Genomic DNA, 115,343 nt, shown 5'->3' with positions numbered 1-115,343 from the left:
GGCTCGGACCTGCCCGTGAAGCAGCGCGTCGACCGTTTCCTGCCACCCTTCCGCGACGTGTGCCCGGTTGCCGCGCTCCTTCTCGAACTCGACGACGGCCCGGTCGACACGCTGTTGCAGTGTCGTGTCGACCGCCTCGGCGATCTCCTCTCGTAACGGTGCGTCGAGTGCCCCGCGCCGCCGGTGACCCGCTGCGGTCGCGATGACCAGCTCCCGCACGTGGGCCTCTAGCTGATCGCCGACGAGCTTGCGCTGCTCGACGTCGCCTGCGAGGACGACGACCTCCGCGCGGTACTCCCGCACGCGGCGCGTGATCTCGTCGGCGATCAGCTTGGCGTTCGCCTTCCACCGTTCCTCGACGCGCTGGTGGTGTCGCTTCTCGTCACCCTGCCCAGCAGCGTGACTCTTGTGGTGCGGATTGTCGTCACCGTCGACGGACGAGCGCATGACGTGCTGGTTCGCCTGCACGATCGTCAGGTCGGCACCGAGACGATCGACCACGGCCACCACATGGGGGATGCGAGCCTGGCGCATGGCGAGGTAGGGCAGCAGATGAGGGAGCCGGCCGAAGGACACTCCCGCATCGGAGGGGAAGTGCTCCGGCGGCTCCGGTAGCTCGTCGCTGAACACCACCGAGCCCTCGGCCGCGACGAGTACCTGGCCGCGTCTTCCGGTACGGGATTCGTGCGAGGCGACCGCGGACTCGAGGGCTCGCAGGTCCGCCTCGCCCGCTCCCCGCCTGCTCAGCGATTCGCGCGCCCCGCACCAGCGTAGTTCGAGGGCCTTGCCCGCGTCCTCGGACTCGGCCGAGGTGTCCAGGTACACGGTTGCGAACGGACCCTCGTAGTCGTAGATCTCCTGCAGGAACGCCAACTTCATGTGATCACCCTCCGCATCCGGGGGCCGTCGCGGTACGTCACTGCTCCGATCGGGTGGTCGATTCACAGGGTGCCGCCCCCTCGCGTACCCGAGCTGCGCCACGGGTAAACGAGCGGTAGTGATCGCGATAGAACCACCCCGGCTGGCACGTGGTTCGGCGACCGCACGCGGTTCGCCGTCGGCCCGCCACGGGCGCGAGGCCGCCGCCGAACGGGCGCGCGACCGGTGTCTAGTGGATCACATTCCCGGTGCGCCCCTGGTCGGAAGTGGGAAACTGCGCACGCCGGAGCGGTCGGGCGGGCTCGTGGTCCTTCTCACGCGGTAGGTTGACCACGACAGCGGACCGCGGCGCCGAGCGGAAGGAGTGGAGCGGCTCGTGACTGAGGTGCAGATCGGGATCGCGGCGGCGTTGGAGCAGTTCGGGCCGCGTGAGTCGGTGGAGCTGGCAGAGCTGGCGGAACGCCACGGGTTTCGCGGCCAGATGGCCGCCGATCACGTCCAGCCCTGGGTCCCCGCCCAGGGGGAGGCGTCGTTCGTCTGGAGCGTGCTTAGCGCGATCGGCGAGCGTACCGAAGGCGACTTCGGGCCGGGCGTGACGTGCCCGTCCTTCCGGTTCCACCCGGCGCTGGTCGCGCAGGCGGCGGCGACCATCGAAGCGATGTACCCGGGACGCAGCTGGCTCGGTATCGGTTCGGGAGAGGCGCTCAACGAGCACATGCTGGCTGGTTACTGGCCGGAGGCGCCGGAGCGGGTTCGCCGGATGTTCGAGGCTCTCCAGGTGATCAGGAAGCTGTTCACCGGAGGGGATGTCAAGCACGCAGGCGAGTTCTTCAAGCTGCATACCATGCGGTTGTGGACCATGCCCGACGCGCCGCCACCTGTGTACGTCGCCGCCGCTGGTCCGTACACCTCACGCAAGGCGGGTGAGCTGGCTGATGGGCTCATCACCCCGGGTGCTTCGCTGGACAAGCTGGCGGGGATTCTGGAGCGGTTCGGTCAGGGGGCACGCCAGGCGGGCAAGGACCCGGACGCGATGCCGAAACTGCTGCAGGTGCACCTGTCCTGGGCGGCGACCGACGAGCAGGCATGGGCGAACGCGATCGAGCAGTGGCCCAACGGTGGCATGAAGTTCCCCAAGGCCGACGTCCGCTCGCCGTTCGATTTCGAGCAGATGGCCAGGCTGGTACGGCGCGAGGACTTCGCGGGTCGCATGGTGGTCTCCGCCGACCCAGACGAGCACCGCGCCGCGCTGCAGTCGTTCATCGACGCCGGTTTCAACCGGATCTATCTGCACAACGTAGGGCGCAACCAGCAGGAGTGGCTGGAGGTGTTCGGACGCGAGGTGCTACCGAAGCTGACAGCGTGAACCACCGCGACCCCCTCGGTCGTGGCACGCTGGAACGGGGAGCGGGCAGTGCGTTCCCGCAGTGCGTTCCCGCGCGGTGCGCGCCGTGACGAGGTGGGCCGGTGAGCGACGAGTGCTGGTTGACGGTACCGGACGGTGCCGAGTTCGGTACGGATACGTTGCCGTACGGTGTGTTCTCTCAGCCGAAACGAGGGGAGGCGGGGGCGCGCCGTATCGGCGTCGCGGTCGCCGACCGCGTGCTCGACCTCGCGGGCGCGGCTGGCCGCCTTGGCGAGGAGTTCGCCGCGGTGGTCGACGCTCCGGTGCTCGATCCGCTGCTGGCGGCGGGCCCGCGGATGTGGCGCTCGGTACGGCGTCGGGTGATCGAGTGGCTCCACGATCCCGGCTACCGCCCGGTCGTGCTGGCCAACCTGATCTCGCGTGCGGATGTCGAACTGCACCGGCCGTTCACGGTGGCCGACTTCGTGGATTTCTACTCCAGCGAGCATCACGCGCGTAACGTGGGGCGGATGTTCCGGCCCGGTGTCGAGTCGCTGCCGCCGAACTGGAGACACGTTCCGCTGGCTTACCACGGCAGGGCAGGCACGATCGTCCCGTCGGGCACGCCGATCGAGCGGCCGCGCGGCCAGCGCGGTCAAGGTGAGGGAGGGTCCCCGTCGTTCGGCGCCACCCGCAAGATGGACTTCGAGGCGGAAGTGGGTTTCGTGGTCGGTGTGGGAAGCCAGCGGGAACGACCGGTACCGGTGGCCGATTTCGCCGAGCACGTCTTCGGCCTGTGCCTGGTCAACGACTGGTCGGCCCGTGATATCCAGGCGTGGGAGTACCGGCCGCTCGGCCCGTTCCTCGGCAAGTCATTCGCCACCTCGATCTCCCCGTGGGTCGTACCGCTCGATGCCCTCGACCATGCCTGGTTACCCGCGCCGGGTTCCGATGTCGAGCCGTTGCCGTACCTGCGTTCGGCACCGCGCTGGGGTCTCGACCTGGAGCTGACGGTACGCCTGAACGGGTACCCGATATCGCAGCCTGCCTACTCCACGATGTACTGGACGCCCGCCCAGCAGCTGGCTCACCTGACGATCAACGGCGCCGCGCTGCGCCGCGGCGACCTCATCGCCTCGGGTACCGTCAGCGGTGCGGAACCGAACCAGCGGGGTTGCATGCTCGAGCTGAGCTGGGACGGCAGCGACCTGGTGTTGCTGGGCGACGGTTCGCAGCGCGGCTACCTCAACGACGGAGACGAGGTGTCCATCTCCGCGACGGCCCCGGGGCCTGCGGGCAGGCGGATCGGTCTCGGCGCCGTGACCGGCCGGGTGTTGCCTGCGCGTGGATGAACCTGGCACCGAGCCAGGCACGGTCGGCGCGCAGCCTGCCGGTCAGGCGCCGCTGCCGGAGCGTTCCCGCAGGATCTCGCGTACCTCGGCGTCTTCGACCTGCCGGAAGTCGCGATACCACTGGCCGACGGCTTGGAACGATGCCGGTTCGTGTAGCGCGTAGGCGACGTCGGCCTCGCCCGCCACCCTGGAGCGTGCCGACGGTGAGGCCACAGGCACCGCCACGGTGACCGACAGCGGCTCGTATCGGCGCAGCGTCCGTACCGCCGCGATTGCGGTCAGGCCGGTCGCCAGCCCGTCGTCGACGAGGACCGTGTCACACCCGCCGATCGCAGGGGGCGCATCCTGGCGGTAGGCGGCTTGCCTGCGGCGTGCCTCCGCGGCCTCGGCGTCCTTGCGGTGCTCGAGCTGCTCGGGCCGCAGGCCGAACGCCGTGATCGACTCCGGGTCGTAGAGGTAGGCACCATCAGCGGTGACCGCGCCGATGGCCAGCTCCGGCTGTGTGGGGGCGCCGATCTTGCGGGCCACCATCACGTCGAGGGGTGCGCCGAGCGCGTCGGCTACTCCCGCTGCGACGGGTACGCCGCCGCGGGCCAGCCCCAGCACGACCGGGTCGTTCCAGTGCTGCCTGGCGAGCGCTGCCCCCAGCAGCCGACCCGCCTCCCCTCGGTCGGTGAATCGGTGACGTGTTCTCACACCTCCATGATGCGCCGTGCGGGCAAGAAACACTAGCTTTCTTACTCATAGTAAGTTACTGTGGGGCGGTCCGGTGACCAGGCGAGCGTGAGGAGCGTGGCAGCGAGGTGAAGGAATTCTCGACGAAGGTGGCCGTAGTCACCGGTGCGGGCTCGGGTATCGGCAGGGCATTGGCTGTGCGGCTGGCCACGCAGGGAGCACGTCTGGCGCTGTCGGACGTCAACGCTGTCGCTGTGGCTTCCACTGCCGCGTTGTGCGAGAAGGAAGGCGCCACGGTGCGTCACGACGTGCTCGATGTGGCCGACCGCGCGGCGATGAACGCCTACGCGGGCGAGGTCGCCGCGGAGTTCGGCACGGTCAATCTCGTGGTCAACAACGCGGGAGTGGCGTTGACGGCCAACGTGGCCGAGATGAGCTGGGATGATCTCGATTGGATCGTCGGCATCAACTTCTGGGGCGTGGTGCACGGCACGAAGGCCTTCCTGCCGCACCTCATCGCCTCCGGAGATGGTCACCTGGTCAACGTGTCCAGCGTGTTCGGGTTGATCGCGGTGCCGAGCCAGAGTGCTTACAACGCCACCAAGTTCGCGGTGCGGGGGTTCACCGAGGCGCTGCGTCAGGAGATGCGGCTCGACAAGCACCCGGTCGGAGTGAGCTGTGTGCACCCCGGAGGGATCAAGACCAATATCGCGCGCAACGCCCGCGCGGCTGACGGGCTGGACACTGACGAGCTCTCCGCGCTGTTCGACCGGATCGCCCGCACATCGCCGGAAGGTGCGGCCGACCGCATCCTGCGGGGCGTGCGGCGCAACCAGGCCAAGATCCTCGTCGGGCCGGACGCGTACGTGATCGATGTGATGGCGCGGGTGCTGGGCTCGGCGTACCAGCGGCTGGTCACGCTCGGCGCGCGGCTCGGCCCCCGGTAGCCCCGCGCAGTCGCGTATATCGCGTAGCCGCGTTGGCCGGGGCAGCCGGGGTGGGCCTGCTTACCAGGAGTGTGGTGTGCCGGGCGGGCCCGCGTCGGGTGGCGCCATCCCGGCAGCACGCGCCAGCTCGACGGCCAGGCCCTCGGTGCGGATCCGGCGATCGATGTAGATCAGCGCGTGCACGGTGGCGATGAACGGGTAGGCGATCGTGCCGGCCAGCACCGCGCCCAGTGTGGACATCACGGCCTGCTCACCGGCTGTGGTGCCTGCGTCGGCGCCGCCGCCGATGATCTCGAACGGCATGGAGACCACGACACTGATGCCGAAAGCGATGAGCCCGGCCAGAACCAGGATCCCGAAGATGCGCCACCACGAGTGCAGCACGAGGTCCCAGGAGCGGCGCATCGCCCGCACCACGGGGGCGCGCTCCAGCACCAGCGCTGGCGCGGCCAGCGCCAGCACGACGTAGGCCCAGATGCCGGGAATGAGCAGCAGCATCGCACCTGCGAAGACGAGCGCGCCGACCAGGATGGTCAGCCCGATCAGCGGCAGCAGCCGCGGTTTGAGCTCGATCCATGCCGTGGCGAGGGTCACCGGCTGGCCGAGCACCGCCTTGCTCGCGACGATCGTGGCGATACCGGTGACGAACAGCTGAGCCAGCATCGCCAGGCCGAGGGTGATCCCGATGACCGTCATCGCCTCGGCCAGCAGGGCCTGGGCCTGTTCCGGGCTGAGCTCGTCGGCGTTCGCCGTGATCGCTTCGGCATCCTGCACGCGCGACCAGGTGAGCGCGAGCGCGAGGAGCTGGCTGAGGCCGACCGCGAGAAACGAGACGCCGAACAGCACCAGCGGGTACGCGCGCAGCGTGCGCAGCGCTCCCCCGAAAATCTCGCCGAGCCGTAGCGGGCAGAGGGGGATCACACCCGGGCGGAAAGTACTCAGGTCGGGCCACTGGCTGCCGCCCCCCGCCCCGCGGTCCGGGGGCATCGGTGACATGCCGCCCTCACCGCGCTCGTGGTCGGGGCCGGGTCCGGGATGCGGTCGGTCGTTTCCGTCGGTCATCGCTCGCTACTCGTCGGTGGCCTGCTGTGGGTCGGTCTCCCTCTCAGCGTAGACGATCGGCTCCCGCCGCGACGTGCCACGGCACCCGTGTTCCGAGCCCAGCTGCCATCAAGTACGCTAATGAAAATCGTTTCCATTTAACTCGGTCGTGTGGCGGCGAGAGGGAAGGAGTTGAGGCGAAGTGACGGGGTCGAGCGCGCTGGCACATCGGGTGGGGGAGTTGCGAGCGCAGCTGGAATCGCTGGGCGACCTACGACCGTGTGACACTGTGGACGCGCTGTTCACCGAGCTCGTCGAGTTGTGCTGCGCTACCCCGCCGGTGGTGGCCGAAGCGGCCATGTCGGGGCTGGACGCTCACGCGCCCGCGTTGCAGGGCCTGTGCGCCTCAGGCGAGTCCGCTCTGGAAGCCCACTGGGCGCGCCGCATCGTCGAGTCCGATGATCCGCGCGCGGAGCTGGATCGGTTCCCGTACCTGGACAACTACCGCGATCTGGTGCGCATGGAGCTGGGGATGGTCACGGCGATGTCCCGGCCGTGGCCTGCGAGGGTGGCCGTGCTCGGTTCCGGGCCGCTGCCGCTTACCGGCCTGATTCTCGCCGAGGATTTCGGGGCCGAGGTGCTACACGTGGATCGCGACGTGGGCAGCCTCGGGCTGGGGGACGCGGTAGCCACCGCGCTCGGCGTGCCACGGGTCGCCGCAGGGGTGCGAGCCGACCTGGAACAACCATCCAGTGCGAGCATCCTGCTCGACGCCGGGCTGGGCCGCTGCGACGTCGTGGTACTCGCCGCGCTCGCCGGGCAGGACGCCACGGCCAAGCGAACCATCAGCGGACTGCTGGCCAGGCTGCTGCATGACGACGCGCTGGTGCTCGTGCGGTCGGCGGTGCGGATGCGCAGGCTGCTCTACCCGCAGGTACGGGCAGAGGACCTCACCGGGCTCCGGGTCGCCCTCGAGGTGCATCCCTACACCGACATCGTCAACTCGGTGCTGGTGGCACACCCTGGCCGTGAGGGGGATACGTGACCGGGACGGTACGGCGCGTCCGGTCGCGCTGGTCGCTGCTCGCCGAGATCGGCAGGCTGCCTGGCGTGATCCGGTTGTTGGTTCTCAGCCAGCTGGTGTTCAACATCGGCTTCTACCTCGTGGTGCCGTACCTGTTCGGCTACCTGGTCGGTGATCTCGCGTTGGCCGGCTGGCTGGTCGGGTTGGTGCTCGGATTGCGCACCTTCAGCCAGCAGGGGCTGTTCTTTCTCGGTGGCATGCTGGCCGACCGTTTCGGTGCCAAACCGGTCATTCTCGCGGGATGCGGTCTCCGGGTGCTCGGATTCCTGCTGCTCGGACAGGTGGAGTCGGTCCCGGGAATCGTGGCAGGGGCGTTGTTGACCGGATTCGCTGCGGCGCTGTTCTCCCCGGCGGTGGAGTCGCTGCTCGCGCACGAGGCGGGCAGTACCGACCGGGACGGTAGCGCGCACCGGTCCGACGTGTTCGCACTGTTCGCCGTGGCCAGCGAGGTCGGTGCTGTCGTCGGACCGGTGCTGGGAGCGGTGTTGCTGCTGGCGGATTTCCAGGTCGTATGCGTCGTCGCCGCCGCCGTCTTCGTTGCGGTCGGGCTGGTGCACCTGAAGTGGCTGCCCCACCACGGTGCGCCGCACGCCGCCGAACCCGTACTCGCAGGCTGGCGCGTGGTGCTCGGCAACCGCGCCTTCCTCGTCTTCGCGGCAGGTTATGCCGGTTACCTGGTCAGCTACAACCAGCTGTACCTGGCGCTGCCTGCTGAGCTGCACCGTGCCACGGGCAGCGAGGCGGCGCTCGGCTGGCTGTTCGCGCTGTCCTCGCTGATGGTCGTGCTCGGCCAGCTACCGACCACCGCGTGGGCACGGCGCGTGCTCGGTGCGAGCAGGGGCATTGTCGCGGGTTTCGTCTGCATGGCCGCGGCATTCGCCGTGGTGGCCGTGGCTGCCCTGTTCCCGCCTGCCGGCATCGGCGCGGTGGTACCCGCGATAGCGATGGTGGTGCTGCTGACTCTCGGCCAGATGCTCGCGGTTCCCCTGGCCAAGGACGCCGTGCCCCGGCTGGCCTCCGAACGGCGGCTCGGCGCCTACTTCGGCATCCTGCACTCGGTCGGCGGACTCGCCGTGCTCGGAGGCAGCACCACGACCGGCGCGCTGCTGGAGCTCGGGGACGGGTCCGGTGCCGTGGCGGTGACACCGTGGCTGGCGCTGACGGCTGTACCGGTGGCGAGCGCGGTCGTGATGGGCTGGGTGTCCCGGCGTCGATCGCTGGCAGCCGCCACGTCGTCGGGCGCCGGGTAGCCTGCAGTCGACCACGGAGGGCACGCCCTGATGACACGATCGCGATCCCGCTCGCGGACCAGCCCGCTGGCCGTGGCTGCGCTGCTCGTGACGCTCCAGGCCACCGCGTGTTTCGGCGCCCCATCAGGTGGGGACGGTATCGATGCCGGGGATGGCGGGCAGCTCAGCGTCGGGTTGGCGTTCCCGCCTGCGCAGGGACTGTCCCCGTACGGCGACGACGCGGTGTTGCTGTCCCGACTCGGGGTTGTCGAGCCCGTTGCGCACCTCGACGGCGCGGGTGAGCCGGTACCCGCGCTCGCAGAGGACTGGGAACGAGTCGCCGACCGTACCTGGCGGTTCACCCTTCGCGACGGTGTGACCTTTCACGACAGTACGCCGTTGACCGCGGAACACGCGGCGAACTCCCTGCTACGGGCGAGTGAGGCCAGCCCGATCCCCCGGGCATTGAAGGGAATCGAACTATCGGTATCCGTTGTGGACGATCTCATTCTAGAAGTGTCGACAGGGGAACCCGATCCGATCCTGCCACGGCGGCTGTCCTCGCCCAACCTGGCGATCCTGGCACCGTCGGCGTACCGTGGCGAGCGCGTCGATCCGGTCGGGGCCGGTACCGGCCCGTTCGTGATCGACGAGTTCGACGGCGTCGAACGCGCCACCCTCGTCGCGCACGAGGAGCACTGGCGCGGCCGCCCGGCACTCGACGGTATCGAGGCGCGGTTCGTTCCGGACGGCGCCACCCGCGCGGCCGGGGTACGCGCGGGCGAGCTGGATGTCGCCGACGCCTTGCCGGTGGCGCAGGCACAGGCGCTCGGTGAGGCCGAGCTCGTCGAGGTCCAGCTGCCCCGGGTGGTGTCGCTGTACCCGAACACCGCCGACGGGCCGATGGCCGATGCGGGCTTGCGAGCGGCCGTGCGGCAGGCGGTGGATGCCGAGGAGCTGACCTCGTCGATCTTCGAGGGCACTGCCGACCCCGCCGCAGGCCTGTTCGGTGACGCGAGTCCGTGGGCGGCGGACCGTGAGCTACCAGAGCGGACCCGGCCGGGATCGGCGGACGGCGAGGAGCTCACGCTGGCGACTTACAGCGATCGCGCCGAGCTACCCGAGCTGGCGACCGCGATCGGCGACCGGTTGCGGCGGGAAGGGTTCGAGGTGAGTCAGGTGGTGCGCGAGTACAGTGAGCTCGAAGTCGACCTGCTCGACGGCGCTTTCGACCTCGTCATCGGCTCCCGCTCGTACCTCCTGGACACCGGTGATCCGGTCAGTTATCTGGCCAGTGACTTCACCTGCGCCGGAAGCTACAACCTCTCGCGGGTGTGCGACTCCGATGTGGATGCCGAGGTCGCCGAGGCGGCCACACGGGAGGCCGTAGACGAGCGGCAGGACGCCGCGTTGCGGGTGGAGCGCGCGATCCTGGGCGATGACCTGATCGTCCCGATCGCGCACGAACGCGCGCGCATCGGCGTGGCAGACGGTGTCACCGGCATCGCCGAGGATCCACACGAGCGCCTCCTGGTGACGGGGGAGACCACACTCGAATGAGCTCGACCGTCGCCGCAGGGGGCCGGGCGGCCACCCGCGGGCTGCGGCTGATCGTCACGGTGCTCGCCGTCACCGTGGGAATCGGCTTGCTTCCACTGCTGGCGGGACGCGATCCGGCGCTGGCTGTGTTGCGGGCAAGGGCGGCCGAGCGAGAGCCCGATGACGCCGCGCTGGAGTCGGTGCGGTCGGAGCTCGGGCTCGACGACGGCCCCGTCCGGTTCCTGCTCGAGTGGCTGGCCGGGCTGGCGCGAGGCGATCCGGGCACCTCGTGGGTTTCGGGGCAACCCATCGCGCCGCAGCTGGTCGCCGCGCTGGGCGTGTCGCTCACACTGGCCGCGGCTGCGGTGGCGGTCGCGGCCATGCTCGCAGCGGCGTTCGCGACCCGGCCGTTGCTCAGGGGCGTCACCGGCGATCACGGTGCCGCGCGCTCCACGGTGCCAGCCGCGCTGGCAGCCGTTCCCGAGTTCCTGCTGGCTTCGATCCTGGTCGTGGCCGTCGCAGTGCCGCTGGCGGCGTTGCCGACTGCGGGCTGGGACGGGCCTGTCCACGCCGTGCTGCCCGCGATCGCGTTGGGGGTGCCCACCGGCGCGATCCTCGGCACGATCACCGTCGACTCGGTGCGCGCAGTGTTCGGCGAGCCCTGGGTACGGACGTGGCGAGCAGCGGGAATCACCCCGGCACGGCTCGCTCCGGCTGTACTGCGCCGCGCCCTCGCGGTGGTCTGTGGTCAGCTCGGGCTGATCTTCGCGGGCCTGCTCGGTGGTGCCGTCGCCGTTGAAGTCGTGTTCGCGGTGCCCGGGATCGGTCGCCTGGCCGCCGATGCCGCACTCGCCCAGGATCTGCCCGTGGTACAGGCCTGCCTGCTGGTGTTGCTGGCGATCGGGGTGATCACCGGGACGCTCGGTGAACGGGCACAGCGTGTCCTGCTCGGGCCTGCGCTGGACACGGCGGCGCTCACCGCGGCACAGCCCTTGCCTCGCGGGCGACTGCGCGGTGGCCTCGCCGCGTCCGGGCTGGTCGCGGCGCTCGGCGCGGCCGTCGTGATCGCCTTGACGACCGATCCCGACACGGTGAATCTGGCAGCCCGGCTCGAGCCGCCGTCGATGGCGCACCCGTTCGGTACCGACGCGCTCGGGCGTGATCTCCTCGCCAGGCTGGGACACGGTGCGCTGCATACCGTCGGGGTCGCGGTGGCGGTCACCGCGGCGACGCTGGCGATCGGCCTCGCGGTCGGGTTGCTCAACCCGCGCCGGGGCGGTGGTTTGGTCGATGTCGTCAACGCGGTGCCGCCGGTGATGGCCGGGCTGGTGGTCGCGGCGGTGGCCGGTCCTGGGACGTTCAGCGCGGCGCTGGCCGTCGGGTGCGTCGTGTGGGCACCGCTGGCCAGGCACGCGCAGCTGCTGGTGGCAGAACACCTGGCTGCGCCGCACCTGGACGGCGCGCGTGCCGTTGGGGCAGGGAAGACGTGGCTGCTGACCCGGCATGTGCTGCCAGCCGTGCTGCCGCCACTGCTGCGCCACTCGCTCGTGCGGTTGCCCGCGATCGCGTTGGCGTTGGCCTCGCTCGGCTTTCTCGGGCTCGGTGCACAGCCGCCTGCCCCGGAGTGGGGACGGTTGCTCGGCGAAGCCCTGCCGTATGCCGACCGTGCCCCGTGGGCGGTGGCGCTGCCGGTGCTCGCGCTGGCCGTGCTCGGCGCTGCGGCGCTCGCACTCGGCAACCGGCTGCGTTGACAGTGCCCGCGATAGCGGCGTGAGACCTGGGTCATAGCACCACCCGGGTAACCTGGCGACAAAGCGCTTGCTTAGCCGAGCGGCGCCGAACCAGCGCTCAGGGGAGGCAGGATGTCAGCACACTCGCCGCAGTGGTCCGAGCCGGGAACCTACGAGGTCGCTCCCGGCGTGTACCGGATCCCACTGCCGATGCCCAACGATGGGCTGCGGGCGGTGAACGTTTACGCGATCGAGGACGCCGACGGTGTGGTGCTGATCGATACCGGATGGAACGTCGCCGAGGCACGCGAGCAGCTCGCCAGCGGGCTGTCGGACATCGGGTACGAGCTCGCCGATGTGCGCCGGTTCCTCATCACGCACATCCATCACGATCACTACACACTGGGAGTGGCGTTGCGCGCCGAGTACGGCACGCCGATCGCGCTGGGACAGGGGGAGCGCCACTCGCTCGAACTGATGCTGCGGCACGAGTACGACGACCGGTTCGGCGAGCCGCTGCGCTGGGGCGTGGCCGAGTGGATGGAGCGGTTCGGCTCCGGCTACGATCCCGACGAGGTCCGGCAGGTTTACGACTGGCCGGATGAGTGGCTCAGCGGCACGACCGATATCGAGCTGAACAAGCGCGTGCTGCACGCCGTGCCAACCCCCGGCCACACCAGGGGGCACGTGGTGTATCGCGACCCCGAAGCCGGCTTGCTGTTCAGCGGCGATCACGTGCTTCCCCACATCACTCCCTCGATCGGCTTCGAGCGGGCCATGGCCCGCTCCCCACTCAGCGACTACCTGGACTCGCTTGCGTTGCTGCGTGACTACCCCGACATGCGGCTGCTTCCGGCACACGGTCCGGTCGGCGACAGCGTGCACCAGCGGGTGGGTGAGCTGCTGGAGCATCACGAGCGCAGGTTGGCCGCCACGGAGAATGCGGTCCGCGAGGGCGCGCGCACGGTGTACGAGTGCGCTGGCAGGCTCGGCTGGACGCGGCGGGAGCGCTCATTCGCCGAGCTCGGCGAGTTCAACCAGTTCCTGGCGGTGGTCGAGACGGCCGCGCACCTGACCGTCCTCGCCGACCGGCAGCGGGTGACGGTGACCGATGTGGCGGGGGTCGACCACTACGCGCCGCGGGGGTAGCCGCCGCCCGCGGCCACCGGCGCCAGCGCCAGTTCAGTGGCCAGCATGGCGGTGGTGTGGTGGCCGAGCCCGAGGTCCGCCGCAGCGTGCAGGTCGGAAAGGGTATCGACGTCGCGGCGCAGGCTCGGCCACGGTCCGTGCAGCAGGAATGCCCCGCTGAGCTGGTGTGCCCGCGCCGAGGACGGGCCGAACTGCGGGCGCAGCTGCCCACCTTCGGCGCCGAGGAGCAGCGTGGTGCCGGTTCCGTCCGCGTCGGGGCAGAAGGCTCTGCCGCCCCGCGCCGCCCGCACGGCGGCGGCGAGCTCCTTGGGACGTAGCGCGGGAAGGTCGGCCAGCAGCGCGCCGATCGCGACAACGGGGTCTTGCGCGCGAAGGTGACGTTCGCCGTGTTCGATGGCCGCGTTGAGGCCGCCGCTCGTCGTGTCGTCCAGCGGCTCGGCGCCTGCCGTTCGGGCGGCATCCGCGACGTGGTCATCGGGCGTGATCACGACCACCCGCCGTACCGGCTCGGCGGCGAGTGCCGCGGCCACGGTGTCGGTCAGTAGCGCGAGCACCGCGCGGCGATGCCGATCATGGTCGCGCAGTCCGCTCGTGGCGACCAGCCGGGTCTTGGCGTCGGGTAACGCCTTGACCGGGATCACGAGGTCCACAGTGCGCGTCACGGTGCGTGTCCAAGTCGGTCTGTCTGAATGCGGACGGTGAGGGCCGAGCGAGTGTGGCAGGCGTGAGTTCCGTTCCTCAGCGTACTGCCTGGCACCAGATATCGCGGGGGTCGGCGTAAGCTATCCCCCGTTAGGGGGTATGCGCCTGGTAGGCGCCATGTCTTGTCACTCGATGGCGTGATGCGGTAAGACATCGGGGACAGTCGCGTGGCGTCCACTGGCACCGCGTACGTGAACGGTTACGGAAGGAATGGCTCGCCGATGAAGCACTGGGTGTACCGCGCTGCGGCGATCGTGGCAGGCACGGCGCTCTCGACGATCGCTCTCACCCCGGCGCAGGCAGGCGCCCAGGACCAGGTGATCCAGCCAGGATCGTCGATCACGACGGGTAGCGGGTACTGCACGTTGAACTGGATCTACGACGGGACCGGCGCGCAGGCGGGCAACGTCTACGGTGGAACCGCCGCGCATTGCGTCGACGAGGTCGGGCAGCGGATCTCGCTTGCCACGTCCAGCCTCGGGGAGTCCGAGTTGGAGTTCGGCGAGGTGGCCTTTATGGCCGACGACCTGGACTACGCGTTCATCGAGATCGACGATGAGTACACCGGCATCGTCGACCCCGCGATGAAGGGACACCCGCAGATTCCCACGGGAGTGTCTACGACGGACTCCGCCCAGGTCGGTGACCTCATCCAGTTCTCAGGGCACGGTGTCGGCTTCCACCTGACGTCGCTCACCAGGGAGCAGCGTGTCGGCGTGCTCGGTTACAACGACGGCACGCAGCACTACGTCAACGGGCTCGTGACCCCGGGCGATTCCGGTGGCCCCGTCGCTAACCTGTCTGACGGTGGCACCGCACTCGGCCTGGTGAACACGCTGGGTGTCGGTGTCGCCGACCTGCCGTACGTCGGTGAGGGCGGGATCTCCCTTGAGGGGATGTTCGCCGACGCCGCCGACTCGGGGTTCACCGTCACGTTGCGCACCGTGGAGTAGGCGGCCAGCGACGGCACTCGACGTGACGTTCGTTCCGTAGACCGCGTCGGGCGTCACGTTCGGCCCCACGCCGCCGGTACCCAGCGGCCGCGGTGCATGACGGCCGCGATGTCCAGGGAGCTGTCGAGCACGAGCAGGTCGGCGAGACAGCCGGGAGCCAGCGTGCCGATGTCGGTACGGCCGAGCACGGCCGCGGGAGTGCGCGTGGCCGCGCTGGCGGTCTCCGCCAGTGGTGTGGCGGTCGCGCGGGTGACGCGGCGCAGCGCTTCGTGCAGCGTCACCGTGCTGCCTGCCAGCGAGCCGGTTCCCGGCACCCGTGCCTGCCCGTCGCGCACGATCACCTCGAGCCCGCCGACGCGGTAGCGACCGTCACCCGCCGCGGTCGCGGCGATCGCGTCGCTGATGAGCAGGTAGCGTTCCTGGCCAGCCAGCCGCATGGCCTGCCGCAGCATCGCGCCGTGTACGTGGTGCCCGTCGGCGATGAGCTCCACCCGGCAGCGCTCGTCCTCCAACAGCGCCGCCGCAGGCCCAGGCTCGCGGTGGTGCATGCCGGGCATACCGTTGAACAGGTGCGTGCCCACGGTCGCGCCCGCGTCGATCGCCGCGCGGGTGGTGTCGTAGTCCGCATCGGTGTGACCGACGGCTGCCACCGCACCGTGGCCGGTCACGCGACGGATGGCGTCGAGCCCGCCCGCCAGCTCGGGGGCGAGGGTGACCATCGTGATCGTTCCCCTGCCCGCCGCGAGTAGCCGCTCGACCTCGTCGGCACGTGGCGGGCGCAGCAACGCGGGATCGTGGGCGCCGCAGTGGCTGGCGCTCAGCCAGGGCCCTTCCAGGTGGATCCCGGCGAGCAACCCGTCGTCGACGAGCTCGGCCAGCGCCCGTACGGCGCGTTCCAGCTCGTCGAGCGGTGCGGTCACCAGGCTGGCCACGGTGCTGGTCGTGCCGTGGGCGCGGTGCACACCGGCTGCGGCGGCAGCACCGTCCGAATCGCCGTCGGTGTAGCTGGAACCGCCGCCACCGTGGCAGTGCACATCGACGAGTCCCGGCAGGATGGTATGCCCGGTCAGCGTCCGTCGCGGCAGGTGAGATGCGGGAGTCCCGGTGCCGGTCGCCCGCACCCGGTCGCCGGCGACATGCACCCAGCCCGGCGCGAGCACCGTATCCGGAGTCAGCACGGTGTCGGCCACCAGCACGATCTCCGTGCGTTCGACGCCTTCCGTGCTCTCTCTGCCCTCCGGGAGTGTCGGACCGCCTGCCACGGTGCCGGGCGCCTCACCAGGTGAGCCGGTCGCGTCGCCGGTCATGCCGGTCACCATGTCGACGTCACCTTGTGCAGGCCGCGCGGTGCGTCGGGGTCGTAGCCACGGGCCACGGCCATGGTGTGTGCCAGCCGCTGCAGCGGGATGATCTGCAGGATCGGGGCGAGCTGTTCGATCACCCCGCGGTCGGTGCCTGTGGGCAGTCCGATCGTGCAGTCGCTACCCGCCACCACCGAGGTGTCCCCCACGACGCAGAGGTCGGCACCGCGCTGGTGCAGCTGATCCACCACTGGCCGCATCGCCGCGCCGCCGACCCCCTCGGGAATGATCGCGATCACCGGTCGGTCCTGATCGATCATCGCCAGCGGGCCGTGGAGCAGATCCGCGCCGGAGAACGCGTGCGCCGATAGGTAGGACGTCTCCATCAGCTTCAGCGCCGCTTCCCGCGCCGTGGGATAGGCGTAGCCGCGCGCCGTGGTGACCAGCTTATCCACGAACCGGTAACGGTCGGCGATCGGTCGTACCTCGGCGTGCTCGGCCACCTGGGCGGCCAGCTCGGGCAGGGCGCGTGCCGCTCCGGTGCCTTCCCCCCGCCAGCCGGTCACGAACTGCCAGAGCGTGAGCAGGCTCGCCGTGTAGGTCTTGGTCGCCGCGACCGCACGCTCCTGCCCGGCCCGGATATCCAGGTGTAGCCGGGCCGACTCGGCGAGAGGGGAGTTCGGCCGGTTGGTCACCGCGAGTGTGACCGCGCCTGCCCGTCGAGCGGCCACTGTGGATTCGATGAGATCGGTCGAGCCGCCCGACTGGCTGACCGCGATCCACAGCACGCCGGACATCTGCGGATTGGCGGCGTAGGCGGTGAGAGTGGACGGTGAGGCCATGCCGCACGGCAGGCCGAGTGTGATCTCGATGAGGTACTTCGCGTACAGCGCCGCGTGGTCGCTGGTTCCCCTGGCCGCCAGTAGGACGAACCGCGGGCCGAGTTCCCGTACCGTCTCGGCGACGGCCTGCGCCTCGCTCACGCCCTCGCGGAGCACCCGTTCGAGTACAGCGGGCTGCTCGCGGATCTCGTCCAGCATGCGCCTGCCGGGCGGCCCGGTTTCCTGCGAATCTGTCGTCATGGGCGCCCTTCCCGCTCGCGGTCGTCCGGTGGATGCCGCCTCGCCGTACACGGACCACGCGTACTATACCATTGGTCTAAACTTGTGGACCGCAGGTCCTGCAACCCGGGGAGGATGCGGTGCGAGCGACGCAGGTGCGCGAGGTACTGCTCGACCTCGTCGACGGCATGCGGGCGGGCGACCCGCTGCCTGCTGAGCGGGAGCTCGCGAGCAGGCTGGGGGTTTCGCGTATGACCCTGCGTAAGGCGGTGGACCAGCTGGTCACGACGGGGCGGGTGGTGCGGCGGCACGGAGCGGGCACGTTCGTCGCCGCGCCGAAGGTCGCGCAGCCGCTGACTGTCGCGTCGTTTACCGAGGACATGCGCGCTCGGGGGCACGTGCCGGGCGCGCGCACGGTGGCGGAGTCGATCCGCCCGGCTGGCGCGGTGATCGGCAGGCGGTTGGAGATCTCGCCCGGTGTGGAGGTGCTGCGCGTGCACCGGTTGCGGTTGGCCGACGGGTGGCCCATGGCCATCGAGGAGCTGCACGTGCCCGCCGCGCTCGTCCCCGGGTTGACCGGAGCCGAGCTGGTCGACCGCTCCTTCTACGAGCTCGCCGAGCAGCGTTTCGGATTGCGGGTGGCCACCTCGCTGCAGGAGCTGGAGCCCACCGTGACCGCCCCGGAGGAGTCGGAGCTGCTCGGAGTACCGGTGCATTCGCCTGCGTTCCTGTTCGAGCGCACCAGCAGGAGCGGGGACGGCACCGTCGTCGAGTTCGTGCGCTCGATCTTCCGCGGGGACCGGTACCGCATCGTGACCGAGGTGCGGACGGACGGTGCCCCGGGGTCCAAGCCCTGAGGGCGATGGCCGGAACCCGCGCCGCCTGCGGGTGCGGTGTATCACTCTGGCACACTGAGCGGCGATGACGCGTGGGGTGAGGATCCGGGGACGACTGACCACCAATCCCGTTGTATTCGGGGTGTCGGTCGTGGTCATCCTGACGTTCCTGATCGTGGGGATCACCGCGACGGGTGTGATGCAGCGGGTGTTCACCAGCCTGCAAGCGGGCATCGCTTCGTGGTTCGGCTGGTACTACGTGCTCGCCGTCGGCGGCTTCCTCGTGTTCGTGATCTGGCTCGGCGCCAGCCGGTTCGGGCGTATCCGCCTCGGAGAACAGGACAGCGAACCCGAGTACCGCTATCTGACGTGGTTCGCGATGCTGTTCACCGCGGGCATGGGTATCGGTCTGGTGTTCTGGGCGGTGGCCGAGCCGCTCTCGCACCTCGCAGAGCCACCGATGACCGAACCGGGCACGCCGCAGGCCGAGACCGAGTCGATGCGGTTCACCTTCTTCCACTGGGGCCTGCACGCCTGGGCGGTCTACATCGTGGTCGGCGTCTGCCTTGCGTACTTCTCGTACCGTCACAAGCTGCCGCTTGCCATCCGGAGCGCGCTGTACCCGATCCTGGGCAGGCGCATCCACGGCAGGTGGGGTGACGCCGTCGACACCTTCGCGGTCTTCGGCACCATGTTCGGCGTCGCGACCTCGCTCGGTTTCGGCATCCTGCAGGTGAACGCTGGACTGGCCAGTCTCGACCTGCTCCCGCAATCGACCGGGGTGCAGCTGGTGCTGATCGCCGCGATCACCTTCGCGGCGGTGTGCTCGCTGGTGGCCGGCCTCGACAAGGGCATCCTGCGGCTGTCGGTGACCAACCTGTGCATCGGGCTCGCGCTGATGCTGTTCGTGCTGTTGGCGGGGCCCACGAGGGATGTGCTCGCCAGTTTTGTCCAGCAGCTCGGTCACTACGCGCAGACGCTGCCCGAGACCACACTGTGGACCGATGCCCAGGCACAGACCGGGTGGCAGGCTGGCTGGACGATCTTCTATTGGGGCTGGTGGATCAGCTGGTCGCCGTTCGTCGGTATGTTCATCGCCAGGGTCTCGCGCGGGCGCACGATTCGCGAGTTCGTGTTCGGGGTGCTGCTGATCCCGACGCTGTTCACGTTCTTGTGGCTGGCGGTGTTCGGCAACACGGCGTTCTCGGTGGACTCCGCGACCGGCGGCGCGATCTCTGCGCAGGTGGCCGACGATCCGGCTGTGGCGCTGTTCGGGCTGCTCGACGAGCTGCCGCTGACGGCGATCATGTCGGTGCTGGCCATCCTGCTCGTCGCTGCCTACTTCGTGACCTCCTCCGACTCGGCGTCGCTGGTCATCGACATGCTTACCTCGGGAGGCGATGAGAACGCGCCGGTGGTGCAGCGAGTGTTCTGGGCACTGCTACAGGGCGGCGTGGCCGCGGTACTGCTGCTGGCCGGGTCGAGCGGGCTCGAAGCGTTACAGACCGCCGCGATCACCACCGCGCTGCCGTTCAGCGTGATCATGCTGCTGATGTGCTTCGGCCTGGTCCGCGCGCTGTACGCCGACAGCCGGGTGGTGGCGCTGGATCGGATCTCGCTGACGGATCCGGCGCACTGCCGGATACCGCTGCGCGCGCGGCCCGCCCGCAGCCCGTTCAAGGACGGAGTGCGGGGCTCGCCGTGATGCCGGTCGTTCGGCCGCCCGCGCGGGTACGCCGGACGAACAGTGCGACGGCGAGCAGCGTGCAGAGCACCGTCAGGGCGCCGCCTGCCAGCAGTGACCACCGAGCGCCGAACGCGTCGGCGAGCCACCCGATGACGGGCGCTCCCGCCGGTGTGCCGCCCATCAGGATGGTGATGTACAGCGACAGCACCCTGCCCCGGATGTGCCCGTCGACGGTGGTCTGGATGTAGCCGTTGGCCGCGGTGAGCACGGTCATCACCAGCACGCCGATCGGTGCCAGCGCGAGCGCGAACGTGCCGTAGGTGGGCATCAGCCCGGCTGCCACCGCGAACACGCCGAAGATCACCGTGCCGACGACGATCAGGCGCAGCCGGGGGAACGCGCGTCGCGCGGCCACGAGAGCACCGGTCAGGGTACCGACGGCCAAGACGGACCCGAGCAGCCCGTACTCCGTGGGCCCCCTGTGGTAGACCTCGGTAGCCATCAGCGCCATCGTCATCTGGAAGTTCATGCCGAACGTGCCGAGACCGAAGACGACCGTCAGCACCATGACCAGGTCGGGCCGGGAGCGCACGTAGCCGATGCCCTCGCGGAGGCGGGCGAGCGGCCCGGCGCCGTCCGCACCGGCCCGCGAGGCCGCGCTCCGCAGTAGCAGGAGCATCACGATCGGGGCGGCGAACGACAGGCCGTTGAGCACGAACAGCCAACCGGTGCCGAACAGCGCGATGAGCCCGCCCGCGGCGGCGGGGCCGATCAGCCGTGCCGCGTTGAAGGAGGCACTGTTCAGTGCCACCGCGTTGCTGACGTCGTGCTGGCCGACCAGCTCGGAGACGAAGGCCTGCCGTGCCGGGTTGTCCAGCGCATTGCCGACGCCGAGCAGGAACGCCAGCACGTAGACGTGCCAGATCTCGGCGGCCCCGGTGAGCACCAGGGCGCCAAGGACCAGCGCCAGCAGGCCGAGGAAGCCGTTGGTGGACAGCAGCAGGGTGCGCTTGGGCAGCCGGTCGGCCAGCAGTCCGCCGAACGGCGCCACCAGCAGGAAGGGAAGGAACTGCAGGCCGGTGGCGATCCCCACCGCCTGGGCGCCACCGCCGAGCACCACGAGCACCAGCCAGTCCTGGGCGACCCGCTGCATCCAGGTGCCGACGTTGGACACCAGCATGCCCGACCAGTACAGGCGATAGTCGCGATGCCTCAGTGAACGGAAGGTGCGGCTCACGTCGCGCCGTTCCCGGAACGGCTCCCTTGGCGATAGCGGATACGGCGACGGGCCGCGCCGGGACCCCCGTGCGCGGCTACGGATGCGAAGGTGGCCGCAAGCACTACCGTTAGCTTAGCTCACGATCCGTGCGCGGGCTCCGGTGGGGTTGCCGAGCCGGGGCGGCGTGGGTGAGGCGGATCACGCGTCCGCGAGCCGCTCAGGCGACGGGATCGCCGGGCTCGGCCCCGTCGTCGGGGCGCAGCAGCCGGACGTGCTTGTCGGCTCCGACCGCGCCGAGCAACAGGAACTCGCTGGTGAACCCTGCGATACGCTTGCGCCCGAGGTTGACCGCGCCGACCACGAGCCGCCCGGTCAGTTCCTCGGCGCGGTAGCGGGTGACCTGTGCGCTGGTCCACCGCTGGCCGAGGTCACCGAAATCGACACGGATCCGCCACGCGGGCTTGGCGGCTTGCGGGAAGGGCAGCACCTCGGTGACACGTCCCACCCGCAGGTCGGCGGCAGCGAACGCGTCGGGAGCCTCCGGTTTCGGCGCGCGATCCATGAGGCGGATTCTAGGTGCTTCGAGCCCTGCCTGCCGGGCCGATCGGCCAGGCAGGCAGGCCGTCGGGTCCGGTGTCATCGGCGGTGGTGGCCCCGGCGGCTGTCGCCGAGTAGCTCGCCGGGCTCGAACCGGCCGGCGATCACCGATTCCGCCAAGTCACCGATCTTGCGGTTGTGTTGCCGGGCGTAACGGCGCAGCGCGTCGAACGCGGTGGTCACGTCGATCCCCGCCCGTTCTGCGATCAGCCCTTTGGCCTGCTCGATGACGACTCTGCTGTGCAGTGCCGCTTGCAGCTGCTCGGTGAGTACGTGCTGGCTGTGGATCGACCGGTGCTGGAGGATGCCGATGGTGGCTACGTCGAGCAGCGCTGCGGCGGTACGCACCATCGCCGGGTCCCAGTCGCCCGGATGGTGCCGGAACAGGTTGAGTGCCCCGATCACGCGGGCGCGTAGCCGCATGGGCAGGGCCTGTACGGCAACGAAGCCCGCGTCGACGGCGGCGGCGGAGAACCGGGGCCATCGCTCGCCCGCGATGGCGAGGTCGGCGTGTTCTACCGGACGCGCCAGGTCGAAGGCTTCCAGGCACGGCCCTTCCTCGTTCTGGAGCTGGAACAGTTCCAGGAAGGGCCCGTGCTCGCTCGAACTGGCCACCAATCGCAACTCGCCTCCGGCATCGGTCAGCAGCAGGCCAGCAGCGTCCACATCGAACAGCTCGACGCAGCGGTCGACGAGCAACTGTAGGAACTCGATGACATCGAAGTCATCGGTGAGTGTGTCGGCCAGCTCGACGAAGGTATCGAGGAGGCGCTGGTGCCCGGTGGTCGCCACATCCTCACCGTGCCACATCATCCGGCGGCGGGTCGGGGGGTATGCCGGTCAGGGTGAAGCTGCTCGGTGATCGAACCGTACGCGGTGGGCGACCACGTCGCCTGCCAACCCGGCAAGGCGACGATGATCGGTGAACGCCCTGGAGCGCAACCTGAGGAACGCCTCGTCCATCCGGACATCGAGCTGCGCGGCGATGATCCCGGTCGCCTGGTGGATCTCCGGGTTGGCGAGCCGGAAGCCGGGTTTGGTGGTGCCCTGGTCCTCGGTAAGGTACGGCCGCTGTTCGGCCAGCAGCAGACGCGATGCCGAGCTTGCGAAACGCCGCGCGGTGGCGAACGTGCCTGCCACCATCGGGCCGGGAACGGTGCGGTGGAGGGCGAGTACCCCGATGCGGCTGGTTCCGGCTGGCAGGACCAGCGTGAACAGCGCGCTGGCCACGGTCTCCGCGGCCAGCGGCAGAAAGAGCGGCCAACGGGACTGGAGGCTGAGGTCGTCGAGCTCGGCGAGTAACACGGCGCACCCGCTGCGCATGGTATCGGCAACGGGACCTTCGCCCACGATGACCTGGAGTTGGGCGAGGTGCGCCCCGACCGGGTCCGTGGCATACCGCACCTCGGCCGTGTTACCGCCTACCACCACGATCGTGGCTCCCGACATGCCGAGCTCGCTGCACGCACTGCGGCACAGCTGTCGCAGCGAGCCCGCCGGATCGCCGGGCCCTGCGACAGCGTGCCTGCTCATCGAGTTCCGGCGCGCAGCGGTGCGCCGACGGCGTGGAGGTGCTGCAGCACGTAGCCGTAGGATCGCCACAGGCCGCATTGCACGTAGTCGATGCCCCGACGCGTGCAGAACTCTTCTACGATCGCCTGCGCGTGGCGTAGGTTCGGCCGCGGCATGGTGGGGAACAGGTGGTGTTCGATCTGGTAGTTCAGCCCGCCGAGCGTGAAATCGACCAACCAACCGCCGCGCACGTTGCGGGCGGTCAGCACCTGCCTGCGGACGAAATCCATGGTGTTGCCCGCCGCGGCAACCGGCATGCCCTTGTGGTTGGGCGCGAAGGAGCATCCCATGTAGACGCCCCACAGCCCTTGATGAGCCGCGATGAAGGCCAGTGCGGTGACCGGGGAGAGCACTACAAAGACGGCGGCGAGGTAGGCGGCGAGGTGGCCGATCAACAACGCCTTCTCCAAGGTACGCAGTGAAGCCTGCTGTCGCCACACGGACTGGATGCTGGACACGCGCAGGCTCAATCCTTCGAGGAGTAGCAGAGGAAAGAAGAAGAACGCCTGGTACTTGGCGATCCAGCGAAGCATTCCCCGCTTGGCGCGGCCCTGCCCCTCGGTGAAGGCGAGCGCGGGAATGTCGAAGTCGGGGTCGTGGTCCTCGTGATTCGGGTTGGCGTGGTGCCGGTTGTGCTTGCCGAACCACCAGCCGTAGCTGATACCGATCAAGCCGCCGTGGACGAGGCCGGTCGCGTCGTTCGCGCGCCTGCTGCGGAAGATCTGCCGGTGACCCGCGTCGTGGCCGATGAAGGCCAGCTGCGTGTACATCACGGCGAAGAACCCCGCGAGGGCGAGCTGCCACCAGGAGTCGCCGAGGGTGACGAAAACCGCCCAACCCGCGGCGAACAGCAGCAGGTTGATCGCGATCTTCACCGCGTAGTAGGCACGCCGCCGCCGTAGCAGACCGGCCTGCCGCACTTCGCGGGACAGTTGGGCAAAGTCCGTCGAAGCGGACGTAGGGGTAGGCGCCGACACCGGGACCTCCAGGGCAATAGGCAGGGTTGCGCCGGGGTCCCGGGCGCGTGGGCGTCACGGATGTGTCACGCCCTTGTATCAAGCATCCCATGGCTCGCCGGAACCATCAACCAGCCCCCGGGCCTGCCAGTCCCGGGCGCGGGGACCCGTACCACAGGTCCCCGCGCGACCGTCACTCCTCCGTCTCGGGCTGCGGTTGGGGCTGCGGTTGGGGCTGCGGTGCCTGCTCGCCGTCCGGCTGCGGCTGGGGTTGCTGCTCCGGCATGTCGGGTTCGGCGATCTCATCTTCCGGGGGAGCCGTGATGTCCACCGACTCGCCCCAGTCGGCGAAGGTCACCGTCAGCGACGAGGCGCTCTCCGGGGCAGGTTGATCGCCCAGCTCGGACATGGCCGCGTACAGCTCGGTCAGATCCATCTCCACCTGTGCCGGGAGGTTGTCCTCGGTGATCGCGAGCTCGGTGGTGTACGACTCCACTCCCGCTTCCTGCAAGGGTTGTAGCGCTTCCTGGGTCAGCCCCGCTGGCAGGTTGTCGGTGAGGCCGGCGAGCTCGACCTCGATGGCGTACCGGGTGACGGCCTCGCCGTTCACCTCGGTCTCCTCGCTGCCGGTCACCGTGCCCGCCTGCTCCAGCTGCGATAGGGACTGTGCCGGATCGCCCTGCCTGGCCATGTCGTCGATACCGGTCATCATCTGAGCCAGCTGGGGGTTCTCGGCCAGGTTGATCCACGGGGCATCCACGCCCATCATGCCCTGGACTTCCTCGGGAAGCTTGAGGTACAGGGCTTCCTCCAGCAGGCGAACCTCCGCGTGATCCTCACCGGCATCGATGCTGACGTCGAGCGCTGTTCCCTCGTCGGTGTAGCTGCCGTGGCCCTGCCCGGTGACGCCTTCTCCCGCGACGTCCAGGGCGAACTCGAACGCAGCGCTCTCCTCCTCGATCGCCCGCTCCATGGCTGCTTGGGCGATCCCGGCAGCGCTGTCCGGGTCCTCGATGTCCTCCCCGTCGTCGCCGTTGCCGCACGCGCTCAGCGCCAGGGCGAGCGCGAGTGCGCCTGCGGTGAGTTGTGAGGTCCGCATGAAATTCTCCTGACCGGTTGCGAGAATGCCGTCCGCGGTAATGCGTCATCCGCGATGATGCCAGGGTTCCATAGGGGCAAGCGAGGCCGCCGACCGGGGGCAACGGGCGGCCTTTCTGTCATTCATCCAGGTGAGGCGCGGATCGGTGGAATTGCGGCACCGATTCTCGTGGAGATGACCGTCCGAATTTGACGACGATTTTATGAGTCGCGGCCGCGAATCGTGTGCTTTGCACTTTTTGCGATGCCGCGTCGGCCGTTACGATCATCTGGGGCTGGTTGGGTACCTGGCGTACAGGTGGTCGCTGCCACCGGCGCGCCGGGTGGGACCGTCACCACCGTGCCGCCCATGCCGAGCGAAGCGAGGACCGATGGCCGAAACGCCCGCGGACGCAGGGCCGCTCGCCGGGACGGGACCAGTGGCCCGGCGGGTGCGCGCCGTGGATCCCGTACCGATTGAGGCACGGAGCATGCCCGTCAGCCCGGTGTCAGTCGAGCACGTCCGGGCCGCGGGCTGGCGGTGGGAGGACCTCTGGCTTCCCGTCGTGGTGCTCCACGACAGCGCACTGCGGTACAACCTGGCGCGGTTCGCCCGCTGGTGCGATGAGCGTGGCATGGAACTGGCGCCACACGGCAAGACCACCATGTCACCGCATCTGTGGTCGGCCCAACTCGACCACGGTGCCTGGGGGCTCACTGCGGCCACCGTCGCGCAGGCGAGGGTGATGCGCAGGTTCGGAGTGCGCCGGATCCTGATCGCCAACGAGGTACTCGATCCGGCTCAGCTCGCCTGGCTGGCCACGGTGCTGGACGAGGGAGATGTCGAACCGATCTGCCTGGTGGACTCGCTCGAGGGTATCGCCGCGGCCGAGCACGAGCTGGCTGGCGTGGCGAGCTCGCTGCCGGTGCTGGTCGAGCTGGGTGTCAGCGGCAGGCGCACCGGCGCGCGTTCGGCAGGCGAGGCGCTCGAACTCGCCGAGCGGGTGGCAGGCAGCGAGACGTTGCGCCTGGCCGGATTCGAGGGTTACGAGGGGGTGCTTCCGCAGCGCAGGGACGTCGATGCGGAATCGGCGGCACGCGGTTGGCTGGACACCCTGACCGAGGCGGCCCGGCGGGCAGACCGGTTGGGGCTGTTCGCGGGGACCGGCGAGATCGTGGTGACCGCGGGCGGCAGCGGATTCGCCGACCTGGCCGCCGAGGCGCTGGCCAACCTGGGCGAGCTGTCCCGCCCGGTGACCCCGGTGCTGCGGTCGGGCTGTTACCTCACCCACGACGATGCCGCATACGAGCGCTCCTCGCCGCTGCGCACCGGAGCGGATCCACAACCGCTGCGGCAGGCGCTGACCTGCCTGGCGCGCGTGCTTTCGGTCCCGGAACCCGGCCGTGCGCTGCTGGGCTGCGGTAAGCGCGACATCGCGTTCGATATGGACCTGCCGGTGGTGCGGGCCGTCCGGCGGGAGACCGGGCGGGTACCGGTGGCTGACCGGGCGCGCGTCGTCGAGCTCAACGACCATCATGCGTACTGCGACGTCGAACCGGGACTACTGACCCCGGGGGACGTGGTCGAACTCGGCCCGTCCCACCCCTGCACGGTCTTCGACAAGTGGTCGCTGATCCCGGTGGTCGACGACACTGGTGCGGTGGTCGACGCGGTGCGTACCTGCTTCTGAACTCGTAAACCGAGCGGTGAGGCCGCGTCGGAGCGATGCGGTGGCGATCGAGTTCGTGGACCGAGCTCCACCGCCGGGGCGTGACACGGTCAGGCTTGTGATGCGCATTCCGCGAGCGTCGGCGGTTCGGCTCCCTGTCGCATGCAGGTGAGCGCCGCGACTCGCGATGCGAACTCCAGGAGCGCCCCGAGCCCGTCGGAGTCCAAAGCTGAGAGCTCATCCGATCCCGTGCCGATCGGTAACTCGGGACGGTGCAGGGCGGCGAGTATGCCCGAGGTGAAGGCGTCGCCTGCACCGACGGTGTCCACGACGGCGACACCAGGGGCCGGGCGCTCCGATGCGGCCGAGTGGCTGGCCGCCCATGCACCAGCCGGGCCCATGGTCACCACCACCAGGGACGGGCCGTGATCCAACCAGCCGCGTGCCACCTCGCGCGGATCCCGGTTGGGGTGGATCCAGGCAATGTCCTCGGCGCTGGCCTTGACGATGTCGCAGTACTGCACCTGCCGGTCGACCCTGTCTCGTTCCCGTGTCCGGTCGCCGCAGATGGCAGGCCGCAAGTTCGGGTCGAAGGACACCGCCGCTCGTCCGGACCGCCGAGTGCTCGCCAGGAGATGCTCGACGACCTCGGCGCCGGGAGTCAGCGATGCGGCGAGCGAGCCGGTGTGCAGGTAGCGACAGTCGTCCGGAAGGTACGGCGATGCGGTGATGTCCCAGTCCAGCCGGAAGTCGTACTGGGCGACGCCGTCGCTGTCCACAGCGGCCAGTGCGAGGTTGGTCGCCGAGCTGTGACCGGGCAGCTGCCGAAGCGTCACGCCGCACGAGTTCAGGTGCTCGCGGACCATCATGCCGGGCAGGTCGTCGCCGATCCGGGTGGCCAAGGTGGTGGGAACGTCGAGGCGGGCGAGCCCAGCGGCGACGTTGGCCGGGCTGCCTCCCGGATGCGCGGTGAAGGTGCGGCCGTCCCCTGCGGCGAGCAGATCCAGCAGCGCTTCGCCAACGACCGTGATCACACCGCACGCACCCCGCTCACGGCAGCAGCGTCGCCCAATAGTCCCCGAAGGCGTGCAGCACCAGGGCTGCCACCGCAAGATACCAGGCAGCCAGTACCGTGAGGTGGCGGCGGAGCACGCCGAAGACTAGGCCGTGCGCCAGGTGTCCCCTCGGGCGCAGCAGCGGCAGGTTGTGCAGCGTGGTGTACCAGAAGATCGGGATGGTTACCGCCCAGACCACCATGCAGTACGGGCACAGCGCCTGGATGGTGTACAGGCTCTGATAGATCAGCCAGTGTACGAACAGCACGCCGAACGTGCTGCCCAGCTGCAGGCCCGTCCAGAACCAGCGTGGCGCCGCGAAGCCCGAGTGGAGCACCACACCGGCGGTGAGCACCACGGAGAATGCCGTGACGCCGATGAGGGTGTTGGGTATGCCGAACGCGGCGGCCTGGGAGCTCTCCATGACGGAGTTGCAGGAGAGCACCTGGTCGAAGGTGCAGGCCGCGATGTAGTCGGGCTCAGCGAGCAGGGCGAACTGTTCGAGCAGCAACGCTGCGGAGGCGGCCAGACCGACAGCGCCACCGAGCAGGTAGATCCAGGTCAACAGCCGGTCGGTGGGCATGCGCTGCTCGCTGCCACGTGGCGCGATCTCAGTGGTTGTCATCAGACGTTGTGCTGTTCGGCATTTTCTCGTGTCGGTTACCGGTCATGCGGGGTCCGGGCATGCGCGTCACGCCCCCGCGCCCGCGCCGGAGCGGGCAGCTGGATAGTACCGGTCGCGCCGCGTCGGCCACGCGGTGGAGGGTGTCCGTGGTCTCACTCGCCGAGTAGCCCGCGTAGCGGGGTGTCGGGGTCCAGCTCGATACCGACCGCACGCGCGTTTCCGCTGAGCATCGAGCACAGTGAGGTGGTTAGGAATCCGGTCAGCGTGGTAGAGGTCAATGCCTCGGTTTCGCCGGAATGCCAGCCGTTGACGACGGCGTCCACCAGGCCGAGCATGCCGAAGGCCGTCGGCCTGGCGAGGTCGGCGTCCAGGCCGTGGGCGTCGAGCCCCGCGGCGACGAGCCGTTCGATCCGCGCCGCGACCGTGGTCCGCGCCCCGGTGACCGCCCGCGAGGTCACCGCCTGCCGATCCCGCGAACCGGTGATCAGGAAGTGGTGGAGCCGCGGATGCCGATCGATCCACGCCAGGTACGTGCCGACCGCGTGCCGGATGGCGTCGCGCAGCGTGCCGTCCGGGACCAGGGTGGGGGTGAGCTCGGCGAGCAGCATCTCGACGATGCGTCGCCGTACCTGCTCGTCCAGGTCCTCGCGGCCGTCGAAGTGCCGGTACACCACGGGGCGCGGCAGATTGAGCCGCTGGGCGATGCGCCGCACGCTGACGTCGATGCCCTCGTCCTCGATCGCATTCACCGCGGCTTCGACGACCTCCGCGCGCCGCTGCTGGTTGTGCTCCTTCCAGCGCGCGGCGCGGCCGTCCGCGGGGGAGTCCGATGCTTTCAGCACGTGCCCGAGTCTAACCCGCCACGAGCATTGACTGTGACACTATGTCTCACTAATCTAGGTGTGACGATCGGTAACAGGAGCTTCCTGCTTGGCGAGCAAAGGAGCCGCGCTATGGCGGATGGCATTACCACATCCGACCGGGAGACGGTCGCCGCACGACTGCTCGGCGGCTCGGTCAAGCGGTCCTACGAGCCTGTGGTGGACATCGACTGGGATGCGCCACTCGATCCGGCCAAGCTGTTCCTGCCGGAGAAGGTGATCTCGCTGTACGGCACGGAACTGTGGCGACGCATGCCGCACGAGCAGCGCAGGGAGCTGTCCCGGCAGGAGCTGGCGAACGTACTCAGTGCCGGGATCTGGTTCGAGAACCTGCTCAACCGAATGCTGCTGCGCGACCTGCTCGGTGAGGACCCCACGGCCAGGCACAGCCACTACGCGCTCACCGAGATGGGCGACGAGTGCCGGCACATGGTCATGTTCGGCAGGCTCATCGACCGGATCGGCGCGCGGCCGTACTGGCCCCGCGGCCTCGGCAGGCTCGCTGTCCTCGGCTTACCGCTGTTCATCCACCGTTCCTTCGTCTGGGTGGCGGCGCTGATCGGCGAGGAGATCTTCGACGCGTTGCAGCGCAGGATCATGGACGCCGACGAGCTCGAACCCGTGGTGTCCCGCATGATGCGCATCCACGTCACCGAGGAGGCTCGGCATATCCGGTTTGCGCGGGAGGAACTCGCCCGCACCGCCGACGAGTTGCACTGGCTGGAACGGCAGTACACCGGCAACCTGATGGGCATCGGCGCGCCGCTGTTCACCGGGCTGTTCACCAACCGGCGTATGTACGAGCGAGCGGGCCTCGACGGTAAGGAAGCCAAACGGCAGGCCAGGAACAACCCGCACTTCCTCGAAGCGACCCGGTACGGGTTCGCCAGCCTCGGCCGTTTCCTGGACGAGGTCGGCATGATGCAACCCGTTTCCCGCGCGATGTGGCGGCACTGGGGTTTCCTGCCGTGACGGGGCAGGAAATGGCGGGCGCGGTGGATGTGCTGATCATCGGTGCCGGTCCTACCGGGATCCGCATGGCGCGCGCCCTCGACAGGGCCGGTATCGCGAAGTTCCGGGTACTGGAACGCGATGGCGCCCTCGGACGGGCCCCCTCCCGTGGCACGCTGCCCTCGCGGATCCACCGGGGGCGGGAGGTCACCGCGTGCGAGTTCGACGAGCACACCGACCGGTGGCGGGTGACCACCGCAGGCGGCGAGGTTCACCACGCCAGGGTCGTGATCCGCGCGCACGACCTCGGCCGGGACCTGATCGCCGGGCAACGGATCGCCGGGAGAGAGGAACGGACCCTTCACCAGAGGTGGTCCGGCGGGGTGGAGGCCTTCAACGCGGTCGCGGTACACGGATTCCCCAACCTCTTCCTGATGCCTGCCCCTGTCCCGGACGGTGGCACCCTGTCACGCAGGCGTACCGGTGCCGTGCAGGCCCGATACATCCTGCGGTGCCTCGAGCTGATGCGACGCCACGGCGCGAGCCGGATCGAGGTGCGCGCGGCGGTGCAGCGGGAGTTCAACCGGTGGCTGCGGCAGGAACGGACGGGTACTGCGGTAAGGTCCGACGAGCGTGCCGGAGGGAGGCTCGCCGGTCCGGCTGCGGGTGGAGCGCCCGGGGTCTTCTGGGTGGGGTCCCCTCGCTCGTACCGGCGCAGGTTGCGGCGCCTCAACCCGGCTCATTTCGACTGCACCACCTGGCACGATCGCGAACCCGAGCATGCCTACCACGGACCAGCCACGCTGTCCGCGGGCGAACGGCAGCTGCCGGTGACCGTCACGCTTTCCGGGCACGTCGAGCCGATCGACGGCAAGTACCACTGGTACGGGCGGGTGCACGCCCAGGAGGAGGTCGCCGCGCTGCAACGGGCCAACCGGTCGGGAGTGTCGTTGAGCCTGCCGGGCAGGCAGGCCGTGCCCGGGCGCCTTGTCGAGCGTGATCCGTGGGGGCACGTCCGGGTAGCGGGAACCGGTACACCTCCGTACCCGGTCGAGACGTTGTCGGAGATCGAGGCCGAGGCGGCTGGCGCGGGGTAGCGGCTCGGTGGGTGAGCGGTCAGCCCGGGCTCCGTCCGGCCGGCTATGAGGACCGGTGATCATTCTCGCCCGGACGAACCCTTACGGGGAACGTGCCCGCGCTGCTAGCGTCACTGTGCATCCCACCGTTGACCGTGCACGACGGGAGAGTCCGCGTATGAGCACCTCCGGCGAGCAGGCCGTGAAGTTGACCTCGCTCTCGCAAGGGGCAGGCTGCGCCTGCAAGCTGCCGCTGGCCAAGCTGGAGAACATGTTCTCCTCGCTCGGGGCGAACCTGGAAGGGGCATCCGGGGAGATGCTGATCGGTGCGTCAGAGGGCGACGACGCCGCGGTCTACCGGCTGGACGCCGAGCGCGCGCTGATCCTCACGACCGATTTCTTCACCCCCATCGTCGACGACGCCTACGACTGGGGGCGGATCGCCGCGACGAATGCGCTCTCCGATGTGTACGCCATGGGTGGCACCCCCATCATCGCGGTGAACCTCACCGCCTGGCCCGCCAACGACGTGCCGATGGAGCAGCTGTCCGATGTGCTGCGCGGCGGAGCGGACATCGCCCGGGAGGCAAGCTGCTTCGTCGGTGGTGGACACACCATCGATGATCCGATCCCCAAATACGGTATGGCGGTCGTGGGCATGGCCCATCCGGACCGGTTATTCCAGATCGACCGGCTCACCGCGGGCGAGGACCTGGTGCTGACGAAGGCGGTGGGCACGGGTGTGATCGCCACGGCGATCAAGAACGGCGGCGCTCGCCAGGAGTGGATCGACGCCGCAGTGGGTTCGATGACCACGCTCAATGCCGACGCCTGCGCGATAGCCGGAGGCGCGGGGGTGCGTGCCGCCACCGACGTCACGGGCTTCGGGTTGCTCGGCCACTTGCACCGGATGGTGCGGGCCAGCGGCCTGTCGGCAACCATCGACGCCGCAGCCGTGCCCACGCTGCCCGGTGCGCTCGAAGCCGTCGACCGGGGCTACGTTCCAGGTGGCACCAAGGCCAACACCGATCACCTCAGCGATGTCGTCGGCGTCGCCGATGGGGTTCCCTCGGCTGTCGCCGTGCTGCTGCACGACGCGCAGACCTCGGGCGGGGTGCTGATGGCGGTGCCGAAGGAGGCCGACACCGACGCCGTGGTGGCCCAGCTGCGCGCCAAGGATCTCCCGGCCGCGGTGATCGGTCGGGTGACCGAGGGGACCGCCGGTCACGTCACGGTGACTCCGTAACGCGGCGGGGCAGGGTTCGAGTCAACGCACCGTGCGCCGGACGGCGGCGCTGGTGAAATCCACGGCCAAGGTGAGCAGGATCAACACGAGTAAGGTGGTCAGCGCGCCCGCGTAGTCGAAGCCGTTGAGCTGTTGCGCGAGCGCGTAGCCGAGTCCACCCGCGCCGACGACGCCGACCACCACGGTTTCCCGGATGGTGACCTCCCAGCGGTACAGGCCGTAGGCGATGAATCGCGGTGTGGCCGACGGGACGACGCCGTAGCAGAACACCAGTGGCGCCGGAGCGCCCTGCGCCCGCAACGCGTGCAGCGGTCGCTCGTCGAGGTTCTCCGCGACCTCGGCCATCAACCTGCCGAGGACACCGGCGGTGTACACGCCGAGCGCCAGCGCACCCGGCAGGATGCCGGGATAGAGCACGAACAGGAACAAGAGCGCCCACACCGGCGGCGGGATCGCGCGCAACACCACCAGCAGCAGCCTGCTGGCTGCGAATATCAGCAGTCGCCCCGCACGGGCGGCTGCGCCGCCCGCGGTGTAGCCGCCACGGGGAAGGTGAGCGGCGGGGAAGGCGAGCGCGGCGCCACCCCAGAAACCGATCACCATGGCCAGGATCGACATCGCCAGGGTGACCATGCTCAGCTCGAGCAGTCCACCGGCTCCCGCTTCGCCGAGTGCGGGCGGCCAGGCGCCGGTGGCCAGCTGCCGCAGGTAGTCCCAGGTTTCGCCGCTGAACAACACCGCAAGATCCAGCCCGATCCACCACACCGACAGGGCGATCAGCACCAGCCCGAACAGGCAGGAACCCACCAGGAACGGGTCGTGCCGGTAACGGCCACCGGTGCGCGCGCCGCCCACCCGCTGTGTCCGCCTCGCGCGCACGCGGGAACTCCAGAAGTCCGCTGCTACGCACAGCACGATCAGCGCGTACAGCAACGTCCAGATCTCCTCGTAGCGGAGGCTCTGGAAGCTCAGGGACAGCTGGAAACCCAGGCCGCCTGCACCGACGAGACCGAGCACGGCCGCGCTGCGGATGGCGCACTCGAAGCGGTAGAAGGCGTAGGACAGCAGGTCGGACATCGCTGGTGGCAGTAGGCCGTACAGGATCGCCGCGCTCCGGCCCGCACCCGCCGCCAGCAGCGCCGAGTAGGGCTGGCGCGCGGTCTCGTCGAGCAGCTCGGAGAACACCTTCGCGGTGACCGCGCCGAAAGGGATCCCGATGGCCAGCACTGCCACCATCGGATCCAGCCCGAACACGATCAGGAAAATCAGACCCCACACGACCTCGTGGATCCCCCGAGGAACCACCATCACCGCCCTGGCCAGTGCCCAGTAGACGGTGCCTCGCTTGCCGTGCGAGCGGGGGCCGAGCGACCACCAGGTCTGCGAGGTCAGCACCCCACCGACGACGCCGATCACCAGGCTCAGCGCGGTGCCGAGCACCGCGTAAGCCAGCGTGGTCAGTGCCGCGGTGGCAGTCAGCGTGAGGAACTCGGCGTCGGCGCGCGGAGCCAGCGCCGCCGCGAAGAACTCCCCGAACGCGGGAAGGCCCTCAGCTCGCACCACGGCCCGGTCGCCGACCCCGGCCACGGCGAGCGAGCCGATCGTGGCGGCCACCACCACGAGTATCCAGAGACGGCGCTGCCGGGAACGGCGGGCGCCGCCGCTGCGTTCCGGTCGCCCGCCGAACCGCCGACGCGCGTCACCGTCCACGCTCTCGACGCCGTCCAGCGCGCGCAACGACACCGTCATGCCGGGCCCTCAATCCTCTGCGGCGGAAGGTTCGTCGGTGCGCTCGATGGTGTACAGCGTGCGAACCTCGTCGTCGGCGAGCTCCTCGCGGCGCTTGTCGAAGGCGATCGCGCCGGACCGCAGCCCGATGACCCGTTCGAACTTGTCGAGGGCCATGTCCACGTCGTGCAGGCTCGCCAGTAGCGTCGTCCCGGCTCCGGCACTGATGTCCAGCAGCAACTCCATGATCTCCAGGCCACGGGTCGGATCGAGGCTGGCCACCGGCTCGTCGGCCAGGATCGCGTCCGGTCGCTGCACGAGCACCCTGGCGATCGCGACACGTTGCTGCTCCCCGCCGGAGAGGTCACCGGTTCGCTCGTGCAGCTTGTCGGCGATACCGACCTGTTCGAGCGCTTCGCGGGCACCGTGGACCTCTCTGGGCAGCACCAGTGACAGCACCGCCTTCCAGAACGGCCACACCCCCAACCTGCCCGCGTTGACATTGTGGACGGTCCGGAGCTGGGCGACCACGTCGAACCGCTGATGAATCGTGCCGATGCGCCGCTGGGTCGCACGGATCCGCCGCGCCGAGGCGTGACGGTAGCTGCAACCGAGCGCGCGAACCTCCCCGCTCGTGGCCAGCGCCGTGCCGTTGAGCAGACCGATCAGGGTGGTCTTGCCCGCACCGCTCGGTCCGATGATCGCCACGCGCTCGCCGGGCCGCACCGTCAGGCTGACCCTGTCCAGTGCCAGCGTCGCACCACGCCGCACGCTGACCTCGCGCAGCTCGAAAGTGGTCGCCCCGGTGTCGCCCCCGTCCGCTTCCGGAACTCGCGTCATGGCGATCACAGCACCCCGGCGTCCCTGGCGACGTCCCGCAAGTCGTCGTAGTTGGCCGCTTCCGTCTCGACGAAACTACCTGCCTGGAACAGATCGAGGATCTCCCGATGCTCCGGGTTCTCACCGTCCAGGGCCAGCAGCGCGTCGGTCAACCGCTCGGTGAACCCGTCACCGAACTCCTCGTCGAGGTCGGGCCGGGCCAGCCAGTGGTAGTTGTGGTAGGTCGGGGTGCGGAAGACCTCGTGGATCCGATCGGTATCGATCTCGCCCGCCTCGACCCGGTCGTCCCACAACGCCGCGGACAGCGCCCCGACCTGGTAGCTGCCCTCCTCGACCAGCTTCGCCGTTGCGTCGTGCGACCCGGAGAATCCGACCTCGCCGGTGAAGTCGTCGAGCGCCACGCCTGCCTCGGTGAGGAAGTGTTGCGGCATCAGCCTGCCCGATGTGGAGGATTCGCTGCCGAAGGTGAAGGAATGTCCGGACAGCGCGGTCAGCTCGTCGAGATCGTCGAGTGGTTCGACGCCGGTACCGGTGTTGGCGACGAACACGCTCTCGAACTCCCTGTCGATGTCCCGCTGGATCAACGGCTCGGCACCGTCGACCCGTTCGGCGGCCTGCACCCCGCTTACCCCTCCGAAGAACACGAACTGCAGGTCCCCACGCTCGAACGAAGTGATCGAGGCGGTGTAGTCGGTGACCGGTACGTACTCGACCGCCACGTCGAGCCGCTCGCCGAGGTAGTCCGCCAGGGTGCCGTAGGTACGCTGCAACTCCTCGGGGTCCTGATCGGGGATGGCGCCGATGCTCAGTACCTCGTCGCGGTCACCACCCGCCGGGTCACCCGGTGCGTCGCCGCAGCCGGCCAGCAACAGTGACGCGGCACCGACCGCCAGTATGCTGCGGAACGTGTGGGCCATGGCACTTCCTTTCACGCTGGGACGGTCAGGGACAGCTCGGCCAGGAGCTCGGCCCAGGATGCTTCCTCACGCCGCGGGTCGACCACCGGACGCAGCTCGGCGACCCGCCTGGTGAGCCGCGTGTAGTAGCCGTCGCGGTCGATCTCGGCGGCGTGCAGGCACGTGGCCAGCGCCGCGGTGTCTCCCGGTGGGAAGTAGCCGGGGTAGTCTCGGCCGAGCAGTCCCGTCGAGCCCGGGATCTCGGAGGCGAGTACGGGAACTCCCGCCGCGAGCGCCTCGGAGATCACGTTGGCACCACCCTCGTGCCGGGACGTGAGCAGCAATAGCCTGCTGCGAGCCAGCACCGCCAACGCCTCGTCCCTCGGTAGCTCTCCGAGCCAGGTGTATCGCGGCTCCTCCTCGGCGGCGCGGCGCGCCCGGTCAGCCAGATCCGCGTCGAGCCCGGTCCCCACGTGCGTGATCGTCACGCGGGAGGACTCGGGCAGGAGTCGAGCAGCCTCCGCCGCGCGGAGCGGGTCCTTGACCTCGCGCAGGTGTGCGAGCACGGCGACTTCGAATGCGTCCTCCTTCGGCGGGAGGGGGGTGATCGGTGGCACGGATTGCACGATCACCCGGCAGCGCTCACGCAGCGGTGGGTCGAGCTGGTCCGTACCGCTGGGCTGGAGCACGACGATCCTGTCCGCTGTCTGAAGCACCGCAGGATCGACACCGGTGCTGCGTAGGTCGGGGTAGAGATCGGTGCCGGTCAACGCGAGCACGATGGGCGCGTCGGGATGGTCCGCGCGGAAGGCTGTGATCGAGTCACCGCTCTTGCGCGCGTGCAGCGCGACGAGGGCCGTGTAGCGACCGCCCCGGTACCGCTGGGCCACCTCGACCCGGTGACCCAGGTTCCGGAGGACGTCTGCCCAGCGCTGCACCGTGACCCCGTTACCGAACACGGTGGTCGGCGGGGCGGGGCTGATGAGCAGGATCATGGCGTGGTGACCGGGCACGTCCGGAACCCCGCGAGGACGTCCCTGCGGTCCGGGGTGAAGTAGTTGCGCAGCGTGGCGCGGATGTAGCGGCCGCGGGTGGGCCACCCTCCGCCTCTGAGGACCTTGCGGTGCCCGAAGAACTGCTCGGAGTTGTCACCGTAGGCGTCGCGCTCGAAATTGGGGTAGCCGGAGAAGTCGCTGGCGGTCCATTCCCAGACGTTCCCGATCAGCTGCCTGCAACCGTCCGGGGAGTCCCCTGCGGCGCAGGCCGTGACCGGCACCGGCCCGAGGGAACGCCAGTCGGTGGCCGCGTGCTCCGGCTCCGGAAGCCGGCTGCCCCACGGGTAGGTGGGCTTGTCACGCCTGCCCGCGGTAGCGGCGAACTCCCATTCCGCCTCCGTCGGCAACCGCCTACCCGCCCATCGGCAGTAGGCGTCGGCTTCCCACCAGCTGATGTGGCTGACAGGCAGGTCCGGTTCCAGCGCCACCCAGGTGTCGAAGTGTCTGCGCTGCCACCCGCCGTCCGGTCCCCGGCGCCAGTACACCGGGTGCCGCGCGCCGGTCGCCGCCAGCCAGGCGCCGCCGTCCGACCACAGGTGGAGGGTGGTGTAGCCACCGTCGTCGACGAACTCGGCGAACTCGCCCTGGGTCACCGGGGTCGAGGCCATCGCGAACGGTCCGACGTCGACGGGGTGGGCCCACTTCTCGTTGTCGTAGACGAACGGATCGGCCCGGTAGGCCCCTAGCGGGAACCGGCCGCCCTCGAACGACACGTCCTTGCCCTCCGGTGTGCCGTCCGAGCCGAACGTGGCACCGGAATCGGTCAACCCCGGCAGGGCGGGGGCGGGTAGCCCGAGAGTCTGCCTGGTGTAGGTGAACGCCTCGGTGTGGGTGTCGTGGTGGTGCACCGTGTAGCGGGCGAAGTGGCGCACCACGTCGTTCGCCGTGCCCGCGGTGACCTCGTGGGCGACCCGCTCGGCGACGGTACGCATGTAGGAGACGGTGTCCTCGCGGGGCGGCAGCGCCAGGTACCAGCGCGTGTCGTGGGGGATCGCACCGGAGTCGTAGATCGCGTCGGTGTGGGGCAGGATCGGCTCGTACCCGCATGCGCGGCGCAGCACGAAGAGTTCTTGGAACCAGGCGATGTGCCCGATCTCCCAGATGAGGGGATTCACCTCGGGCAGCAGTGGCCCGACGAGTTGCTCGTCGGTGAGGTCGTTGACCAGCTGCTGCGCCCGTTCCGCGGCATCCACCACCCAGCTTGCCAGCTCGTCAGCCGCGACCGCTCGATGTTCCACAACGCCCTCCTTCGCGCCACCGAGGCTGTCGGGACGTGTCGAAACCTTACGGCCCCTCCCCGACAGCGAGCACCGACAGCGATGAAAACACAGCAGAAGACGCCTGTCAGCGTCCGTTCGCGTTGATCTTTGTCATCCTGGTGACACGCCCGGAGCGGCCGTCGGCGGTCAACCGGCGGCGCGCGCCAGGCTCACCGCGAACCGCGCCTCGTCGTCAGTCCACCAGCTGTGCAGCGAAAACCCCGCGGCGGTGAGTTCGGCGGCGACCCGGTTCCTGCGAAACTTCGCCGATACCTCGGTACGCAGCTCCTCGCCCTCGGCGAAGTCGACAACGAGGTTAAGCGCTGGCAGCGTCACCCGCATGGCGCGCGTGGCGCGCAGCCGCATCTCGATCCACTCTTCCTGCTCGTTCCACTCCGCGCGGTGGTCGAATGCCGCAGGGTCGAAATCGGCTCCGAGCTCGACGTTGAGCACGTTCAGCACGTTGCGGTTGAACTCGGCGGTGACGCCCCTGTCGTCGTCGTAGGCGCGCACCAGCGTGTCCCGATCCTTGACCAAGTCGCTGCCCAGCAGTAGCCATTCCCCGGTGTCGAGGGTGTTGCGGACGGACTCGAGGAACTTCGCGCGCTCGTCGGGAAGCAGGTTGCCGATGGTCCCACCGAGGAAGGCCACCAGTCGCGGCCTGTGTCCGTCGGGGACCGTCAGCGCGCTGGTGAAGTCGGCGACCAATCCGTGCACCCGCAGCCAGGGGTAGGCCGCCGCGATGTCGTGCGCGGTCTCGCGCAGCGCGTGCTCGGAGACGTCCAGCGGGTAGTACTCGCGCAGCGGGCCCGCCCCGGTGAGCGCCCGCAGTAGCAGGTGAGCCTTATCCGGTGCCCCCGAACCGAGCTCCACAAGGGCCGTTGCCTCCGTGATGGCCGCCAGCTCGTCCGCCTTCGCGGCGAGGATCTCGCGTTCGGCGGCGCTCGGGTAGTACTCGGGCAGCCGGGTGATCTCCTCGAACAGCTCGCTGCCTCGGTCGTCGTAGAACCACTTCGGCGGCAACCACTTCGGCGTCGCGGTCAGCCCTGCGATCACGTCGGCACGCAGCGCCTGCGCCGCCTGCTCGGACGTGTGGTGGACTTCGACGGTCGCCGGGGGCATGGTCACCTCGCTGGGTCGCTGGTGCGGTCGGTACGCACGGTCAGCACAACGGTACCGGCCACGCGCGGCACGGTGTCGGCCGCCGAGGTCGGGGCGTTCAGCGGACAGCGGTGCGCTCGGTGGGCACAAAACGTGGCGGGGGATCCGTTCGTCAGGGGAGATGTCGGGTCAGGTCTGGCCGAGTGAGAACGCGGATTCTGTTTCCGCTCGGGAATACGAGCGGAACGCGATGTGTGTGTCGGTGGCGACTACGCCGGGAACCTTGCTGATCCGCTGCGGGATCACCGCCGCCAGATCCTCGTGATCGGGTACCCGCACGAGAGCGACGATGTCGATGTCACCCGCGCAGGAGTAGACCTCCGACACCCCGTCGATGTCGGCGATCGCCTGCGCCGTCTCGGGGATGCTCTCCGGTGTGGCGTGCACCAGCACGATCGCGGTGATCACAGTTGCCCTCCTCGCGTGCTGCGCGACAGGAAGCGGTCCGGTTTCCACCGTGATCGTAGCCGCAGCCGTCCGCGAGCGCCGGTCACCAGGCCGGATGATGTCCAGCCTGCGCGGCCGATGAGTTCCGTGAGCGCGTGGAGTCTACCTGGGTGAGGCACACGCTTTCTACCGCTGACAAGGAGCACAAGGAGCACAAGATGTCGAGGAAGATGTTCGTCAACCTGCCTGTCGCCGACCTGACCAAGTCGGTGGAATTCTTCACCGCGCTCGGTTTCACCTTCGATCCGAACTTCACCGACGAGAACGCCACCTGCATGATCGTCGGCCAGGACGCCTTCGTCATGCTGCTGGTCCGGGACTTCTTCGACGGTTTCACCAAGAAGTCGATCTGCGACACCACCTCCCACACCGAGGCGATCATCGCGCTGTCGGCCGAGCACAGGGAGCAGGTCGACACCCTGGTCGACACGGCGCTGGCCAGCGGGGGAGCGCCGTCCAACGAGCCGATGGAGATGCCGGGCATGTACGGCAGGAGCTTCGCCGATCTCGATGGCCACCTCTGGGAGGTCATGTACATGGATCCGGCCGCGATGGGGCAGTGACGCCGGAGACGGTACGCGACCGACGGGCGGCGCCGCACGCCTCAGCGATCGCGTGCGCTCTCACGGAGCCGTCCCGAGGCAACAGTCTCGGCGCGGTCGCCCCCGGGCTGGGCCTCCCCCTCGCAGCAGGATTCCTTCCACTTGCACATCGGGCACAGCCACCTGGTGCGGGTGGGTTCGAACACCGTGGCGCAGCGCGAGCACTCGATCATCCATGTCCCTCCCGGTTCGTGGTTCACGGGATCGCGGGACCATGGTGCCCCAACCGCCTCGCGCGGTCAGGCGCCGCCCGACACGGGCACCTCGTTAGCTGACGAAGTCGACGACCTGCCCCGCTACGACTTCGTCACGGGGTAGTTCGTTGTGGCCGATGCACTCGGTCTTGGTGTTCTTCGCGCCGTCCAGCAGCACGCTGTCGGTGGGATCGATGATCCCGTCGCAGGGTGACCACCAGGTGCCGTAGTCGACGGGGCCGGGCGTCTCGTCTCCCTCATTGAGGGTGGTGAGGAAGTTCGATCCGGGACGCATCTCGAAACAGGCGGTGTAGAAGCAGCCGTAAGCCCAGTTGGTGCCGTGATTCGGCCCGCCGAGGGAGACCCACGAGCTGACGTTGTCGGTCCCGCCGAGGAACTTCAGGTACCAGCGCGTGTTGAGGCCACCCATGGAGTGGGTGACGACCCCGACCCGCTCGGCGCCGGTCTCGGACTTCACGTAATCGACGGCCTCGGAGAACTCCTCGGCGATGGTCCGGTTCGACTTCGTCGAGCTGTAGGTGAACTCCCACAGCGAGGTGTAACCGTTGTCGCGGAACTCCTCGGCCATCACGCTCCAGTCGGTCTTGGTGCTGCCCTTGAAGCCGTGCACGAAGATCACGGGCTTGGCCTCGGCGGAGACGGCCGATGCTTGGGGAACGGCCGTGGCGGTGGCCGCCGCCACGGCGGTAGCCACCACCGCTACCGCGGCGCGCAGGAAGTAGCCGCGCGGACGGCGGGGACGTAACCGGTCAGATGCGGTCATGGGATCAGCTCCTCACATCGTGATGACGTAAGCATGGATCGGCCTGCGGCTGGATGTCTGTGCGTCAGCGGACCAACGTTCGCCGGTCCAGGGTTGTGCACCGGCACAGGTCATCGGACGGTGGTTGTGATCTCGCGTGGATCGGGTACCGTGCGATGCCACCCGCGCGTGCCGTCGAGGGATCCGGAGCGTGTGATGGACAAGTCGCACCACGCCCAGCTGGTCGACCGTGTCCGGGTCGAGCTGCCGGAGCTGAGCGCCCGAGTGGTCGAGGAGATCGTCGAGTCACTGCCGTCGTTTCGTGCGCTGCCGCGCGATGTGGTGGCCACCGAGGTCGGCGACGCGGTCCACGAAACGCTAGCGCTGGTGCTCGACGCGTTGCAGGGCGACCAGCTGCGCACTGAGCAGCTGGCGGGGCCGCTACGCCGGGTGATGGCGCGGGTGGACGAGCGCCCCGCACCCGCCGAGGTGTTCAGCGCGTACTTCATCGGTGCGCGTGTGGCCTGGGAACGCATCCGTGACCGCGCGGATGCGCCGGAGCTGCCCCAGCTGCTGCGCCTTGTCGAGCCGATGACGCGGCAGTTGCAGTACGCGGTGGCCGCGGCCACGGATACGTATCTCGACGAGGATCGGCACCTGCAGGGTGAGGTGGGGGAGGCGCGGCGGGAGCTGGTGGCCGCCCTGCTTGCCGGGGAGCCCACCGACGCGCTGGCCGCGCGTGCGGGCGTCGGTGTGACCGGCAGCTACGTTGTTGTCGGGTGGTGCGTCGCTCCCCCGTCGGTACCGCTGACCGGAAGGTCGATACTGGTGTGGCGGAGGCGGATCCGCGCGGCGTTCGACGAGGCGTTCGGCTCGACCGTGTTGAGCGAGCTCGGCAAGCGGGGCGGTACGGCACTGGTGCCGTGCTCACCAAGCGACCCGCGGGTAACGGTGACGGAGCTGCGAGGGTTCGTCGACGATCTGGGGCGGATCGTCGGCGCGCCGGTGACGGCGGCGGCCTCGGTGGCCGGTACAGCCGAAGCCGTCCCGCGTGCGGCGGAGGAGGTGCGAGATGTGTTGCAGGTGGCCTCCCGCCTCGGTCGACCGCCAGGCCTGTACGAGCTGGACGATCTGCTGCTCGAAGTGCAGCTCGCACGCCCCGGCACTGCCAGCGATCGCCTTGTCGGGTTGCTGTCCGCACTGGAGTCACATCCCGACCTGGTGCGGACACTACGGGTGGCGCTGGAGACCAACGGCAATCGTCGCAGGGCGGCCGCGGCGCTGCACGTGCACCCCAATACGCTCGTTTACCGGCTCCGCCGCATCGCCAAGCTCACGGGTCAGGATCCGACCAGGCCGGACGGGATGCGGGTGCTGTTCGCGGCGTTGACCGCACACGATATACGCGAGTCCGACCCCGACGGGCGAGCGGAGCGCCACGAGCTCACATGAGCACAATGGATGCACTAGCGCCGGATCCCGCGCACCGTAAGCTGGTTCCTGCGGCGACGTTAGGCCGTCGAGCGGCTGACCGAGCGGCGCACCGCGGTGGCTCGCGTGGTGGCGCGGTTGGCAGGATCGGCGCCTCCCCCTTCCGGATGTCGACACACCGCGGTGGGAGGAGGAAACTGGGGGTCCACTCCACGGGAGGTAGCCATGGAGGCTTTCATTTTCGACGTGCCCAACCGGCCCGGTGAGCTCGCCCGGGTGAGCGCGATACTGGGCAAGCACGGTGTCAACATCGACACGGTGGCCGGTTTCGGCGCGGGGGAGCAGGGTGCGTTCGGCCTGATCACCAGCGACGAGGATACGGCTCGCGCGGCTCTCGACGAGGCGGGCATCAGCTACCGTAGCTGCCCGTGCATCACGGTGGGCGCGGCCAACCAGCCCGGCGAGCTGGACAGGCTCACCAGGCGGCTCGCGGACGTGGACATCAACCTGGAGTTCATCGCACCGGTCGAGCTGGGGCACTCGGCCACGCTGGCGCTCGGCGTCGCCGACCCGGCGGCGGCGCGCGCGGCGCTGGGGATGAACTGACGCCGTACCCCCTCGGTGGCGCGTGCCGGAGGTGTCCCGGATGATCGGCCGGGCAGGCATACGGGCCCGTCCCGGCACGCACCACGATGCGAGGAGGTTCGGCGATGAGCAGGACGGCGCTGGTCACCGGGGGCACCGGTGGGCTGGGCACCGCGGTGACACGGACCATGCTCGACCAGGGATGGCGGGTCGTCGTGCCGTGGATCAGTGAGGAACACCGTGCCCGGCTCGACGATCACCCCCGGCTGGAGTTCGTCGAGGCCGATCTGTTCGAGGAGTCGCAGGCGGCGGTGGCAGCGGAGCGCGCGGCATCGCAGGCGGCTGCCCCGCTGCGGGCGGTGGTCAATCTCGTGGGTGGGTTCGCCATGGGAGGCACCCTGCACGAGACCCCGATCACCGAGTTCGACCAGCAGATGCGGCTGAACGTCCGGCCGACGTACCTGGTCTCGCAGGCGGCGCTGCCGCACCTGCTGGACGCGGGAGGGGGCGCGATCGTGTGCGTATCCAGCAAGGCCGCGCTCAAGCCGTTCCGCGGTGGCGCAGGCTACGTCACCTCCAAAGCGGCGGTGCTTGCGCTGGTCGACACGCTCGCCGTCGAGTACGGCAAGCGGGGTGTCAGGGCCAACGCCGTGTTGCCCGGCATGATCGACACGCCAGGCAACCGTGCCGCGCAACCGGACGCCGACCGGAGTGGCTGGACGCCGCCTGAGGAGATCGCCAGGGTGATCTCGTTCCTGTGCGAGGAGAGCTCGGGCGCGGTGAACGGGGCCCGGATACCAGTATAGGTCTGATCCCGACTCCCGTCGCGCTGTGGCACGGGCGAGCGCGCCGGACCCGGTGCGTCATGGGCAACGGTTGCGCATGTATCGCGATTTCTTATCGCGCAACGCGTTCCGTAATGTGTTTTTCGCGGTGAGAACTGTCACGGGTGTCCGGAGAATTCGTTCCGAATTCGTCCGTACCGCGGGTCGGGTGACGAGTGTCACCGCACGATTCTTCACGGTGCGTCATCGCTGGTTAAGGCGGTCGCTCGAGCAGAGGGGTCGCGCGTCGTTCGAGGTCATCGGCTAGGTCCGCGGATGGCTCCTCGCGCAAGAGGCATGCCGGAGAATCCGCCGTTCAGCGTAGTTCCGGGAACCGGTGCGCGTTACGATTTCTGCGCAGTGGTTCCCGCCCGCTCTTCGCCGACAGCGTTGTCGCCGCCTGATCTTGCGATAGGCTTCCTGCAGCGTTTGGTGAACTCTGCCGTGATCGACGTCGACAGAACGAGCATTGTCGACAGGAGGGAAACCTGAGTACGACATGAACACCATCGCACTCGAGCTCGTGCCGCCGGACCTCGACGGGGGCGTGGATGCCGCCGTCGCCGAAGGCCGGAAAGTGGCCGAGAACGCCCGCGCGACCGGGATGACCGAGCGCATCAAGCATCTCATGATCCCCGGGATCATCCCCGAGGACGACGACCGGCCGGTCGAGATCAAGCAGAAGATGGACACCCTCGACTTCTGGAACACCGTCCGGCCCGAGATCGGGGACGTGCGCGGTCTCTGCACGCAGGTCACAGCCTTCCACGAGAAGCAGCAGCTGACCGAGCGCCTCCAGAACCTGGTCGATGCAGGCATGGATGGCGTCACGTTCGTCGGGGTGCCGCGCACCATGGTCGACGGTGAAGGCCCCGGGGTAGCGCCCACGGACGCGCTGAGCCAGTTCCAGGACGTCGTGGACAACCGCGGCGTGATCCTGATCCCGACTCGGGAGGGCGAGCAGGGCCGGTTCAACTTCAAGTGCGAGCGTGGCGCGACCTACGCTATGACGCAGCTGCTGTACTCCGAGGCCATAGTCGATTTCCTGACCGATTTCGCCAAGCAGACGCCCCACCGCCCGGAGATCCTGCTGTCCTTCGGCTTCGTCCCGTCGGTGGAGAGCCGGGCGAAGCTGATCGACTGGCTCATCCAGGATCCCGGCAACGACGCGGTCGCCCGTGAGCAGGAGTTCGTGGCCGATCTCGCGCAGCGTTCCTTCGCCGAGCGTAAGCGGGCACTCGTCGACCTCTACAAGCGCGTGATCGACGGGGTGCACGACCTCGGCTTCCCTCTGAGTATCCACCTGGAAGCTCCCTACGGATACTCCAAGCCCGCCTTCGAGACCTTCGCGGAGATGCTCGACCACTGGGAGCCGTGACCACCCCGAGCGCGATCCCGCTCGCTACACGGCGGGATCGCGCTCATGGGAGTGCTGCGGGGCCGCCGGGCAAGGACTAGGCTCCACCAGAGTCACCGGGGGGTTCGCGGGAACCGTCGGAGCTGTTATCGCTCGCGTCCTGCTGGGCGTCCGCGTTGCCGGGCTCGGCGCCCTCCTGGCCGTCCTGGTCATCCTCTTCTTCCTGTTGATCGGTATCGCGGGTGCCGCTGGCGTCCTCGCCCGTGGTTCCCGTGGGGGTTGGCTCGCCATCGTCATCGGCTGACCGGTACTCGCCGAGGTAGAGCGTGACGGGGTCGTCGGCGTCGATGTCGCGTCCCGCACGTGGCAGCGTGGCGGTGACCCTGCCGTGCTCCTCGCGGTCGGTGACGGTCCGCCGCCGTATCGATACATCACCGGTATGCGCGGTCCCGTCGAGGGCGGAGCGTGCCTCGCTCTCGGTCATGCCGACCACGTCCGGCATCGTGAACGCCTCCTCGTCCGGGCCGGTGGAGACCCGGAGCGTCACCTCCGAACCCCGTACCGCCTCGCCGCTTCGTGGCGACTGGCCGACCACGGCGTTCTCGGGTTCGTCCGACTCGACGTCGGTGCGGAGGACCTCGAACCCGGCCGCCTCCAGGCCGGTACGGGCGAGCGCGTAGGTGTGGCCGACGTAATCGGGGACCTCGATCATTTCGGGCTCGCCGTAAACCTGGAGCGTGACCACCGCGCCCTGCTCGGTGTTCGTGCGGGGGTCCGGGGTATGGCCTGCGACCTGGCCGGCGCGCTCGGGGTCGTTGTTGTCGACCTCGTCTGTGGCCGGCTCCAGCAGCAGGTCGTGCTCGTCGATGATCTCCTCGGCCTCGTCGACGCTCATGCCGGTCAGATCGGGCATAGCCAGTGTCTGGGGCGGCCGCCCGACCTCGAGGTGAATCGGGGTGCTGACCGGGTGGCTGCTGCCCTGCTCTGGCTGGATGTCCACCACGGTGCCCGCGTCGTCGGGCGAGCACGGGGGAGCCTCCCCGTAGGCCTGCGCCCAACACGGCACGGAGCCGCGCTGGAAGTCGTGGAAGCCGGCGTCGCGCAAGCTGCGCTCTGCCGAGTGATACTCCTGCCCGACCACGGGGGGGACCGTGGCGACGCGCACGCCCCGGTCGAAGAACCCGCCCAACCAGAGGGCGAACGCGCCCGCCGCGACGGCTACCGCGGCGAGGACCAGGAGCATGCGGTTACGCCGCCTGCCCCGTTCGCGCCACTCCTCGTCGGTAGCGTCGGAGGCGTCCGCGGTACCGGTGGCCTCGGTGGTACCGGTGTCGGCCATCGCGGCGGGCGCGGTGAGCGCCGCTGGCGGCCTGCCCGCCAGCACCCGCAGCACATCGGCCCGTACGGCGAGCGCCGATGCGTAGCCGCTGTCCGGGTGGATGTCCAGTGCGGTGAGGGTCACCGCATCGAGCTCGTGGGGCAGGGCCGGGTTCCACGCCGAGGGCGGTGCCGGTGTTCGGCGGCCCGCGAGATGCGGGTGGGTGCTGTGCGTCCCGTGCGGCGGGTGGCCGGTGAGGAGCTCGTAGAGCAACATGCCGATGCCTCGGACATCGGCATGCGTGCCGCCCGGTTCGTCTCCCGCGGCGTTGCGGTGCGCCACCTTGCCGTGACCGATATCGGTCACCTTGACCGCGCCCGCGGTCGTGAGCATGACGTTGCCCGGCGTGAGGCGTCCGTGGGTCATGTCCGTGCGGTGGGCGACGTCCAGCGCGACGCACACATCGGCGATGATTTTCAGTGCCTGTTGTGGCTGGAGCGGGCCACCCTCGGCCAGGCGTGCCCGCAGCGTCACGCCCTCGACATACTCGGTCACCACGTACGGCACGGTGCCGCCCCCGGTCTCGGCCGTCCCGGAGTCGTACACGGCCACGACAGCGGGGTGGTTCAGCGCCGCGGCGTGCAGTACCTCGCGGCGGAACAGTTCGCACGCTGCCGCATCCGCGGCGAGCTCGTGCCGAAGGAACTTGATCGCCACCGGGCGATCGAGCCGCGTATCGCGCCCGCGAAAGACCTCGGTGACGGCTCCCGCGCCGAGAACCTCACCCACGTCGTAGCGTTCCGCCAGCTGCCTCACGGCGTCCATGTCGAGTGAGCGGATCAGTGCCCGACCCGCGTACCTGCTTGTCGACCCACCGGCTGTACCTCCCGTTACCGAAGCCGCTGTCCAGTAAACGAGCAACCCCCATCTTCCATCACGCGGCATCGCCGCGACGCCGCGCCACATCACTCGATCGATACGGGGAGTTACCGAACGCGCGAGGCGCGTACGCCGCTCGGGACGGTGTCGTGACGCGGTCGCCGGAGCGGTCGTTGAGCAGGCAGAGGGGCGATGGATCCGGGAGGTTCGTGGTGGCGGTATCGACCGGTGCCTGTACGGTTCCCGCACACCGTCGCGGCAGGTCCCGGGTGGTGGTACGGCTCGCCACGGCGGCGGTGCTGTTGCTGCTGGGGCTCGCCGTCCCACAGCCTGGCGGTGCCGCCACGGGGGACCAGCCGCGTACCTGGAACTTCGAGCAGGCCGCGGTTCCCGGGGCGCAGCAGCCGGGCAGGCACGGCGAAGGCGTCACGGTCGCCGTGGTCGACACCTGGATCGACACCGAGCACCCGGACCTGCGTGGCCGGGTGGCGGGGCAGGCGAGATGCGTGGGCGAGGGCGGCCGGTGCCGCGAGGCTGAGCAGCGGCGGGACCGGTGCACCCACGGCACACACGTGGCTGGCACGATCGCGTCGCGCGGTTACGGAGTGGCCCCGCAGTCCGAGCTGCTGGCGATCCAGGCGCTTTCGCACGACCGGCACGCAGGCTGCGCAGGTGACGCGCGGGACGTTGCTGCCGGTATCCGCCACGCCACACGGCATGGTGCGGATGTGATCAACCTATCGGTGGCGAACCTGGTGCCCGGGGTGTTCGACAGCCCCGCGATCTCCGACGCGGTGCGGCACGCGGCCCGCGCCGGGGTCGTGGTGGTCTTCGCCGCGGGAAACACCGGGCTGCCCGCGGCGCCCGACTACGCCGACGTCGCCATCGTGGTCGCCGCGACCGGTCCGGACGGCGAGCTCGCGCCGTACTCCGCGCGAGGTAGCACGGTGGACCTGGCCGCGCCCGGTGGCTACTCGGGCGCCGGTGGTGCCGCGACCTGCCGGGAGGCCAGCTGCGTGCTCTCGACCGTTCCCGGGCAGGAGTACGAGCTCAGGCAGGGCACGTCGATGGCCGCGCCGCACGTCGCTGGCACCGCTGCGTTGCTGGCGGCGCGGGTACCCGATGCCGGGCGCACGTCGATCCTGCGGAGCATGCGGGAGTCAGGGCGGACGTTGAGCGGCACCCGCCATGGCAGGCTGGATGCCACGGCCGCTACACGTCACGCCGAGGCGTTGGTGCGGCAGTGGCGGCAGCACGACACCGGCGGGGCGACCGGCGAGACGGGCTCCGGAAGGGAGGAACCCGCGGACACCGGCACACCAGAGCGCGCACCGGAAACCCGGGGGGACATGCCTGCCACCGGCACAACCGCCCCGGAGGAGGGCATCACGGACGATCAGGAGGCGTCGCCTCCCCCGGAACCAGAGGCCGGCCAGCGGCCCGGCCCGCACGATCGGGAATACCCCCTTGGATCTCCCTACGCCGTACCGGCACTGGTGGCGCTGGGCAGCGGGTTGGCACTGATGGTGCTGCTCGGCGCGCTGCGGTCTATCCCGCGGCGATGACAGGACTGCCGGGAGCGGGCCGGCGTCTGATGGGATGGCGTGATGGCTGCACTGTCGGATGTCGTTGTCGCGGATTTCTCCAGGGTGCTCGCGGCCCCGTACGCCACCATGCTGTTGGCCGACATGGGCGCCGATGTGATCAAGGTCGAACACCCCGAACGGGGAGACGAGACACGAAGCTGGGGGCCGCCGTTCGCCGATGGCGAGGCGACCTACTTCCTGTCGGTCAACCGCAACAAGCGCTCGCTCGCGCTTGACCTGCAGGACCCCGACGGGAGGCGGCGGGCCGCCGAGCTGGCGCGGCGGGCGGACGTCGTGGTGGAGAACTTCCGGCCGGGCACGATGGCGAAGTACGGCCTGTCCTACGAGGAGGTGCGGGCACGCAACCCCGCGGCGGTGTACTGCTCGATCACCGGATTCGGGTCCGGTGAGGGTGCCTCGCTACCCGGCTACGACCTGCTGGTGCAGGCGGTGGGCGGACTGATGAGCGTGACGGGCCAGGAACCCGGGCAGCCGGTCAAGACCGGGGTGGCCGTGGTGGACGTGCTCACCGGCCTCCACGCGGTGACCGGGATATTCGCCGCGCTGCGCCAACGGGACGTCACGGGCGAGGGTCAGCTCGTCGAGGTGAACCTGCTGACCTCGCTGCTGTCGAGCATGGTCAATCAAAGTGGCGGTTACACGCTCGCCGGTGCGGTTCCCGGTATCCTGGGCAACCGACACCCCTCTATCGCCCCCTACGAGGTGCTGCCCACGGCGGATACACCGATGGTGGTAGCGGTCGGCAACGACCGGCAGTTCGCGGCGCTGTGCGAGGCGCTGGGCAGGCCGGAGCTCGCCGGGGACCGCAGGTTCGCCACCAACCGCGACCGTGTCGGCCACGTCGAGGAGCTCAGCGAGTTGCTTTCCGGCGAGTTGCGGCGGCGCACTGCCAGGGAGTGGTTCGACGTGCTGACTCCGGCCTGCGTGCCGTGTGGCCCGGTGAACGACATGGCCGGGGCGTTCGCGCTCGCGGAGGAGCTCGGCCTCGCGCCACGCGTCCGGATCGGCGACGGGGAGGGGGATGACGAGTTCGTAGCGAACCCGATCGGCCTGGCGAGCACCCCGCCGGAGTACCGTACGCGGCCGCCGCGGTTGGGTGAGCACACCGAGGAGATCACCGCCTGGCTCGATGGCAACAGCACGGCAGGATGAGCACCGCTGTCCACTCAGAAGGGTGGGATGTCGTCGTCGGGTGGGCCGCTGGAGGGACGGTCGGGTGTGGATGACCCGTCGGGTGGCTTCTCCGGTCTCCGTCGGGTTTCGGTGTAGGTGCGTCCGGTCGGGGTGGTGATGGCGGTGGTGCCTGCGGCGGGGTCGGTGTGAATGCTCCAGCCGGGTACGCCTTTCAGCGTGTGGTGGTGTTGGCATTTGGCGCCGCCGTTGGCGGTGCTGGTTTCCCCGTGGTGTTGCCATTCGGTGAGGTGGTCGAAGTCGCAGCTGTGGGCGGGGCGGTGGCAGCCGGGGGCGGTGCATTCGGCGTCGCGGACGGCCACGAGGTCGCGGATGGTGGTCGCGCGGGCGGCACATGATCGGCAGGCAGGAACAGCATCCCGGCTGGATGAGCAGCTTCCACGAACTGTGTCACAAAGCACAGTATAACGAATATGCGTTCGATACACAATCGTTACCAGAGAGTGGTGTTGATTAGGTGGTGCTCGCTCGTCCAGGCGCGCGACGGGAACGGCTCAGCGCTGGGCGGCGCAGAACGCATGCCAGGCGAGGGTCGGAACGACCAGCACAGCATGTGGTTCCGCAGCCACCCCGTTCGGTCACTCCTGCCCACCATGCCGTCGCTCCTGGCAGAGTGAACGCATGATCGTAGCGTTCAGCATTAGCCCGGGTGTGGCCGACGAGGACGGCGGCGTCGGCGAGGCGGTGGCCGAGGCGGTCCGCGTGGTGCGGGAGTCGGGGTTGCCGTACGAGACCAACGCGATGTTCACCAACGTCGAAGGTGAGTGGGACGATGTGATGGCCGTGATCAAAAGCGCTGTCGACGTGGTGTGCGAGCGCTCACCACGGGTGGGGCTGGTTCTCAAGGCCGACATCCGGCCCGGCTACGAGGGGCAGCTCGAGGCGAAGGTGCGCCGGATCGACCGGCACCTGGAAACGTAACCGTTCCGCACGGGCTGACCCGCACAGCAGTACGGCCCGGGATCGAATCATCCCGGGCCGTACTGCTGTGCGGCGTCTCAGCCCTGGGGGACCTTGCCCCCCTTGATGCAGGAGGTGCACGCGTTGATGCGCTTCTTGTTGAAGCGGTCGGACTTCACGTGCACGGTTTGGATGTTCGGGTTCCACCGGCGGTTGGTACGCCGGTGCGAGTGTGAGACCTGCTTGCCGAAGCCCGGCCCCTTACCACAGACGTCGCACACGGCAGCCACGTCGAACACTCCTTCAAAAGGTCACGGAAATGAACAGGCCTGAACGCGCCAGGCAGCGTGCCCAGCGTAGCCGGTGCCGATGGAGCCGCCACAACCGGGTCGATAAGGTCAGTACCGGTCTGGGTGTTCGCGGGGCGCGACCCGGGTGCGGGGAACGCAGGCACGGTGAGCAACACGACGAGTCGAGGTAGGGATGCAGGCGTTGCGTGTCGCCGAGGTGTCCGCGTGGGCTGCGGCATGTGTGCGTAGCCTGGAGGGCCTGCGCGCTGAGATCGACAGCATCAACGTCTACCCGGTCGCTGACTCGGATACCGGGTCGAACCTGCTGCACACCGTCAACGGCGCGTACGACACGCTGACCCGGTCCCGGCCCGAGGCGGTGGGCCCGGCACTGGCAGCACTCGCCCGAGGGGCGATCGCCGCTGCGCGTGGTAACTCCGGGGTGATCCTGTCGCAGGCACTCCGAGGCCTGGCAGAGGCCTGCCACACCTGCGACGCCGTGGACGGTTCGTCGTTGACCAGCGGGCTGGTCGCGGCGGACCGGTTGGCCACGGAGGCGGTGGCACGGCCGGTCGACGGCACCATGTTGACCGTGTTGCGCGCCGCCCGGCGCGGTGCCGAGGACGAGGGCCGCCGGGCGGGCTCGCTCGAGCGGATCGTGCCCGCCGCGGTACGCGCCGCGGCCGATGCGCTGGAGCGCACGCCCCGCCAGCTCGCGATACTCGCCGAGGCAGGCGTCATCGATGCGGGTGGTCGGGGTGTGCTGGCGATCCTCGACGAGCTCGCCGCCGTGGTCACCGGTGAACCCGCCCACGGGCGCCCCGAGTTCGCCGTCGCCCCTGGCCGCAGCGCACCGCAGGCCGTCAGGACGAGCTCGCAGCCATGGGAGGTGATGTACCTCCTCGACGAGGTCGACGACAGCGCGCTGCACGTGCTCCGCGACGCGCTCAGCGCCATCGGTGACTGCGTGACGGTGGCCGGGGACGGTGCGGGTTGCCACGCCGTGCACGTCCACTGCCACGACATCGGTGCCGCGCTCGAGGCCGGGCTGGCAGCGGGACGACCACGGCAGGTGCGGGTGGAGTCGCTGGCCGCGCCCGCGCAACGCGTCGCGTCGCCTGCCGGGCAGCAGGCGCCCGCGCGCGAGCGCGCCGTACTGGCCGTCGTCGAGGGAGATGACCTGGCCAGGCTGTGTAGCCAGGTCGGTGCCCGGGTGCTCGCGGTACACGGGGGCGAGCTGCCGAGCACCGAGCGGATCCGGCAACTGGTGCACCGAATCGTCGCGTCCCACATCGCGGTGCTTCCCGCCGGAAGCGAGCTCACCGGGCTCGCCGAGCGGGCCGTCGAGGACCCGGACGGGGAACTGGACAAGGAAGTCGTTGTCGTGCCGTGTTCCTCGCCCGTTCAGGTGCTCTCCGCGCTGGCGGTGCACGACGGTACGCGCCGCGCGGGCGACGATGTGGTTGCGATGGCCGAGGCGGCTGCCGCCACCCATCGAGGCGAGCTGGCCATCGCCACGCAGGACGCGATCACCTGGGTCGGGCGCGTCAATGCCGGGGATGTCGTCGGCTTCGTCGATGATGAGGTCGTGCACATCCAACCCCCGGACGACGAGCTGTCGGTGCTGGCCGATGCGGCGATGGTGGTGCTGGAACGCATGCTCGGCGTCGGCGGCGAACTGGTCACGCTGCTGCTCGGCGCCCGCGCGCCGGAGGGCATCGACGCAGACATCACCGAGCGGCTGCGTACCGCGCACCCGGAGGTCGAGATCGTGGCTTATCGCGGGGGTCAGGTCGACAGCGTCCTCACGATTGGGGTGGAGTAGACGGTGAGTGGCTTGGGCGACGAGCTGACACCATTGATCGGGGCGAAATCGGCCGCGCCGCTGGCAGGCTCCCTCGGTATCGAGACCGTCGGGGATCTCCTGCGTCACTACCCCCGGCGCTACGCCGAGCGAGGCCAGCTGACCGACATCGCCGGGCTGGAGATCGGCGAGCACGTCACGGTGTTGGCCAGGATCGTCGACGCCACCAGACGGCAGATGCGCTCGCGCAAGGGCCATATCCTCGAGATCCGAATCACCGACGGGACCAGGGAGCTGACCTGCGCTTTCTTCAACAAGACTCGGTACCTCGCCACGCGGCTACGTCCCGGGGTGAGCGGTCTGTTCGCGGGTAAGGTCACCGCTTACCGCAACCGGCTGCAGCTCGCCCATCCCGAGTTCGAGCTGTTCGACAACGACGCCGCCGACGCCGGGAGCGCGGTCGACGAGTTCGTCGCCGAGATCATCCCGGTGTACCCGGCGGCCGAAGGGCTGCCCTCGTGGACGATCGACCGGTGCGTGCAACAGGTGCTGACCGGCGCCGATCTCGGCGAGGACCCGTTGCCCGCCAGAATCCGCGCGCGGCACGGGCTGGTAGAGCTGGCCACCGCGCTGCACGACATCCACCGTCCGCCGGACTGGGAGGCGCTGGACCGGGCGCGGCACCGGCTGAAATGGGACGAGGCGCTGGCCGTGCAGCTGGTCTTCGCCGAGCGGCGGGCATCCGCTGTGGCGCGCACCGGGCCGAGCTGCCCTCCGATGGCCGGTGGGCTGCTTGACTCCTTCGACGACCGGTTGCCGTTCACACTGACGGAGGGGCAGCGCTCCCTCGGCAAGGCCATCGCGGCGGACTTGGCGACCGAGCACCCCATGAACCGGCTCCTGCAGGGTGAGGTCGGCAGCGGGAAGACGGTGGTGGCGTTGCGGGCCATGCTCCAGGCGGTCGACGCCGGAAAGCAGGCAGCGATGCTGGCCCCGACCGAGGTGCTGGCCGCGCAGCATGCGCGCTCGCTCCGGGAACTGCTCGGCGATCTCGGCAATGCGGGTGAGCTGGGTGCGAGCGAGCAGGCTACGAAGGTCACGTTGGTGACCGGATCGCTGCCGGCCAAGCAGCGCAAGCAGGCACTGCTGGAGGCGGCCAGTGGCGAGGCCGGGATCGTGGTCGGCACGCACGCGCTCATCCAGGATCACGTGTCGTTCGCCGACCTCGGGCTGGTCGTCGTCGACGAGCAGCACCGTTTCGGCGTGGAGCAGCGTGACGCGCTACGCAACCGTGCCGCCGATCTCACGAGCCCGCACGTGCTGGTGATGACGGCGACGCCGATCCCCCGCACGGTCGCCATGACGGTCTACGGCGACCTGGAGGTCTCGGTGCTCGACGAGCTGCCTGCAGGCCGATCGCCGATCAGTACCGCGGTGGTGCCCGCCGCGGAGAAACCCGCCTGGCTGGAGCGGGCGTGGCAGCGAGTGCGAGAGGAGGTGGCGGCGGGCAACCAGGCCTACATCGTCTGCCCGCGCATCGGCGACGAACCGGCGGCCGACAGCGGGGGCAAACGCCCGCCGATCGCGGTGTTGGAGCTCGCCGAGCAACTGGCCGCCGATCAGCTGGCGGGCCTGCGGATCGGCACGCTGCACGGCAAGATGCCGCCGGAGGACAAGGACCACACGATGCGCCGCTTCGCGGCCGGTTCGCTGGACGTGCTGGTGGCGACCACCGTCGTCGAGGTCGGAGTGGACGTGCCGAGCGCCACCGTCATGCTGATCGCCGACGCCGACCGGTTCGGTGTCAGCCAGCTCCACCAGCTCCGTGGCCGCGTGGGTAGGGGCTCCGTCCCCGGGTTGTGCCTGCTGGTGACCGAGGCCGTTGAAGGAACCAAGGCGCGGCAGCGGCTGGATGCCGTCGCCTCGACCACCGACGGCTTCCGGCTCTCCCGTCTCGATCTGGAGCTGCGTAAGGAGGGGGACATCCTGGGAGCGGCGCAGTCCGGCAACCGCTCCGGGCTGAAGCTGCTCTCGTTGCTGCGGGACGAGGAGATCATCGCCGAGGCGCGGGAGCACGCGCAGGTGATCGTCGAGGCCGACCCGTCGCTTGGCGAGCACCTCGGTCTGGCCCGGCTGGTCACCGACCTGGTCGGTCCGGAGCGCGCCGAGTTCCTGGAAAAGACCTGAGCATGGCAGGCTGGCGATGCCCGGTGCCGACGTCCCGGGTGATGACGCCGGGCAACGCCGAGATGAACATGCTCACCGTTCCGCCACGATGGCGGAGCCGGTAGCGTGCAGAATCGACGCAGAACCGATTCAGATCAGGACGGCAGGAAGGATCGGGATGTTCCGTAAGGTGCTCGTCGCCAACCGCGGCGAGATCGCGATCCGCGCGTTCCGTGCGGGCTACGAACTGGGAGCGGGAACGGTCGCGGTGTTCCCGTACGAGGACAGGAACTCGCTGCACCGGCTCAAGGCCGACGAGTCACACCAGATCGGCGCGCCGGGGCACCCGGTACGGGCGTACCTGTCCGTCGACGAGATCGTCCGCGCCGCCCGCACCTCCGGTGCCGATGCGGTGTATCCGGGCTACGGTTTCCTGTCGGAGAACCCCGACCTCCCTCGAGCCTGCCAGCAGGCGGGTATCACCTTTGTTGGGCCGCCAGCCGAGATCCTGGAGATGGCTGGCAACAAGTCGCGTGCCGTGGCCGCCGCCCGCGAGGCCGGGATCCCCGTGCTGGAGTCCTCGCGGGCCACCGACGATATCGACGAGCTCGCCGCCGAGGCCGAGCGCATCGGGTTCCCGGTGTTCGTCAAGGCCGTCGCGGGTGGCGGCGGCCGCGGCATGCGTCGCGTGACCGAACGCGGGCACCTGCGTGAGGCGATCGAGGCGGCCTCCCGCGAGGCGGAGTCCGCCTTCGGCGACCCCGCCGTGTTCATCGAGCAGGCCGTGGTCAACCCCCGCCACATCGAGGTGCAGGTGCTGGCCGACGGCGAGGGTAATGTGGTGCACCTGTTCGAGCGGGACTGCTCGGTGCAGCGGCGGCATCAGAAAGTGATCGAGCTGGCCCCGGCGCCGAACCTGGACCCCGAGCTTCGGGAACGGATCTGCGGCGACGCGGTCCGCTTCGCCAGGCAGATCGGGTACCGCAACGCGGGGACTGTCGAGTTCCTCGTCGACGAGCACGGCAGGCACGTGTTCATCGAGATGAACCCCCGTATCCAGGTGGAGCACACGGTGACCGAGGAGGTCACCGACGTGGACCTGGTGGCCGCGCAGCTGCGGGTCGCCGCTGGGCAGACGCTGACCGACCTCGGATTGTCACAGGAGACGATCTACCTGCGTGGCGCGGCGTTGCAGTGCCGCATCACCACGGAGGATCCCGCCAACGAGTTCCGGCCGGACACCGGGATGATCAGCGCCTACCGATCGCCTGGCGGGTCCGGTATCCGGCTGGACGGCGGTACCGCCTTCTCCGGCACCGAGATCAGCGCGCACTTCGATTCCATGTTGGTCAAGCTCACCTGCCGCGGCCGCGACTTCGACACCGCGGTGGCCAGAGCCCGCCGCGCGGTCGCCGAGTTCCGGATTCGCGGTGTGGCGACCAACATTCCGTTCCTGCGCGCTGTGTTGGACGATCCCGACTTCCAGGCTGGCCGGGTGACCACCTCGTTCATCGAGGAACGGCCGTACCTGCTTACCGCGCGGCACTCGGCGGACAGGGGGACGAAGCTGCTGACCTACCTGGCGGACGTCACGGTCAATAAACCCAACGGGCAGCGCCCGAGGGTGCTTGACCCGGTGACCAAGCTGCCTGCCGTCCCCGATGGGGAGCCGCCGTCGGGATCCAAGCAGAAGCTGACCGAGCTGGGCCCGGAGGGTTTCGCGCAGTGGCTCCGGCAGTCGCCGCGGCTGGGACTGACCGACACCACGTTCCGTGACGCACATCAGTCGCTGTTGGCCACCCGCGTGCGTACCAAGGACCTGGTGCAGGTGGCACCGGTGGTGGCACACACCGCGCCGGAGCTGCTCTCGCTGGAGTGCTGGGGCGGCGCCACCTACGACGTCGCGTTGCGCTTTCTGGCCGAGGATCCGTGGGAACGGCTGGACGCGCTGCGCGAGGCGGTACCCAATATCTGCCTGCAGATGCTGCTGAGGGGCCGCAACACGGTCGGCTACACGCCGTACTCCACCGAGGTGACGTCAGCGTTCGTCGAGGAAGCCAGCGCAAGTGGGATCGATATCTTCCGCATCTTCGACGCCCTCAACGATGTGGAGCAGATGCGCCCGGCCATCGATGCCGTGCGCGAGACAGGCACCTCGATCGCCGAGGTGGCGCTGTGCTACACCTCGGATCTGTCCGAACCCAGTGAGCAGCTCTACACCCTCGACTACTACCTCAAGCTCGCTGAGCAGATCGTCGATGCGGGGGCGCACGTGCTGGCGATCAAGGATATGGCTGGCCTGCTCCGTGCCCCTGCCGCGGCGCGGCTCGTCTCTGCGCTGCGTGCCGAGTTCGATCTGCCGGTGCACATCCACACCCACGACACCGCGGGCGGCCAGCTGGCCACGTACCTGGCCGCGGTGCAGGCGGGCGCCGACGCCATCGATGGCGCCGTGGCCTCGATGGCGGGAACCACCTCGCAACCCTCGCTGTCGGCGATCGTCGCCGCCACCGATCACTCGGATCGACCGACCGGCGTCGATCTCCAGGCGGTGAGCGACCTCGAGCCGTACTGGGAGATGGTGCGCAAGGTCTACGGTCCGTTCGAGGCGGGACTGTCCTCGCCGACAGGGCGGGTGTACCACCACGAGATTCCCGGTGGGCAGCTGTCCAACCTGCGCACCCAGGCCACCGCACTCGGCCTTGGTGACCGATTCGAGGAGATCGAGGCGATGTACGCCGCTGCCGATCGCATGCTCGGGCGGCTGGTGAAGGTCACCCCTTCGTCGAAGGTGGTCGGCGACCTGGCGTTGCACCTGGTCGGAGCGGGGGTGCGCCCGGAAGCCTTCGAGGCCGAGCCGAACCGATACGACATCCCGGAATCGGTGATCGGCTTCCTGCGTGGCGAGCTGGGCGACCCGCCGGGTGGCTGGCCGGAACCGTTGCGCAGCAAGGCGTTGGAGGGCAGGCGCGCGGCGACCCCCGGCATCACCGAACTGTCCGATGAGGACAGGGAAGGGCTGACCGAACGGCGTCGCGACACCCTCAGCCGGCTGCTGTTCCCGGGGCCTGCGCGCGAGTATGCCGAGCACCGCAACGCTTACGGCGACACCAGCGTGCTGGCCAGCAAGGACTTCTTCTACGGCCTGCGTCCCGGCGAGGAGTACGCGGTGGATCTCGAGCCGGGCGTGCGGCTGCTCATCGAACTCGAGGCCATCGGCGAGGCCGACGAGCGCGGTATGCGTACCGTCATGGCCACGCTGAACGGTCAGTTGCGCCCGATCCAGGTGCGGGACCATTCCGTGACCTCCGAGCTACCCGCCGCGGAGAAGGCCGACAAGTCGAACCCCCGGCATGTGGCCGCTCCCTTTGCAGGGGTGGTCACGCTCTCGGTCGCCGAAGGTGACACGGTGGCCGAGGGTGGCACGGTCGCGACCATCGAGGCGATGAAGATGGAGGCGGCCATCACCGCGGCGACGGCTGGCAGGGTGAGCCGCGTGGCGATCAACCAGGTCCAGCAGGTCGAGGGCGGCGATCTGCTCGTCGTTGTCGAGTAGCCTGCCGGGAAGCTGGAGTCAGGAAACCGGACAAAGGGCTGACGTGCTGGGTTGGGTTACGCGAGACGACAGGGTGCTCAGGGAGCGCCCGCTCGGCTCGTGGTTGCTCGGCTCCGATATCGAGCACGGTCGCAGGCTGCGACTGCGTGTCCGGATCCTGCTCATCGGCTCGCTGCTGGCCGCCAACGCAGTCGGGGCCGCGGTGTCTATCGCCCTGGTCACCGTGGTGATCCCCGGCCCGAGTGTATTCGTCCGGGACCTGGTGCTCGTCAACTTCGTTGCGGTGCCCACCTATATCGCGGTCGCGTTGATCGGCGGCACCGCATGGGGCATCGCCAGGGGACTGCGGGTGGTGCGGTGGGCCACCGAGGGCTCGGAGCTCGACGAGTACCAGCGAAGGGCCACGTTGCGGCTGCCTGCTGAGCTGACGTTCATGCAGGCCGTGTTGTGGCTGGGTGGGTTCCTGCTGTTCACGGTGCTGTATGCCTTCGTGCAACCCGATGTGGTGCCGAAGGTGGCATTGAGCATCCTACTCAGCGGTACCGTCACCTGCGCCAACGCGTACTTGCTCAGCGAGTTCTCGCTGCGCCCGATCGCGGCACGCGCGCTGGCCGACGGCCCCCCGCCGCGCAGACTGGCCCTCGGGGTGACGATCCGGACGCTGGTGTTCTGGGCGGTCGGTTCGGCGGTGCCCATCCTCGTCCTGATGGTGGTCGCGCTGCTGACGCTGTTCCAGCCCGGTATCGATCAGCTGCAGCTCGTGGTGACCGTGCTCGCGCTCGGGTTGGTTTCGCTGGTGTCGGGATTCGTGCTCACCGTGCTCAACACCCGTGCCACCACCGCCCCGATCCGGACCGTGCGTGCCGCGCTGGCCAGGGTGGAGCAAGGTGACCTCGACACCGAGGTGGTGGTGTTCGACGGCACCGAGCTCGGCGAGCTACAGGCCAGCATGAACCGAATGGTCGCCGGGCTGCGGGAACGGGAACGGATCAGGGATCTGTTCGGCAAGCACGTCGGCGAGGAGGTCGCCAGGGCAGCGCTGTCCCGGCAGCTGCAGCTCGGCGGCGAGGTGCGCGACGTAGTGGTGCTGTTCGTCGATGTGGCAGGCTCGACCCAGATCGCGCAGACCCGGCCGCCCACCGAGGTGGTTGAGGTGCTCAACCGCTTCTTCACCGTGGTCGTCGACGAGGTGCACTCCCACGACGGGTTCGTGAACAAGTTCCAGGGCGACGCGGCACTCGCGATCTTCGGCGCGCCCTCGCCCGTGACGAACGCTTCCGGTAAGGCGCTGGCCGCGGCACGAGCGACCATGACCCGACTGGCCAGGGAGGTACCGGAGTTCTCCGTCGGGATCGGAGTGGCAGGGGGACAGGCCGTCGCGGGCAACGTCGGCGCGGAGAGCAGGTTGGAGTACACGGTCATCGGCGATCCCGTGAACATGGCGGCACGGCTCACCGAGCTCGCGAAGGGACTGCCCGGCCACGTCGCGGCCGCGATGTCGGTCGTGGAACGGGCAAGCGACGACGAGCGGGAACGTTGGCGGGAGTACGACGTGGTCGCCCTGCGTGGCCGCGCCACCCGCACCAGGGTGGCCGTTCCTGGCGAGTGAGCAGGCAGCTCAGGCCGGGCGCCAGCGATCCGGGTCGGAGGCCAGCACCGTGAGCCGGTGCGTCGCCCGCGACGTGGCGACGTACAGCATGCGCCTGCCCGCGGGCGACTCCGTCACGATCTCGCCCGGCTCGACCAGTACCACGGCGTCGTACTCCAGCCCTTTGCAGTCGACGCTGCCCGCGACCGTGAGGCGATCGCGGGGGACACCGTGCAGGAACTTGTCGAGCTCGGCCACCCGCGCGACGGCGCCGAGCACCGCGACGGTGCCATCGACGAGCTCGAGCATCTCCACCGCCGCCGCGCGGACGTCGCCCTCGAGCGAGGCCGGGTCGACGGCGGTGATCCGTGGCCGGATACCGGTTCGGCGCACCGCCTCCGGCAGGTCCGCGCCGTCCACGCCATCGGCGTGTCCGGTGACCACGGTCGCGGCCAGCGCGAAGATCTCGGCCGGGTTGCGGTAGTTGGTGCGGAGGGTGAAGTGCCTGCTCGCGGGTTGGCTGCCGAGCGCCTCCGCGCGCGCAGCCGCCACCTCGTCCGCCCCGCTCGACTTTCCGGTCGACACCCACGAGGACTGCGCCGGATCGCCCACGATCGTCCAGCTGGCTGACCGTCCCCGACGGCCGATCATGCGCCACTGCATCGGGGACAAATCCTGCGCCTCGTCGACGATCACGTGACTGTACTCGTCGTAGTGTTCCGGCAGCGCTCGGCGCTGCCGTCGCGGCTCGCCGTGATCCGCCGGGTACCGGTGCGCCTGCCTGTCGCGCCTCGGACGTCCAACCAGCGCGCGGATCTCGTCGAGCAGGGCGATGTCGGCAGGCGAGTAGCCCGTTTCGCCGCAGGCAAGCGAGGCGGCGAGCTCCGCGACCTCCTCGCGGTCCAACGTCCGTCCGGCCGCTCGCGCGAGCCGTCGCTCGTCACCGAGCCAGCGGAGCACCTCCGCCGGGCGCAGTACCGGCCACCAGGTGACCAGGAAGCGGTGGAACTCCAGCCGCTCGCCGAGCTCGGCGATCAGGCGCGTCCTTTCGATCGGTCTACCGTCGGCCGAATGGGACGGCGCCGCGGTGGCGAGTGCCTCGAGCAGGGCCTCGGCGGCGTGCACGCGGCACCGGTTGGGCTGCGCGCCTCTCGCGAGTACCCGGCCGCGCACCGCTTCGAGCTGCCCGGCATCCAGGGTGAGGACCTCCCCCTGGTACACGATGCGTAACTGATCGGGAACCCCGGGCGGGGTGTCGCGGACAGCGCGCCGCAGGACCGTGCGCATCCGCACCGATCCCTTGAGCGCGGCGAGCTGCGGCTGGTCGGCTCGACAGGCGGTGTACCCGTCGAGTACCTCACCGAGCGCGCGCAACTCGACGCTGGTCTCGCCCATCGCGGGCAGCACCCGCGAGATGTAACCGACGAACGCGGCCGATGGGCCGACCACCAGGACACCGCCGCCGCCGATCCGTTTGCGGTACCGGTACAGCAGGTAAGCCGCCCGGTGGAGTGCCACCGCTGTCTTCCCGGTTCCCGGCCCACCGGTGATCTCGGTGACGCCACGCCACGGCGCGCGGATGATCGCGTCCTGCTCGCGCTGGATGGTGCGGACGATGTCGCGCATGTGGTCGCCTCGGGCCTCGGCGAGCGCGGTCAGCAGCGCGCCTTCCCCGACGACGCGCAGGTCCTGCGGTACCGCGTGCGGCATGAGGACGTCGTCGTCGATACCGGTCACGGTGCGGCCGGTGCACTGGATGGCCCGGCGCCGGATCATGCCCATCGGCTCCTCGGCGCTGGCCTGGTAGAAGGGTGCCGCTGCGTCGGCACGCCAGTCGGTGACCAGGTTGTCGAAGTCGCCGTCGCGGATGCCCAGCCGTCCGACGTGGATCGTCTCGCCCGCGGAGGTGTCCAGCCTGCCGAAGACGAGCCCTTCGGACTCGGCGTCGAGCGTGTGCAGCGTGTGGTTCGCGTGCGAGACCATCACGTCGCGTTCGAACAGCATCGACGCCTGCTCGAACACCGCTTCGCGTTGCGCGCCGTGTCCCAGCTCATACCCGCGGTCGCGCATGTCCTCCGCCTGGCGGCGCAGCTCGTCGACCCGGGCATACACCCTGTCGACATGCGTTTGCTCGCTGGCGATCTCCGAGCGGACCACCCAGGATTCCGACACGCGCTTCTCCTTGCGAACTCGCTCGTAGCGCCCGAAGGAACCGAGAATACGCTGAAGGCTGCGCATCGCGGGAGCAGGCGGGGGTTGGCTGTTCCCCCGGGGCGTACCGCTGTGTGCAGGCGGGTACGGGCACGTACGGAGACGGGAGGGTATCGGCGTGGCCAGGATCGTGTCCGGAACGGCTCGGGGCCGCCGATTGCGGGTGCCGCAACGCGGGACGAGACCGACGACGGAACGCGTCAGGGAGTCGCTGTTCAACGCGCTGGAGGCGGCCGGGGAGGTGGTCGACGCCACGGTGCTCGACCTGTACGCGGGTTCGGGTGCGCTGGGCCTGGAGGCGCTGTCGCGCGGTGCAGCCGATGTCTACTTCGTGGAGGAGGATCGCAAGGCTGTGGCGATCCTCCGGCGCAATGTCGCCGAGGTCGGTCTCGGTGGCACGGTGCGGCACGCCACCGTCGCCAAGGCACTGGCCTGCCCCGCTGCGGTGCGCGCCGACCTGGTGCTGGTCGATCCCCCGTACGCGGTCACCGACGCGCAGCTGCGGTCGGAGATGGCGGCGCTGGCCGCGGGCGGTTGGGTCGGCGACGGTGGCCTGGTGATCATCGAGCGGTCGCCGCCCGACGGTGAGGACTGCTGGCCCCCTGGCTTCGACGTGATCCGGGTGCAGCGCTACCGGGACACCACCGTCTACTGGGCCGAGTATCGCCCGGGTGAGACCGGGTGAGACCGGGAAGGCGCGAGGAGCACGGGTGCCGCGGCGCACCTATGACGTTCTGGCCGGTCCGCAGGCTGCTACTGTCCGCGGCATGATCAGCGTGGTGTGTCCCGGCTCCTACGATCCGGCGACGAACGGGCATCTCGACATCATCGAACGGTGCTCGCGGTTGTTCGACGAGGTCGTCGTCGCCGTATTGATCAACAAGAGCAAGAAGGGCCTGTTCTCCATCGACGAGCGTATGGCGATGCTGCGCGAGGTGACCGCCGAGTACGGCAACGTGCGGGTGGACTCCTGGCACGGCTTGCTGGTGGACTACTGCCGGGACAACGGCATCCCCGCGATCGCCAAAGGCCTGCGCGCGGTCAGCGACTTCGACTACGAGCTCCAGATGTCGCAGATGAACCAGCGCCTGTCCGGCGTTGAGACGCTGTTCATCTCGACCAACCCCGAGTACAGCTTCCTGTCCAGCTCGCTCGTCAAGGAGATCGCCACCTACGGCGGCGACGTCTCTCACCTGGTTCCGGAGCTCATCCAGCAGCGGTTGCTGGACCGCGTCGCGGAGCTGGGGTAGCCGCAGCCTGCCGAAGGTACCCCAGGGACCTCAGGGGTGCCGGGACACGCCCGGTGAAGGGCTACCTGCACGGGGTGTCGGCTATGGTGAGGCAGACTTGCCCTACGTCGGGTGGTGCTCCGCCGGAGCAGTGGCGGTGTCCAGGCTGGCGGTAGGTGCTGTGAGTGCAGCTGAGCAAGGGAGAGTGGCCGTGTACCGGGTGTTCGAGGCTCTCGACGAACTCGTCACGATCGTGGAAGAAGCCCGTGGCGTGCCCATGACATCGAGCTGCGTGGTCCCGCGCGGGGACGTCCTCGAGCTGCTGGACGATGTGCGCGATGCGCTGCCCCGGGAGGTCGACGACGCGCAGGACGTGCTCGACAAGCGTGACGAGGTGCTGAACTCCGCGCGCAAGCAGGCGGACGAGACGATCGAGTCGGCTAACAACGAGGCCGCTTCCACCGTTTCCGAGGCCAGGTCCGAGGCGGAACGGTTGGTGAACGAGGCGAGGGAGCAGGCGGAGAAGATCGTGGCGGACGCGCGCGCAGAGGCCGACCGCACCATCGCCGACGGGCGCAACGAGTACGAGAACCTCACCGAGCGCGCCAGGGCGGAATCCGAGCGGATGGTGCAGGCGGGCAAGGAAGCCTACGATCGGTCCGTCCAGGAAGGGCTCACCGAGCAGCAGCGTCTGGTGTCGCAGACCGAGGTGGTGCAGGCTTCGCACAACGAGGCGGCACGTATCGTCGACGAGGCCAACGCCGAGGCCGACCGGCAGCGGGAGGACTGCGACGCGTACGTGGACGGCAAACTCGCCGAGTTCTCCGACCTGCTCTCCCAGACGCTGCGCACCGTCGATCAGGGTAGGAACCACCTACGTGCGTCCGGCATCGGCAACGGGCGGGGGGCCTACGAGCATCAGCGGCAGCATTACGGCGTGTAACAGCGTCGGAGTAGCGGTCCTCCTCGCCGGTGCACCGCCCTCGCCACGGCGCGCGTTATCATGGGAGGTCGGCCCGTTGCGCCCTTCCCCTGCCGGTGTAGACCACCCTGCCTGCGACTCTGCGAGCGATCCCATGACCGAGTATCACGACAGCCACTCCCAGCGGACCACCTCCGGTGGTCCGCCCGCGGTCCTGACCGGCGATGGCGCCTGGGTGATCGACACCAGGGAGTTCGGCAGGAGTCCCGGCGCGAGCAGGCCGGTGCGGATGCGCGTGGCCGCCGAGCACACCATCGGTATTCCCGAGGTCATCGAAGTACACCAAGGTGCCGTCTACCAGCTGGACTTGCTACTCGAGTCGGTGGTCGAAGGTGTGCTCGCCACCGGGGACATCAACGTGCGTGCCCAGGGGCAGTGCGCCCGCTGCCTCGAGCCATTGACGGAGAACATCGAGGTCACCATCACCGAGCTGTTCGCCTACCCGGACTCGACCACCGAGCGAACCACCGAGGAGGACGAGGTCAGCCACGTCGTCGACGACCGTGTCGACCTGCAGCCGGTGGTGCGGGACGCGGTCGTGCTCGCGTTGCCGCTGGTACCGTTGTGCGCGGAGGATTGCCAGGGTCTGTGTGCGGGTTGCGGTGTCAAGTGGGCCGAGCTCGAGGCCGGACACGAGCATGAGAGTATTGATCCTCGGTGGGCAGCCCTCGTCGAGCGGTTCGACGAGCTGACGCCTGGTGAGAATCCTCGCGAAGACGAGTGAGTCAAGCTGGTGAGCGGTGACGGCCGGGAACGGACCCGCGCCGCACCGATAATTGACGTTGAGGAGAGTGAGCTGTGGCCGTCCCGAAGCGGAAGAAGTCGCGGTCGAACACGCGGACCCGGCGCTCGCAGTGGAAGGCGAGCCCGGTGCAGCTGGTCCCGTGCGCCAACCGCGCGTGCCGGGAACCCAAGCCGCCGCAGGTGGCGTGCCCGAACTGTGGCCAGTACGCGGGTCGTCAGGTCGTTGAGCCCGCCTGAGTACGGGTGCGCTTATGGCAGCTCAGTCGGACATCGGTCCCGTGGCCGATCCCACGCCCCTGCTCGAGGCGCTCGGCGTTGAGCTCAAGCCGGAGCTGCTGACGTTGGCGTTGACCCACCGCTCGTATGCCTACGAGAACGGTGGGTTGATGCCGAATGAGCGTCTCGAGTTCCTCGGGGACGCGGTGCTCGGCCTGGTGATTACCGATCATCTTTACTCGGAGCATCCCGAGCTGCCGGAAGGGCAGCTCGCGAAGCTGCGCGCCAGCGTGGTCAACATGCAGGCGCTGGCGGGGGTGGCCCGTCGACTCGGCGAGGGTGGCCTCGGCGCGCACGTGTTGCTCGGTAAAGGCGAGGAGCTCACCGGCGGGCGCGACAAAGCGAGCATCCTGGCGGACACGCTGGAGGCGATGATCGGCGCGGTGTACCTCCAGCACGGCATCGAGGCCGCGCGCGGCCTGGTGCACCGGCTGTTCGCCGATCTGCTCGCCGAAGCACCGCTTCGGGGCGCGGGACTGGACTGGAAGACGAGCCTTCAAGAGCTGACCGCGGCCGCCGCCCTCGGGGTTCCCGAGTATCGCGTGGCCGACACCGGTCCCGACCATCAGAAGGTGTTCACCGCAACCGTGGTCGTCGCCGGGCGTGAGCTCGGCCACGGCGACGGGGGGACCAAGAAAGAGGCCGAGCAGAAGGCCGCCGAGACAGCGTGGCGCGTGCTATCGGCCGAACGCGCCGAGCAGGCCGGGCAGAGCGGCAGGTCCGGGGACAGTGCCGCAGGCGAGGGACACCGACCCGACGGCCGTGCCTGAGCTCCCCGAGGTCGAGGCCATCCGAGCGGGCTTGGCCGAGCATGTCGCCGGGGCGACGGTCACCGACGTCGAGATCCTGCACCCTAGAGCGATCCGTCGTCACGTTCCCGGTGCAGCAGATTTCCGCGCCAGAGTCGCCGGTCATCGCATCGATGCGGTGCGGCGCAGGGGGAAGTACTTGTGGTTCGAGCTGAGTTCCGGTGACGTGGTGCTCGGCCACCTGGGGATGAGCGGACAGCTGCTGGTGCAGCCTACGGCCGCGCCCGACGAGAGGCACCTCCGGGCTCGCATTCGCTTCGCCGACACGCACCGGGAGCTGCGTTTCGTGGATCAGCGAACGTTCGGCGGAATGCTGGTCACCGAGCTGTGTGAGGTGGCGGAGGAACGGCTGCCCGTCGAGATCGCCCACATCGCGCGGGATCCTGTGGATCCGACGTTTCGCGTCGACGAGGTCGTGCGCGGGCTGCGCGCCAAGCGTACGGAGTTGAAGCGCGGGTTACTGGACCAGTCGCTGGTGTCCGGGATCGGCAATATCTACGCCGACGAAGCACTGTGGCGTGCCCGGCTGCACGGCACGCGCAGCACGCGCGGGTTGACGCGGGAAGCGGGGCGGGCGCTGTTCGCGGCGGTGACCGAGGTGCTCGCCGAGGCGCTCGATGCGGGGGGAACGTCCTTCGACGCGCTGTACGTCAACGTCAACGGCGAGTCGGGGTACTTCTCCCGCTCGCTGGCGGTGTACGGCAAGGAAGGCGAACCGTGCCCGCGGTGTGGTGCCCCGATCCGCAGGGAGCCGTTCACCAACCGGTCTTCGTACTCCTGCCCGCGCTGCCAGCCGCGGCCACGGTACGGTCCCGCCAAGCCGTAGGCGGTACCGATCGGCGTCTCCCAGAGCAGGAGGTTCGCCGGTGGACGTTGCCGGGACTCGGCCTAGCCTGCCTCGGTCGTGGACTCACCCTGGCCGCTGGTTGTCGTCGTCGTGGTGGTGGAGCTGGTCGACGTGCTGTCCGGGTCCCCGTCACCGCCGTCCTCGTCGTCTTCGTCATCCTCGTCGTCTTCGTCGTCCTCGTTGTCGCCGTCGCCGCCGTCACCGTTGTCGCCGTCACCGCCGTCACCGTTGTCGCCGCCGCCGCCGTCACCGCCGTCCTCGTCGTCTTCGTCATCCTCGTCGTCTTCGTCGTCCTCGTTGTCGCCGTCGCCGCCGTCACCGTTGTCGCCGTCACCGCCGTCACCGTTGTCGCCGCCGCCGCCGTCACCGCCGTCACCGCCGTCACCGTTGTCGCCCCCCGGCGTGGTCTCGGTCGTGGTCTCGGGAGTGGTCGTCGGCGGGTTGTCGGACCGTGCGGGATCGGTGGTCGTGGCGCTCGTGGTGACTCCCGCGAACGGCGAGGTGGTGATCGTGGTGGTGGTGCCGTCGGGTCGGGTGATGCGCACCGAGCTGCTCGGCAGCCCACTTTCCGGGGTGAGCGTGTCGGTGGCGGCGGCATCACCGATCGATTCGTTGTTGCGCTCGGGTCTGGCCTCACCCTGCACCAATTCGCGATCCCGTTGCGACGGGTCGCGATCCCGCTCGTACTCGTAGATCGCGTCGGGCCCGTCGGCGCGGTGACCGGGAGTCGTGGTGAGGTCGGCGATCCCGGCGAAGGCCGTCGCCGTGAGGAGGCCGCTGGCGGCGAGCGCGAGGTACCCGCGGCGGCGAGACGCGGTGGTGACGGTGTCGGCCGGGGAGACCGTGACACGCGACTCGTCGTGTGACCCTCCGCTGGGCGGCATGAGCTGCTCCTCGCGTTACGCGGACTGTTCTGCTCGAGTTCGGCCGGCCGGACGCGGGACGGGATCGACCGCCACAACATGGCCGGATGCCGGCGCACTCTATCACTCGTCAGGGGGCAGATGACGCGACCGGTACGTCGCCGGGTGCGGGTTTGTGCACGTTGTGTGGTGTTACAGAATTGGCGTCACACAATCCGGGGGGTTTTGCTGGTACGCGATGTGTCCGATGAGTGCTGATTGTGATGGGGCACGATGGGGACGTGAGTGCGAGCAACCGGACGGTCCGTTTGACCGCATGGGTACACGGCCGCGTGCAGGGCGTGGGTTTTCGCTGGTGGACGAGGAGTCGGGCGCTGGAGCTCGGCCTGGTCGGACACGCGAGCAACCTGGCGGACGGGCGCGTCGAGGTCGTCGCCGAGGGGCCCCGCGAGCACTGCGAGCAACTACTGGAGACGCTGCGTTCCGGAGGATCACCCGGTCGAGTGGAGATGGTCGTCGAGCGCTGGTCCGAAGCGCGGGGCGGTCTCAGCGGGTTCGTGGAGCGTTAGCACGGTAATCGGCCTGCCGTCGCAGGTATCGGACGTCACGCCGGTACGCTCGGTCGGTGGTGCGCACGCATCCGGGGTGCCCGATGGCTGCTGGATGCCGCCCGAGTCACCACGCGAATCACGCCAAGCCAGCCGATCAGTAGAGGGACGAAAGCTTCGTGCATCTGAAGAGCCTGACGTTGAAGGGGTTCAAGTCCTTCGCCTCGGCCACGACGTTGCGCTTCGAACCCGGTATCACGTGCGTCGTCGGTCCGAATGGCTCGGGCAAGTCCAACGTGCTGGACGCGCTGCGCTGGGTCATGGGAACGCAGGGTGCCAAGGATCTCCGTGGCGGCAAGATGGAGGATGTCATCTTCGCGGGCACCTCGGGACGCGCCCCCCTCGGCAGGGCCGAGGTCACGCTGACGATCGACAACTCAGACGGGGCGTTGCCGATCGAGTACACCGAAGTGTCGATCACGCGAAGGATGTTCCGCGACGGTGCCAGCGAGTACGAGATCAACGGCAGCACGTGCCGGTTGATGGACGTGCAGGAGCTGCTCTCGGATTCGGGTATCGGGCGCGAGATGCACGTGATCGTGGGCCAGGGGCAGCTCTCGGAGATCCTGCACGCCAAGCCGGAGGACCGCAGGGCGTTCATCGAGGAGGCCGCCGGTGTCCTGAAGCACCGCAAGCGCAAGGAGAAAGCGCAACGCAAGCTCAACGGGATGCAGGCCAACCTCGACCGGCTCAACGACCTCACCAGCGAGCTGCGTAAGCAGCTCAAACCGCTGGGCAAGCAGGCGGAGGCAGCCCGTAAGGCCCAGACGGTGCAGGCCGAGCTCCGCGATGCGCGGCTCCGGCTGCACGCCGACGACCTGGTGAGCCAGCGCGAGGCGCTTGCCAAGGAGGAAGCCGACGAGCAAGCGGCCAGGGCACGCAAGCGGGAAGTCGAGCAGGCGCTGGAGGCGGCGACCGCCGAGCAGACCGAACTAGAGGAGTCGCTGGCCGCGGACGCGCCGAAGCTCGCCGAAGCGCAGGACACCTGGTACAAGCTCTCGTCGCTGGCTGAGCGGTTGCGCGGCACGGTGCGCCTGGCGGTGGAGCGGCAGCGACACCTGTCCGCGGAGGTTCACGAACACGTCGGCGACCGCGACCCGGAGGAGCTGCTTGCCGAGGCCGAGGAAGCCGCGGCGCAGGAACAGGAGCTGACCGAAGCGGTCGAGCAGGCACGCCAGGTGCTGACCGACACCATCGAACGCCGGGAACAGACCGAGCGCCTGGCTCGCGAGGCCGAGGAGCGTCACATGGCCGCGGTGCGCGCCATCGCCGACCGGCGCGAGGGCGTGGCCAAGCTCCGCGGCGAGGTCGATGCGCTGCGCAGCAAGGACGCCGCGACCGAGGAGGAGCTCGAGCGGCTGACTAACGGGATCAACGAGGCGGCCGAGCGTGCCGAGCAGGCCGCGGAGGAATTGGAACAGGCAAGGACGGAAGGCGGCATCTCCGACGAGGGTGACGCGGACCTGGACAGCCGGTATGAGCAGGCGGTGCAGGCCCGCGACGTCGCGAGCGCGCGTGTGGCCGAGCTGGCCGACGCCGAGCGAGCCGCCGAGCGCGACATCGCCTCGGAGAGGGCGCGGGTGGATGCGCTGTCGATGGGGCAGGATCGCAAGGACGGTTCCGCCGCGTTGCTGCACGCGGGCGACGGTGAGGTTCCTGGCCTGCTCGGCGCGGTGGCCGAACAGCTGGAGGTGCGGCAGGGGTACGAGGTCGCGGTGGCCGCGGCCCTCGGCCCGATCGCCGAAGCGGTGGCGATGCGCGGCCCCGCGGAAGCCGTCGCAGCCATCGAGTACCTCAAGACCCACGAAACGGGTCGCGCCGCGATGCTGCTTGGTGGCACGGATGGCAGCGGCGCGGCCGGGGCAACCGCCCGGCCGCCGTTGCCGGAGAGCGGGCGCTGGGCGAGTGATCTCGTCACCCCGCCCGAGGCCGTGCGGGGAGCCGTCGAGCGGCTGCTCGACAGGGTCGTCGTGGTCGACGACCTGGCCGCTGCCCGGCGGTTGGTCGACGCCAGGCCCGAGCTACGCGCCGTCACCATGCAGGGCGACGTCCTCGGCACCGATTGCGCATTCGGCGGCGCCTCGGCCAGCGCGAGCGCCATCGAGGTGCAGGCGGCCGTCGAGGACGCGCAACAGCGGCTGGCAGAGGCCGAGCAGCGGCTGGGCGAGACACAGGCGCTGCTGGACGGCGCACGGGCCGAGCTGCGTGCACGTGAGGGCGACGTCACCGCGGCGAAGGAGGCGCAGTCGGAGTCCAAGGTGCGCAAGGCGCGGACCACGGAGCGCATCGAGCGGTTGGAGCAGGCGGCGCGCTCGGCGGAAGCTGATGTGGAGCGGCTGCGCAAGCAGCGCGCCCAGGTGTACGAGTCCCGCGAGCAGGCGCTGGCGAAGTTGGCGGAACTGGAGGAGCGGCTCGGGGCGATCTCTGACGAGCCCGTCGACGAGGACCCCGACACCTCCGAGCGGGACAACGCAGCGGCCTCGCTGTCCGAGATGCGCCAGGCTGAGGTCGACGCGCGCCTGACACTACGCACGGCCGAGGAACGGGTGGAGGGCGTCGCGGGGCGCGCCGAGTCACTGCGGCAGGCCGCGGAGGCCGAACGGCAAGCCCGCGAGCGCGCGGAGAAGGCACGTATCGAGCGGCAGCGAGCGGCCGGTGTGGCCGAGGCCGTCGTCAGTGGGGGCGAGGTCGCTCTCGAGCGCATCGAGGTGTCGTTGCGGCGTGCCGCCGAGGAACGGGATGCCGTCCAGCGCGCCAGGCAGCAGCGGGAGGATGCCCTCGCCCAGGTCCGTACCAGGGTGCGGCAGTTGACCGGGGAGCTGGAAAAGCTGACCGATGCCGTGCACCGGGACGAGCTGGTGCGTGCCGAGCAGCGCACCCGCCTCGAACAGCTGGAGAACAAGATCGTCGAGGAGTTTGGGATCGGGCTGGAGGAGCTGGTGGCCGAGTACGGTCCCGACCAGCCGGTTCCGGCCGGTGCCGAAGAGATGGCCGAGTACGAAGCGGCACGCGAGCGAGGCGAGGACGTCAGCGAGCCGCAGCCGATGCCCTATGACCGCGCCACCCAGGAGCGCAGGGCCAAGCGAGCGGAGAAGGATCTGGCCTCGCTGGGCAAGGTGAACCCGCTGGCGCTTGAGGAGTACGCGGCGCTGGAGGAACGGTACAAGTTCCTGTCCACCCAGCTGGAGGACCTACAGAACACGCGTAAGGATCTGCTGTCGGTGATCTCCGAGGTGGACGAGAAGATCCTGGAGTTGTTCAGTACCGCCTACCAGGATGTTGCCAGGGAGTTCGAGACCGTGTTCGCAGCGCTGTTCCCCGGCGGCGAGGGACGGCTGATCCTCACCGAGCCGGACGACCCACTGGCGACCGGTGTCGATGTGGAGGCAAGGCCACCTGGCAAGAAGGTCAAGCGGCTGTCGCTGCTCTCGGGGGGTGAGAAGTCGCTGGTGGCGGTGGCGATGCTCATCGCGATCTTCCGTGCGCGCCCTTCGCCGTTCTACGTGCTCGACGAGGTGGAGGCCGCGCTGGACGAGACCAACATGCGCCGCCTGCTGAACCTGCTCGAGCAGCTCAAGGAGAGCTCGCAGCTCATCGTGATCACGCATCAGAAGCCGACCATGGAGATCGCCGACGCGCTCTATGGGGTGAGCATGGCAGGCGACGGGATCACCCAGGTGATCTCACAGCGGCTGCGTGCGGGGGTACCGGAACCGATCTCGTCCTGACCGGCCTGCCCGTGGCATCGGGGCCGGCATAGGCAGCGACGGTTACGGACGGCACAACCGACCACCCGCCCCCGACGCTGAGCTGTCGCCGGGTGCGAGGATGGCACCGTGCCGAACAATCTCTGGTTCTGGATCATTGTTCTCAGCGTCGTCGTCCTGACGCTGGCGCTGGTTTCCGGGCTGGTGCTGGCCCGTCGGCGGAAGATCAGCCTGACGGAGCGGCAGCGGCTCGCCGGTGACGGCAAGGGCGGTACCACCGGCTCCTACCGGGCTGGGGGCGGCGTCGCGTTGGCGCGCGGTGGTGCGGGCACGGCCCCGAACGAGGCGGGCACGCCGACCGGCGGTGCGCCCGAGACCGCCGAGGCCGGACCGGACGCGGGCACCGATACCACCCCGCCGCCGCACCCGGTCGGCGAGCGCACCGAGGTGGACGGTGAGCCGGGAGTCGGGGACGATGCGTCGGTACCGCGGGACGCGCCGCGCAGGAGCATCGTTGATGTCACGTTGCCCGACGCCACTGCCGGTACCGCCGGTACCAACGAAGCACGTGAGGTTCCCCCCGTGCAGGCGGCGCCTGAGGCGGAGCCGGACCTCGAGGAGATCGCACCCACGGCGGGCCGGATCGAGCGGCTGCGAGGCAGGCTCGCACGGTCCCGCTCGGCGCTGGGTGAGGGCCTGCTCGGCCTGCTCGGTGCCGGCGACCTCGACGAGGACTCCTGGGAGGACGTCGAGGACACGTTGTTGATCGCCGATCTCGGCGCCGCGACCGCCACCGAGATCGTGGAGAGGTTGCGTGCCGAGCTGTCCGCACGCGGGGCGCGTACGGCCGAACAGGCCAGGGCGGTGCTTCGGGAGGTCCTTGTCGACGCCCTGCATCCGGAGCTGGATCGCTCGGTCCGCGCCCTGCCACATGAGGTGGACGGCGCCAAGCGGCCAGCCGTGGTGCTGGTGGCCGGTGTCAACGGCACCGGCAAGACCACGACAACGGGCAAGCTGGCACGCGTGCTGGTCGCCCAGGACCACCAGGTCCTGCTCGGTGCGGCGGATACCTTCCGCGCGGCCGCCGCCGACCAGTTGGAGACGTGGTCGCGCCGGGTGGGTGCGGAGGTCGTGCGGGGCGCGGAAGGCGCCGACCCGGCCTCGGTGGCCTACGAAGCCGTGCAACGTGGCAGTGGCAGCGGGGTCGATGCCGTGCTGGTGGACACCGCTGGCAGGCTGCACACCAAGACCGGCCTGATGGACGAGCTGGGCAAGGTCAAGCGGGTAGTGGAAAAGCAGGCCCAGGTCGACGAGGTACTGCTGGTGCTGGATGCCACCACCGGGCAGAATGGTCTAGCCCAGGCTCGGGTGTTCGCCGAGGTCGTGGACGTGACCGGCATCGTGCTGACCAAACTCGATGGCACCGCCAAGGGCGGCATCGTCTTCCAGGTGCAGCGCGAGCTGGGTGTGCCGGTCAAGCTGGTCGGTCTGGGGGAGGGGCCGGACGACCTCGCGCCGTTCGAGCCGGGGGCGTTCGTCGATGCGTTGCTCGAGTAGCGCAGTCCCGGCACGATCCCGGCGGTGCTACGGCGGGCGGTGCTACGGTGTGGGTCCGTCGCCGCGGCGGGCGGCTCAGCGTGGAGGGTCGCCGCCCCCCGAGGGATTCGTGGTACGGGCAACGCCCGGCGGTATGCCGACGACGCGTTTGAAGGCGCGGCTGAAGGCGGATTCGGAGCGGTAGCCGAGCGAGTGAGCCAGCTCGGCCACGGTGGCCGTACCGTCCCGTAGCCGGGACAGCGCGAGATGCATGCGCCTGCGCGTGATGTAGTGCATTACCGGCTGCCCGGCGAGCTCGGTGAACCGGGCGGCGAAGGCCGACCGCGACATGGCGAGCTCCGCAGCGAGTGAGGCCACCGTCCAGTCCTTTTCGGGCTGCCGGTGAATGAGCGAGATCGCGGTCCCGATCCGAGGGTCGCGCAGCGCAGCAAGCCACCCCGCGCTGGTTCCGGGGTCAGTGTCCAGCCAGGTTCGCAACGCCTGCACGATGAGGATGTCGCACAGCCTCGTGATCACGGTCTCCCCACCAGGCCGGCGCTGACGGGCCTCGGCCGCCATTAGCCCCAGCGTACTGTGCAGCCGACCCGGTTCGGGTATGACGTGGAGCAGGCAGGGAAGCAACTCCAGCAACTCCGACCACGCTGGATGGTCGATGCGGACCGCGCCGCAGATGAGCGTGGCCGGCGCGCCGCCCCCGCCGTGCCGGAGCATGGCGTAACTCTGGCCAATGTACTCGTGGTCGAGCGTGTCGACTGCCGGTGTCGTGGTCGCGGACTCGCTACGCAGTACATGCCCGCCTCCGTGGGGAACGAGCACGAGCTCCCCGGGACGTATCTCGCGGGTGGGTTCACCGGTCCGGTCGATCAGCGCGCGCCCAGCGGTCACGACGTGGAACCACAGGCAGCCCGGCATCGGTGGCAGCGTCACACCCCACGGAGCGGTGGCCTCGGAATGGCAGTAGAAGACCCCGGAGACCTGGAGCGGGTGGAGTGCTTCGCCGAGTGGGTCGTTCGGCATCCACGGCGGTTGTGATGGCACGGGCCCAGTCTTGCGCCGACCGGTGCCGTACGTCTACACGGTCTGGACGAACAGGCACGAGCCCGAGACGCGGTGGCATGGCCTGAGAGGTGCCTGGTCGCTGATCGTGGATGGTGACCACGCCGAACTGAGAAGGGGACACGATGAGCAACGAGACGATGACCGTCATGGGCGCGACCGGGCGGACCGGAGGGGAGGTCACTCGCAGGATGCTGGACGCAGGTGTGCGGGTGCGCGCCGTCGGCCGCTCGGCATCGAAGCTGGCCGAGCTGGAAGCAGCCGGTGCGGAGCCGCTGTGCGGGGATGCTGGCGATGCCGGCTTCTTGGCAGGGACCTTTCAGGGTGCCACGGCTGCGTACGTGATGCTGCCTTTCGAGATGACCTGGAGCGACGCGTACGCGGAGATGGACCGGATCGGCGAGGCGATCGTGACGGCAGCGCGCGAGGCGCGGCTACCCTACCTCGTCGCGCTGAGCTCCCTCGGTGCCGACCGCCCGTCGGGAACCGGCCTCATTGTGGGGCTGCACCGGCAAGAACAGCGGCTGCGGTCGTTGCGCGAGAGCAACGTGCTCCTGCTCCGGCCAGGGATGTTCTACGAGACTTTCGATCAGAGCGTCGAGCTGATCGAGCGGCACGGCGCGCACTACGATGCCGTGGCGCCGGACGTGCCGCTGCCGATGGTGAGCACGCGGGATATCGGCGCGGAGGCCGCGCGCGCTCTGCTCGAACGTGATTGGCAGGACGTCGCGGTACGGGAGATCCTCGGCCAGCGTGACCTCAGCTACGCTGAGGCGACGCGGATCCTTGCCGAGCGGCTCGGCCGCGAGGGGGTCGGGTATGTGCAGGTTCCCTACCGGGACATGGCCGAGGAGCTGATACGGCAGGGCGCTTCAACCGACGTGGCGCGCCTGTATATCGACATGGTGCGTGCCTTCAACGAGGGAAGGGTAACGTCGCTGGAAGGGCGCGGCCCGGCCAGTATCACGCCGACCCCTTTCGAGGAGTTCGCCGACGAGCTGGTCGGTCGGCTCGCCAATCAGGACTCGGGTACCTGGTAGGCACGACACGGATTCAGCCTTGCCCGCATCCGCCGAACATGTGAAGCGGTGACTTGACGACTGGGGCGTGGTGCAGCACCATCGATTCCATAAAACGGCATCGGTATTTCATTTAGCGAAAGTCGAGGATGTCAGGTGGATCTGGTCATCAAGGCTGAGCGAGTCATCACGGCCGCGGGTGAGGTACCGCGAACCATCGGCGTCCGTGCCGGCGAGATCGTGGCCATCGAGCCGATCGATGCGGAGCTGGACGGCGAGCAGCGAGTCGAGCTGGACGGCTCGGAGGTGCTCCTTCCCGGGTTGGTGGACACGCACGTGCACGTCAACGATCCCGGCCGGGGCGAATGGGAGGGATTCGCGACCGCGACGCGGGCCGCCGCGGCAGGGGGCATCACGACGCTCGTCGACATGCCGCTCAACAGCATCCCGCCGACGGTGGACCCGGCTTCCCTCGACGTCAAACGTAAGACGGCGGACGGCAAGGTATACGTCGACGTTGGCTTCTGGGGCGGCGCGGTACCGGGCAACCTGACGCAGCTACGCGGGCTGCACGATGCCGGGGTTTTCGGATTCAAGTGCTTCCTGCTGCATTCCGGGGTCGACGAGTTCCCACCGCTGCACGCCGGTGAGGTGGAGGAGGTGATGCGAGAGCTGGCGGGCTTCGGTGCGCAGCTGATCGTGCACGCCGAGGATTCGGACGCCGTCGCGGCCGCTCCGACGGCGCACGGTGAGCGGTACCGGGACTTCCTGAGCTCCCGGCCTCGTGGCGCGGAGAACGTGGCGATCGCTCAGGTGATCGAGCTGGCGCGGCGTACCGGCGCGCGGGTGCACATCCTGCACCTGTCGTCCTCAGACGCGCTGGAGATGATCGCCTCGGCGCGGCGGGACGGCGTGCGGTTGACCGTGGAGACCTGCCCGCACTACCTGAACTTCGTGGCGGAGGAGATCGGTGACGGGGCCACGCAGTTCAAGTGCTGCCCGCCGATCAGGGAGGCAGGCAACCGGGAACGGTTGTGGCGTGGCCTGGCCGACGGCATCATCGACACGATCGTCAGCGACCACTCCCCGTGCACACCCGAGCTCAAGCGGTTCGACGTCGGCGACTTCGGTATCGCCTGGGGCGGGATCTCGAGTATCCAGCTCGGGCTACCCGCCGTGTGGACGCAGGCACGCCAGCGGGGCTTCGCGCTGACGGACGTCGTGCGCTGGATGGCCGAGCAGCCCGCTGCCCAGGTGGGCATGCGGCGTAAGGGGCATATCGCGCTCGGCTACGACGCGGACTTCTGCGTGTTCGCGCCCGACGACGCCTTCGTGGTCGACGCCGCGCGGCTCCAGCACCGGCACCCGATCAGCGCCTACCACGGGCGCGCCCTGGCGGGAGTGGTGCGCCAGACCTGGTTGCGTGGTGAGCGGCTGACCGGGGACGAGCCGCGGGGCAGGCTGCTGACCCGCGGCTCCTGCTGAGCCGGTCGCGCGTCGCCGGATTCCGTCGCGGCTGCGGTAGTGTCGCCGACATGACGCAGCTGGATGCCGAGTTCACCACCGAACCGTTCGAGGGTGAGCGTGCGGAGCCGCCCGCCCATGCCCTCGCGGCACGTGACGCGGTCGAGAATGCCGGGCTGCGCTGCGAGTTCGGGCCGCTGGGCACGTCGGTGTCGGGTGCCGCCGACCAGGTGCTTGCGGCACTGGCCGAGGCGATGAACGCCGCGCTGGCCCACGGCGCCACCCGGATGACGGTGCGCGTCGAACGGGTGAGCCAGGATGGCTGAGAGCCCGCCGCCGGGGGAACCGGCCGAGCATCCGCTGATCGAGGCGGTGCGGCCGCTGGTCGACGCGGTGCGCGGGACGGTCGTGCCGACCGGCGAGGCGCGCAGCGGGGACGTGCCGCTGTGCTGGGAGGGCCGTACCGTCGCCTACGTGCGGCTGCCCGTCACCGACGGAGCCGCGGGCCTGAGCATACTGATCAACGACGTCGAGCGAGAGTTGGGCGCCCCGTTGCGGGACCTGCCTCGGCGCGAGAAACAGCGGGCCGTGCGGCTGCTGGAAGAGCGGGGAGCCTTCGAGTGGCGCCGCTCCGTCGAGGTGATCGCCGAGGCCATCGGGGTCACGAGGTTCACCGTCTACAACTACCTCAACCGGGAGCGATCCAGCGGATCCTGACGGGCGCGGGCATGGTGCTGCCCGCTCAGGCATCATGACCTGCGACACATGAGTCGCGGGTCACACTTTTTTTCAACAAACTGTTGACGTCGTGCAGTGGGGCGACCTACTGTTTCCGATAGCCGGAACAAAGCTTTCGGTAATCGGCATCAATGCAGGTCATGCGTGTGCCCGCGATCGGAAAGGCGGTTGCCATGCCCTCATCACGGCCCTCATCACCTCCGGCGGAGGCCGGAGGTTTGGTGGCCTTCAACGATGCGCCGTCGGAGGAACTCAGCCCAGTACTCCACGCCTGTTGTGACGTGCCTTCCTGGGTCCGTGCCGTCCTCGACGGCAGGCCTTACCGCAGCAGGGAGGAATTGCTCCAGCGTGCCGACCAGGCGGCGCGGCGGTTGACTGAATCCGAGGTGGACCGGGCGCTGGCCGCGCACCCCAGGATCGGGGAGCGTGCCAGCGGTGAGGACACCGAGTCCGCTTGGTCCCGCTCCGAGCAATCGGGTGTGGAGCGGGACGAGGACACGGCCCGAAAGCTGACCGAGGCCAACCGTGCCTACGAGCAGCGGTTCGGCCACGTGTTCCTTATCTGCGCCACCGGTCTCGGCTCCGGGGAGGTCCTGTCGGCCTTGGAGTCGCGGTTGGACAACGATCAGGAGACCGAACGTGGAGTCGTCGCCGACGAGCTCCGCAAGATCGCCTTGCTGCGGCTGGAAAGGGTTCTCGACACATGAGCACGATCAGCACGCACGTACTCGACACCGGCACCGGAAGCCCCGCCGAGGGGGTGACCGCGCGCCTGGAGCATCCCGGCCCGGACGGTGCGCAACCGCTGGGCACGGGGGTGACCAACGCCGATGGCAGGATCGCCGACTTCGGCGCGGGCAACCTCCCGGCAGGTACCTACCGGTTGGTGTTCGACACCGGCGCGTACTTCGCCTCGGCGGGACGCGCCACGTTCTTCCCGGAGGTCAGCGTGACCTTCGCGGTGGCCGACGAGAGCCAGCACTACCACATCCCCCTCCTGCTCAGTCCGTTCTCCTACACCACCTACCGAGGGAGCTGATCCATGGCCATCGTCCTTGGTGAGAACCAGTACGGCAAGGCGGAGAACCGCGTCGTCCGTGTGGAGCGCCAGACCCCACGGCACCAGATCCGGGACGTCAACGTATCCAGCGCGCTACGCGGCGACTTCCACGATGCGCACGTCACCGGTGACCAGGCCGAGGTGCTGCCGACAGATACGCAGAAAAACACGGTGTTCGCGTTCGCGCGCGAGCACGGTATCGGCGAGATCGAGGACTTCGCCCTCATGCTCGGCGACCACTTTGTGCGGCAGGCACCCGCCGCGACCGGCGCCAAGATCGAGATCGACGAGTATACATGGGATCGCATCGATATCGACGGCAAGGAACACGCGCACTCGTTCGTCCGGTCCACTCCCGAGGTACGCAACACCGTCGTCACGATCGACGGCACGGGAAGCGACGCACGCTCGTGGGTGATATCCGGGCTGAAGGGTCTCGTCGTCGCCAAGACCACCGGATCGGAGTTTCAGGGATTCCTCACCGACCGCTACACCACGCTCGCCGAAACGGATGATCGTATCCTGGCGACCTCGCTGACGGCGCGGTGGCGATACCTGGGTACCGGCGTGGAGTGGGGGAAGACCTACGGTTCTGTGCGGTCCCTGCTGCTGCGGCAATTCGCGGAGGTGCACAGCAAGGCACTACAGCAATCGTTGTACGACATGGGTAAAGCGGTCCTCGAACACCATCCCGATATCGCCGAGATCCGCTTCTCCGCACCCAACAAGCACCATTTCCTCTCCGATCTTACACCGTTCGGTTTGGACAACCCGGGCGAGGTGTTCTTCGCCGCCGACCGTCCCTACGGCTTGATCGAGGCCACGGTACGACGAGACGACGTTCCCGACGCCGATATCGCGTGGCGCGCGGTACCCGGCTTCTGCTGAAAGGGGGCGTCACGTGATCTCGTTGCGACGTGGTGGTTCGCGCGCGCAAGTATCCGATCGCCCTGAGGACGAGAAGCTTCCACCACTCCGGACGACGGCTTACGGCTTGCAGCACATCCTGGCGATGTATGCCGGGGTGGTCACCCCACCCATCATCGTCGGTGGTGCTGTCGGGCTGTCCACGGCGGAGATGGGGATCCTGGTCAGTGCTGCTTTGCTGGTGAGCGGTCTGGCGACCCTGTTGCAGACGCTCGGGGTATGGCGTTTCGGCGCGAAGCTGCCTGTGGTCATCGGCATCTCGTTCGTACCCGTCACCGCGATGACCGCCATCGCGGAGGACAGCGGCCTCCCCGTGGTGTTCGGCGCGACGATCATATCGGGGTTGTTCGGGCTCGCGCTGATCCCGTTCATGGCCAGTTTGCGGCGGTTCTTCCCGCCGGTGGTCACTGGGTGCGTGATCACCGTGATCGGGTTGTCGCTGTTCCCTGTGGCAGTGGGCTGGATCATGGACAACGGCTCCGGCGGGGAACCGGCGACCGGCAACCTCGCTCTCGCCGGTGCCACCCTGGTGATCGTGCTGGTACTGGCACGTGTGCTCCCCGGGGCGTTGAACAAGCTCGCGGTCCTCGGTGGTTTGGTGCTCGGTACCGCGATCGCCGCGCTATTCGGTATGGCCGACTTCGGCGGTGTCACCGATGGGCCTGTCTTCTCGCTCGGGCAACCGTTCTACTTCGGAACGCCCGAGTTCCAGATCGCCGCGATCGTCACCATGTGCATCGTCATGCTGGTGATCTTGGCCGAGGGAATCGCGGACATCCTCGCGGTCGGTGAGATCGTCGGGAGCAAGGTCAGCAGCCGCAGGCTGGCCGACGGTCTGCGTGCCGACGTCAGCGCGGCGATCTTCGGTCCGTTGCTCAACTCGTTCCCCGGCAGTACGTTCTCGCAGAACGTCGGGCTGATCGCGCTGACCAGGATCAAGAGCCGGTTCGTCGTCGCCGTCGGTGGGCTCATCCTGATCACCCTCGGGCTGTTCCCGATTCTCGGCAGGGTCGTCGCCGCGATCCCGATGCCGGTGCTCGGAGGTGCCGGGTTGGTGCTGTTCGGGTCTGTGGCGGCGGCGGGTATTCGCACGCTCGCGAAGGTCAACTACGAAAACAACCTGAACCTGGTGATCGTCGCGGTGTCGCTTGGCTTCGGCATCATCCCGATCGCGGCGCCGGAGTTCTACGAGACCTTCCCTGACGCGCTTGCGATGATCCTGCACTCCGGGATCGTCGGCGGTTTCGTCGCGGCGCTGGTGTTGAACCTGTGCTTCAACGTGCTGGGCGGTGCCGGCGGGCAGGAGCAGCACGACGAGTACGAGGCCGGCGGCACGACAGCCTCACAGGAGGCAGCGCCCGGCGAGGGTTCGTCCGGGCGCGGGTAGTCCCGCAGGGAGGCGAGCCGAAGGGGTCCTCCGGTGCGTATCGTGCACCGGAGGACCCCTTCGGCGTGCGTGTCTGATGGCTTGCAGCTGCTCATCCCGAGTGTTAACGTTCTGCCTTCGATGACGTCGTCGGCTCCATTCGCACGAGCCACCTTTTGAACGAGTCGAAGCCGGGCTTCACTGACATTGGGGGTCATCACGGGTACAGGTTCGACGTGCGGAATCGCGGCGGTGGCGCCCCACACATGTCGATCCGCTTTCAGTGTCATCTCGCGTATTCCACGTTGTTACAGCGAATCCCGCGAAAGCGAGGACCTAGCATGGCACAACATCAGATCTATACGACAAGTTTCGCGACCGTCTATCCGCACTACATTACGAAAGCGGAGAAGAAGGGGCGCACGAAAAGCGAGGTCGACGAGATCATTCGCTGGTTGACAGGGTACAGCCAGGAAGAGCTGGACGCGCAGCTGGAAAAGCGGACCGATTTCGAAACCTTCCTGTCGGAAGCTCCCGAGCCGAATCCGTTGCGGGGTTGATCAAAGGTGTGGTCTGCGGTGTCCGAGTAGAAGATATCGAAGAACCAACGATGCGGGAAATTCGTTACTTGGACAAACTGATCGATGAATTGGCACGAGGCAAAGCGATGGAGAAGATCTTGCGCAAGCCGTAGCCGCGGCTGGGGTGCGAGCCGAAGGGCCCCTTCGGTACGTATGTGGTACCCAAGGAGGCCTGCGGCTCGCGCCCTGCTCAGTCCCGCTGGTATTCCCGCCAGGAGGCGAGGTGCGAGATGTCGGTGAGCGTGGCTTCGAGCCGGAACTCCCGACGCAGCACGACAGCGAGCGAAGGACTCCCGTCGTCGAGCTCGATCACACTCAGTTCCAGCTCGCGTGGCTCGGCGGGAAGCAGTGAATCACGCAGCGTCTCCATCGGAAGGTCGTAGAGCTCCCCGGCTACCGCGACACCGCCGCTGGATACGGGTTCGAGTGCGGGGAAGCGGTCATCCACCGCGTAGAACCGGTACTTGGGCGCGGTGCGCGCCTGGCGTACCAGTGGCGCACCGCGCAGCTGGTGGTGCAACGGACCTCCGCGCATACCGCCACCGTTGAGGAACATGTGGACCACGCGCGCCTCCTGGCAGGCTCGACTCCGATTGTCCGTGTGAGCGGTGGCAGGCCCGGTCAGCCAGCCTGCGCACCGAGTAGTAGCGAGCGCACCGCGCGCGTGGTCTCCGGCGGCAGCCCGGCGGCAGAGATGGCTTCCTGCACGCTGCCGGTTCCGGCCAGCGGACGGGCGCTAGCGATGCTGGCGGCGGCCTCGGCAGTCACTCCGGCTTCCTCGGTAAGCACCGCCTCGGCCCGGCTCGCGGGTAGCCGGTTGTACCAGTCGAGCCCGATGCGCTCCCTGCCGCTCGCGGTGAGTTCGCCGTAGATCCGTAGCCGCGCGAAGCCACCGTCGGGGTAGACGTCGACCTTCACATGGCGCACCGGTGCGGATGCGCTGACCAGGAAGCGGTGGCAGGTGTCCGGCTGCAACGTGGTGCGCTCGACCAACTCGATCCAACCGCCCTCATCGTCGGGGTCAGTCCCTCCGGTGAGGCGGAACCAGCCAGGGGCGTTGCCCTTGAAGTGCGTGGTGTCGATCTCCACCTGGCGCACGATGCCTTCCTCGGCGAGGCGGACGCTGACCCAGTCGTTGCCGCCGCCCCTGCGGCGCGCGGTCTCCCAGCCCTCACCCATCACGCGGGCGTTGCCGGGCATCAGCAGGTTGTTGGGGGAGGAGAAGAAGCGGTTCGAGCAGTCGGTGACCACGCCGCCGTTGGCCTGCGCCGCGAGATCCAGCGGGAGACCGGTGAACCACCTCGGGTCGGTGACAACCTCGCCGTGCACCCGCAGCCGGGCGACACCGCCGTCGGGAATGATGTTCAGCCGCACGTGGGTGAATCGTTGGTCAAGCCGAACCGGGAACTGATTGGCGGAGTCCCCCTTGAGCTCGGCACGTGGCACGATCTCGACCCACTCCACCGGTTCGTCGAGTAGCTCCTCGGGTGAGGGGTAACCGGCCACAGAGGCGGCTTCGATCGAGCAGTACTCGGGGTAGTTGCCGGTGAAGTGAGCGGTGTCCACCGTGACGCCGTGGATGACGCCGGGCACGCCCAGCCGTACGATCGCCCAGTCGTAGCCCTGGTCGCGTCTGCGCCTCGTCTCCCAGCCATCGTAGATCTGTCCTTTGTGCCCGAAGGTGTGCGGTTGGAACACCGGCGGTTCCGGGTTGAGCAAGTTCTCTTTCTCAGCGAAGAACTCGTCACTCGCGGTGACCACAGCGCCACCGAGTGCCCGGCTCGCCAGGTCGGGTAGCGCGTCGAAATCCACGTTCCTCATTGCCGGCCTCCTGGAACTAATAGTTACCGATTACAGCCAATCACACAGCCGGGCAGGTGGCCCTCAGCGCGCTCCCTGTGCCTCGGAGGTCACCGGGACCAGCGGGTCCCGCGCCAGCCTCTCGGCCGCCAGCCGTTCCAGCAATGGTCCGGCCTCGGCATGGCACCGGGCGGGATCCGGTTCGATGTCGCCGAGCGTGTACACGGTCGCGAACCCTCCCTCGGCCAGCTCGGTTCCTGCCAGCAGGCAGCGTCCCGCTACCGCGATCACCGGGATCCCGGCTCGCCGTGCTACCGCGGCGACCCCGGCAGGGGCCTTACCGCGCAAGGTCTGCTTGTCGAGCGAGCCTTCCCCGGTGAGCACTACCGACGCCCCCGCCAGCTGCGTGGGAAAGCCAACCAGCTCGAGGAGGTAGTCGATGCCGGGTCGGACCGTCGCATGCAACGCCGCCATGGCGGCGAACCCGACGCCGCCTGCCGCGCCGGCACTCGGCTCGGTAGCGCGATCGGCGACCGGACCCAGGTCCCGGTGCAGTACCTCTGCCCACCGGGCAAGGGCACGGCCGAGCCGGGCTACCTGGTCCGGATCGGCGCCCTTCTGGGGGCCGTAGACCTCGGCGGCCCCGTTGGGGCCGAGCAGCGGGTTGTCCACGTCGCTGGCCACGACGATCTCGGCCGTGTCGAGATGGGAACGGAGCCCGGTGGCATCGATGTGATCCAGCTCGGCCAGGGCGGCACCACCCCTGCTCAGTTCGTGTCCTCGCGAGTCACGCAACCGCATCCCGAGGGCCTGCAGCATCCCGGCCCCACCGTCGGTACAGGCGCTACCGCCGAGCCCGAGCACCACCCGGTGGCAGCCTCGGTCAAGCGCGGCGCGGACGAGCTCGCCGGTGCCGTAGGAGGTGGCCCAGAGTGGGTCGAGCGCCCTGCCGGGAAGCTGGCCAAGGCCGGAGGCCTTGGCCAGCTCAACGACGGCCACGCCGTCCCGCTCGGCGTAGGCCGCGTCGACCGGGAGCCCGGTCGGCCCGGTCACCCGCGAGGGCACGCGGGAGAACCCCGCGGCGAGCGCGGCATCCAGGGTGCCGTCCCCACCGTCGGCGACCGGCACCTGCCGGGTCGCGATGCCGGGGATCGCCCGTGCCAGTCCGGTGGCGAGGTGCCCGGCGACCGCGGAGGCGGTGAGCGAGCCCTTGAACTTGTCAGGGGCGATCAGCACGTGACCCGTGGCGGACATCGTGGTGGTCCCGTCAGTCCGTCACGGCAGCCGGGACGCCCTGCTGTGCGTCCGGTGCTTGGGCGGCTGCTGCGATGCTGGTCGGCGCGTCCTCCAGCTCGTCGGCGAGATCCTCGAACTCGTTGATGCCGTCGATCTCCGTTCCCATCGAGATGTTGGTTACCCGCTCCAGGATAGCCTCGACCAGCACCGGCACCCGGTGCTCGATCATCAGCTTGCGCGCCTCTTCGAACGCGGGCTGCAACTGGTCGGGCTCGGTCACCCGGATCGCCTTGCAACCGAGACCTTCGGCGACCTTGAGGTGATCGACGCCGTAACCACCGACCGTGCCACCGCCGGACGAGTTGATGTTCTCGAAGGCCAGCTGTACGCAGTAGTCCATGTCGAATACCCGCTGTGCCTGCCGGATCAGCCCGAGGTAGGAGTTGTTCACCACCACGTGCAAGTACGGCAGCTTGAACTGGGCACCGACGGCGAGCTCCTCGAGCAGGAACTGGAAGTCGTAGTCGCCGGACAGCGCGACCACCGTGGCGTCCGGATCGGCGACACAGACCCCGAGCGCGGCGGGAACCGTCCAGCCGAGCGGTCCCGCCTGGCCGCAGTTGATCCAGTGGCGTGGCCGGTACACGTGCAGGAACTGGGCCGCGGCGATCTGGGACAGGCCGATGGAGCTGACGTAGCGGGTGTCGGGGCCGAACGCCCGGTTCATCTCCTCGTACACCCGCTGCGGTTTGATGGGCACCTCGTCGAAGTGGGTCTTGCGATACAGCGTGTGCTTGCGCTGCAGGCAGTCGGCGACCCACGCGCTGCGGTCGGGTAGCTGGTCACGCTCGGCGCGCTGCCGTGCCTGGTGCACGAACAGCCGTAACGCGGCCCCGGCGTCGGAGGCGATGCCGTAGTCGGGTGGGAACACCCGGCCGATTTGGGTCGGCTCGACGTCGACGTGCACGAACGTCCTGCCCCGGGTGTAGGTCTCCAGGCCCCCGGTATGGCGGTTTGCCCACCGGTTGCCGATCCCCAGCACGAAGTCGGCCTCCAGCAGCGTGGCGTTGCCATAGCGGTGCGCGGTCTGGAGCCCGGCCATCCCCGCCATGAGCCGGTGATCGTCGGGGATGGTTCCCCAGCCCATCAGGGTCGGGATCACCGGGACGTCGACGAGCTCGGCGAACTCTACGAGCTCGTCGGCGGCGTCGGCGTTGATGATCCCGCCACCGGCCACGATCACCGGACGTTCGGCCTGCTGGAGCATGTCCAGAGCTTTGGCGATCTGCGCCTCGGTGGCGACCGGGCGATACACCGGCAGTGGCTCGTAGGTGTCGGGATCGAACTCGATCTCGCTCTGTTGCACGTCCAGCGGGAGGTCGATGAGCACGGGCCCGGGCCGCCCTGACCGCATCTCGTGGAACGCCTGCTGGAACACGCCGGGCACCTGCGAGGGCTCCAGCACGGTGACGGCCATCTTCGTCACCGGTTTGGCGATCGACGGGACGTCGACGGCCTGGAAGTCCTCCTTGTGCAGCCGCGACCGGGGTGCCTGCCCCGTGATGCACAGGATCGGGATCGAGTCGGCCGATGCCGAGTACAGGCCCGTGATCATGTCGGTGCCCGCGGGCCCCGAAGTGCCGATGCACACGCCGATGTTGCCCGGATCGGTGCGGGTGTAGCCCTCCGCCATGTGGGAGGCGCCTTCGACGTGCCTGGCGAGCACGTGGTCGACACCGCCGCTGTCACGGAGTGCGGCGTAGAGGGGGTTGATCGCCGCGCCCGGTACACCGAAGGCGTTCGTCACCCCTTCACGCTTGAGCACCTCGACCGCGGCGCGCGCGGCTGTCATGCGAGGCATGGCCACCTCCTGGGAGTGGGAACGGACTCGGTTACTTGGTTGCCCGGCCGGACAGTTCCTCGACGAGCTTGAGCAGGGCGGAGTGGTCGAGGCCGCCGTCGCCGCGTGCCACGAGCGAGCCAACCAGCTGGGAGACCGTGGAGCCGAGCGGAATCGTCACCCCTGCGTCACGCGCAGCTGCCTGCACGATGCCCAGATCCTTGTGGTGCAGCTCGAGCCGGAAGCCGGGGGTGAACTGGCGAGCCAGCATGGCAGCGCCCTTGCGGTCGAGGATCGCGTTGCCCGCGAGGCCGCCGGAGAGCACCTGGAGGGCCGCCTCGGTGTCGACGCCGTGGGCTTCCAGGAACACGATGGCCTCGGCGACCAGCTCCAGCGTGCCTGCCACGATGAGCTGATTGGCAGCCTTGACGGTCTGTCCAGCACCGGCGGGTCCGACGTGGACGACGGTCTTGCCGACGGTGTTCAGCACGGGAGACGCGGCGGCGAAGTCGGCCTCCGAACCGCCGACCATGATCGACAGTGCGCCGTCGATCGCGCCCTGTTCACCACCACTGACCGGTGCGTCGACTACCCGTACCCCGGCGGCCCCCGCCTGCTCGGCTACGGTGCGAGTGGTCTCGGGGCGGATGGTGCTGCAGTCGATGTAGAGCAGGTTGTCCTTGGCGTTGGCCAGCACGCCGTCGTCGCCGAGGGCGACCTCGGCGACATCGGGGGAGTCCGGCAGCATGGTGACGACGACGTCGGCTTCGCGGACGGCCTCGGCGATCGAGCCCGCGGCCCGGCCGCCCTGTTGGATCAGCTTGTCGACGGCTGGCTGGCTGCGGTTGTAGCCGATGACGTCGTAGCCCGCGTCTGCCAGGTTCGCCGCCATCGGGCCGCCCATGATGCCGAGGCCGATGAACCCTACTGTGGTCATGAGGTCAGCGCTCCTTTCCGGTTCCACCGGCGGTTCCCGCCGGTGCGATGCTGCAGAGGTGCCGGTGTTGCTGGTGTGCCCGGTTGCGGACGGTCACCGCAGCCACGCGAAGCTGTCCGAGCTGGCGCCGGACGGCTTGTATTCCAAGCCGATCCAGCCCGTGTAGCCGTGGTCGTCCAGCCGCGCGAAGTAGTACTCGAAGTCGATCTCGCCGGTGCCCGGCTCGTTACGGCCGGGGGCGTCGGCGATCTGCACGTGACCGATCCGGTCGGCGTGGGTGGCGATCACGTGGTCGATGTCGTCGCCGTTGACCCGCAGGTGGTAGAGGTCGGCGAGCAGGGCGAGATTGGTGGCGCCGCGTGACCGGACCGCATCGATGACCCGGATCGCGTCCTCCGCGGTCAGCAGCGGGTAGCGGGGCGAGCCGCTGACCGGCTCAACGAGCACGGTCCCGTCGATGGCGGCCACGCTCTTGGCAGCGTGCTGGAGGTTCTCCAGTGCCAGCTCGTCCTGCGTCGCCGGGTCGACGCCGTCGATGCGGTTGCCGTACAGCGCGTTGAACGCACGGCAGCCGGTGCGCTCGCCGATGGCAGCGACGACCGCGGCGTTGTCCCGGAACTCCTGCTCGCGGCCGGGCCAGGAGACCAGGCCCCGATCACCACCGGGCATGTCGCCTGCGAAGAAGTTCAGGCCGACCAGCCGCACCCCCGCCTCGTCGAGCGCGGAGACGAAGCGGTCGACCTCGGCCTCAGCGGGCACCGGTTCGGCGAACGGCCACCAGAACTCCACGGCGTCGAAGCCCGCGGCTTTCGCGGCGGCGGGACGTTCGAACACGGGAAGCTCGGTGAACAGCAACGAGCAGTTCACCTCGAAGCGATGCGCGTGACGCTCCATGGGCCTTCACCTGCCTTCGGGAGGGAGTCGGTAGCGGATTTTATTCCATAATACGGAAGTCTTGTTCTATTTCGTGAAAGAACGATACCGAGCTGCTGTGATGCGCGTCAAGCCAGGCAGGGGCGGGGCGCGCCCTTCCCGTCAGCGCCTTCGTCCGCGCGCTACCAGCGGTGTGCCTGCCGCGGGTACGGGTGCGTCCGGCGACGCCCGCTCACCGGTGGTCCCGGCGAGGGAGGCTCACCTGATCCGCCGGCCCGTCTCGGCAGTGCTGTAGCCGCCGAGTGTCTCGATCGAGGCGCGGAACTCCGCCGATGCCAGCAGCTCCCAGAAGGGTTCGAGGAGCGGATCCGTGAGATCGTCGCGGTCGAGGACGAGATCGTACGGCTCCCGGCTCACCGGGACGAAGTCGAGCCCGAAGGCCTGTGCCGCCGCGAGAATGCCCAGCCCGCAGTCCGCGCGGTGGGCCGCCACCGCGGCGGCGACCGCGAGGTGGGTGGGTTCCTCCCTGCTGTATCCGCTGATCTCGTCGGGATCGATCCCGAGCTCGCTGAGCTCGTGGTCAAGCAGCACGCGGGTGCCCGCACCGCGTTGCCGGTTGACGTAGGACAGCCCGCGCTCGGCCAGGTCAGCCAGGCCGGTGATGCCGTGCGGGTTGCCGGGTGGAACCAGCAGTCCCTGCTCGCGGTGGACCAGCCGGACCACGGCGAGCTCGCGCTCGGGCAGCAGCTCGTCCAGGTAGGGCAGCGTGAACTCACCTGTGTCCGGGTGCAGCAGGTGGGACCCGGCAAGATGGCACAGACCGTCACGCAACGCGACGAGGCCGCCGAGCGAGCCCACATTGGACGAGACCATGGTCAGTGAGGGGTCGCCGCGGCGCAGCGCGGTGGCGGCGAGGTCGAGGACGAGGTCGTGCGAACCGGTGGCCACGATCGTGCGTTCCACCTCGGGCACGTGGCGGAGCAGCTGCACCCCGACCCGGTCCCCCGCGTGATGCCCCTCTACTGCGGCGGGCACGAACAGCAACCCATCGGCCCGGACCAGCGAGGTCAGCACGCCTGCTCCCCGGGGAAGCGGGGTGGCGACCACCTTCCCGCGCACCGAGCCGAGCCGGACACGGATCCAGTCGTCCATCCCGACCACCGACGGGAGCTTGCGCGCGAGCCGGGCGCTGACCTCGGGCCGGTGCGGCGGGATGGCGCCCTCCAGTTCGGCGAGCAGTGCGGCGGCGAAGATGTCGAAGGTCAGTGCGGCCGAGACCGGGTAGCCGGGTACCCCGACTACCGGCGTCGCGTTCGCCGTACCCAGCACCACAGGGTGGCCGGGCCGTACGGCGACACCGTGCACCGCGAGTGTGCCGAGACCGGCGACGACGCGCGCGGTGTGATCGTCGCGGCCTGCGCTGGATCCGGCTACCACCAGAACGAGATCGGCATCGGCGGTGGCCTGCTCGATCGCGCTGCCGATCCGGTCGGCGTCGTCCGGCTGGATGGGGGTGGCCCACGCCTGGCAGCCTGCCTCACGCGCCTGGCCGACCAGCATCAACGAGTTCGTGTCCAGTATCTGGTCGGTGCGCGGAGGTGAACCAACCGGAACGATCTCGTCCCCGGTGGGAATCACCGCCACGCGCGGGGCGCGCCGGACGGTCAGCTCGGTGGCACCCGAGGCCGCGGCAGCGGCCACATCGACCGCACGGAGCCGGTGGTTCTCCGGGAGCAGCAGCTCGCCCGCGCTGATGTCCTCGCCGATCGAACGGACGTTGCGGAACGGCGGGACGGCGGCGAGGATCTCGACGGTCCCGGCGTCACCGCCGCTGCCGCCATCGACTCGGTGCACGTGCTCGCGCATGATCACGGCATCGTGCCCGGCGGGCATCGGGTCGCCGGTGTCGACCACCTCATAGGCGTCGGGGCCGAGCCGCAGCGGGGTGGTCTCGCTCGCTCCCGCGGTGTCGGCCGCGCGTACCGCGATCCCGTCCATGGCCGCGACGTCGCCGACCGGGGAGGACCGGCTCGCCCAGACCGGCGCGGCGGTGACGCGGCCGATCGCCCGGTCGAGCTCGACGCTGACCTCGTCCAAACGTTCCGGGCAGCCGCTCGCCGCGCGGGCCTCGCGCCACGCCCGCATCGCTTCCTCTGCTGGGAGGTCGCTGACGAACGGGCTGTCGTGCATGGTGGTTTCGCTCTCCGCTTGGGCGGCTCGCGCGGTACCCGCTAGTACAGCGTGACCGAGACGGTGGTGTTCGCGTCGAGCCCGGTGGCCGCTTCGCCGATCACGATATAACCGTCGGCGCCGGTCAGCAGCGACAGCAGCGCCGAGGCCCCGAACAGCGGCGTGGCCATACCGTCGCGCAAGCGGACCTGGACGATGTCGAGCCTGCCCGCCGCCGAGGCGACCGCGCGAGACAGGGTGGCCGTCACAGTGGGGCGTGCAGGTGGTTCGGTGATGCCGCCGACCGTCCGCAGGATCGGCACGCCGACCACGCGGAACACGACCAGCGCCGAAAGGGGATTGCCCGGAAGTCCGATGATCGGCACCGTGCCGCACTCTGCCAGCAGGGTGGGCTTGCCCGGTTTGATGGCCAGCCCGTGGCAATACACCCCTGGCTCGCCGAGAGCGGCTACCGCCGCGGTGGTCTCGTCGCGTGCCCCGACCGAGGATCCGGCCGAGACGACGACCACATCGCACGTCCGCACGGCGGCGGCCAACGACTTGCTGAGCACCTCGACGTCGTCCGGCACGATGCCGCGCGGCGCAGGCTCGCCTCCTGCCTCGGTGACCAGGGCGGACAGGGCGGATGTCGTGGCGTCCCGTACCTGACCCGGCTCGGTGTCGACGGTTTCGGGCGGGACCACCTCGTCGCCGGTGGCGAGGATGCCCACGAGCGGTTTCTCGCGCACGCGAACCTCCGAGACCCCGGCCGCGGCGAGCATGCCCAGGTCGTGTGCACGCAGCGGCCTGCCCTCCGTGGCGAGCTCGGCGCCTGCCGAGACGTCCTCATCGGCGCGGACGATGCCCTCACCCACCGCGACGGGCCGGGTCACCTCCACCGCTGCGGGCATGGTCCGCTGCGTGTGCTCGACCATGACCACAGCGTCGGCCCCCTCCGGGATCGCGGCGCCCGTCGGAACCTGCACGGCGATCCCGCGCCGTACCGCGATCCCGGCCCGGGTGCCCATCCGTACCGAGCCGGGGACATCGAAGTACGCGGGTAGTGATTCCCCCGCCCCGTAGGTGTCCGCCGCACGCACCGCATATCCATCCACAGTGGACCGGGCGAACCCGGGAAGCGCGGTGCCCGATGTCACCGGCGAAGCGGGCACGCGGCCGAGAGCCTCGTCGCGGGAGACCAGCTCGGTGCCGGTGCGTCTTGTGGGGCGGAAGCCGGCCAGCGCCTCGGAGACCGGCATCGCGGTGAAGAACTCGGTACCACCCATTCCGGCTCAGCCCCGCTCACCGCTGTCCGGCCGCACCCGGCCCGCTGCTGTCCAGCACGCTGACCACCGGCCCCATGGCCACCTGGCCCAGCCCGCAGATCGAGGACTTGCGCATCACCAACTCCAGCTCACGCAGTCGCTGCCTGCGTCGCTCGCTCAGCTCGCCCCCATTGTGAAGTGTGTCGATGAGCAGGTCGTGGGCCTTGGCTGAGCCCGCCCGGCACGGCACGCACTTGCCACAGGACTCGTCCCGGAAGAAGCGCAGCACGTTGGTTGCCGCGGCCAGCGTGTCCGTGCCCTCGGCGAGGACCACCAGCGCGCCCGAGCCCAGCATCGATCCAGCCTCGGCCAGGGTGCCGAAGTCCATCGGGACATCCAGGTGCTCGGGGCCGAGGAAGTTCGACGAAGCACCACCCGGCTGGACCGCGCCCGGATCGGCGCCGCCCGTCACGCCACCGGCTCGTTCCAGCAACTCGCGGATCGTGGTCCCCATCGGGACACAGTAGACTCCCGGTCTGGTAACATGCCCGGAAACAGCGAAGAACTTCAGTCCATCGCTGCCCCGGATTCCCTGTTCCTTCCACCAGTCCGCGCCACGTGAGGCTATGACCGGCACGTCGGCGAAGGTCTCCACCGAGTTCATCAGCGTGGGCTTACCCCACAGGCCGTACACCCCGGGAAAGGGTGGCTTGTTCCGCGGCTCGCCACGATGCCCTTCCAGGCACTCGATCAGCGCGGTTTCCTCACCGAGGATGTAGCCGCCGGGCGAGGTGACGATGTCCAGTGACAGCCGCACCCCGCTGCCGAGCACGTTCTGGCCGAGCAAGCCCATCTCGTGCAGGTGGGCGATCTCGTCGTGCAGCACCCGCTCCTCGGGCCCGTACTCGTGCCGGATGAACACGATGCCCTCCTCGGCGCCGGTGCAGACCATGCCCATCAGCATGCCCTCCAGTACCAGGTGAGCCTGCTCGGCCAGCAGCTGGCGGTCCTTGAACGTGCCTGGCTCGGACTCGTCGGCGTTGCAGATGGCGTACTTGATCGGCCCATCCTGGTCACGCACGATCTCCCACTTCTTGCCGGTCGGGAACCCGGCACCGCCCATCCCGCGCAGGCCCGAGCCTTTCAGTTCCTCGATCACCCGCTCCGGGGTGATGCGCCCCGCGAGCAGTGCACGCAGCGTGTCGTAGCGCTCCTCACGGGTACGGTAGGGATCGTTCGGCCAACCCTGCTCCGGGGCGTAGGAGACCGTCGGCCCGAGCTCCGTGTCGCCTGCGCGGCGTTGTTCGACGAGCCGCTCGACCTCGGGGATCCGCCCCGGCAGGTCATCGACCGTGGCTGCCGGGGCGATGTCGCACCTGCCAGGGCAGGAGATCTCGGATACCGCCACGTCGGGCTCACCGGCGAAGCGTCCGCGCAGCTGCTCGATCCGCTGCTCGGCCCCGGCCAGCCAGCAGCTGAGGTCGTGGCAGGCAGCGACGGTCACCCCGGCTGGGGGTTCGGTGCGGAAGTGTGGGTAGAACGAGATCAGGCCTTCGATCTCGTACAGCGGGCGCCGCTGTTGCCGGGCCAGCTCCTCCAGCTCCTCCCTCGGCAGCCAGCCGTGCCGATGCTGGATGTCCATCAGCATCGGGATCAGACTCGGCCCGCCGAACTTCCCGGCACGCGCCTCCACGCCGGGGACCTTCGCCGGGGCCTGGTTGCTGGTGGCGTGTGGCCGCGCTGTCACAGTGCGCTCCTTTCGCTCCGCCCGGCCTGCTCGCCTGCGCGCTCGGCCACCGGGGCGATGCGCACGGCGCAGAACTTGAACTCGGGGATCTTGCCCGTCGGGTCGATCTCGTCGATGGTCAGCAGGTTCGCCGCGGCTTCCCTGAAGTGGAACGGGATGAAGATGTTGCCGCGGGCCTCCCGGTGGGAGGCCTTGACATGCAGGGTGATCTCTCCGCGACGCGAGGTCACCCTGGCCAACCCGCCGTCGACCAGGCCCAGTTCAGCGACGTCGTCCGGGTGGACGTAGGCTTCGGCCCGTGGCGCGATGGTGTCCAACGCGTAGGAACGCCGCGTCATCGATCCGGTGTGCCAGTGTTCGAGCAACCGGCCCGTGTTGAGCACGAAGGGGTACTCCTCGGTCGGCAGCTCGGCCGCGGGCAACCACTCCGCTGGTTTCAGATGTGCCAGGCCGTCCGAGGTGTTGAACCGGTCGTCGAACAGCACGACCGTGCCGTCACTGTGCTCCGGATCCTCGTTAGGGTAGAGCTTGCCGGTCGAGGCGAGGTTGTCGTAGGTCAGGTTGGCGTAATCGGGCATCAGCCCGACCATCTCGTCGAACACCTCGCGCGGGGACTCGTACGTCCAGTCCAGCCCCAGCCGCCGCGCGATGTCCTGCACGATCCGCCAGTCCACCCGGGCATGGCCGGGCGGGTCGAACACCGTGCGCCCACGCTGCACGCGGCGATCGGTGTTGGTGTAGGTCCCGTCCTTCTCGAGGTAGGAGGAGGCGGGCAGGATCACGTCGGCGAACTCGGCGGTCTCGGTGAGGAAGATGTCCTGCACCACGAGGAAATCCAGTGACGCCAGTGCCTTGCGAACCTTGTTGATGTTCGGATCGGACAGGAACGGGTTCTCCCCGAGCATGTACATGCCACGGACTCCACCATCCAGGATGGACTGGACAACCTCGGTGACGGTGAGCCCGTTCTTCTCGGGCAGTCCGGTTCCCCATGCGCGTTCGAACGCCTCCCGAGCCTCGTCCCGCGACACGGACCGGTAGTTGGGGTAGAACATGGGAATCAACCCGGCATCGGAGGCTCCCTGCACGTTGTTCTGCCCACGCAGCGGGTGCAGCCCGGTTCCCGGCCTGCCGACGTTGCCCGTGACGCAGCACAGCGCGATCAGGCAGCGGGCGTTGTCGGTGCCGGTCACATGCTGCGAGATACCCATGCCCCAGTAGATGACCCCGGATCCCGCCTCGCCCCAGATCCGGGCGATCCGGCGGATCGTGTCGGCGTCCACGCCGGTTATCTGCGCGGCGAGCTCGGGCGGGTAGGCCTCGACGGTAGCGGCGAGCTCCTCGTAGTTCGCGGTCCGGTCGGTGATGAACTGCTCGTCGACCAGACCGAGCCGGATGATCTCGTGCATGATCCCGTTGTAGAGGGCCACATCGGTGCCAGGCTTGAGTTGGACGAAGATGTCCGCGTGATCGGCGATGGTGCCGGAGCGGGGATCGATGTAGATGATCGTTGTGCCGTTGCGTCGGGCCTGCTTGAAGAACGACGAGGCGACCGGGTGGTTGGCCGTGGCGTTGCTGCCGGTGATGATCGCGACATCCGCGTTCGCGATATCGCCGTAGGTGGTCGACACCGCCCCGGAGCCCACCCCCTCGAACAGCGCGGCCACGCTGGAGGCGTGGCACAACCGGGTGCAATGATCCACGTTGTTGGTGTGGAACGCGGTCCTGATCAGTTTCTGGAAGAGGTACGCTTCCTCGTTGGAGCACTTCGCCGAGCCGAAGCCGGCGATACCGTCGGGCCCGCTCTCGGCGAAGATCTGCCGCAGCTTGCCTGCCACCAGGTCCAGTGCCTCGTCCCAGCTGGCTTCGCGGAAGTGCGGTAGGACCTCGTCGTCGTCCACCAATCCCCCAGGCTTGCGGTTCGGCCTGCCCTCGCGGTTCGCCTCGGCGGCGTCGGCCTTGGTGTCCGAGGACAGCGGACCCTTGGGATAGGCCGACTCGCGCCGGATCAGCGGCGCGGTCAACCGTTGTGGCGAGGCCGCGTAGTCCCAGCCGTAGCGGCCCTTCACACACAACCTGCCCTGGTTACCGGGCTGGTCACGGCCCTCGGCGAACGAGATGGCGCCGCGCTCGCGGTCCACGTAGTACGTCAGAGCGCAGCCCACACCGCAGTACGGGCACACGGTGTCAACCGCGTCGAGCCGCTCCCGAGGCTGAATCGGGACGTTGTTGATGGGCTTGTTGGTCAACGCCCCCGTCGGGCAGGCGGCAACACATTCCCCACAGGTCACACAGGACGAGGAACCCATGGGATCGTCGAGATCGAAAGCGATGCGGGTCGCGTATCCCTTGCCCGTACGCCCGATGACGTCGTTTCCCTGCAGGTCATCGCAGGCGCGCACGCACCGGTCGCACAGGATGCAGGCGTCGTGATCGACCGCGATCACCGGGTTGGAGGTGTCGGTTCCCCTGGAGGGCCCCGCGAACAGGTCGTCGACACCGGTGATCCCCTGGCTGTCTGCGATGGTGAGGAGCTCGTTGTCGGCTGTGGTGGTCTGCTTGGGGTCGGACTCGCGCGGTGGTTGGTCGGCCAGCAGCAGCTCGGTGAGGACCTTCCGGCACTGCTCCACGCTTGGTGTGGAGGTCGCCACCGTCATATCGGGCTCGCAGGGGCGGACGCAGGACGCCGGGTAGGAGCGCGCTCCGGTATCGACGACGCACATGCGGCAGACGCCGACCGGCTCGTATCGTTCGTCGTGACACAGCGCCGGGATCTCGATGTCCAGTTGCTTGGCTGCCTGCCAGATCGTGGTTCCCTCGTCGACCGTGACGCTGCGGCCGTCGATGGTCAGCGTGACGGTTCGCCGCGATGTCGCTGCAGGAACAGGATCCCTCGGGGTCATGGTGTCGGCTCCGTACCTTCCCGTTCCGGTACCGCGCGCGGCCTGCCCTCGGGGTCAAGGCCGCGTTCCTCGTAGTAGATGTCGATCATGCTGCGGAGCCGTTCTCGCGTCAGGACGGCGCTGCGGCCGGAGGCCAGCTCGACCTCCTCGTCGAGGAAGCGGTCGGGAAGCCAATCGTCCCCGGCGCTCCACCCCTGGTCGATGTTGTACGCGCGTTTGGCGAGCACGATACGGCGAGCGGTCTCGCGCAGTTCCGTGCCGGTGACACCCCACCCGGTCACGGCGGCCAGCAGGGTCGCCCACTCCTCGAACGGTTCGGTGAACACTCCCCGCAGGAACTTGCAGAGTATCAGCGAATCCATCACCGCGGCGCGATCCTCGGTCTCGATCGCGGCGCGGACGTGCTCGGCCGAGCCGTGGACCCGGTCCAGCGTTCCCGAGAGGTCGGCTTCGTAGGCCCCGGATCGGTTGTGGTCGGCGCCGCGCGCGTTGACGGCCAGCCCGAGCGCCATGGACTGCATGGTGCGTGGCTCGTAGCCGGGCATCTCCAGCCCTTTGACGTGGGCGGCGAACGCCTCCGACCCGCATCCGACCCGCTGCGCCGCCCGGCGTGACCCTTCGGCTAGCAGCGCCCCGATACCGGTCCGGTCGCCGATCTCGTCGAGCACGCGTAGCAGGGCCCTGCCGTCGGCGAACCGCAGCCACGGCACGTCAAGCAGCCCGCGCTCGACACATTCCATCGCCCAGGCGATGGTGCCACCCGCGGAGATGGTGTCCAGCCCGAGCGCATCACACCGTGCGCTGGCTTCCAGCACGTCATCGGGATCGGACACCCCGCACATCGGACCGAGCGCGAAGACGTTCTCGTACTCCACCCGGGCCTTCTTGCCGGTGGACGATGCGTAGATGTGCTCGCAGCCGATGCTGCACGAGACGCAGGTGTCCCTGGCGATCGAGCGGCTGGCCGCCAGATCCTCGGCCGATAGTGCCGGGGCGTCCGCGAACGTGGCGGCCTGGAAGTTCCTGGTGGGGAGCGTATTGATCGCGTTGAACGCCAGCAGGTTCGCCAGCGTGCCCAGCTCGCGATACTTCGCGGTGGCGGGACCGAAGGAACGTTGCCGCAGGTCCTTGGCCGCTGCCAGCACCGCTTGCCGGTCAGCGGGCTCGACCCGGGTGCTACCCCGCACGGCCACGCACTTGACATTCTTCGCACCCAGCACCGCGCCGAGCCCACCACGTCCGGCGTGCCTGCCGTCGTGCGACAGCGTGGCATAGCGGACACGGTTCTCCCCCGCCCGTCCGATGGCAGCCACCCGCCACCGGCGTCCGTGGCGCTCGCGAACCGCTTCCTCGGCCTCGCCTGCGGACAGGCCGCCGAGCTCGCGGGCATCGGCGAGCCGCACTTCGCCGTCGTCGATCAGGATCGAGGTGAGCGTACCGGCGCGTCCGGTGATCACGATCGCGTCGTAGCCGGTGAGCTTGCCGGAGATGGCGAAGTGGCTTGACGCGAGCGCGTCGTTGAGCAGGCCGGTCAGCGGGGACTTAGCTACGACAGCGAACTTGGCGCTGGTGGTCAGCGGGGTACCGACCAGTGGGGAGAACACGAACGCCAGGGGAGCGGCAGCGCCGAGCGGATCGACACCGGCCGGGCAGAGCTGCCGCATCAGCCAGGTTCCCAGGCCCACGCCGCCGAGGTAGTCGCGCAGTACCCGCTCGGGCAGCGGCATGACCTCCTTCGAGCCGTCGGAGGCATCGATGACGAGGGCACGGCCGCAATAGCCGTAGGCAGGAGCATCCATGGTGCTCACCCACCCGCGTCCGCGGAGAGGAACGATACGGTGTCGCCGTGCTGCAACGGCCACAGCCGGTCTCCGCGGATTTGGTCGCCGTTGACCGCTGCAACGATGTGTCGGTCCAGTTCCAGCCCGAGCTGCTCGGCGGCTGAACCCAGGTTGGCCGCTCTGATGCGCGTGGGGGTGTGCGTGCGTCCGCCGGTAGCCAACACCCCGAAGCACTCGACGTGTACCTCGGGCGCTGCCCGCTCGCGCGCCTGCCGGTACTCCTCGGGCGTGTTGACATTGACCACCGCGTCGAGTTCGGGATCGGTAGCCGAGAGCTCGGGATCGGCAAGGAAATCCGCATCCTCGAGAGTCCGGACACGACACTCCTCGAAAAGATGGGCAGGGCGTGAGCGGCCCGCTTCGAGTAGCTTGGTCACGTGCCCGGCCAGCGAGGTGCGGTACCCAGCCGCCAGCGGTTGCCGGAACCCGTGCACGTGCGGCAGGACCACGTCAGGGGGAGTGTGCCACCCGGCCGCCGGATCGGTCCGGAAGCCACGTAGCACGGCCCGGACGAACCGCTCGTGGAGGAAGGGTAGGTCGGTCGAGCACACGAACGCTGTCCCGGCCTGCTTCGCGGCAACGGCCAAACCGACGGCGAGTCCCTGCATCGGCCCGCGTCCCTCTTCCGGATCCTCGTGAACAGCTATTATAGGAGGTAGAGCGGGCAAACGCTGCCCGGGCGCTCGCACGACGACGATCGGGCCGTCGACCACACGGCCGAGGATCCCGGTGACGTGTCGCAGCAGGGTTGAGCCGTGCCACTCCAGGGATGCTTTCGCTGTCCCCATCCGGGAGGAGCGGCCTCCGGCCAGCACGACCCCTGCGACGGAAGTCATACTGTAGACGGTATACGAAACGTCAAAGCAGCTCAGTCAACCTGCGGGAGATGCGGGAGATGATGAGCTCCCGCATGGCGTCGCGAACCCGCCCACGTAGTGGTACAGGGCGGTCAGCGCACCTCGCGGTCGGCCAGCGCGTACAGCGTCTCCTGGTCCATCCCGGCGGCTTCGATCTCCGCACCGTCGATGGCGCCACAGTGCAATCCCCGCAGCAGGAAGGTCGCCAGCGCCTGCGCGGTGGCGGGCTCGTCGAGGACACCGGAGCCGCCGGAGACGCCCAGATAGGCCCGAAACCGCTCGCTGGCGTCGGCGAATCCCGCCCTGAAGAAAGCGTAGGTCGCGGCGTAGCGCGTGACGAGCTGTCCAGGGTGCATGTCCCACCCCTGGTAGAAAGCTCGTTTCAGGGAACGCGTCACCAGCCGGGCGTGCAGCAGCCACGCCGCGCGCACCCTCTCGGTGTCGCCGGTGGGCAGTACGTTGGTGGAACCGTCCGACAGCCGCACACCGGTGCCAGCCACGGCCAGCTGCATGATCGCCTTGGCGTGGTCGGCCACGGGATGCTCCATGCTCTGCTGCGCCGGGGCCACATCGCAGGCCGCGCTGTAGTCGTAGGTGCCGTAGTGCAGGCCGAGCAACCGGTCACCCGCCGTGTGGACCATGCGCGCGATCGCGCTCGTGCCATCGGCAGCCAGGACCGCCTGCGGGGTCTCGACCTGGATCTCGTACCTGAGCTGCCCCTGCTGGAGCCCGTGCGCGCGCTCGAGCCACTCGCACAGTTCCGTCATGGCTTCGACCTGAGCCACCGCGGTGACCTTCGGCAGTGTGACGACGAATCCCGCGGGCAGCGCGCCTGCACGGCTGAGCGCGCCGAGGAACCCGTCCAGGGTGCGCACGCCCCGCTCGCGCGTGGCGGCTTCCAGGCTCTTGAACCGGATGCCGACGAACGGTGGGGCGCTGCCCCGCGCCTGGGCCTCGGCCAGCTCTCGGGCGGCGGCAAGCGCCGTGGCGTCCTCCTTCTCGTCGCCCGGCGCGCCGTAGCCGTCCTCGAAATCGATGCGCAGATCCTCGATCGGTTCGGTGCGCAGCTTGCCGATCAGCCGGGGGTGGATCTCGGTGAGTAGCGTGGCGTCGAGGCCGGTGCTCGCCGCCAGCGCTGCGGTGGTCGGCGCGTGCGCCTCCAGCGTGGCCAGCGCCTGCTGCCCCCAGGCCTGTGGCAGATCCGCGGTGAACTGATCGGCAGGCACGTAGACGGTGTGCACGGGCTGCCGTCCCGCGACCCGGCCGGGGTAGGCCGCCTTGAGCCACGCGTCGACCGGTGCCAGCCTGCTGTCCAGCGCGTCGAGCACGTCACCGCGTAGCCGCGCCGGCCAGGTCGCTGTGTCCGTCCCCATCGCACCTCCCGGTACGGGTTCCAGTACAACCGTTCTGCTATGCGAACCTTACATTCTGTATCGTGAAATACGCAACCGGCGGTGCGACGGGAGTCGTCGGGCATGCGGCGATTCCCGTGCGTGAGCGCGGGCTCGGGGATGTGGACAGTGGTCGGTGGTCAGCGCGGCGACCTTCAGGAGCCGACCTCGAGATCGTGCTCGTTCACCTGCTTCGACAGGCGCCTGGCTACGTCAATCACCAGCGGGGCGATGTGCGTTACGGCTTCCTTGGTCAGCCGCCCTTCCGGGCCGGAGACCGAGATCGCGGCAGGCACCGGAGCGTCGCTCAGCGGCACGGCGATACACCGCACGCCGAGCTCCTGCTCGCTCTCGTCGAGCGAGTAGCCCTGCTCGGCGATGGTGGCCAGATGGGAGAGCAGCTGGTCCGGTTCGGTGTGGGTGTGCGGGGTGTAGGCGGGCATACCGGTGCGACGCAGCAGCTCCCTTACCTGATCGGCCGGCAGTTGCGAGAGCATCGCCTTGCCGACGCCGGTGCCGTGCGGCAGCAACCTGCGCCCGACCTCGGTGAACATCCGCATCGAATGGGTGGAGGGCACCTGGGCGACATAGACGACCTCGTCGCGTTCCAGGACGGCGAGGTTGGCGGTCTCGCCGACCTGGTCCACCAGCTCGGCGAGGAACGGGCGCGCCCAGGTGCCGAACTGCCTGCTGGCGCTCTCGCCCAGCCGGATGAGTCGCGAGCCCAGCGCGTAGCGCCGGTTGGCGTTCTGGCGGACGTAGCCCAGCGAGAGCAACGTCCGGATCAGCCGGTGGATCGTCGGCATCGGCAGCCCGGTGGTGGCGGCGAGCTCGGACAGGCTCGCCTCGCCTCCGGTGTCGGCAAGCCCTTCGAGGAGCTCGAACGCGCGCTGCAGGGACTGCACTCCACCGGTGCTCTCGCGGCCTGATTTTCCGGTTGACACTCCTCGCTCCTCTCAGGCACCCAGGAGTAGCCTCTCGCGCGTACCGGCGAGTAGTACCTCAGAGTGTACTGTGCCAGTATCCCGACGTCGGGCTGCTCGTTCGGCCGGCCTGTTGGAGTGCGACTGCACACCCCAGCTTGGTCCTTCCGTAATGCAAAAACTATAGTCCGTCACGCAGATAATCGCAGTATTCAGTCAGTGTCCGTCGGTGCCCGTCGGCGCGCGTCGACGGGTGTGTCGTTGGCAGGGTGGAGTGTTCGCATGTCTGATGTTCATGTCATCGGTGGCCAGGTGGAGCGCGGGGACGAGATCCTGACCGCGGAAGCGCTGGCCTTCCTCGGCAGCCTGCACGAGAAGTTCGCCGCCCGCCGCGACGAACTATTGCGTGCCCGCACGGCACGTAGGGAGGAGGCCGCCCGCACCGGCAAGCTCGACTTCCTGCCGGAGACCGCCGAGGTGCGGTCGGCGGATTGGCAGGTCGCCGAGGCCCCTGAGGCACTGCGCGATCGCCGCGTGGAGATCACCGGTCCCACCGACCGGAAGATGACCATCAACGCCCTCAACTCCGGCGCCAAGGTGTGGCTGGCCGACCTGGAGGACGCCAACACGCCCCACTGGGAGAACGTGATCTCCGGTCAGGTCAACCTCTACGACGCGGCACGCAAGCAGGTGGAACTGCACACCCCGGAGAAGAGCTACACGCTGCGTACCGACATCGATCATCCGACCGTCGTCGTCCGGCCCCGTGGCTGGCACCTGCCGGAGCGCAACATCCGTATCGGTGACCGGGACGCCGTGGGCGCGCTGGTGGACTTCGGGCTGCACTTCTTCCACAACGCGGCCTACCTGGCCGAGCGGGGAGCCGGCCCGTTCTACTACCTGCCCAAGATGGAGAGTCACCTGGAAGCGCGACTGTGGAACGACGTGTTCACGTTCGCGCAGCAACAGCTCGGCATTCCGCACGGCACGGTGCGTGCCACCGTGCTGATCGAGACCATCCCGGCCGCGTTCGAGATGGAGGAGATCCTCTACGAGCTGCGCGACCACGCCGCCGGGCTGAACGCCGGTCGTTGGGACTACCTGTTCAGCGTGATCAAGACCTTCCGCGACGCGGGCGAGGGTTTCACCCTGCCGGACCGTAACTCCGTCACCATGACCGCCCCGTTCATGCGGGCCTACACCGAGCTGCTGGTGCGCACCTGCCACAAGCGCGGCGCGTTCGCGATCGGTGGGATGGCCGCGTTCATCCCGAACCGGCGTGACCCCGAGGTCACCGAGCGCGCCCTGGCCAAGGTGCGTGACGACAAGAACCGCGAAGCGGGTGACGGCTTCGACGGCTCCTGGGTGGCCCACCCCGACCTGGTCCCGGTCTGCCGGGAGATCTTCGACGGGGTACTCGGCGACAAGCCGAACCAGGTGGACCGCAAACGCGAGGACGTGGCGGTGACCGCGGAGCAGCTGCTCGACGTCGCCTCGACCCCCGGCAGCTGCACCGCGGAAGGGCTGCGCGGCGCCATCGATGTCGGGCTGCGCTACATCGCTTCCTGGCTGGGCGGTACCGGTGCCGCCGCGATCCACAATCTGATGGAGGACGCAGCCACCGCGGAGATCTCCCGTTCGCAAGTGTGGCAGTGGGTGCACACCGGCGTGGTGCTCGACGACACCGGCGAGAAGGTCACCAGGGAGCTGGTGCGGCGCGTGCTCGGTGAGGTGCGTGCGGAGCTCGCCGAGATCATCGACAGCTCGCTGCTCGACCCGGCCGCCGAGCTGTTCGAGCAGGTCGCCCTCGCCGACGAGTTCCCTGACTTCCTCACGCTGCCCGCTTACGAGCGGATCAGCTGATCCTCGGCCGGTCGGTGCCCCTGACTAGCCCCAGCGCCTCCCGGATCCGCTTCTCGCGGATCCGGGGGTGCTGGTTCGGGCAGCTCGAACACTTGTCGCCGCCGGTCGCCCTGTCGATCAGGCAACAGGACACCCGGCGGGTGACGCACTGGCCATCGAGGTCGAGGTAGCGAGGTCGCGGCATGGCGGGCCCGATCGCCTCGGCCAGCGGCGCCGCCAATCCGGTGGCGCCGGGCACCTCCCCTGTGGCCTGACCGGCCCACAGCAACCGGTTGGCGATCGAGTCGGCCGCGATCGCCCATAACGCCGTGGTGCGCGCCCCGCTGACCGCGGCGAACCGTTCGACCACCGCGCCGAGCGCCTCGCCGAAGGCGGCGCCGAGCCCGGTGAGGTCATCACGTCCGCCGGGTAACACCCGCGCGGAGCGAGCGCCGGTGAAGCGCCCGTCGGCACGGACGTACAGCGTGACCGCCTCGAGTGATGGATCGAGCGGGGTACCGGTCAGCACCAGCGACTCCAGCGCGGGAGCCACCAGGACCGAGGACGCCGAGTACCACGACACGGTGGCGAGCGCCCGCGCGGAAGCATCCCCGTACAGCGCGCCAGCCAGCTCGATCCTGCCCCGGATCCAGCAGGCATCGGCGAGCCGCGCGGCGGGAACCGCCGTGGCCTCGGGCCCGACAAGCGCTCCCGCGTGAAACGGCATCCCCTGGTCCAGCGCGCGATATACCGCCGCCGTGTCGATGTGGCCTGCCATGTTCCTCCCCGAACTAGTTAGTGAGGCCGAAACGTCACCGTAACGCAACACTCGTGATGGTTCACGACACGGAAACGTCACACGCGATCGATCGCAATATGACGTGCCCATGCTCTCTTGCCAGGTCCCGTAACCGATTCACGAACGAATAGGGAGAGAGCATGGATAGCGGTGATACCGCATGGCTGCTCACGAGTGCGGCGCTCGTGTTGCTGATGACGCCCGGTCTCGCGCTCTTCTACGGCGGCATGGTCCGCTCCAAGAGCGTGCTGAACATGATGATGATGTGCTTCGGGGCCATGGGCGTGGTCGCCGTGCTGTGGCTGGCGTTCGGCTACTCGGTCGCCTACGGCGAGAGCATCGGTTATCTGCTGGGTAACCCGACCGATTACCTCGGGCTCAGCGGGGCGATGGGACCGGATGCCGCAGGCGACTACGAGCTCTACGGCGGCGTGCCGGTATCGGTTGACGCGGCCTTCCAAGCCATGTTCGCGATCATCACGGTGGCACTGATCGCCGGAGCCATCGCCGATCGCGCGCGCTACGGCGCCTGGCTGCTGTTCGCCGCCGTCTGGGTGACGGTGGTGTACTTCCCGGTCGCCCACTGGGTCTGGGGTGGCGGCTGGATCGAGGAAATCGGCACGCTGGACTTCGCGGGCGGCACAGCGGTGCACATCAACTCCGGTGCGGCCGCGCTCGCGCTGGCGATCGTGCTCGGCAAACGCAAGGGCTGGCCGCGCGAGCCGATGAAGCCGCACAACCTGCCGCTGGTGATGCTCGGCGCGGCCCTGTTGTGGTTCGGCTGGTTCGGCTTCAACGCCGGTTCCGCTTACGCCGCCGACGGGGTCGCTGGTGCGGCCTTCGTCAACACGATCGGTGCCACCGCGGCGGCGATGCTCGGCTGGCTGCTGACCGAGCGGCTCCGTGACGGCCGTCCCACCAGCCTCGGCGCCGCCTCCGGCATCGTCGCCGGGCTCGTGGCGATCACGCCGGCAGCGGCCCACGTAGACGTGTGGGGCGGGTTCGCCATCGGCTTCGTGGCGGGCATCCTGTGTGCTCTGGCCGTCGGGCTGAAGTACCGGCTGGGCTACGACGACTCGCTGGACGTGGTGGGCATCCACCTCGTGGGTGGGCTGATCGGCACCGCGATGATCGGGCTGGTCGCCACCGAGGTCGTGGACGGCGAGAACAACGGCCTGTTCTACGGCGGCGGCATCGGGCTGTTCGGGCTCCAGCTCGTCGGTGCGATCGGGGTGCTGATCTACTCCTTCGTCATCGCGCTGATCATCGGAGTGGTGCTGCAGAAGACGATCGGCTTCCGGGTCAGCGAGGAGGTCGAGCTCGGCGGCATCGACGAGGTCGAGCACGCCGAGGCTGGCTACGACTTCGGCCAGGCCAGCGGCGGACGCACGACCGCGACGCCCACCGCTGGTGCCAGCGCCACCTCGAAGATCCAGGAGGGTAGGTCATGAAGCTGATCACCGCCATCGTCAAGCCGTTCACCCTGGAGGATGTGCGTTCCGCGCTGGAGCGCGAGGGCGTACTCGGGATGACCGTCAGCGAGGTTCAGGGCTACGGCAGGCAGAAGGGCCACACCGAGGTCTACCGCGGTGCCGAGTACGCCGTCGACTTCGTCGCCAAGATGCGCATCGAGGTGGTCACCGACGACAGCCACGCGGACCGGGTGATCGACGCGATCGCCGAAGCCGCCAACACCGGCAAGATCGGTGACGGCAAGGTCTGGGCGACGCCGGTGGACACCGTGGTGCGCGTGCGTACCGGCGAGCGTGGCACCGACGCGCTGTAGCCACGCCGGAGGCCCGCGACCTACGGAACGGCGTCCCGAAGGCCGTTCCGTAGGTCGCGCCTCGTCCCGAGTCCCGTCGCGCCACGGAGGCACACCGTGCTGGTAGGAGATCTCACCGCGGCCGCGGAACGGTTGCTCGACAGCGCGCGGGCGCGGGGCACCGACGGCCGTGCGAGCGCCACGACGCTGCGCGGCTCGCTCGCCGACCTCTACGAGCTCTGGCTAGGCCACCGGGCAGGTCAGGCGGGTATCGGTGGCGGCGGGTCCGGGGTGGCGCTGCTGGCGGTGGGCAGCCTCGGGCGCAGGGAGCCGGTGCCGTACTCGGACCTGGACCTCGTCCTGGTCCACCGGGACGTGGCCGGAATCGACGATCTCGCCCACGCGCTGTGGTACCCGCTCTGGGACGCCGGGATCGGGCTCGATCACGCCGTGCGCACCCCCAAGGAGGTGCTCGATGTCGCAGGGCGGGACCTCCGCACCGCGCTGGGACTGCTGGACGCGCGATTCCTCGCAGGCGATGCGGACCTGGCTCACGAGATCATCGCGACCGCGCGGCAGCAGTGGCAGCGCGGCGCGCGCTCGCGGGTCGCCGAACTCGCCGAGGCCGTACGCGCCAGGTGGCACTCGGCTGGCGAGATCGGGCAGCTGACCGAACCCGATCTCAAGTACTCCGGCGGCGGGTTGCGCGACGTGGGGCTGCTGGATGCTCTCGCCGCCGCTCAGTTGACCGACCGCAATAGCGACGAGGTACGGGCCGCACGAGCGTTGCTCCTGGACACCCGCACGCAGCTGCGGGTCGAGCTGCGCCGTGACCGCGACGTGCTGGATGCCGCCACGGCTGCCTCCGTGGCGAGCGCATGGGGGATGCGGGACCGGTTCGCGCTGGCTCGCGAGCTGTCAGGGGCAGGGCGCGCGGTGCGTTACGCGCTCGAGGTCGGGTTGCGGACCGGGCGGCGCTCCACCAAGCGGATACGCGGTCTGCGGGCGAAGCGCAAGCCACTGGCGGACGGCGTGGTACTGCACGACGACGAGGTCGCGCTGGCACGAGGCGCCGACCCACGTGCTGACGAAGGGTTGCTGCTCCGGGTGGGTGCGGCGGCGGCTCGGGGTGGCCATCCCATCGGCCAGGGGACGCTGCGGCTGCTCGCCGACACCGCGCCCGAGCCGCGCGCGCCGTGGTCGGCGTCGGTGCGGGCTGAGCTGATCGGCCTGCTCGGTGCCGGCGAGGGGCTGTACGACGTGGTGGAAGCTTTCGACCGTCACGGGCTGTGGGGCAGGTTGTTCCCGGAATGGGGGGCGGTACGGGACCTGCAACCGAGGGAACCCGTGCACACGTGGACCGTCGACCGTCACCTGCTGGGGACCTGTGTGGCGGCAACCGAGCGGTCGACCACGGTCGCGCGCCCGGACCTGCTGATGCTGGGGGCGTTGCTGCACGACATCGGAAAGGGACGCGATCGCGATCATTCCGAACTCGGCGCCGAGATCGCCAGGAGCGTCGCCGACCGGATCGGCCTGCCCGACGGCGATGCCGCCCTGGTGTCCGGCATGGTGCGCCACCACCTGCTGCTGCCCACCACCGCGATGTACCGGGACATCAGCGAGCCCCGCACCGTGAAGCGGGTGGCACGGGCCATCGGTGGGGATCCGCTGCTGCTCGAGTTGCTGCACGCGCTGGCCTATGCCGACGGGTGCGCCACCGGCCCCGGTACGTGGACCGCGTGGCGGGCGGGACTGGTCGCCGAGCTGGCGAGTCGCTGCCTGCAGATCATCGACGGCAAGCGGCTGGCGCGGCCCGAGCCGCTCGACACGGCGCAGCGCGAGCTTGCCGAGGCCGCCGTGTCTTCGGGCACCGCGGGGGTGACGGTATCCGTCGACGGATCGGTGGTCACGGTGACCGCGGCTGCCGCGCGGGCATCGGACGTGCTCGTCCCGATGACGGGCGTGCTCGCACTGCATTCGCTCGAGGTGCACGCGGCGACGGTGCGGCAGCACGCGGGCACGCCGGTCGGGGTGTTCACCGCGGCGCCGCGCTTCGGCACGCCACCGGAGGCGACGCTGCTGCGCGAGCAGGTCACCCGGGCGCTGCACGGCACGCTCGCGGTGCACGAGCGGCTGGCCGCCAAGGAACGCGACTACGCGTGCCCGCGGCCGCGGCAGGTCACCCCGCGGGTGAGCTGGGAGGAGGAGGACTCGCCGCAGCGGGACGTGGTGCTGATGGAACTGCGTGCGGGTGACCGGATCGGGTTGCTGTATCGCGTCGCGTGCGCGCTACGCGAGTGCCGCGCGGAGGTCAGCTGGCTGCGCGCGGTCAGCCACGGGACGTGGAGCGTGGACGCCTTCGCGCTGCGCCACCTGGACGGTGCCCCGGACCACGACTGGCGTCAGCAGGTGCAGCATGCCGTCATCGCCGCAGCCGCTGACTGAGATTGGCTGAGACGGGCCTCCACCCCGTGTCCAGCGCATCGGCACCCTGTGTCGGGCGTGCCGTCACAGCGGGCGCCCCCGGCACGGTAGGTGGACATCCCGCTGTGATCACCCGAATAGGGGCATCGCGGGAGGAATGAGATGCGTAGAACTACTCATGGCATGCGCGGCGCTCTCCGCTGTCCGCGGCGCCGGGCGTCGGGCAGTCTGGAGACGTCCTGCTCGACAAGGGGGCAGAGCAGGGCACTGGCGGGGGCCGGTCCGGTCGCGAGGTACTGGGGGTCTGGCGACACGGGCGGCCCGCACGCCGGACTCACGCCGGGCCGATCGGGACGGATCGGCCGAGCTCGCTCGGCCCGGCGTGGCCCGGTATGCGGGGGCCGGCTCGTACGAGGGGGGCGAGCCGGTCCCCGCGCCAGGTCGGCAGCCACCGGTGACCACCGGTGGCTGCCGGTGATTGTCGGTGATTGCCGGTAGGCGTCCCGGTATCGCGGGTGGAGGGGGCCGCGATACCGGGCGCTGCGGTGCCGCCCCGCAGCGGGGTTCGGCGCTCGGGATACGCTGGAGGGTGCGGGTACCTCGTGCCAGGAACCCCCTCACGGGGGCAATACCGAGCAACCACGACCAGCGGGAGTGCGCACCAGTGTTCGACACCCTGTCCGATCGCCTCACCTCGGTCCTGCAGAACCTGCGTAGCAAGGGAAAGCTGTCGGAGGCCGACATCGATGCCACGGCGCGGGAGATCCGCGTCGCCCTGCTCGAGGCCGACGTCGCGCTGCCCGTGGTGCGCGGGTTCATCTCGCAGGTGAAAGAACGCGCCAAGGGGGCGGAGGTCTCGCAGGCGCTCAACCCCGCTCAGCAGGTCATCAAGATCGTCAACGAGGAGCTGGTCAGCATCCTCGGTGGCGAGAGTCGCAGGCTCAACCTGGCCAAGACACCGCCGACAGTGATCATGCTCGCCGGTCTCCAGGGTTCGGGTAAGACCACGCTCGCAGGCAAGCTCGCCATGTACCTGAAGAAGCAGGGACACACCCCGCTGCTTGTCGCCTGCGACCTCCAGCGACCGAACGCGGTCACGCAGCTGCAAGTGGTCGGCGATCGCGCAGGCGTTTCGGTGTTCGCTCCCGAAGAGGGGAACGTGTCGTCGACCGCGACCGAGTCCGCACCGGCGGCGACCGGCGACCCGGTGGACGTGGCGCGGCGCAGCATCGACGAGGCCCGTCGCGCCCAACACGACTTGGTCATCATCGACACCGCGGGCCGCCTGGGCGTCGACGAGGAGATGATGCGCCAGGCCGCCGACATCCGCGACGCCGTCGAACCGGACGAGACGCTGTTCGTGGTGGACGCGATGACTGGTCAGGACGCCGTCACCACGGCGGAGGCCTTCCGCGACGGTGTCGGCTTCACCGGGGTCGTGCTGACCAAGCTCGACGGTGACGCCCGCGGCGGTGCCGCGCTGAGCGTGCGCGAGGTGACCGGTCAGCCCATCCTGTTCGCCTCGAACGGGGAGAAGCTCGCCGATTTCGACGCCTTCCACCCGGACCGGATGGCGAGCCGGATCCTGGGCATGGGCGACATGCTGACCTTGATCGAGCAGGCCGAGCAGGCGTTCGACCAGCAGCAGGCCGAGCAGACGGCCGCGAAGATCGGTTCGGGGGAGCTGACGCTGGAGGACTTCCTCGAGCAGATGCTGTCGGTGCGCAAGATGGGCCCGATCGGCAACCTGCTGGGGATGCTGCCCGGCGGCGGTCAGATGAAGGAACAGCTGGCGGACTTCGACGATTCGCATCTGGACCGGCTGCAGGCGATCATCAGGGGGATGACGCCCGCGGAACGCGCCAATCCCAAGATCATCAACGCCTCCCGCAGGCTGCGGATCGCCAACGGATCCGGGGTGCAGGTGCGGGAGGTCAACGACCTCGTCAACCGGTTCTTCGAGGCCCGCAAGATGATGGCGCAGATGGCGGGAAGCTTCGGCATGGGCGGTGGCTCCGGCGGGGGAACCAAGAAGAACCGCAAGGGCAAGAAAGGCAAGAAAGGCAAGGGGCGCGGCCCGACACCGCCGAAAGTCAAGGGCGGTATGCCGGGAGGAATGCCGATGCCACCCGCAGGAGGTGCAGGCGGGCCGGACCTGTCCAAGCTCGGTGGCGGTATGAACGAGTTGCCTCCTGGCTTCGACCCGTCCAAGCTGAAGTCGCCGAAGAAGAAGTAGGCGGGTCGGGTCGTTGATGACCGAGTCGGTGGCCGGTTCCCCGCAGCAACGCGCCCTCCACCTGCGCGGCATCGTGTTGCCGGAGGGCGAGCAGCGCGATCTCTGGGTCAGCGACGGCACGATCGGATTCACCGAGATCTCGGGCGCCGACACGGTGGCCGGTGGCGGCTACCTCGTGCCGGGGCTCGCCGATGCGCACTGCCATCCCGGCATCGCCGAGCAGGGAGGCACCGCGACGCTGGCCGAGGCCCGGCGGCAGGCCGCCACCGATCTCGACGGTGGCACGATGCTGATCAGGGACTGCGGCGTGCCGATGGACAACAGGCCGCTGCAGCGGGACGGGCAGCTGCCGCGCATCATCCGGGCGGGACGGCACTTGGCACTGGCCAAGCGTTATATCCCGGGGCTGGGCATCGAGCTCGACGATCCCGAGCTGCTGCCGCAAGCCGTCGCGGAACAGGCGGCCAACGGCGACGGCTGGGTCAAGATCGTCGGCGACTGGATCGACCGGTCGGTGGGCGACCTCGCCCCGCTGTGGCCGGAGAATGTGCTGAGCGAGGCCATCGACCGGGCACACCGCGCGGGTGCCCGGGTCACCGCGCACGTCTTCGGCGAGGACGCGCTGGAAGGTTTGGTCCGTGCCGGGATCGATTGCCTGGAGCATGCGACGGGGCTGCTGTCCGCCGGCCTGGTCGACGAGGTCGCCCGCCGCGGCATCGCCGTGGTGCCCACGCTGATCAACATCGAGAACTTTCCCTTGATCGCCGATCAGGCGGCGAAGTACCCCACGTACGCGGCGCACATGCGGGCACTGAACGCCGGCGTCGGCGACATGGTGCGGGCCGCGTACGAGGCGGGTGTGCCGCTGTACGCAGGCACCGACGCGGGAGGCATGATCGCGCACGGCCGGATCGTCGACGAGATCGCCGCGTTGCATCACGCGGGCCTGCCGAGCGAGCAGGCGCTGGCAGCGGCGTCCTGGCGAGCCAGGGAGTGGCTGGGCTACCGGGGGATCGTCGACGGGGCGGAGGCGGACCTGCTGGTATTCGACCGCGACCCGCGGCGGGATCCGGACGTGTTGCGCACCCCCGCCCGTGCCGTGCTTCGGGGCATGGTTGTGCGGTGAGCATGCCCGGCAGCCAGGGCCCTCTCCGGCCCCAGCCGTCCCTGTCCGACGGGCTCGTCTTCGGCGCGCATTGGGGTCTGCTGGCACTGTTCCTCGGGCTGGGCGGCTACCACGCCGCTGGGATGGCGGTGGCCCTGGCGGTCGGCGGGGTGGATCCGGGACCACGGCCGCTGGAGGTGACCGAGCTCGGCCCGGTGCTGCTGCTGGCCTTCGTGCCGAACCTGCTGCTCGGAGTGGGGCCCGCTCTCGGATCGTGGCTGTGGGGCAGGGGGCTGCGCGCGGACTTCGCGGTCCTGCCCGTCTGGCGCGATGTGCCGGTAGGGGTGGCCTGCGGTGGGTTCGCGCTGCTGGCCGGGTACCTGATGAACTTGCTCGCTATGGGCGTCTACGGGCCGGAGGAGTTCACCGATAGCCCGCTGCACGGTCTTGCCGAAGGCCTGGGTGACGATCTCCACTGGCTGCTGGTGATGGCTTTCGTGCTGGTGGTCGTCGCGCCGGTGACCGAGGAGTTGCTGGTGCGAGGGGCGCTGTGGAACGCGCTGGCGTACTACCGCGTACCGGTATGGGCGATCGTAGTGCTCAGCGCCACGGTCTTCGCGTACCTGCACGCCGAGCCCGAGCGCACCATGGCGTTGTTCGCGCAGGGCATGGTACTCGGCGTGGCGCGGTACCTTACCGGGCGTGTCAGTACCAGCATCGTCGCCCATGGCATCAACAACCTGCCGCCTGCCGTTCTGCTGCTCATGGTGAGCTGATGGCTGCCGTGCAGGTTCAGACCCAGCCGAAGCCGAGCCCACGGTGGGGCTTCGGCGCGTTCTTACTGGTCGAAGCGGTGTTGCTGACCACGGCTGCGGTGGTGTCGGTGCTACTCGGCGCTCCAGCCGAGGGTGAGAGCCTGCCGATCCGGCACGTGTTGATCGGCACCATCACGCCGACGGTGGTGGCGACTCTGCTTGCCCTGTTCATCACGGTGGTGCGCGGGAACGGGCCGTTTCGCGACCTCTCACTGGAACTGCGCTGGGACGACGTCAAGACCGGCTTGCGGTTCGGCGCGCTCGGCCTGGTGATCACGATCGCAGGCGTCGCGGTCTGGACGCAGGTGGTCGGCGAGGACGACGCGCAGTCAGCTATCGGCGCGCTGGTGGCCGACCAGCCGCTGTCGCTGTACGCGGCGTTGACGGTGTTCTTCTACCTGTGGCTCGTCGGACCGATCTGCGAAGAGATCATCTTCCGCGGGTTGCTGTGGAGCTCGATTGAGCGACTCCAGTGGCGTACCGAGCGGTGGGGTCGCTTCGCCGCTTTCATGATCTCCACCGCGGTGTTCGCGGTCAGCCACCTCGAACCGCTGCGCACCACGCTGCTGCTGGTGATCGCCATCCCGATCGGACTGGCCCGGCTGGTCACCGGCCGGCTGCTGGCGAGCATCATCGCCCACCAGGTGAACAACTTCTTCCCGGCCCTGGCGATCCTGCTGACCGCGCTGGGGATGCTGGAGGCGTGAACCGGGCACGCGCCGGAACCGGGATGGCGCGTGTCCGGTGTCCGGGCGTCAGTTGTTCAGCCGCTTGAAGGCGCGCACCGCCAGTGGCAGGAAAATCGCCATGATGACGGCTGGCCAGGCGATGGCCGCCGCGAGCGCGTGGTCCTCGATCCAGTACCCGCTACGGACTTCCGGCGATTCGAAGATCTCCCGGATGGCGCCGGTGGTGGAGGAGACGGGGTTCCACGCGGCAACGGTACCCAGCCAGCCTGGCATGAGCTCCGGCGGTGCGAACACCGACGAGATCATCCCGAACGGGAAGGCCACGGCGAACAGGTTGCCTGCGGCTTCGGTGTTCTTGACCAGGAAGCCCAGGTAGATTCCGACGAAGATCAAGGCCAGCCGTAGCCAGAGCAGCAACAGGAACGCGCCCAGCGTCGCGACGAGGCTGCCACCGGAACGCCATCCGAGGATCAGCGCGATGGCGACCAGGATCGCCAGGTCGACTGCGGCGTGGATGATGTCGGCGACGCCGCGCCCGGTCACCACCGCGGAGGAAGCCATGGGCATGGACCGGAAGCGGTCGATGAACCCCTTCTCCTTGATCTGGGTGACCGCGAACGCGGTGTTCATGAACCCGAAGGCCATCGTCATGGCGAACAGTCCCGGCATGGCGAACTCCATGTATCCTTCGCCTGCGCCCTGCCCCGAGACGTCCATGGCGCTGCCGAAGACGTAGACGAACATGAGCACCATGACGATCGGGAACCCGAGCTGCCACGCGAACGTGGAGGGTTGCCGCACCAGGTGGGTGAGTTCCTGCAGAACGATGGTCCAGCTGTCGGCCACCGCCCATTTGGCCCGGGCGCCGGGTGTGTCCCGGGTGTCGGGACGCAGGTCGACAGTGGTCATACCGACACCTCCTCGTTGTCACCGCTCTGCGTGGTGGTGTGCCCGGTGAGTTGC

Annotated in this window: 99 protein-coding genes and 1 pseudogene (2 of these 100 cut by a window edge); 54 read left to right on the top strand and 46 right to left on the bottom strand. The window is 69.2% G+C overall.

Features of this window, described 5'->3' with window-relative positions:
- Nucleotides 1–879 carry the 5' portion of a Vms1/Ankzf1 family peptidyl-tRNA hydrolase gene (locus F8178_RS10595; protein ID WP_317494551.1) on the bottom strand. It extends 258 nt beyond the left edge of the window, so only the first 879 of its 1,137 coding nucleotides appear in the window; its start codon is at nucleotides 877–879; its stop codon lies off the left edge, out of view.
- Between the two features lie 376 nt (nucleotides 880–1,255).
- Here F8178_RS10595 and F8178_RS10590 point away from each other — a divergent pair, with 376 nt between their 5' ends.
- Nucleotides 1,256–2,245: a TIGR03557 family F420-dependent LLM class oxidoreductase gene (locus F8178_RS10590; RefSeq protein ID WP_317494550.1), complete on the top strand. Its 990-nt coding sequence runs from the start codon at nucleotides 1,256–1,258 to the stop codon at nucleotides 2,243–2,245.
- Nucleotides 2,246–2,346: 101 nt separating this feature from the next.
- Entirely contained in the window at nucleotides 2,347–3,576 is a 1,230-nt protein-coding gene (gene fahA / locus F8178_RS10585; RefSeq protein WP_317494549.1) for a fumarylacetoacetase, read from the top strand.
- A gap of 42 nt (nucleotides 3,577–3,618) precedes the next feature.
- On the opposite strand, the gene F8178_RS10580 is transcribed toward fahA, so the two are convergent.
- Nucleotides 3,619–4,272: a phosphoribosyltransferase family protein gene (locus F8178_RS10580; protein ID WP_317494548.1), complete on the bottom strand. Its 654-nt coding sequence runs from the start codon at nucleotides 4,270–4,272 to the stop codon at nucleotides 3,619–3,621.
- A 107-nt stretch (nucleotides 4,273–4,379) separates the two neighbouring features.
- Here F8178_RS10580 and F8178_RS10575 point away from each other — a divergent pair, with 107 nt between their 5' ends.
- Nucleotides 4,380–5,198, top strand: coding sequence for an SDR family NAD(P)-dependent oxidoreductase (locus F8178_RS10575; protein ID WP_317494547.1), 819 nt, complete (start codon nucleotides 4,380–4,382; stop codon nucleotides 5,196–5,198).
- Nucleotides 5,199–5,258: 60 nt separating this feature from the next.
- Here the strand turns inward: F8178_RS10575 and F8178_RS10570 are convergent, their stop codons facing one another.
- Complete coding sequence (locus F8178_RS10570) at nucleotides 5,259–6,260, bottom strand: hypothetical protein (RefSeq protein ID WP_317494546.1); 1,002 nt, start codon at nucleotides 6,258–6,260, stop codon at nucleotides 5,259–5,261.
- Nucleotides 6,261–6,441: 181 nt separating this feature from the next.
- Between F8178_RS10570 and F8178_RS10565 the strand changes: the two genes are divergently transcribed.
- From F8178_RS10565 to F8178_RS10545, 5 genes are all read left to right on the top strand, one after another.
- Nucleotides 6,442–7,284, top strand: a complete 843-nt coding sequence (locus F8178_RS10565; RefSeq protein ID WP_317494545.1) for a nicotianamine synthase family protein — start codon at nucleotides 6,442–6,444, stop codon at nucleotides 7,282–7,284.
- Nucleotides 7,281–8,573, top strand: coding sequence for an MFS transporter (locus F8178_RS10560; protein ID WP_317494544.1), 1,293 nt, complete (start codon nucleotides 7,281–7,283; stop codon nucleotides 8,571–8,573). Before F8178_RS10565 ends, F8178_RS10560 begins: the two co-directional genes overlap by 4 nt.
- Nucleotides 8,574–8,603: 30 nt before the next feature.
- Nucleotides 8,604–10,112: an ABC transporter substrate-binding protein gene (locus F8178_RS10555; RefSeq protein ID WP_317494543.1), complete on the top strand. Its 1,509-nt coding sequence runs from the start codon at nucleotides 8,604–8,606 to the stop codon at nucleotides 10,110–10,112.
- Nucleotides 10,109–11,842 (top strand): ABC transporter permease subunit, encoded by a 1,734-nt coding sequence (locus tag F8178_RS10550; RefSeq protein ID WP_317494542.1) that lies wholly within the window; start codon nucleotides 10,109–10,111, stop codon nucleotides 11,840–11,842. Before F8178_RS10555 ends, F8178_RS10550 begins: the two co-directional genes overlap by 4 nt.
- A 111-nt stretch (nucleotides 11,843–11,953) precedes the next feature.
- The gene (locus F8178_RS10545) at nucleotides 11,954–12,970 is read left to right on the top strand and encodes an MBL fold metallo-hydrolase (RefSeq protein ID WP_317494541.1); all 1,017 of its coding nucleotides are present in this window, start codon (nucleotides 11,954–11,956) and stop codon (nucleotides 12,968–12,970) included.
- Here the strand turns inward: F8178_RS10545 and cofC are convergent.
- The gene (gene cofC / locus F8178_RS10540; protein ID WP_317494540.1) at nucleotides 12,952–13,632 is read right to left on the bottom strand and encodes a 2-phospho-L-lactate guanylyltransferase; all 681 of its coding nucleotides are present in this window, start codon (nucleotides 13,630–13,632) and stop codon (nucleotides 12,952–12,954) included. The two genes, F8178_RS10545 and cofC, sit on opposite strands and share 19 nt — an antisense overlap.
- Nucleotides 13,633–13,893: 261 nt before the next feature.
- Here cofC and F8178_RS10535 point away from each other — a divergent pair, with 261 nt between their 5' ends.
- Entirely contained in the window at nucleotides 13,894–14,625 is a 732-nt protein-coding gene (locus F8178_RS10535) for a hypothetical protein (protein ID WP_317494539.1), read from the top strand.
- A gap of 53 nt (nucleotides 14,626–14,678) precedes the next feature.
- Here the strand turns inward: F8178_RS10535 and nagA are convergent, their stop codons facing one another.
- The gene (nagA, locus tag F8178_RS10530; protein WP_317494538.1) at nucleotides 14,679–15,944 is read right to left on the bottom strand and encodes an N-acetylglucosamine-6-phosphate deacetylase; all 1,266 of its coding nucleotides are present in this window, start codon (nucleotides 15,942–15,944) and stop codon (nucleotides 14,679–14,681) included.
- Nucleotides 15,938–17,008 (bottom strand): SIS domain-containing protein, encoded by a 1,071-nt coding sequence (locus F8178_RS10525; RefSeq protein WP_317494537.1) that lies wholly within the window; start codon nucleotides 17,006–17,008, stop codon nucleotides 15,938–15,940. The genes nagA and F8178_RS10525 overlap by 7 nt, the downstream gene beginning before the upstream one ends.
- 119 nt (nucleotides 17,009–17,127) lie before the next feature.
- Here F8178_RS10525 and F8178_RS10520 point away from each other — a divergent pair, with 119 nt between their 5' ends.
- A complete protein-coding gene (locus tag F8178_RS10520) occupies nucleotides 17,128–17,844 on the top strand; it encodes a GntR family transcriptional regulator (protein WP_317494536.1) in 717 nt (238 codons plus the stop codon).
- 64 nt (nucleotides 17,845–17,908) lie between these two features.
- Entirely contained in the window at nucleotides 17,909–19,528 is a 1,620-nt protein-coding gene (locus tag F8178_RS10515; protein WP_317494535.1) for a BCCT family transporter, read from the top strand.
- On the opposite strand, the gene F8178_RS10510 is transcribed toward F8178_RS10515, so the two are convergent.
- The 6 genes from F8178_RS10510 to F8178_RS10485 form a co-directional block, all read right to left on the bottom strand.
- Complete coding sequence (locus tag F8178_RS10510) at nucleotides 19,500–20,747, bottom strand: MFS transporter (protein ID WP_317494534.1); 1,248 nt, start codon at nucleotides 20,745–20,747, stop codon at nucleotides 19,500–19,502. The two genes, F8178_RS10515 and F8178_RS10510, sit on opposite strands and share 29 nt — an antisense overlap.
- 199 nt (nucleotides 20,748–20,946) lie before the next feature.
- Nucleotides 20,947–21,291 (bottom strand): tRNA-binding protein, encoded by a 345-nt coding sequence (locus tag F8178_RS10505; RefSeq protein WP_317494533.1) that lies wholly within the window; start codon nucleotides 21,289–21,291, stop codon nucleotides 20,947–20,949.
- A gap of 74 nt (nucleotides 21,292–21,365) precedes the next feature.
- Complete coding sequence (locus F8178_RS10500; protein WP_317494532.1) at nucleotides 21,366–22,118, bottom strand: GAF and ANTAR domain-containing protein; 753 nt, start codon at nucleotides 22,116–22,118, stop codon at nucleotides 21,366–21,368.
- A 48-nt stretch (nucleotides 22,119–22,166) separates the two neighbouring features.
- Nucleotides 22,167–22,859, bottom strand: a complete 693-nt coding sequence (locus F8178_RS10495) for a GAF and ANTAR domain-containing protein (protein WP_317494531.1) — start codon at nucleotides 22,857–22,859, stop codon at nucleotides 22,167–22,169.
- Nucleotides 22,856–23,818 (bottom strand): acyl-CoA desaturase, encoded by a 963-nt coding sequence (locus tag F8178_RS10490; protein ID WP_317494530.1) that lies wholly within the window; start codon nucleotides 23,816–23,818, stop codon nucleotides 22,856–22,858. Before F8178_RS10490 ends, F8178_RS10495 begins: the two co-directional genes overlap by 4 nt.
- Before the next feature lie 229 nt (nucleotides 23,819–24,047).
- On the bottom strand, nucleotides 24,048–24,953 hold the full coding sequence (locus tag F8178_RS10485) for a hypothetical protein (protein WP_317494529.1): 906 nt from the start codon (nucleotides 24,951–24,953) through the stop codon (nucleotides 24,048–24,050).
- A gap of 370 nt (nucleotides 24,954–25,323) precedes the next feature.
- Between F8178_RS10485 and F8178_RS10480 the strand changes: the two genes are divergently transcribed.
- The gene (locus F8178_RS10480) at nucleotides 25,324–26,622 is read left to right on the top strand and encodes an alanine racemase (RefSeq protein WP_317494528.1); all 1,299 of its coding nucleotides are present in this window, start codon (nucleotides 25,324–25,326) and stop codon (nucleotides 26,620–26,622) included.
- Nucleotides 26,623–26,711: 89 nt separating this feature from the next.
- On the opposite strand, the gene F8178_RS10475 is transcribed toward F8178_RS10480, so the two are convergent.
- The 3 genes from F8178_RS10475 to F8178_RS10465 form a co-directional block, all read right to left on the bottom strand.
- The gene (locus F8178_RS10475; RefSeq protein ID WP_317494527.1) at nucleotides 26,712–27,635 is read right to left on the bottom strand and encodes a carbohydrate kinase; all 924 of its coding nucleotides are present in this window, start codon (nucleotides 27,633–27,635) and stop codon (nucleotides 26,712–26,714) included.
- Nucleotides 27,636–27,651: 16 nt separating this feature from the next.
- The gene (locus F8178_RS10470; RefSeq protein WP_317494526.1) at nucleotides 27,652–28,281 is read right to left on the bottom strand and encodes a vitamin K epoxide reductase family protein; all 630 of its coding nucleotides are present in this window, start codon (nucleotides 28,279–28,281) and stop codon (nucleotides 27,652–27,654) included.
- Nucleotides 28,282–28,433: 152 nt separating this feature from the next.
- Nucleotides 28,434–29,123, bottom strand: a complete 690-nt coding sequence (locus tag F8178_RS10465) for a TetR/AcrR family transcriptional regulator (RefSeq protein ID WP_317494525.1) — start codon at nucleotides 29,121–29,123, stop codon at nucleotides 28,434–28,436.
- Nucleotides 29,124–29,234: 111 nt separating this feature from the next.
- Between F8178_RS10465 and F8178_RS10460 the strand changes: the two genes are divergently transcribed.
- The 3 genes from F8178_RS10460 (at nucleotide 29,235) to selD (ending at nucleotide 32,435) form a co-directional block, all read left to right on the top strand.
- On the top strand, nucleotides 29,235–30,134 hold the full coding sequence (locus F8178_RS10460; RefSeq protein WP_317494524.1) for a diiron oxygenase: 900 nt from the start codon (nucleotides 29,235–29,237) through the stop codon (nucleotides 30,132–30,134).
- Nucleotides 30,131–31,210, top strand: coding sequence for a DUF4873 domain-containing protein (locus F8178_RS10455; RefSeq protein ID WP_317494523.1), 1,080 nt, complete (start codon nucleotides 30,131–30,133; stop codon nucleotides 31,208–31,210). Before F8178_RS10460 ends, F8178_RS10455 begins: the two co-directional genes overlap by 4 nt.
- Nucleotides 31,211–31,367: 157 nt before the next feature.
- The gene (selD, locus tag F8178_RS10450) at nucleotides 31,368–32,435 is read left to right on the top strand and encodes a selenide, water dikinase SelD (RefSeq protein ID WP_317494522.1); all 1,068 of its coding nucleotides are present in this window, start codon (nucleotides 31,368–31,370) and stop codon (nucleotides 32,433–32,435) included.
- A 21-nt stretch (nucleotides 32,436–32,456) separates the two neighbouring features.
- Here selD and F8178_RS10445 read toward each other — a convergent pair whose 3' ends face one another.
- The 7 genes from F8178_RS10445 to F8178_RS10415 all read right to left on the bottom strand — a co-directional run bounded on the left by F8178_RS10445 (nucleotide 32,457) and on the right by F8178_RS10415 (nucleotide 39,782).
- Nucleotides 32,457–34,184 carry an ABC transporter permease subunit gene (locus F8178_RS10445; protein WP_317494521.1) on the bottom strand — a complete coding sequence of 576 codons (1,728 nt, stop codon included), beginning with the start codon at nucleotides 34,182–34,184 and terminating at the stop codon, nucleotides 32,457–32,459.
- 9 nt (nucleotides 34,185–34,193) lie between these two features.
- Nucleotides 34,194–35,003: an ATP-binding cassette domain-containing protein gene (locus F8178_RS10440; RefSeq protein ID WP_317494520.1), complete on the bottom strand. Its 810-nt coding sequence runs from the start codon at nucleotides 35,001–35,003 to the stop codon at nucleotides 34,194–34,196.
- Nucleotides 35,004–35,008: 5 nt separating this feature from the next.
- Complete coding sequence (locus F8178_RS10435) at nucleotides 35,009–35,920, bottom strand: putative selenate ABC transporter substrate-binding protein (RefSeq protein WP_317494519.1); 912 nt, start codon at nucleotides 35,918–35,920, stop codon at nucleotides 35,009–35,011.
- Between the two features lie 11 nt (nucleotides 35,921–35,931).
- The gene (senB, locus tag F8178_RS10430; protein ID WP_317494518.1) at nucleotides 35,932–36,912 is read right to left on the bottom strand and encodes a selenoneine biosynthesis selenosugar synthase SenB; all 981 of its coding nucleotides are present in this window, start codon (nucleotides 36,910–36,912) and stop codon (nucleotides 35,932–35,934) included.
- Nucleotides 36,891–38,192 carry a selenoneine synthase SenA gene (gene senA, locus F8178_RS10425; RefSeq protein WP_317494517.1) on the bottom strand — a complete coding sequence of 434 codons (1,302 nt, stop codon included), beginning with the start codon at nucleotides 38,190–38,192 and terminating at the stop codon, nucleotides 36,891–36,893. Before senA ends, senB begins: the two co-directional genes overlap by 22 nt.
- A gap of 168 nt (nucleotides 38,193–38,360) precedes the next feature.
- Nucleotides 38,361–39,335, bottom strand: coding sequence for an L-histidine N(alpha)-methyltransferase (gene egtD / locus F8178_RS10420; RefSeq protein WP_317494516.1), 975 nt, complete (start codon nucleotides 39,333–39,335; stop codon nucleotides 38,361–38,363).
- A 168-nt stretch (nucleotides 39,336–39,503) separates the two neighbouring features.
- A complete protein-coding gene (locus F8178_RS10415; protein ID WP_317494515.1) occupies nucleotides 39,504–39,782 on the bottom strand; it encodes an Lrp/AsnC ligand binding domain-containing protein in 279 nt (92 codons plus the stop codon).
- A gap of 197 nt (nucleotides 39,783–39,979) precedes the next feature.
- On the opposite strand from F8178_RS10415, the gene F8178_RS10410 reads away from it, so the two are divergent.
- A complete protein-coding gene (locus F8178_RS10410; RefSeq protein WP_317494514.1) occupies nucleotides 39,980–40,384 on the top strand; it encodes a VOC family protein in 405 nt (134 codons plus the stop codon).
- Nucleotides 40,385–40,690: 306 nt separating this feature from the next.
- Here F8178_RS10410 and F8178_RS10405 read toward each other — a convergent pair whose 3' ends face one another.
- Nucleotides 40,691–41,401, bottom strand: a complete 711-nt coding sequence (locus tag F8178_RS10405) for an alpha/beta fold hydrolase (protein ID WP_317494513.1) — start codon at nucleotides 41,399–41,401, stop codon at nucleotides 40,691–40,693.
- Between the two features lie 195 nt (nucleotides 41,402–41,596).
- On the opposite strand from F8178_RS10405, the gene F8178_RS10400 reads away from it, so the two are divergent.
- The 4 genes from F8178_RS10400 (at nucleotide 41,597) to F8178_RS10385 (ending at nucleotide 45,598) form a co-directional block, all read left to right on the top strand.
- On the top strand, nucleotides 41,597–42,832 hold the full coding sequence (locus F8178_RS10400) for a helix-turn-helix domain-containing protein (protein ID WP_317494512.1): 1,236 nt from the start codon (nucleotides 41,597–41,599) through the stop codon (nucleotides 42,830–42,832).
- Nucleotides 42,833–43,036: 204 nt separating this feature from the next.
- Nucleotides 43,037–43,417, top strand: coding sequence for an ACT domain-containing protein (locus tag F8178_RS10395; protein ID WP_317494511.1), 381 nt, complete (start codon nucleotides 43,037–43,039; stop codon nucleotides 43,415–43,417).
- A 104-nt stretch (nucleotides 43,418–43,521) separates the two neighbouring features.
- Nucleotides 43,522–44,202, top strand: a complete 681-nt coding sequence (locus F8178_RS10390) for an SDR family NAD(P)-dependent oxidoreductase (protein ID WP_317494510.1) — start codon at nucleotides 43,522–43,524, stop codon at nucleotides 44,200–44,202.
- Nucleotides 44,203–44,719: 517 nt separating this feature from the next.
- Nucleotides 44,720–45,598, top strand: a complete 879-nt coding sequence (locus F8178_RS10385; protein WP_317494509.1) for a mycobacterial-type methylenetetrahydrofolate reductase — start codon at nucleotides 44,720–44,722, stop codon at nucleotides 45,596–45,598.
- 76 nt (nucleotides 45,599–45,674) lie between these two features.
- Here the strand turns inward: F8178_RS10385 and F8178_RS10380 are convergent, their stop codons facing one another.
- Nucleotides 45,675–47,720 carry a PASTA domain-containing protein gene (locus F8178_RS10380; RefSeq protein WP_317494508.1) on the bottom strand — a complete coding sequence of 682 codons (2,046 nt, stop codon included), beginning with the start codon at nucleotides 47,718–47,720 and terminating at the stop codon, nucleotides 45,675–45,677.
- Between the two features lie 266 nt (nucleotides 47,721–47,986).
- Here F8178_RS10380 and F8178_RS10375 point away from each other — a divergent pair, with 266 nt between their 5' ends.
- Nucleotides 47,987–49,339: a S8 family serine peptidase gene (locus F8178_RS10375; RefSeq protein ID WP_317494507.1), complete on the top strand. Its 1,353-nt coding sequence runs from the start codon at nucleotides 47,987–47,989 to the stop codon at nucleotides 49,337–49,339.
- Between the two features lie 42 nt (nucleotides 49,340–49,381).
- Nucleotides 49,382–50,533: a CoA transferase gene (locus F8178_RS10370; RefSeq protein ID WP_317494506.1), complete on the top strand. Its 1,152-nt coding sequence runs from the start codon at nucleotides 49,382–49,384 to the stop codon at nucleotides 50,531–50,533.
- A 14-nt stretch (nucleotides 50,534–50,547) separates the two neighbouring features.
- Here F8178_RS10370 and F8178_RS10365 read toward each other — a convergent pair whose 3' ends face one another.
- Nucleotides 50,548–50,874, bottom strand: coding sequence for an HNH endonuclease signature motif containing protein (locus tag F8178_RS10365; RefSeq protein WP_317494505.1), 327 nt, complete (start codon nucleotides 50,872–50,874; stop codon nucleotides 50,548–50,550).
- Nucleotides 50,875–51,193: 319 nt separating this feature from the next.
- Here F8178_RS10365 and F8178_RS10360 point away from each other — a divergent pair, with 319 nt between their 5' ends.
- On the top strand, nucleotides 51,194–51,493 hold the full coding sequence (locus F8178_RS10360; protein ID WP_317494504.1) for a thiamine-binding protein: 300 nt from the start codon (nucleotides 51,194–51,196) through the stop codon (nucleotides 51,491–51,493).
- A 77-nt stretch (nucleotides 51,494–51,570) separates the two neighbouring features.
- Here F8178_RS10360 and rpmB read toward each other — a convergent pair whose 3' ends face one another.
- A complete protein-coding gene (gene rpmB / locus F8178_RS10355) occupies nucleotides 51,571–51,762 on the bottom strand; it encodes a 50S ribosomal protein L28 (RefSeq protein WP_317494503.1) in 192 nt (63 codons plus the stop codon).
- 193 nt (nucleotides 51,763–51,955) lie between these two features.
- Here rpmB and F8178_RS10350 point away from each other — a divergent pair, with 193 nt between their 5' ends.
- The 4 genes from F8178_RS10350 to F8178_RS10335 all read left to right on the top strand — a co-directional run bounded on the left by F8178_RS10350 (nucleotide 51,956) and on the right by F8178_RS10335 (nucleotide 60,897).
- Nucleotides 51,956–53,587, top strand: a complete 1,632-nt coding sequence (locus tag F8178_RS10350; protein ID WP_317494502.1) for a DAK2 domain-containing protein — start codon at nucleotides 51,956–51,958, stop codon at nucleotides 53,585–53,587.
- A gap of 3 nt (nucleotides 53,588–53,590) precedes the next feature.
- Nucleotides 53,591–55,753, top strand: a complete 2,163-nt coding sequence (gene recG, locus F8178_RS10345; protein WP_317494501.1) for an ATP-dependent DNA helicase RecG — start codon at nucleotides 53,591–53,593, stop codon at nucleotides 55,751–55,753.
- Between the two features lie 157 nt (nucleotides 55,754–55,910).
- Nucleotides 55,911–59,288: a pyruvate carboxylase gene (locus F8178_RS10340; protein WP_317494500.1), complete on the top strand. Its 3,378-nt coding sequence runs from the start codon at nucleotides 55,911–55,913 to the stop codon at nucleotides 59,286–59,288.
- A 43-nt stretch (nucleotides 59,289–59,331) separates the two neighbouring features.
- Entirely contained in the window at nucleotides 59,332–60,897 is a 1,566-nt protein-coding gene (locus tag F8178_RS10335) for an adenylate/guanylate cyclase domain-containing protein (RefSeq protein ID WP_317494499.1), read from the top strand.
- A 9-nt stretch (nucleotides 60,898–60,906) separates the two neighbouring features.
- Here F8178_RS10335 and F8178_RS10330 read toward each other — a convergent pair whose 3' ends face one another.
- Nucleotides 60,907–63,048, bottom strand: coding sequence for a UvrD-helicase domain-containing protein (locus F8178_RS10330; protein WP_317494498.1), 2,142 nt, complete (start codon nucleotides 63,046–63,048; stop codon nucleotides 60,907–60,909).
- 157 nt (nucleotides 63,049–63,205) lie between these two features.
- Here F8178_RS10330 and rsmD point away from each other — a divergent pair, with 157 nt between their 5' ends.
- The 7 genes from rsmD to mutM all read left to right on the top strand — a co-directional run bounded on the left by rsmD (nucleotide 63,206) and on the right by mutM (nucleotide 67,953).
- The gene (gene rsmD / locus F8178_RS10325; protein WP_317494497.1) at nucleotides 63,206–63,772 is read left to right on the top strand and encodes a 16S rRNA (guanine(966)-N(2))-methyltransferase RsmD; all 567 of its coding nucleotides are present in this window, start codon (nucleotides 63,206–63,208) and stop codon (nucleotides 63,770–63,772) included.
- Between the two features lie 82 nt (nucleotides 63,773–63,854).
- Nucleotides 63,855–64,337, top strand: a complete 483-nt coding sequence (coaD, locus tag F8178_RS10320; RefSeq protein WP_317494496.1) for a pantetheine-phosphate adenylyltransferase — start codon at nucleotides 63,855–63,857, stop codon at nucleotides 64,335–64,337.
- A gap of 190 nt (nucleotides 64,338–64,527) precedes the next feature.
- Nucleotides 64,528–65,259 (top strand): DivIVA domain-containing protein, encoded by a 732-nt coding sequence (locus F8178_RS10315; protein ID WP_317494590.1) that lies wholly within the window; start codon nucleotides 64,528–64,530, stop codon nucleotides 65,257–65,259.
- Nucleotides 65,260–65,392: 133 nt separating this feature from the next.
- A complete protein-coding gene (locus F8178_RS10310) occupies nucleotides 65,393–66,022 on the top strand; it encodes a YceD family protein (RefSeq protein ID WP_317494495.1) in 630 nt (209 codons plus the stop codon).
- Between the two features lie 74 nt (nucleotides 66,023–66,096).
- Complete coding sequence (gene rpmF / locus F8178_RS10305) at nucleotides 66,097–66,279, top strand: 50S ribosomal protein L32 (protein ID WP_317494494.1); 183 nt, start codon at nucleotides 66,097–66,099, stop codon at nucleotides 66,277–66,279.
- 14 nt (nucleotides 66,280–66,293) lie between these two features.
- Nucleotides 66,294–67,088, top strand: coding sequence for a ribonuclease III (rnc, locus tag F8178_RS10300; protein WP_317494493.1), 795 nt, complete (start codon nucleotides 66,294–66,296; stop codon nucleotides 67,086–67,088).
- Nucleotides 67,081–67,953 carry a bifunctional DNA-formamidopyrimidine glycosylase/DNA-(apurinic or apyrimidinic site) lyase gene (mutM, locus tag F8178_RS10295; protein ID WP_317494492.1) on the top strand — a complete coding sequence of 291 codons (873 nt, stop codon included), beginning with the start codon at nucleotides 67,081–67,083 and terminating at the stop codon, nucleotides 67,951–67,953. The genes rnc and mutM overlap by 8 nt, the downstream gene beginning before the upstream one ends.
- 62 nt (nucleotides 67,954–68,015) lie before the next feature.
- On the opposite strand, the gene F8178_RS10290 is transcribed toward mutM, so the two are convergent.
- Nucleotides 68,016–68,858: a hypothetical protein gene (locus F8178_RS10290; protein ID WP_317494491.1), complete on the bottom strand. Its 843-nt coding sequence runs from the start codon at nucleotides 68,856–68,858 to the stop codon at nucleotides 68,016–68,018.
- A 242-nt stretch (nucleotides 68,859–69,100) separates the two neighbouring features.
- Here F8178_RS10290 and F8178_RS10285 point away from each other — a divergent pair, with 242 nt between their 5' ends.
- The 3 genes from F8178_RS10285 to ftsY all read left to right on the top strand — a co-directional run bounded on the left by F8178_RS10285 (nucleotide 69,101) and on the right by ftsY (nucleotide 74,709).
- Nucleotides 69,101–69,406, top strand: coding sequence for an acylphosphatase (locus tag F8178_RS10285; protein WP_396345292.1), 306 nt, complete (start codon nucleotides 69,101–69,103; stop codon nucleotides 69,404–69,406).
- A 158-nt stretch (nucleotides 69,407–69,564) separates the two neighbouring features.
- Nucleotides 69,565–73,173, top strand: coding sequence for a chromosome segregation protein SMC (gene smc / locus F8178_RS10280; RefSeq protein WP_317494489.1), 3,609 nt, complete (start codon nucleotides 69,565–69,567; stop codon nucleotides 73,171–73,173).
- Nucleotides 73,174–73,281: 108 nt separating this feature from the next.
- Entirely contained in the window at nucleotides 73,282–74,709 is a 1,428-nt protein-coding gene (gene ftsY, locus F8178_RS10275) for a signal recognition particle-docking protein FtsY (protein WP_317494488.1), read from the top strand.
- Nucleotides 74,710–74,784: 75 nt separating this feature from the next.
- Here ftsY and F8178_RS10270 read toward each other — a convergent pair whose 3' ends face one another.
- Nucleotides 74,785–75,726 carry an AraC family transcriptional regulator gene (locus F8178_RS10270; protein ID WP_317494487.1) on the bottom strand — a complete coding sequence of 314 codons (942 nt, stop codon included), beginning with the start codon at nucleotides 75,724–75,726 and terminating at the stop codon, nucleotides 74,785–74,787.
- Nucleotides 75,727–75,890: 164 nt separating this feature from the next.
- Between F8178_RS10270 and F8178_RS10265 the strand changes: the two genes are divergently transcribed.
- The 9 genes and pseudogenes from F8178_RS10265 to F8178_RS20410 all read left to right on the top strand — a co-directional run bounded on the left by F8178_RS10265 (nucleotide 75,891) and on the right by F8178_RS20410 (nucleotide 83,033).
- The gene (locus F8178_RS10265) at nucleotides 75,891–76,805 is read left to right on the top strand and encodes an NAD(P)H-binding protein (RefSeq protein ID WP_317494486.1); all 915 of its coding nucleotides are present in this window, start codon (nucleotides 75,891–75,893) and stop codon (nucleotides 76,803–76,805) included.
- A gap of 135 nt (nucleotides 76,806–76,940) precedes the next feature.
- On the top strand, nucleotides 76,941–78,269 hold the full coding sequence (gene allB, locus F8178_RS10260; protein ID WP_317494485.1) for an allantoinase AllB: 1,329 nt from the start codon (nucleotides 76,941–76,943) through the stop codon (nucleotides 78,267–78,269).
- 50 nt (nucleotides 78,270–78,319) lie between these two features.
- Nucleotides 78,320–78,574, top strand: a complete 255-nt coding sequence (locus F8178_RS10255; RefSeq protein WP_317494484.1) for a thiamine-binding protein — start codon at nucleotides 78,320–78,322, stop codon at nucleotides 78,572–78,574.
- The gene (locus F8178_RS10250; RefSeq protein WP_317494483.1) at nucleotides 78,567–78,965 is read left to right on the top strand and encodes a helix-turn-helix domain-containing protein; all 399 of its coding nucleotides are present in this window, start codon (nucleotides 78,567–78,569) and stop codon (nucleotides 78,963–78,965) included. Before F8178_RS10255 ends, F8178_RS10250 begins: the two co-directional genes overlap by 8 nt.
- 242 nt (nucleotides 78,966–79,207) lie before the next feature.
- Entirely contained in the window at nucleotides 79,208–79,693 is a 486-nt protein-coding gene (gene uraD / locus F8178_RS10245) for a 2-oxo-4-hydroxy-4-carboxy-5-ureidoimidazoline decarboxylase (protein WP_317494482.1), read from the top strand.
- Complete coding sequence (gene uraH / locus F8178_RS10240) at nucleotides 79,690–80,025, top strand: hydroxyisourate hydrolase (protein WP_317494481.1); 336 nt, start codon at nucleotides 79,690–79,692, stop codon at nucleotides 80,023–80,025. Before uraD ends, uraH begins: the two co-directional genes overlap by 4 nt.
- 3 nt (nucleotides 80,026–80,028) lie before the next feature.
- Nucleotides 80,029–80,934, top strand: a complete 906-nt coding sequence (pucL, locus tag F8178_RS10235) for a factor-independent urate hydroxylase (protein ID WP_317494480.1) — start codon at nucleotides 80,029–80,031, stop codon at nucleotides 80,932–80,934.
- Between the two features lie 13 nt (nucleotides 80,935–80,947).
- Complete coding sequence (locus tag F8178_RS10230; RefSeq protein ID WP_317494479.1) at nucleotides 80,948–82,360, top strand: nucleobase:cation symporter-2 family protein; 1,413 nt, start codon at nucleotides 80,948–80,950, stop codon at nucleotides 82,358–82,360.
- A gap of 245 nt (nucleotides 82,361–82,605) precedes the next feature.
- Nucleotides 82,606–83,033 (top strand): annotated as a pseudogene (locus F8178_RS20410) (DUF2200 domain-containing protein).
- A gap of 77 nt (nucleotides 83,034–83,110) precedes the next feature.
- Here F8178_RS20410 and F8178_RS10220 read toward each other — a convergent pair.
- The 14 genes from F8178_RS10220 to F8178_RS10155 form a co-directional block, all read right to left on the bottom strand.
- Nucleotides 83,111–83,476: a gamma-glutamylcyclotransferase gene (locus F8178_RS10220; RefSeq protein WP_396345290.1), complete on the bottom strand. Its 366-nt coding sequence runs from the start codon at nucleotides 83,474–83,476 to the stop codon at nucleotides 83,111–83,113.
- Between the two features lie 65 nt (nucleotides 83,477–83,541).
- Nucleotides 83,542–84,741: an allantoicase gene (gene alc / locus F8178_RS10215; protein ID WP_317494476.1), complete on the bottom strand. Its 1,200-nt coding sequence runs from the start codon at nucleotides 84,739–84,741 to the stop codon at nucleotides 83,542–83,544.
- A 63-nt stretch (nucleotides 84,742–84,804) separates the two neighbouring features.
- A complete protein-coding gene (locus F8178_RS10210) occupies nucleotides 84,805–85,974 on the bottom strand; it encodes a glycerate kinase (RefSeq protein WP_317494475.1) in 1,170 nt (389 codons plus the stop codon).
- Between the two features lie 13 nt (nucleotides 85,975–85,987).
- Nucleotides 85,988–87,817, bottom strand: coding sequence for a glyoxylate carboligase (gene gcl / locus F8178_RS10205; RefSeq protein WP_317494474.1), 1,830 nt, complete (start codon nucleotides 87,815–87,817; stop codon nucleotides 85,988–85,990).
- Nucleotides 87,818–87,848: 31 nt separating this feature from the next.
- Nucleotides 87,849–88,733, bottom strand: a complete 885-nt coding sequence (locus tag F8178_RS10200; RefSeq protein ID WP_317494473.1) for a 2-hydroxy-3-oxopropionate reductase — start codon at nucleotides 88,731–88,733, stop codon at nucleotides 87,849–87,851.
- Nucleotides 88,734–88,826: 93 nt separating this feature from the next.
- Nucleotides 88,827–89,627 (bottom strand): TIM barrel protein, encoded by an 801-nt coding sequence (locus tag F8178_RS10195; protein WP_317494472.1) that lies wholly within the window; start codon nucleotides 89,625–89,627, stop codon nucleotides 88,827–88,829.
- 237 nt (nucleotides 89,628–89,864) lie between these two features.
- Nucleotides 89,865–91,796: a molybdopterin biosynthesis protein gene (locus tag F8178_RS10190; protein WP_317494471.1), complete on the bottom strand. Its 1,932-nt coding sequence runs from the start codon at nucleotides 91,794–91,796 to the stop codon at nucleotides 89,865–89,867.
- Between the two features lie 41 nt (nucleotides 91,797–91,837).
- The gene (glp, locus tag F8178_RS10185) at nucleotides 91,838–93,061 is read right to left on the bottom strand and encodes a gephyrin-like molybdotransferase Glp (RefSeq protein ID WP_317494470.1); all 1,224 of its coding nucleotides are present in this window, start codon (nucleotides 93,059–93,061) and stop codon (nucleotides 91,838–91,840) included.
- A gap of 16 nt (nucleotides 93,062–93,077) precedes the next feature.
- Nucleotides 93,078–94,787 (bottom strand): NAD(P)H-dependent oxidoreductase subunit E, encoded by a 1,710-nt coding sequence (locus tag F8178_RS10180; RefSeq protein ID WP_317494469.1) that lies wholly within the window; start codon nucleotides 94,785–94,787, stop codon nucleotides 93,078–93,080.
- Nucleotides 94,784–97,690, bottom strand: a complete 2,907-nt coding sequence (fdhF, locus tag F8178_RS10175; RefSeq protein ID WP_317494468.1) for a formate dehydrogenase subunit alpha — start codon at nucleotides 97,688–97,690, stop codon at nucleotides 94,784–94,786. Before fdhF ends, F8178_RS10180 begins: the two co-directional genes overlap by 4 nt.
- Nucleotides 97,687–99,489 (bottom strand): aldehyde ferredoxin oxidoreductase family protein, encoded by a 1,803-nt coding sequence (locus F8178_RS10170; protein ID WP_317494589.1) that lies wholly within the window; start codon nucleotides 99,487–99,489, stop codon nucleotides 97,687–97,689. The genes fdhF and F8178_RS10170 overlap by 4 nt, the downstream gene beginning before the upstream one ends.
- A gap of 5 nt (nucleotides 99,490–99,494) precedes the next feature.
- The gene (locus F8178_RS10165) at nucleotides 99,495–100,367 is read right to left on the bottom strand and encodes an NTP transferase domain-containing protein (RefSeq protein ID WP_317494467.1); all 873 of its coding nucleotides are present in this window, start codon (nucleotides 100,365–100,367) and stop codon (nucleotides 99,495–99,497) included.
- Between the two features lie 113 nt (nucleotides 100,368–100,480).
- The gene (locus F8178_RS10160; RefSeq protein ID WP_317494466.1) at nucleotides 100,481–101,761 is read right to left on the bottom strand and encodes a DUF6986 family protein; all 1,281 of its coding nucleotides are present in this window, start codon (nucleotides 101,759–101,761) and stop codon (nucleotides 100,481–100,483) included.
- A 173-nt stretch (nucleotides 101,762–101,934) separates the two neighbouring features.
- A complete protein-coding gene (locus F8178_RS10155) occupies nucleotides 101,935–102,723 on the bottom strand; it encodes an IclR family transcriptional regulator (protein WP_317494465.1) in 789 nt (262 codons plus the stop codon).
- Nucleotides 102,724–102,984: 261 nt separating this feature from the next.
- On the opposite strand from F8178_RS10155, the gene aceB reads away from it, so the two are divergent.
- Nucleotides 102,985–104,565 (top strand): malate synthase A, encoded by a 1,581-nt coding sequence (gene aceB / locus F8178_RS10150; protein WP_317494464.1) that lies wholly within the window; start codon nucleotides 102,985–102,987, stop codon nucleotides 104,563–104,565.
- On the opposite strand, the gene F8178_RS10145 is transcribed toward aceB, so the two are convergent.
- A complete protein-coding gene (locus F8178_RS10145; protein WP_317494588.1) occupies nucleotides 104,558–105,271 on the bottom strand; it encodes a (2Fe-2S)-binding protein in 714 nt (237 codons plus the stop codon). The genes aceB and F8178_RS10145 overlap by 8 nt on opposite strands.
- Nucleotides 105,272–105,483: 212 nt before the next feature.
- Between F8178_RS10145 and F8178_RS10140 the strand changes: the two genes are divergently transcribed.
- The 7 genes from F8178_RS10140 to F8178_RS10110 all read left to right on the top strand — a co-directional run bounded on the left by F8178_RS10140 (nucleotide 105,484) and on the right by F8178_RS10110 (nucleotide 114,398).
- Entirely contained in the window at nucleotides 105,484–106,794 is a 1,311-nt protein-coding gene (locus F8178_RS10140; protein WP_317494463.1) for an ammonium transporter, read from the top strand.
- Entirely contained in the window at nucleotides 106,791–107,129 is a 339-nt protein-coding gene (locus F8178_RS10135) for a P-II family nitrogen regulator (protein WP_317494462.1), read from the top strand. Before F8178_RS10140 ends, F8178_RS10135 begins: the two co-directional genes overlap by 4 nt.
- A 96-nt stretch (nucleotides 107,130–107,225) precedes the next feature.
- The gene (locus tag F8178_RS10130) at nucleotides 107,226–109,556 is read left to right on the top strand and encodes a [protein-PII] uridylyltransferase (RefSeq protein ID WP_317494461.1); all 2,331 of its coding nucleotides are present in this window, start codon (nucleotides 107,226–107,228) and stop codon (nucleotides 109,554–109,556) included.
- A 643-nt stretch (nucleotides 109,557–110,199) separates the two neighbouring features.
- Nucleotides 110,200–111,771, top strand: a complete 1,572-nt coding sequence (ffh, locus tag F8178_RS10125; RefSeq protein ID WP_317494460.1) for a signal recognition particle protein — start codon at nucleotides 110,200–110,202, stop codon at nucleotides 111,769–111,771.
- Nucleotides 111,772–111,787: 16 nt separating this feature from the next.
- Nucleotides 111,788–112,897, top strand: coding sequence for an amidohydrolase family protein (locus F8178_RS10120; protein ID WP_317494459.1), 1,110 nt, complete (start codon nucleotides 111,788–111,790; stop codon nucleotides 112,895–112,897).
- Nucleotides 112,898–112,899: 2 nt separating this feature from the next.
- A complete protein-coding gene (locus F8178_RS10115; protein WP_317494587.1) occupies nucleotides 112,900–113,652 on the top strand; it encodes a type II CAAX endopeptidase family protein in 753 nt (250 codons plus the stop codon).
- Nucleotides 113,652–114,398 carry a type II CAAX endopeptidase family protein gene (locus tag F8178_RS10110; protein WP_317494458.1) on the top strand — a complete coding sequence of 249 codons (747 nt, stop codon included), beginning with the start codon at nucleotides 113,652–113,654 and terminating at the stop codon, nucleotides 114,396–114,398. Before F8178_RS10115 ends, F8178_RS10110 begins: the two co-directional genes overlap by 1 nt.
- A 48-nt stretch (nucleotides 114,399–114,446) precedes the next feature.
- Here the strand turns inward: F8178_RS10110 and F8178_RS10105 are convergent, their stop codons facing one another.
- Nucleotides 114,447–115,289 (bottom strand): ABC transporter permease, encoded by an 843-nt coding sequence (locus F8178_RS10105; protein WP_317494457.1) that lies wholly within the window; start codon nucleotides 115,287–115,289, stop codon nucleotides 114,447–114,449.
- Nucleotides 115,286–115,343 carry the final stretch of an ATP-binding cassette domain-containing protein gene (locus tag F8178_RS10100; RefSeq protein ID WP_317494456.1) on the bottom strand. It continues 929 nt past the right edge of the window, so only the last 58 of its 987 coding nucleotides appear in the window; its start codon lies beyond the right edge, outside the window; its stop codon occupies nucleotides 115,286–115,288. The genes F8178_RS10105 and F8178_RS10100 overlap by 4 nt, the downstream gene beginning before the upstream one ends.

Source organism: Haloechinothrix sp. LS1_15 (genome assembly GCF_033042135.1).
Lineage (GTDB): Bacteria > Actinomycetota > Actinomycetes > Mycobacteriales > Pseudonocardiaceae > Haloechinothrix.
Note: the sequence above shows the minus strand (reverse complement) of the source record. Positions and strands in the feature narration are given on the sequence as shown.

Coding starts and splice junctions, on each gene's coding strand:
- F8178_RS10570 (WP_317494546.1), bottom strand. CDS start 6,260: ATGACCGACGGAAACGACCGACCGCATCCCGGACCCGGCCCCGACCAC.
- F8178_RS10555 (WP_317494543.1), top strand. CDS start 8,604: ATGACACGATCGCGATCCCGCTCGCGGACCAGCCCGCTGGCCGTGGCT.
- F8178_RS10550 (WP_317494542.1), top strand. CDS start 10,109: ATGAGCTCGACCGTCGCCGCAGGGGGCCGGGCGGCCACCCGCGGGCTG.
- F8178_RS10545 (WP_317494541.1), top strand. CDS start 11,954: ATGTCAGCACACTCGCCGCAGTGGTCCGAGCCGGGAACCTACGAGGTC.
- F8178_RS10535 (WP_317494539.1), top strand. CDS start 13,894: ATGAAGCACTGGGTGTACCGCGCTGCGGCGATCGTGGCAGGCACGGCG.
- nagA (WP_317494538.1), bottom strand. CDS start 15,944: ATGGTGACCGGCATGACCGGCGACGCGACCGGCTCACCTGGTGAGGCG.
- F8178_RS10525 (WP_317494537.1), bottom strand. CDS start 17,008: ATGACGACAGATTCGCAGGAAACCGGGCCGCCCGGCAGGCGCATGCTG.
- F8178_RS10515 (WP_317494535.1), top strand. CDS start 17,909: ATGACGCGTGGGGTGAGGATCCGGGGACGACTGACCACCAATCCCGTT.
- F8178_RS10505 (WP_317494533.1), bottom strand. CDS start 21,291: ATGGATCGCGCGCCGAAACCGGAGGCTCCCGACGCGTTCGCTGCCGCC.
- F8178_RS10495 (WP_317494531.1), bottom strand. CDS start 22,859: ATGAGCAGGCACGCTGTCGCAGGGCCCGGCGATCCGGCGGGCTCGCTG.
- F8178_RS10485 (WP_317494529.1), bottom strand. CDS start 24,953: ATGCGGACCTCACAACTCACCGCAGGCGCACTCGCGCTCGCCCTGGCG.
- F8178_RS10480 (WP_317494528.1), top strand. CDS start 25,324: ATGGCCGAAACGCCCGCGGACGCAGGGCCGCTCGCCGGGACGGGACCA.
- F8178_RS10470 (WP_317494526.1), bottom strand. CDS start 28,281: ATGACAACCACTGAGATCGCGCCACGTGGCAGCGAGCAGCGCATGCCC.
- F8178_RS10460 (WP_317494524.1), top strand. CDS start 29,235: ATGGCGGATGGCATTACCACATCCGACCGGGAGACGGTCGCCGCACGA.
- selD (WP_317494522.1), top strand. CDS start 31,368: ATGAGCACCTCCGGCGAGCAGGCCGTGAAGTTGACCTCGCTCTCGCAA.
- F8178_RS10445 (WP_317494521.1), bottom strand. CDS start 34,184: ATGACGGTGTCGTTGCGCGCGCTGGACGGCGTCGAGAGCGTGGACGGT.
- F8178_RS10440 (WP_317494520.1), bottom strand. CDS start 35,003: ATGACGCGAGTTCCGGAAGCGGACGGGGGCGACACCGGGGCGACCACT.
- F8178_RS10435 (WP_317494519.1), bottom strand. CDS start 35,920: ATGGCCCACACGTTCCGCAGCATACTGGCGGTCGGTGCCGCGTCACTG.
- egtD (WP_317494516.1), bottom strand. CDS start 39,335: ATGCCCCCGGCGACCGTCGAAGTCCACCACACGTCCGAGCAGGCGGCG.
- F8178_RS10410 (WP_317494514.1), top strand. CDS start 39,980: ATGTCGAGGAAGATGTTCGTCAACCTGCCTGTCGCCGACCTGACCAAG.
- F8178_RS10405 (WP_317494513.1), bottom strand. CDS start 41,401: ATGACCGCATCTGACCGGTTACGTCCCCGCCGTCCGCGCGGCTACTTC.
- F8178_RS10400 (WP_317494512.1), top strand. CDS start 41,597: ATGGACAAGTCGCACCACGCCCAGCTGGTCGACCGTGTCCGGGTCGAG.
- F8178_RS10395 (WP_317494511.1), top strand. CDS start 43,037: ATGGAGGCTTTCATTTTCGACGTGCCCAACCGGCCCGGTGAGCTCGCC.
- F8178_RS10390 (WP_317494510.1), top strand. CDS start 43,522: ATGAGCAGGACGGCGCTGGTCACCGGGGGCACCGGTGGGCTGGGCACC.
- F8178_RS10385 (WP_317494509.1), top strand. CDS start 44,720: ATGAACACCATCGCACTCGAGCTCGTGCCGCCGGACCTCGACGGGGGC.
- F8178_RS10380 (WP_317494508.1), bottom strand. CDS start 47,720: ATGGACGCCGTGAGGCAGCTGGCGGAACGCTACGACGTGGGTGAGGTT.
- F8178_RS10370 (WP_317494506.1), top strand. CDS start 49,382: ATGGCTGCACTGTCGGATGTCGTTGTCGCGGATTTCTCCAGGGTGCTC.
- F8178_RS10360 (WP_317494504.1), top strand. CDS start 51,194: ATGATCGTAGCGTTCAGCATTAGCCCGGGTGTGGCCGACGAGGACGGC.
- F8178_RS10350 (WP_317494502.1), top strand. CDS start 51,956: ATGCAGGCGTTGCGTGTCGCCGAGGTGTCCGCGTGGGCTGCGGCATGT.
- F8178_RS10340 (WP_317494500.1), top strand. CDS start 55,911: ATGTTCCGTAAGGTGCTCGTCGCCAACCGCGGCGAGATCGCGATCCGC.
- coaD (WP_317494496.1), top strand. CDS start 63,855: ATGATCAGCGTGGTGTGTCCCGGCTCCTACGATCCGGCGACGAACGGG.
- F8178_RS10310 (WP_317494495.1), top strand. CDS start 65,393: ATGACCGAGTATCACGACAGCCACTCCCAGCGGACCACCTCCGGTGGT.
- rnc (WP_317494493.1), top strand. CDS start 66,294: ATGGCAGCTCAGTCGGACATCGGTCCCGTGGCCGATCCCACGCCCCTG.
- F8178_RS10290 (WP_317494491.1), bottom strand. CDS start 68,858: ATGCCGCCCAGCGGAGGGTCACACGACGAGTCGCGTGTCACGGTCTCC.
- F8178_RS10285 (WP_396345292.1), top strand. CDS start 69,101: ATGGGGCACGATGGGGACGTGAGTGCGAGCAACCGGACGGTCCGTTTG.
- F8178_RS10270 (WP_317494487.1), bottom strand. CDS start 75,726: ATGCCGAACGACCCACTCGGCGAAGCACTCCACCCGCTCCAGGTCTCC.
- F8178_RS10265 (WP_317494486.1), top strand. CDS start 75,891: ATGAGCAACGAGACGATGACCGTCATGGGCGCGACCGGGCGGACCGGA.
- F8178_RS10255 (WP_317494484.1), top strand. CDS start 78,320: ATGACGCAGCTGGATGCCGAGTTCACCACCGAACCGTTCGAGGGTGAG.
- F8178_RS10250 (WP_317494483.1), top strand. CDS start 78,567: ATGGCTGAGAGCCCGCCGCCGGGGGAACCGGCCGAGCATCCGCTGATC.
- uraH (WP_317494481.1), top strand. CDS start 79,690: ATGAGCACGATCAGCACGCACGTACTCGACACCGGCACCGGAAGCCCC.
- pucL (WP_317494480.1), top strand. CDS start 80,029: ATGGCCATCGTCCTTGGTGAGAACCAGTACGGCAAGGCGGAGAACCGC.
- F8178_RS10220 (WP_396345290.1), bottom strand. CDS start 83,476: ATGTTCCTCAACGGTGGCGGTATGCGCGGAGGTCCGTTGCACCACCAG.
- alc (WP_317494476.1), bottom strand. CDS start 84,741: ATGAGGAACGTGGATTTCGACGCGCTACCCGACCTGGCGAGCCGGGCA.
- F8178_RS10210 (WP_317494475.1), bottom strand. CDS start 85,974: ATGTCCGCCACGGGTCACGTGCTGATCGCCCCTGACAAGTTCAAGGGC.
- gcl (WP_317494474.1), bottom strand. CDS start 87,817: ATGCCTCGCATGACAGCCGCGCGCGCCGCGGTCGAGGTGCTCAAGCGT.
- F8178_RS10200 (WP_317494473.1), bottom strand. CDS start 88,733: ATGACCACAGTAGGGTTCATCGGCCTCGGCATCATGGGCGGCCCGATG.
- F8178_RS10195 (WP_317494472.1), bottom strand. CDS start 89,627: ATGGAGCGTCACGCGCATCGCTTCGAGGTGAACTGCTCGTTGCTGTTC.
- F8178_RS10190 (WP_317494471.1), bottom strand. CDS start 91,796: ATGCACGACAGCCCGTTCGTCAGCGACCTCCCAGCAGAGGAAGCGATG.
- glp (WP_317494470.1), bottom strand. CDS start 93,061: ATGGGTGGTACCGAGTTCTTCACCGCGATGCCGGTCTCCGAGGCGCTG.
- fdhF (WP_317494468.1), bottom strand. CDS start 97,690: ATGACCCCGAGGGATCCTGTTCCTGCAGCGACATCGCGGCGAACCGTC.
- F8178_RS10170 (WP_317494589.1), bottom strand. CDS start 99,489: ATGGATGCTCCTGCCTACGGCTATTGCGGCCGTGCCCTCGTCATCGAT.
- F8178_RS10165 (WP_317494467.1), bottom strand. CDS start 100,367: ATGACTTCCGTCGCAGGGGTCGTGCTGGCCGGAGGCCGCTCCTCCCGG.
- F8178_RS10160 (WP_317494466.1), bottom strand. CDS start 101,761: ATGGGGACGGACACAGCGACCTGGCCGGCGCGGCTACGCGGTGACGTG.
- aceB (WP_317494464.1), top strand. CDS start 102,985: ATGTCTGATGTTCATGTCATCGGTGGCCAGGTGGAGCGCGGGGACGAG.
- F8178_RS10145 (WP_317494588.1), bottom strand. CDS start 105,271: ATGCCGTTTCACGCGGGAGCGCTTGTCGGGCCCGAGGCCACGGCGGTT.
- F8178_RS10140 (WP_317494463.1), top strand. CDS start 105,484: ATGGATAGCGGTGATACCGCATGGCTGCTCACGAGTGCGGCGCTCGTG.
- F8178_RS10135 (WP_317494462.1), top strand. CDS start 106,791: ATGAAGCTGATCACCGCCATCGTCAAGCCGTTCACCCTGGAGGATGTG.
- F8178_RS10120 (WP_317494459.1), top strand. CDS start 111,788: ATGACCGAGTCGGTGGCCGGTTCCCCGCAGCAACGCGCCCTCCACCTG.
- F8178_RS10115 (WP_317494587.1), top strand. CDS start 112,900: ATGCCCGGCAGCCAGGGCCCTCTCCGGCCCCAGCCGTCCCTGTCCGAC.
- F8178_RS10110 (WP_317494458.1), top strand. CDS start 113,652: ATGGCTGCCGTGCAGGTTCAGACCCAGCCGAAGCCGAGCCCACGGTGG.
- F8178_RS10105 (WP_317494457.1), bottom strand. CDS start 115,289: ATGACCACTGTCGACCTGCGTCCCGACACCCGGGACACACCCGGCGCC.